The sequence below is a fragment of the Varibaculum massiliense genome, from assembly GCF_900106855.1.
Taxonomy (GTDB): domain Bacteria; phylum Actinomycetota; class Actinomycetes; order Actinomycetales; family Actinomycetaceae; genus Varibaculum; species Varibaculum massiliense.
Genome location: NZ_FNWI01000004.1, coordinates 346030 through 461372, shown reverse-complemented (window position 1 = coordinate 461372; position 115343 = coordinate 346030). Strand labels below are relative to the sequence as shown.

Annotated in this window: 106 protein-coding genes and 4 tRNA genes (2 of these 110 only partly in view); 86 read left to right on the top strand and 24 right to left on the bottom strand. The window is 52.6% G+C overall.

What is annotated here, in order from left to right:
• The 5 genes from BQ5456_RS02155 to BQ5456_RS02135 all read left to right on the top strand — a co-directional run.
• Window positions 1–858: the 3' end of an RNA polymerase sigma factor gene (locus BQ5456_RS02155; RefSeq protein WP_071129880.1), read on the top strand. 1113 nt of this gene lie to the left of the window's left edge; 858 of the gene's 1971 nt are visible here — the last part of the coding sequence; the start codon falls outside the window, past its left edge; its stop codon occupies window positions 856–858.
• A gap of 126 nt (window positions 859–984) precedes the next feature.
• Complete coding sequence (locus tag BQ5456_RS02150; protein ID WP_022864010.1) at window positions 985–1218, top strand: DUF7455 domain-containing protein; 234 nt, start codon at window positions 985–987, stop codon at window positions 1216–1218.
• 178 nt (window positions 1219–1396) lie between these two features.
• Complete coding sequence (locus BQ5456_RS02145; RefSeq protein WP_071128547.1) at window positions 1397–3523, top strand: DNA gyrase/topoisomerase IV subunit B; 2127 nt, start codon at window positions 1397–1399, stop codon at window positions 3521–3523.
• A 40-nt stretch (window positions 3524–3563) separates the two neighbouring features.
• The gene (locus BQ5456_RS02140; RefSeq protein WP_071128546.1) at window positions 3564–4661 is read left to right on the top strand and encodes a GNAT family N-acetyltransferase; all 1098 of its coding nucleotides are present in this window, start codon (window positions 3564–3566) and stop codon (window positions 4659–4661) included.
• Complete coding sequence (locus BQ5456_RS02135) at window positions 4661–5665, top strand: GNAT family N-acetyltransferase (RefSeq protein ID WP_071128545.1); 1005 nt, start codon at window positions 4661–4663, stop codon at window positions 5663–5665. The genes BQ5456_RS02140 and BQ5456_RS02135 overlap by 1 nt, the downstream gene beginning before the upstream one ends.
• A gap of 53 nt (window positions 5666–5718) precedes the next feature.
• Here the strand turns inward: BQ5456_RS02135 and BQ5456_RS02130 are convergent, their stop codons facing one another.
• Window positions 5719–8088: a DNA gyrase/topoisomerase IV subunit A gene (locus BQ5456_RS02130; protein WP_235858577.1), complete on the bottom strand. Its 2370-nt coding sequence runs from the start codon at window positions 8086–8088 to the stop codon at window positions 5719–5721.
• A gap of 277 nt (window positions 8089–8365) precedes the next feature.
• Between BQ5456_RS02130 and BQ5456_RS02125 the strand changes: the two genes are divergently transcribed.
• Complete coding sequence (locus tag BQ5456_RS02125) at window positions 8366–9535, top strand: alkaline phosphatase family protein (protein WP_083378301.1); 1170 nt, start codon at window positions 8366–8368, stop codon at window positions 9533–9535.
• A 31-nt stretch (window positions 9536–9566) separates the two neighbouring features.
• Here BQ5456_RS02125 and sepH read toward each other — a convergent pair whose 3' ends face one another.
• Window positions 9567–10790 carry a septation protein SepH gene (gene sepH / locus BQ5456_RS02120; protein WP_071128543.1) on the bottom strand — a complete coding sequence of 408 codons (1224 nt, stop codon included), beginning with the start codon at window positions 10788–10790 and terminating at the stop codon, window positions 9567–9569.
• Window positions 10791–10958: 168 nt separating this feature from the next.
• Between sepH and BQ5456_RS02115 the strand changes: the two genes are divergently transcribed.
• Genes BQ5456_RS02115 through BQ5456_RS02100 form a run of 4 tightly spaced genes read left to right on the top strand, consistent with a single transcriptional unit; the run spans window position 10959 to window position 13094 of the window.
• Window positions 10959–11261, top strand: a complete 303-nt coding sequence (locus BQ5456_RS02115) for a DUF4193 domain-containing protein (RefSeq protein WP_071128542.1) — start codon at window positions 10959–10961, stop codon at window positions 11259–11261.
• 9 nt (window positions 11262–11270) lie between these two features.
• On the top strand, window positions 11271–12005 hold the full coding sequence (locus BQ5456_RS02110; protein WP_071128541.1) for a DUF3710 domain-containing protein: 735 nt from the start codon (window positions 11271–11273) through the stop codon (window positions 12003–12005).
• Window positions 12002–12358 carry a single stranded DNA-binding domain-containing protein gene (locus BQ5456_RS02105; protein WP_071128540.1) on the top strand — a complete coding sequence of 119 codons (357 nt, stop codon included), beginning with the start codon at window positions 12002–12004 and terminating at the stop codon, window positions 12356–12358. The genes BQ5456_RS02110 and BQ5456_RS02105 overlap by 4 nt, the downstream gene beginning before the upstream one ends.
• Window positions 12348–13094 (top strand): DUF3159 domain-containing protein, encoded by a 747-nt coding sequence (locus tag BQ5456_RS02100; protein WP_071128539.1) that lies wholly within the window; start codon window positions 12348–12350, stop codon window positions 13092–13094. Before BQ5456_RS02105 ends, BQ5456_RS02100 begins: the two co-directional genes overlap by 11 nt.
• Here the strand turns inward: BQ5456_RS02100 and BQ5456_RS02095 are convergent, their stop codons facing one another.
• Window positions 13095–13796, bottom strand: coding sequence for a potassium channel family protein (locus BQ5456_RS02095; protein WP_071128538.1), 702 nt, complete (start codon window positions 13794–13796; stop codon window positions 13095–13097).
• Window positions 13797–14462 (bottom strand): potassium channel family protein, encoded by a 666-nt coding sequence (locus BQ5456_RS02090; RefSeq protein WP_071128537.1) that lies wholly within the window; start codon window positions 14460–14462, stop codon window positions 13797–13799.
• 90 nt (window positions 14463–14552) lie between these two features.
• Between BQ5456_RS02090 and BQ5456_RS02085 the strand changes: the two genes are divergently transcribed.
• From BQ5456_RS02085 to acnA, 16 genes are all read left to right on the top strand, one after another.
• Window positions 14553–16721 carry an APC family permease gene (locus BQ5456_RS02085; RefSeq protein WP_071128536.1) on the top strand — a complete coding sequence of 723 codons (2169 nt, stop codon included), beginning with the start codon at window positions 14553–14555 and terminating at the stop codon, window positions 16719–16721.
• 11 nt (window positions 16722–16732) lie between these two features.
• Window positions 16733–18106 carry a class I SAM-dependent RNA methyltransferase gene (locus BQ5456_RS02080; RefSeq protein ID WP_071128535.1) on the top strand — a complete coding sequence of 458 codons (1374 nt, stop codon included), beginning with the start codon at window positions 16733–16735 and terminating at the stop codon, window positions 18104–18106.
• Between the two features lie 273 nt (window positions 18107–18379).
• Window positions 18380–18973, top strand: a complete 594-nt coding sequence (locus BQ5456_RS02075; protein ID WP_071128534.1) for a DUF4097 family beta strand repeat-containing protein — start codon at window positions 18380–18382, stop codon at window positions 18971–18973.
• A gap of 91 nt (window positions 18974–19064) precedes the next feature.
• Window positions 19065–19349, top strand: a complete 285-nt coding sequence (locus BQ5456_RS02070; protein ID WP_071128533.1) for a hypothetical protein — start codon at window positions 19065–19067, stop codon at window positions 19347–19349.
• 87 nt (window positions 19350–19436) lie between these two features.
• On the top strand, window positions 19437–19748 hold the full coding sequence (locus BQ5456_RS02065) for a hypothetical protein (RefSeq protein ID WP_071128532.1): 312 nt from the start codon (window positions 19437–19439) through the stop codon (window positions 19746–19748).
• A 43-nt stretch (window positions 19749–19791) separates the two neighbouring features.
• Window positions 19792–20928 carry an HNH endonuclease signature motif containing protein gene (locus BQ5456_RS02060; protein ID WP_083378300.1) on the top strand — a complete coding sequence of 379 codons (1137 nt, stop codon included), beginning with the start codon at window positions 19792–19794 and terminating at the stop codon, window positions 20926–20928.
• Window positions 20915–21217, top strand: coding sequence for a hypothetical protein (locus tag BQ5456_RS02055; protein WP_083378299.1), 303 nt, complete (start codon window positions 20915–20917; stop codon window positions 21215–21217). The genes BQ5456_RS02060 and BQ5456_RS02055 overlap by 14 nt, the downstream gene beginning before the upstream one ends.
• 123 nt (window positions 21218–21340) lie before the next feature.
• Complete coding sequence (locus BQ5456_RS02050; protein WP_071128529.1) at window positions 21341–21535, top strand: hypothetical protein; 195 nt, start codon at window positions 21341–21343, stop codon at window positions 21533–21535.
• A gap of 651 nt (window positions 21536–22186) precedes the next feature.
• Window positions 22187–23488 carry a hypothetical protein gene (locus BQ5456_RS02045; RefSeq protein ID WP_071128528.1) on the top strand — a complete coding sequence of 434 codons (1302 nt, stop codon included), beginning with the start codon at window positions 22187–22189 and terminating at the stop codon, window positions 23486–23488.
• A 796-nt stretch (window positions 23489–24284) separates the two neighbouring features.
• Window positions 24285–24917, top strand: a complete 633-nt coding sequence (locus tag BQ5456_RS02035) for a helix-turn-helix domain-containing protein (protein WP_071128526.1) — start codon at window positions 24285–24287, stop codon at window positions 24915–24917.
• A gap of 154 nt (window positions 24918–25071) precedes the next feature.
• The gene (locus BQ5456_RS02030) at window positions 25072–25551 is read left to right on the top strand and encodes an ABC transporter permease (protein ID WP_071128525.1); all 480 of its coding nucleotides are present in this window, start codon (window positions 25072–25074) and stop codon (window positions 25549–25551) included.
• A 271-nt stretch (window positions 25552–25822) separates the two neighbouring features.
• The gene (locus BQ5456_RS02025; protein ID WP_083378493.1) at window positions 25823–26773 is read left to right on the top strand and encodes a metal ABC transporter solute-binding protein, Zn/Mn family; all 951 of its coding nucleotides are present in this window, start codon (window positions 25823–25825) and stop codon (window positions 26771–26773) included.
• Window positions 26766–27431, top strand: coding sequence for a metal ABC transporter ATP-binding protein (locus tag BQ5456_RS02020; RefSeq protein WP_071128524.1), 666 nt, complete (start codon window positions 26766–26768; stop codon window positions 27429–27431). The genes BQ5456_RS02025 and BQ5456_RS02020 overlap by 8 nt, the downstream gene beginning before the upstream one ends.
• Window positions 27428–28219, top strand: coding sequence for a metal ABC transporter permease (locus BQ5456_RS02015; protein WP_071128523.1), 792 nt, complete (start codon window positions 27428–27430; stop codon window positions 28217–28219). The genes BQ5456_RS02020 and BQ5456_RS02015 overlap by 4 nt, the downstream gene beginning before the upstream one ends.
• Window positions 28220–28228: 9 nt before the next feature.
• A complete protein-coding gene (locus tag BQ5456_RS02010; protein ID WP_071128522.1) occupies window positions 28229–29671 on the top strand; it encodes a hypothetical protein in 1443 nt (480 codons plus the stop codon).
• Window positions 29672–29963: 292 nt separating this feature from the next.
• A complete protein-coding gene (gene acnA / locus BQ5456_RS02005; RefSeq protein ID WP_071129877.1) occupies window positions 29964–32666 on the top strand; it encodes an aconitate hydratase AcnA in 2703 nt (900 codons plus the stop codon).
• A gap of 116 nt (window positions 32667–32782) precedes the next feature.
• Here the strand turns inward: acnA and BQ5456_RS02000 are convergent, their stop codons facing one another.
• On the bottom strand, window positions 32783–34582 hold the full coding sequence (locus BQ5456_RS02000) for a chloride channel protein (protein WP_071129876.1): 1800 nt from the start codon (window positions 34580–34582) through the stop codon (window positions 32783–32785).
• Window positions 34583–34678: 96 nt separating this feature from the next.
• On the opposite strand from BQ5456_RS02000, the gene dxs reads away from it, so the two are divergent.
• The 22 genes from dxs (at window position 34679) to BQ5456_RS01890 (ending at window position 58826) form a co-directional block, all read left to right on the top strand.
• Window positions 34679–36550 carry a 1-deoxy-D-xylulose-5-phosphate synthase gene (gene dxs, locus BQ5456_RS01995; RefSeq protein ID WP_071128521.1) on the top strand — a complete coding sequence of 624 codons (1872 nt, stop codon included), beginning with the start codon at window positions 34679–34681 and terminating at the stop codon, window positions 36548–36550.
• A 203-nt stretch (window positions 36551–36753) separates the two neighbouring features.
• Entirely contained in the window at window positions 36754–39171 is a 2418-nt protein-coding gene (locus BQ5456_RS01990; RefSeq protein ID WP_235858515.1) for an HAD-IIA family hydrolase, read from the top strand.
• Window positions 39155–39358 (top strand): hypothetical protein, encoded by a 204-nt coding sequence (locus BQ5456_RS01985; RefSeq protein WP_071128520.1) that lies wholly within the window; start codon window positions 39155–39157, stop codon window positions 39356–39358. Before BQ5456_RS01990 ends, BQ5456_RS01985 begins: the two co-directional genes overlap by 17 nt.
• A 2-nt stretch (window positions 39359–39360) precedes the next feature.
• A complete protein-coding gene (locus BQ5456_RS01980) occupies window positions 39361–40227 on the top strand; it encodes a TlyA family RNA methyltransferase (RefSeq protein WP_071128519.1) in 867 nt (288 codons plus the stop codon).
• On the top strand, window positions 40220–41053 hold the full coding sequence (locus BQ5456_RS01975; protein WP_071128518.1) for an NAD kinase: 834 nt from the start codon (window positions 40220–40222) through the stop codon (window positions 41051–41053). The genes BQ5456_RS01980 and BQ5456_RS01975 overlap by 8 nt, the downstream gene beginning before the upstream one ends.
• A gap of 3 nt (window positions 41054–41056) precedes the next feature.
• A complete protein-coding gene (recN, locus tag BQ5456_RS01970; protein ID WP_071128517.1) occupies window positions 41057–42742 on the top strand; it encodes a DNA repair protein RecN in 1686 nt (561 codons plus the stop codon).
• Window positions 42743–42751: 9 nt separating this feature from the next.
• A complete protein-coding gene (gene steA / locus BQ5456_RS01965; RefSeq protein WP_071128516.1) occupies window positions 42752–43948 on the top strand; it encodes a putative cytokinetic ring protein SteA in 1197 nt (398 codons plus the stop codon).
• Between the two features lie 16 nt (window positions 43949–43964).
• Window positions 43965–44888 (top strand): copper transporter, encoded by a 924-nt coding sequence (locus BQ5456_RS01960; protein WP_071128515.1) that lies wholly within the window; start codon window positions 43965–43967, stop codon window positions 44886–44888.
• Window positions 44889–44890: 2 nt separating this feature from the next.
• The gene (locus tag BQ5456_RS01955) at window positions 44891–45802 is read left to right on the top strand and encodes a hypothetical protein (RefSeq protein ID WP_071128514.1); all 912 of its coding nucleotides are present in this window, start codon (window positions 44891–44893) and stop codon (window positions 45800–45802) included.
• Entirely contained in the window at window positions 45799–47463 is a 1665-nt protein-coding gene (murJ, locus tag BQ5456_RS01950) for a murein biosynthesis integral membrane protein MurJ (protein WP_083378296.1), read from the top strand. The genes BQ5456_RS01955 and murJ overlap by 4 nt, the downstream gene beginning before the upstream one ends.
• 31 nt (window positions 47464–47494) lie before the next feature.
• A complete protein-coding gene (locus BQ5456_RS01945; protein WP_071128513.1) occupies window positions 47495–48163 on the top strand; it encodes an NUDIX domain-containing protein in 669 nt (222 codons plus the stop codon).
• Window positions 48164–48353: 190 nt separating this feature from the next.
• Window positions 48354–49046, top strand: coding sequence for a helix-turn-helix transcriptional regulator (locus BQ5456_RS01940; protein ID WP_071128512.1), 693 nt, complete (start codon window positions 48354–48356; stop codon window positions 49044–49046).
• Between the two features lie 37 nt (window positions 49047–49083).
• Window positions 49084–50538 carry a Fe-S cluster assembly protein SufB gene (gene sufB, locus BQ5456_RS01935; RefSeq protein WP_071128511.1) on the top strand — a complete coding sequence of 485 codons (1455 nt, stop codon included), beginning with the start codon at window positions 49084–49086 and terminating at the stop codon, window positions 50536–50538.
• Window positions 50538–51719 (top strand): Fe-S cluster assembly protein SufD, encoded by a 1182-nt coding sequence (sufD, locus tag BQ5456_RS01930; protein ID WP_071128510.1) that lies wholly within the window; start codon window positions 50538–50540, stop codon window positions 51717–51719. Before sufB ends, sufD begins: the two co-directional genes overlap by 1 nt.
• Complete coding sequence (locus BQ5456_RS10230; RefSeq protein WP_071128509.1) at window positions 51716–52060, top strand: non-heme iron oxygenase ferredoxin subunit; 345 nt, start codon at window positions 51716–51718, stop codon at window positions 52058–52060. The genes sufD and BQ5456_RS10230 overlap by 4 nt, the downstream gene beginning before the upstream one ends.
• Window positions 52061–52807 carry a Fe-S cluster assembly ATPase SufC gene (gene sufC / locus BQ5456_RS01920; protein ID WP_071128508.1) on the top strand — a complete coding sequence of 249 codons (747 nt, stop codon included), beginning with the start codon at window positions 52061–52063 and terminating at the stop codon, window positions 52805–52807.
• A gap of 51 nt (window positions 52808–52858) precedes the next feature.
• Complete coding sequence (locus BQ5456_RS01915) at window positions 52859–54127, top strand: SufS family cysteine desulfurase (protein ID WP_071128507.1); 1269 nt, start codon at window positions 52859–52861, stop codon at window positions 54125–54127.
• The gene (sufU, locus tag BQ5456_RS01910) at window positions 54127–54588 is read left to right on the top strand and encodes a Fe-S cluster assembly sulfur transfer protein SufU (RefSeq protein WP_071128506.1); all 462 of its coding nucleotides are present in this window, start codon (window positions 54127–54129) and stop codon (window positions 54586–54588) included. The genes BQ5456_RS01915 and sufU overlap by 1 nt, the downstream gene beginning before the upstream one ends.
• A gap of 139 nt (window positions 54589–54727) precedes the next feature.
• Window positions 54728–55135, top strand: coding sequence for a metal-sulfur cluster assembly factor (locus BQ5456_RS01905; protein ID WP_071129873.1), 408 nt, complete (start codon window positions 54728–54730; stop codon window positions 55133–55135).
• Between the two features lie 43 nt (window positions 55136–55178).
• Window positions 55179–56408: an arginine deiminase gene (locus BQ5456_RS01900; protein WP_071128505.1), complete on the top strand. Its 1230-nt coding sequence runs from the start codon at window positions 55179–55181 to the stop codon at window positions 56406–56408.
• A gap of 50 nt (window positions 56409–56458) precedes the next feature.
• Window positions 56459–57457, top strand: a complete 999-nt coding sequence (argF, locus tag BQ5456_RS01895; RefSeq protein WP_071128504.1) for an ornithine carbamoyltransferase — start codon at window positions 56459–56461, stop codon at window positions 57455–57457.
• 73 nt (window positions 57458–57530) lie between these two features.
• Entirely contained in the window at window positions 57531–58826 is a 1296-nt protein-coding gene (locus BQ5456_RS01890; protein ID WP_071128503.1) for a MurT ligase domain-containing protein, read from the top strand.
• Between the two features lie 69 nt (window positions 58827–58895).
• On the opposite strand, the gene BQ5456_RS01885 is transcribed toward BQ5456_RS01890, so the two are convergent.
• The 3 genes from BQ5456_RS01885 to BQ5456_RS01875 form a co-directional block, all read right to left on the bottom strand.
• On the bottom strand, window positions 58896–59684 hold the full coding sequence (locus tag BQ5456_RS01885; protein ID WP_071128502.1) for an HAD-IIA family hydrolase: 789 nt from the start codon (window positions 59682–59684) through the stop codon (window positions 58896–58898).
• 201 nt (window positions 59685–59885) lie between these two features.
• A complete protein-coding gene (locus BQ5456_RS01880; protein ID WP_071128501.1) occupies window positions 59886–60839 on the bottom strand; it encodes a sugar-binding transcriptional regulator in 954 nt (317 codons plus the stop codon).
• Window positions 60840–61016: 177 nt separating this feature from the next.
• On the bottom strand, window positions 61017–61751 hold the full coding sequence (locus BQ5456_RS01875; protein WP_071128500.1) for a hypothetical protein: 735 nt from the start codon (window positions 61749–61751) through the stop codon (window positions 61017–61019).
• 142 nt (window positions 61752–61893) lie between these two features.
• Between BQ5456_RS01875 and BQ5456_RS01870 the strand changes: the two genes are divergently transcribed.
• On the top strand, window positions 61894–63558 hold the full coding sequence (locus tag BQ5456_RS01870) for an ABC-F family ATP-binding cassette domain-containing protein (protein WP_071128499.1): 1665 nt from the start codon (window positions 61894–61896) through the stop codon (window positions 63556–63558).
• Between the two features lie 51 nt (window positions 63559–63609).
• On the opposite strand, the gene BQ5456_RS01865 is transcribed toward BQ5456_RS01870, so the two are convergent.
• Window positions 63610–63837, bottom strand: a complete 228-nt coding sequence (locus BQ5456_RS01865; protein WP_071128498.1) for a hypothetical protein — start codon at window positions 63835–63837, stop codon at window positions 63610–63612.
• Between the two features lie 51 nt (window positions 63838–63888).
• Here BQ5456_RS01865 and BQ5456_RS01860 point away from each other — a divergent pair, with 51 nt between their 5' ends.
• A complete protein-coding gene (locus BQ5456_RS01860; protein ID WP_071128497.1) occupies window positions 63889–64377 on the top strand; it encodes a SixA phosphatase family protein in 489 nt (162 codons plus the stop codon).
• A gap of 111 nt (window positions 64378–64488) precedes the next feature.
• Here the strand turns inward: BQ5456_RS01860 and BQ5456_RS01855 are convergent, their stop codons facing one another.
• Window positions 64489–65724, bottom strand: a complete 1236-nt coding sequence (locus tag BQ5456_RS01855; protein WP_071128496.1) for a glucose-1-phosphate adenylyltransferase — start codon at window positions 65722–65724, stop codon at window positions 64489–64491.
• A 264-nt stretch (window positions 65725–65988) separates the two neighbouring features.
• On the opposite strand from BQ5456_RS01855, the gene glgA reads away from it, so the two are divergent.
• The 5 genes from glgA (at window position 65989) to BQ5456_RS01830 (ending at window position 73346) form a co-directional block, all read left to right on the top strand.
• Window positions 65989–67194, top strand: coding sequence for a glycogen synthase (gene glgA / locus BQ5456_RS01850; protein WP_071128495.1), 1206 nt, complete (start codon window positions 65989–65991; stop codon window positions 67192–67194).
• A 109-nt stretch (window positions 67195–67303) separates the two neighbouring features.
• Window positions 67304–68092, top strand: coding sequence for an ABC transporter ATP-binding protein (locus tag BQ5456_RS01845; protein WP_071128494.1), 789 nt, complete (start codon window positions 67304–67306; stop codon window positions 68090–68092).
• Between the two features lie 60 nt (window positions 68093–68152).
• A complete protein-coding gene (locus BQ5456_RS01840; protein ID WP_071128493.1) occupies window positions 68153–69490 on the top strand; it encodes a glutamine synthetase family protein in 1338 nt (445 codons plus the stop codon).
• A 2-nt stretch (window positions 69491–69492) separates the two neighbouring features.
• Window positions 69493–72627 carry a bifunctional [glutamine synthetase] adenylyltransferase/[glutamine synthetase]-adenylyl-L-tyrosine phosphorylase gene (locus BQ5456_RS01835; RefSeq protein ID WP_071128492.1) on the top strand — a complete coding sequence of 1045 codons (3135 nt, stop codon included), beginning with the start codon at window positions 69493–69495 and terminating at the stop codon, window positions 72625–72627.
• An 11-nt stretch (window positions 72628–72638) separates the two neighbouring features.
• Window positions 72639–73346 carry a histidine phosphatase family protein gene (locus BQ5456_RS01830; RefSeq protein ID WP_071128491.1) on the top strand — a complete coding sequence of 236 codons (708 nt, stop codon included), beginning with the start codon at window positions 72639–72641 and terminating at the stop codon, window positions 73344–73346.
• A 52-nt stretch (window positions 73347–73398) separates the two neighbouring features.
• Here the strand turns inward: BQ5456_RS01830 and BQ5456_RS01825 are convergent, their stop codons facing one another.
• Complete coding sequence (locus BQ5456_RS01825; protein WP_071128490.1) at window positions 73399–74103, bottom strand: DUF4191 domain-containing protein; 705 nt, start codon at window positions 74101–74103, stop codon at window positions 73399–73401.
• A 135-nt stretch (window positions 74104–74238) separates the two neighbouring features.
• Between BQ5456_RS01825 and BQ5456_RS01820 the strand changes: the two genes are divergently transcribed.
• Window positions 74239–75135 carry a hypothetical protein gene (locus BQ5456_RS01820; RefSeq protein WP_071128489.1) on the top strand — a complete coding sequence of 299 codons (897 nt, stop codon included), beginning with the start codon at window positions 74239–74241 and terminating at the stop codon, window positions 75133–75135.
• A 62-nt stretch (window positions 75136–75197) separates the two neighbouring features.
• Here BQ5456_RS01820 and BQ5456_RS01815 read toward each other — a convergent pair whose 3' ends face one another.
• Entirely contained in the window at window positions 75198–77516 is a 2319-nt protein-coding gene (locus BQ5456_RS01815) for a BCCT family transporter (protein ID WP_071128488.1), read from the bottom strand.
• Between the two features lie 91 nt (window positions 77517–77607).
• A complete protein-coding gene (locus tag BQ5456_RS01810; RefSeq protein WP_071128487.1) occupies window positions 77608–78513 on the bottom strand; it encodes an SPFH domain-containing protein in 906 nt (301 codons plus the stop codon).
• Between the two features lie 229 nt (window positions 78514–78742).
• Between BQ5456_RS01810 and BQ5456_RS01805 the strand changes: the two genes are divergently transcribed.
• The 3 genes from BQ5456_RS01805 to BQ5456_RS01795 all read left to right on the top strand — a co-directional run bounded on the left by BQ5456_RS01805 (window position 78743) and on the right by BQ5456_RS01795 (window position 79002).
• Window positions 78743–78815 (top strand) — tRNA-Gly (locus BQ5456_RS01805).
• 41 nt (window positions 78816–78856) lie between these two features.
• A tRNA-Cys gene (locus tag BQ5456_RS01800) sits at window positions 78857–78927 on the top strand.
• Between the two features lies 1 nt (window position 78928).
• Window positions 78929–79002: transfer RNA gene (locus BQ5456_RS01795), tRNA-Val, on the top strand.
• A 63-nt stretch (window positions 79003–79065) separates the two neighbouring features.
• On the opposite strand, the gene BQ5456_RS01790 is transcribed toward BQ5456_RS01795, so the two are convergent.
• The 6 genes from BQ5456_RS01790 to BQ5456_RS01765 form a co-directional block, all read right to left on the bottom strand.
• Entirely contained in the window at window positions 79066–80022 is a 957-nt protein-coding gene (locus tag BQ5456_RS01790) for a hypothetical protein (protein ID WP_159428746.1), read from the bottom strand.
• 45 nt (window positions 80023–80067) lie between these two features.
• On the bottom strand, window positions 80068–80799 hold the full coding sequence (locus BQ5456_RS01785) for a TorD/DmsD family molecular chaperone (protein ID WP_071128485.1): 732 nt from the start codon (window positions 80797–80799) through the stop codon (window positions 80068–80070).
• A 10-nt stretch (window positions 80800–80809) separates the two neighbouring features.
• On the bottom strand, window positions 80810–81823 hold the full coding sequence (locus BQ5456_RS01780) for a dimethyl sulfoxide reductase anchor subunit family protein (RefSeq protein ID WP_083378294.1): 1014 nt from the start codon (window positions 81821–81823) through the stop codon (window positions 80810–80812).
• A 40-nt stretch (window positions 81824–81863) separates the two neighbouring features.
• Entirely contained in the window at window positions 81864–82550 is a 687-nt protein-coding gene (locus BQ5456_RS01775) for a DMSO/selenate family reductase complex B subunit (RefSeq protein WP_071128484.1), read from the bottom strand.
• Between the two features lie 196 nt (window positions 82551–82746).
• A complete protein-coding gene (locus BQ5456_RS01770) occupies window positions 82747–83097 on the bottom strand; it encodes a twin-arginine translocase TatA/TatE family subunit (RefSeq protein WP_071128483.1) in 351 nt (116 codons plus the stop codon).
• Between the two features lie 39 nt (window positions 83098–83136).
• Window positions 83137–85707, bottom strand: coding sequence for a DMSO/selenate family reductase complex A subunit (locus BQ5456_RS01765; protein WP_071128482.1), 2571 nt, complete (start codon window positions 85705–85707; stop codon window positions 83137–83139).
• A 311-nt stretch (window positions 85708–86018) separates the two neighbouring features.
• Here BQ5456_RS01765 and BQ5456_RS01760 point away from each other — a divergent pair, with 311 nt between their 5' ends.
• Entirely contained in the window at window positions 86019–86834 is an 816-nt protein-coding gene (locus BQ5456_RS01760; RefSeq protein ID WP_071128481.1) for an alpha/beta fold hydrolase, read from the top strand.
• Between the two features lie 54 nt (window positions 86835–86888).
• Here the strand turns inward: BQ5456_RS01760 and BQ5456_RS01755 are convergent.
• Window positions 86889–86979, bottom strand: a tRNA-Leu gene (locus BQ5456_RS01755).
• A 143-nt stretch (window positions 86980–87122) separates the two neighbouring features.
• On the opposite strand from BQ5456_RS01755, the gene BQ5456_RS01750 reads away from it, so the two are divergent.
• From BQ5456_RS01750 to BQ5456_RS01735, 4 genes are all read left to right on the top strand, one after another.
• A complete protein-coding gene (locus BQ5456_RS01750) occupies window positions 87123–87851 on the top strand; it encodes an HAD family hydrolase (protein ID WP_071128480.1) in 729 nt (242 codons plus the stop codon).
• An 18-nt stretch (window positions 87852–87869) separates the two neighbouring features.
• Entirely contained in the window at window positions 87870–88382 is a 513-nt protein-coding gene (locus tag BQ5456_RS01745; RefSeq protein ID WP_235858514.1) for a nucleoside triphosphate pyrophosphohydrolase family protein, read from the top strand.
• A 179-nt stretch (window positions 88383–88561) separates the two neighbouring features.
• The gene (locus BQ5456_RS01740) at window positions 88562–89656 is read left to right on the top strand and encodes an FAD-dependent oxidoreductase (protein ID WP_071128479.1); all 1095 of its coding nucleotides are present in this window, start codon (window positions 88562–88564) and stop codon (window positions 89654–89656) included.
• A gap of 38 nt (window positions 89657–89694) precedes the next feature.
• Window positions 89695–90108, top strand: coding sequence for a hypothetical protein (locus BQ5456_RS01735; protein WP_071128478.1), 414 nt, complete (start codon window positions 89695–89697; stop codon window positions 90106–90108).
• 6 nt (window positions 90109–90114) lie between these two features.
• Here BQ5456_RS01735 and BQ5456_RS01730 read toward each other — a convergent pair whose 3' ends face one another.
• Window positions 90115–91050 carry an aldo/keto reductase gene (locus BQ5456_RS01730; RefSeq protein ID WP_071128477.1) on the bottom strand — a complete coding sequence of 312 codons (936 nt, stop codon included), beginning with the start codon at window positions 91048–91050 and terminating at the stop codon, window positions 90115–90117.
• Window positions 91051–91305: 255 nt separating this feature from the next.
• Here BQ5456_RS01730 and BQ5456_RS01725 point away from each other — a divergent pair, with 255 nt between their 5' ends.
• Both BQ5456_RS01725 and BQ5456_RS01720 read left to right on the top strand, forming a co-directional pair.
• Window positions 91306–92136, top strand: coding sequence for an undecaprenyl-diphosphate phosphatase (locus BQ5456_RS01725; RefSeq protein WP_071129870.1), 831 nt, complete (start codon window positions 91306–91308; stop codon window positions 92134–92136).
• Between the two features lie 14 nt (window positions 92137–92150).
• The gene (locus BQ5456_RS01720) at window positions 92151–92792 is read left to right on the top strand and encodes an HAD family hydrolase (protein ID WP_071128476.1); all 642 of its coding nucleotides are present in this window, start codon (window positions 92151–92153) and stop codon (window positions 92790–92792) included.
• Between the two features lie 9 nt (window positions 92793–92801).
• Here BQ5456_RS01720 and BQ5456_RS01715 read toward each other — a convergent pair whose 3' ends face one another.
• On the bottom strand, window positions 92802–93650 hold the full coding sequence (locus BQ5456_RS01715; protein WP_071128475.1) for a RecB family exonuclease: 849 nt from the start codon (window positions 93648–93650) through the stop codon (window positions 92802–92804).
• 62 nt (window positions 93651–93712) lie between these two features.
• Between BQ5456_RS01715 and BQ5456_RS01710 the strand changes: the two genes are divergently transcribed.
• The 12 genes from BQ5456_RS01710 to BQ5456_RS01655 all read left to right on the top strand — a co-directional run bounded on the left by BQ5456_RS01710 (window position 93713) and on the right by BQ5456_RS01655 (window position 105772).
• Entirely contained in the window at window positions 93713–94819 is a 1107-nt protein-coding gene (locus tag BQ5456_RS01710) for a tRNA (adenine-N1)-methyltransferase (RefSeq protein WP_071128474.1), read from the top strand.
• A 79-nt stretch (window positions 94820–94898) separates the two neighbouring features.
• Window positions 94899–96440, top strand: coding sequence for a proteasome ATPase (gene arc, locus BQ5456_RS01705; protein ID WP_071128473.1), 1542 nt, complete (start codon window positions 94899–94901; stop codon window positions 96438–96440).
• A gap of 8 nt (window positions 96441–96448) precedes the next feature.
• Entirely contained in the window at window positions 96449–98056 is a 1608-nt protein-coding gene (dop, locus tag BQ5456_RS01700) for a depupylase/deamidase Dop (RefSeq protein ID WP_071128472.1), read from the top strand.
• A 42-nt stretch (window positions 98057–98098) separates the two neighbouring features.
• The gene (locus BQ5456_RS01695; protein WP_375711842.1) at window positions 98099–98266 is read left to right on the top strand and encodes a ubiquitin-like protein Pup; all 168 of its coding nucleotides are present in this window, start codon (window positions 98099–98101) and stop codon (window positions 98264–98266) included.
• A 3-nt stretch (window positions 98267–98269) separates the two neighbouring features.
• Window positions 98270–99652 (top strand): Pup--protein ligase, encoded by a 1383-nt coding sequence (pafA, locus tag BQ5456_RS01690; RefSeq protein ID WP_083378292.1) that lies wholly within the window; start codon window positions 98270–98272, stop codon window positions 99650–99652.
• Window positions 99649–100734: a hypothetical protein gene (locus tag BQ5456_RS01685; protein WP_071128470.1), complete on the top strand. Its 1086-nt coding sequence runs from the start codon at window positions 99649–99651 to the stop codon at window positions 100732–100734. The genes pafA and BQ5456_RS01685 overlap by 4 nt, the downstream gene beginning before the upstream one ends.
• A 117-nt stretch (window positions 100735–100851) precedes the next feature.
• Window positions 100852–101622, top strand: a complete 771-nt coding sequence (gene hisF, locus BQ5456_RS01680) for an imidazole glycerol phosphate synthase subunit HisF (protein ID WP_071128469.1) — start codon at window positions 100852–100854, stop codon at window positions 101620–101622.
• Complete coding sequence (hisI, locus tag BQ5456_RS01675; RefSeq protein ID WP_071128468.1) at window positions 101619–101996, top strand: phosphoribosyl-AMP cyclohydrolase; 378 nt, start codon at window positions 101619–101621, stop codon at window positions 101994–101996. The genes hisF and hisI overlap by 4 nt, the downstream gene beginning before the upstream one ends.
• A 53-nt stretch (window positions 101997–102049) precedes the next feature.
• The gene (trpC, locus tag BQ5456_RS01670; protein ID WP_071128467.1) at window positions 102050–102892 is read left to right on the top strand and encodes an indole-3-glycerol phosphate synthase TrpC; all 843 of its coding nucleotides are present in this window, start codon (window positions 102050–102052) and stop codon (window positions 102890–102892) included.
• An 11-nt stretch (window positions 102893–102903) separates the two neighbouring features.
• Window positions 102904–103773 carry a prolipoprotein diacylglyceryl transferase gene (gene lgt, locus BQ5456_RS01665; protein ID WP_071128466.1) on the top strand — a complete coding sequence of 290 codons (870 nt, stop codon included), beginning with the start codon at window positions 102904–102906 and terminating at the stop codon, window positions 103771–103773.
• A 76-nt stretch (window positions 103774–103849) separates the two neighbouring features.
• On the top strand, window positions 103850–105274 hold the full coding sequence (gene pyk, locus BQ5456_RS01660) for a pyruvate kinase (protein ID WP_071128465.1): 1425 nt from the start codon (window positions 103850–103852) through the stop codon (window positions 105272–105274).
• 273 nt (window positions 105275–105547) lie between these two features.
• Window positions 105548–105772: a hypothetical protein gene (locus BQ5456_RS01655; RefSeq protein WP_083378291.1), complete on the top strand. Its 225-nt coding sequence runs from the start codon at window positions 105548–105550 to the stop codon at window positions 105770–105772.
• 138 nt (window positions 105773–105910) lie between these two features.
• Here the strand turns inward: BQ5456_RS01655 and BQ5456_RS01650 are convergent, their stop codons facing one another.
• The gene (locus BQ5456_RS01650; protein ID WP_071128464.1) at window positions 105911–106432 is read right to left on the bottom strand and encodes a nitroreductase family protein; all 522 of its coding nucleotides are present in this window, start codon (window positions 106430–106432) and stop codon (window positions 105911–105913) included.
• Between the two features lie 34 nt (window positions 106433–106466).
• A complete protein-coding gene (locus tag BQ5456_RS10225) occupies window positions 106467–106721 on the bottom strand; it encodes a hypothetical protein (protein ID WP_143036999.1) in 255 nt (84 codons plus the stop codon).
• Window positions 106722–106936: 215 nt separating this feature from the next.
• Here BQ5456_RS10225 and BQ5456_RS01645 point away from each other — a divergent pair, with 215 nt between their 5' ends.
• The 8 genes from BQ5456_RS01645 to BQ5456_RS01610 form a co-directional block, all read left to right on the top strand.
• Window positions 106937–107455 (top strand): DUF4418 family protein, encoded by a 519-nt coding sequence (locus BQ5456_RS01645; RefSeq protein ID WP_071128463.1) that lies wholly within the window; start codon window positions 106937–106939, stop codon window positions 107453–107455.
• A gap of 6 nt (window positions 107456–107461) precedes the next feature.
• Window positions 107462–108682: an ABC transporter permease gene (locus BQ5456_RS01640; RefSeq protein WP_071128462.1), complete on the top strand. Its 1221-nt coding sequence runs from the start codon at window positions 107462–107464 to the stop codon at window positions 108680–108682.
• Entirely contained in the window at window positions 108683–109387 is a 705-nt protein-coding gene (locus BQ5456_RS01635) for an ABC transporter ATP-binding protein (protein ID WP_022863913.1), read from the top strand.
• 125 nt (window positions 109388–109512) lie between these two features.
• Window positions 109513–111222: an FTR1 family iron permease gene (locus BQ5456_RS01630; RefSeq protein ID WP_235858513.1), complete on the top strand. Its 1710-nt coding sequence runs from the start codon at window positions 109513–109515 to the stop codon at window positions 111220–111222.
• Window positions 111222–111866: an iron transporter gene (locus tag BQ5456_RS01625; RefSeq protein ID WP_022863911.1), complete on the top strand. Its 645-nt coding sequence runs from the start codon at window positions 111222–111224 to the stop codon at window positions 111864–111866. The genes BQ5456_RS01630 and BQ5456_RS01625 overlap by 1 nt, the downstream gene beginning before the upstream one ends.
• Window positions 111867–111876: 10 nt before the next feature.
• On the top strand, window positions 111877–113151 hold the full coding sequence (locus BQ5456_RS01620) for a DUF2318 domain-containing protein (RefSeq protein ID WP_235858512.1): 1275 nt from the start codon (window positions 111877–111879) through the stop codon (window positions 113149–113151).
• Between the two features lie 21 nt (window positions 113152–113172).
• Complete coding sequence (locus BQ5456_RS01615) at window positions 113173–114474, top strand: ABC transporter permease (protein WP_071128460.1); 1302 nt, start codon at window positions 113173–113175, stop codon at window positions 114472–114474.
• A gap of 6 nt (window positions 114475–114480) precedes the next feature.
• On the top strand, window positions 114481–115343 hold the 5' portion of the coding sequence (locus BQ5456_RS01610; protein WP_235858511.1) for an ABC transporter permease. The gene runs 301 nt beyond the window's last position; the window shows 863 of its 1164 coding nt (coding positions 1–863); the start codon lies at window positions 114481–114483; its stop codon lies beyond the right edge, outside the window.

Genomic DNA, 115343 nt, shown 5'->3' with positions numbered 1-115343 from the left:
CTAAACGCCGCGGAAGAGGTAGATTTGGCGCGGCGAATTGAGGCCGGTCTCTATGCTCAGCACAAGTTGGAAACGGAATCAGAAAATCTGACTTCTAAGATGCGTCGGGACTTGCATTCATTGGCGATTGATGGTCAACACGCCAAGAATCACCTGCTAGAAGCAAACTTACGTTTGGTGGTGTCGCTAGCGAAGCGCTATACCGGTCGGGGAATGTTGTTCTTGGATCTGATTCAAGAAGGCAACCTGGGGCTGATTCGCGCAGTCGAAAAGTTCGATTACACCAAGGGCTATAAGTTCTCCACCTACGCCACCTGGTGGATTCGTCAAGCAATTACCCGCGCCATGGCTGATCAGGCGCGCACTATCCGCATCCCGGTCCACATGGTAGAGGTAATCAACAAGTTGGCGCGGGTACAGCGGCAGATGCTGCAGGATCTAGGGCGCGAGCCTACACCAGAGGAACTGGCCAAAGAACTCGATATGACCCCTGAAAAAGTGGTGGAAGTGCAAAAGTACGGTCGGGAACCGATTTCTTTGCATACCCCCTTGGGAGAGGACGGTGACAGCGAATTTGGGGATCTGATTGAAGACTCGGAGGCTGTAGTACCCGCCGATGCAGTCAGCTTTACTTTGCTGCAAGAACAGTTGCGCCACGTCCTTGACACGCTTTCTGAGCGCGAAGCGGGGGTAGTGTCGATGCGTTTCGGTTTGGGTGATGGTCAGGCGAAAACCTTGGATGAGATTGGCAAAGTTTACGGGGTTACCCGTGAACGTATCCGCCAGATTGAATCGAAGACTATGTCGAAGTTGCGTCACCCCTCGCGCAGCCAGGTGTTACGCGACTACCTGGATTAGGGTTGCTGCCCCACTTTTAACTTTCCGCCGTCCTTGGCTTAGCAAGGACGGCGGTTTAGTTTTGCCAGACGCGAAAGCCAGAGCGGTGGGCGTGACTTCCTTGAGGGCGCAGTAGACAATGAAGGCATGAGTGAGCAAACCTATGTTTTTGACGCGACTGACCGTTGCGATACCTGCGGAGCGCAGGCGTGGGTTCTTGCCCGCCTAGAGGCCGGCAATCTATTTTTCTGCGCCCATCATGCCCATGCCCTGGTGCCGGCTTTGCGTGCTAGTGGTGCCGAAATCGTGGATAACACCTCGCAGTTACATTTAGAGGAAGCCGAAAATGCGCCCCTAACCTCGCTGTCTCGCGCCCGCTAGAGCGCGGATTTACCAATGCAACGAAGAAAGAAAATTGCTTGGTATTTAGCCGGAGCTAAAACCGCAACTCTAAAACTTTAGATTATTACCCTGGCAGCTCTGCGGGGAGTGCCTCACAATAATGCGTACTCGGAAAGCCGTTCGCAAGCCTAAAAGTGGCAACCCTTAAACTAGAGGGGTGGCACTTAAGACAAAATCGGATTACACCGCCCGGCATCTGTCGGTATTAGAAGGACTTGACGCAGTTCGCAAGCGTCCCGGTATGTATATCGGTTCCACCGACCACCGCGGGCTGATGCACTGCCTGTGGGAGATTATCGACAACTCGGTAGATGAAGCCCTCGAAGGGTACTGTGACCAGATTGAGGTCACTATTGGCGATGATCATTCGGTTTCAGTAGCAGATAATGGTCGCGGTATTCCGGTCGACATAGTCCCTGGGGTGGGACTGTCCGGGGTGGAGGTCGTCTACACCAAGCTGCACGCCGGCGGAAAGTTCGGCACCGGCTCCTACGGGGCAGCCGGCGGCCTACACGGGGTGGGTGCCTCGGTAGTAAACGCCCTCTCTGCCCGCCTAGATGTGCAGGTTGATCGGGGCGGAAAAACCTATCAAATGTCTTTCCTGCGTGGAGAACCCGGAGAGTTCGATGACAGCGAATCCCGCACCCCTACCTCTCCGTTTAAGCCTTTCACTAAAGAATCGAAACTGAAAGTAGTGGGGAAAGCCCCCAAGAAAAAGACCGGGACCCGGGTGCGTTTTTGGGCAGATTTCCAGATTTTCCCCAAGACCGCCTCCACCGGATTCTCTTGGGAACACCTTTTAGAACGCGCGCGTCAAACTGCGTTCCTGGTGCCGGGGCTAACTATTATTTGCCGCGATGAACGCCCCGAAGAACCCCTAGAGGAATCTTTCAAAGCCGAAGGCGGAACCGAGGACTTCGTAGATTTCCTCGCCCCCGACCAGGCGATTATCGACACCTGGTGTATCCGTGACCAGCGCACCTACCAGGAAACTGTGCAACAGCTCGACCAAAAAAGCGGACATTTACGTCCAGTCGAAGTCGAACGTACCTGTGACATTGATATTGCCCTGCGTTGGGGTAACGGCTATGACACGGTAGAGCGGTCTTTCGTGAATATCGTGGCCACTCCCATGGGTGGCACCCACATAATGGGATTTGAAAACGCTCTGGTGCGAATGTTGCGCAGCCAGATCGATAAAAATAAGAAATCGAAGCGCCTGAAACTCACTCAAAAAGAAGCCAAGATCCGAATCGAAAAAGAGGACGTGATGGCGGGGCTGACCGCGGTGGTGACCGTGCGGCTGCCCGAACCCCAGTTCGAGGGGCAGACTAAGGAAGTGTTAGGTACTCCCCAGGTGCGTCAAGCGGTCTCCAGCGCAGTTAGCTCCTGGCTGGAAAAGAAGTTCGCTTCCTCTAAACGCGATGATAAACAGCAAGTATTTGCGCTGATGGAAAAGGTAGTGGGGGAGATGCGGGCGCGGGTGAGTGCGCGGCATCAAAAAGAGATTTCCCGGCGCAAAAACGCCCTGGAAACTTCCTCACTGCCGGCAAAACTCGCGGATTGTCGCTCCAATAAAGTTGAGGACTGCGAACTATTTATCGTAGAGGGCGACTCGGCGCTAGGCACCGCCAAACAGGCACGCTCAGCGGATTTTCAGGCGCTACTGCCGATTCGCGGAAAAATCCTCAACACCCAAAAGGCTTCTACCTCCGATATGCTGTCTAACGCCGAATGTGCAGCGATTATCCAAGTAATCGGAGCCGGCTCTGGGCGCAGCTTCGACCTGGACTCGGCCAGGTACGGCAAAGTCATTATGATGACCGACGCCGATGTAGATGGCGCTCATATTCGCACCCTGCTGCTCACCCTGTTCTTCCGCTATATGCGACCCCTGATTGCTGCCGGGAGGGTCTACGCGGCAGTACCCCCGCTGCATCGGATCGAAATTCCAGCTCAAGGGCGTAAGAAAAAAGAAATTATTTATACCTATTCCGAGGAGGAGCTACACCAGCGCCTGCGCGCCCTCGCCAAGAGCGGACGCAAATATAAGGAACCTATCCAGCGTTATAAAGGTCTGGGTGAGATGGATGCCTCCCAGCTGGCGGAAACCACCATGCAGCGGGGCAAACGGATGCTGCGCCAAATTACTTTTGCCGATGAAGAAGCACTGCAACAAGCAGAAAATATTTTCGAGCTGCTTATGGGTTCCACGGTGGCGCCCCGGCGGGAGTTCATCGTGGCCGGCGCAGACCAGCTGGCAGCCGAACAAATAGATGCGTAGTGGTTTCAGTTTGCCGCTTGCGCCCCGTTAAGATAAAGATATGTCAACTTTGCGCGAACGCTTAGGGAGTCTCCCGGCTGCCCCGGTACCCCCTGTACACCTGGGATTATATTGGCGTCCCTCGCGCGAAACTGACTCTTGGAAAATCCGGGAACTAATCCATTTAACCGAACAGCACTCCCATCCGGCACGTCCTACTTCCGAGGGGGAGATTAGTCGTTTAACCCATGCGCTTAGCCACCCGGAACTGCAAGATTGTTTAATCGGACTGGATTCACGCGGTAACCTGGCGGCTTTTGGGTCGGTTACTTTGCAGCCGGATGAAAAAAGTTATGCCCGCGCTGATTTGTTTGCAGTTACTGCCGAGCATTGGCGAGGGCGTGGAATCGGCCGCGCCCTGCTGGCCTGGCAAGATGTGCGCGCCCGAGAACTAATGCTGGGCTACTATGGTCAGGACTATGACCGTCCTGCCCAAATCCGTAACGTGGTGGATGAGCGCGCCGGGGATCGGCGAATGCTCTATGCCGCTGCCGGTTTTTCTGCGCAACGCACCATCAAAGTTTTTTCTCACCTCCTAGATACTTCTAGCTTTTCTGACCTTGCCGCCCTGGAAGAAAAGTTCCCCACCAAAGATGTGCGGATAGTTTCTGCCCGCCGCCTTTCCCCGGATCACTGGGAAGAAATAAAAGCCTTACATGTAGCTAACTCCGCGCGTCTATATGCCGATAAAGGGGATGCCTCCCGCTGGTGGGGGCGGGTTTTAGCCAATTTGGCTCCCGATTTATCTTTTGCTGCGGTATCTATGAACTCTGGTCGGGTGCTTGCTTATTGTCTGGTGGTTTACCGGGATTTATGTCAAAGTAGCTGCCTGGAATCCGAGGGGATATCCGCAGAAATCGTCCCCACAGTGGCGGTAGATATTTTCGGTGATGACCGGAAAAACGCCGATAGCCATGGGGCAGATTTCGCGGTACTTAAACAAGTACTTTCCCAGGTGCTCTTGGCCTGCGCCCATTCGGGTTATAAACAGGTATTCGCCGAAGATAACTATCCTACCCTGGGGGATCTTTCTCGGGTTTGTGCCGCCTGTGGCTTTAAACTGGCGGGAGCCCGCATGATTTATACGGTGGAACTGTGATGGGCGGGCAGGAATGGTCGCTACCAAAGAGTACCGGAATATATAACTGGCGCAATCTCGGTCCCGATAACGTGCCGGAAATGGGTAGCCTGATTCACCGGATAGAAGAATTCGATAATCCCCCCTTTAGGACAGCGATTTCTGAGGTAGAAGAGTTTTTCGCGGCGCCGGCGCGTTGGCGTACTATCGGGGCTTTTGGCGCGGAAAATAACCTGGTCGCCTATGCGCAGGTGCGTCCGCGCCTGCTGGTAAACGAAGTGGTCTGTGAGGGCGGGGTAGATCCGCGCTACCGCGGCCAGGGTTTAGGACGAACCTCGATTGCTTGGCAGCGGGATCAAGCGCGCGCCCTCCTCGATCATTCCCGTCCCGGACGCGCCCTGTTTTATGTGGAGGATATTGCCCCTGACCTGTCTGCGTTGCTCTTGGAAGCCGGATACCAGCAAACTGCTTCTTTCGTGGACGTTTCCCGAGACTTGACCGATCCTATAAAGCAGCCAGATCTGCCCTATCCTTTCCAGATTGTGGCTTGGGATCAGGAACTAGATGAAATGCTGCGTCATACTTTGAACCGGATTCTGCAAGACCGTAACCCGGGGCCGGGTTACAGCGTGGAAGATTGGGCTACTCGCCGGGGAGCTTTCACCCCAGATTGTTCTTTTTTGGCGCTTGATAAAACTACTGACCGTTCTCAGATTGCCGGTTTTGCGCTTTCCTCCATCTACCGCCAAGACTGGACGGCGGTGGGTAATCGCCAGGGGTATATCGATTTGTTGGGGTTAATGCCTGGATGGGAAAATGCCGCCATCATGCAGTCTTTAATCGCTGCAGTGTTGAAAGCCTTCAAAAAGCGGGGGTTTGCCACTACCGGAGCGCTCTTGCCGGAGGCGGCAGACGCATTTACCCGGCGCCTATTCTTAGAAGCCGGGTTTAAGGTCATCGGAACCTCAACCCAATATTCGATAGAAACTCCCGCCTCCGAAGCGGAAGATAACTCCCTCGATTAGGGAATTTAGTCGTCTATGGCACGGCTAATTTACCCCCAGAAAGCGATAACCGCTTAACCCAGGAAATATATTTGCCGCTTTAGCCCGCTACCAGAAGCGTCGCGCTTATCAGTTTGTGCAGGTAGCGGCAGAGGGGATCCATCTTTGGCGAGGGCGCGCGGCGGGGCAGCGGTGATGGCTGCCAGGGATAAGCGGCTCTCACCTTTTAAGAAGCGCTGACAGCGCACTCCCTGCCCGGCGCGTCCCTTCTGGGGGTATTGCAGGAGGGGGGTGACTTTGGCGCTGGTTTGTCCGTTTCCGAGGCCAGAAGAAGAAATCCCGGCAATGGTTACTATCAGGGAAGACTCTAGGTTTTCGGCGCTAACCAAAGCGGCGGCAATCACTTGGTCACCATCGGTAAGTTTCATTCCGCAAATACCCTGACCAGTGCGTCCTTGGGGACGTACTTTATCCGCCGGAGTGCGCAGCAATTGTGCTGCCGAAGAAATCAGCACAAAAGCACCGTCATCGCCGCCACTGCCAGCTGCCACTACCTGGTCGCCGCCGTCTAGAGCGATGATTGAATAAGAATCTTGAGTAGCCAGCACCTGGGGACGAATCCGCTTAATCACCCCAGCAGCCGTAGCTGCCCACCAGGTAGGTCCGTCCTCATCCAGAGGAACTAGCCCCACCACTTCCTCGCCCTCCTCTAAATTCAGCAGCCGTGAAATCGGAGGCGTGCCCCGCAGGGAGGGTGGTGCTGCCGAACGCACCAAAGCCGGTACTTCCAGGGCAGTCAGCTTATATAAAGTGCCGTGGGAGGTAACTGCTCCCACCTGCCCGCGTGCCGTAGTGGGAGCAGTAGCAATAATCGCGTCCCAAGGTTCGCGTTGCCCTTCAGTTGGGAAGGGTTCATGTCCGGGGAAGCGCGCTACCAGACCGCCTGCCCCTAAAACTACGGTAGCCGGCTCATCAGGAATCTCGAGAGGCGCATCTTGCTCGGCAGCCAACTGCGCCGCACCCTCTTCCGCTAGCAGCACCGTTCGCCGCGGATCCGAGCGTTTTTGCGCCACTTCCCGCAGTTCACTGACCACTAGCTCTTTACGTTTATCCTGGGAAGCAATCAGGGCTTCTAGTTCCGCGATTTCGGCGGTTAAACGGTCGCGCTCCGACTCTAGCTCTAGACGAGAAAACTTAGTTAACCTGCGCAGCTGCAAGGACAAGATATGTTCAGACTGCACATCGTCTAAGTCAAAAGCCTCCATTAAGCGTGTTTTCGCCTGAGCGGCGTCCTCGGAGGCGCGAATAATCTGAATAACGTCATCAATATCGAGGACTGCGATTAGCAATCCCTGCACCAAATGCAGTCGTTCTTGCCGTTTACGCAGGCGGTACTGGCTGCGGCGCATTACGATCTCCATCCGGTGATCAAGGAACACCTGCAGCATCTCTTTTAGCCCCAAGGTGCGCGGCTGCCCATCTACCAGCGCCACCGCGTTAATCCCGAAAGAATCCTCCATCGGAGTGTGCTTAAAGAGGGCGGCACGCACCGCCTCGGGATTAAAACCGGATTTTACCTCGATAACTAGGCGCATATCGTGGTCACGGTCAGTTAAGTTAGTGACCGCAGAAATCCCTTTTATCCTGCCCTTTTGTACCCCGTCTTTGATTTTTTCAATCACTTTTTCTGGGCCGATCATATAGGGCAGCTCGGTGACCACAATCCCCATCTTGCGGGCAGTAACCCGCTCAATGGAGGTCTTAGCGCGAGTGCGGAAGATGCCCCTGCCGGTTTCATAAGCTTGGCGAATACCGTCCAGCCCTACAATAATGCCGCCCCCCGGCAAGTCAGGGCCGGGAATAAAACGCATCAAATCTTCGGTGCTGGCCTCGGGGTTTTCTAAAAGATGAATCGCGCCCGCCACGGTTTCCCCCAAGTTATGAGGAGGAATATAGGTTGCCATCCCGACTGCAATCCCATTGGCGCCATTTACTAGCAGATTCGGGAAAGCTGCCGGAAGCACCGCCGGTTGCATGAACTGGTTATCGTAGTTAGGAACAAAATCGACGACGTCCTCATCCAGGTTGGACACCATATCTTGCGCTGTTGGAGCCATGCGCACTTCCGTATAGCGCGCCGCCGCCGGACCGTCATCTAAGGAGCCAAAGTTTCCGTGCCCATCCACCAGCGGCATCCGCAGGTTAAAGTCTTGTGCCAGGCGCACAATCGCGTCGTAGATGGCGCTATCGCCGTGGGGGTGGAGCTTACCCATCACTTCCCCCACTACACGCGAGCTTTTTACGTGCCCTTTGTTCGGCCAGAGCCCCATTTCGCTCATCATATAGACGATGCGCCGCTGCACCGGCTTGAGACCGTCGCGGGCATCTGGCAGGGCGCGGGCATAAATCACCGAGTAGGCGTATTCCAGGAAGGAAGTACGCATTTCCTCGGACACGTCGATATGAGTGATGTGTTCTTGGGGAGTCTGGCTTTCTGGAGGGGTAGCCTTCTTCGGCTTGGGTTTTACCGGAGTAGTTGTCGCGGGCGCCTTAGCGCTCTGTTTCTTGGCTGCTGGTTGGTCGAGTTCACCGCTAGTAGGCATAGCTGTAGAAAACAGGTCAGGCTGACTGGGATCATTCGACTTTTTATTCACCTTATTATCAAAGCAAAAAACTTAGCTCTAGTCAGATTTGGCTCGCGGATATGAGAACATAAGAGGTATGAGTCACCGTGAGGAAACATTGCCTGGAATGCGGATTTGGGATATTTTACCCACCGCTTTTGGGGCGCTTAACTGGCAGGAGGAAACCGAGTTTTCTCCCATACTTCGCCAACTAATGGGGGAAGATAAACGTCGGTTATGCCTGGTGGCGATAGACGGTATGGGGCAGCAGCTGCTTTCGGCTAGGCGGGGGCATATTCCTTTCATGCGCCCTTACCTTACGCAAGCGGAAGACGCCTGGGGGCAGCCAGTGAGAACCTGTGTGCCTTCCACCACGGTGGCGGCGCTGTCGAGTCTGCACACCGGACTTTCTCCTGCCCAAACCGGGATGCTGGGATATCAGTGTTGGGATCCGCTCGCTAGGCGCGTCCTCAATCTAATTACTTTCGAGGGCTTTAGGCAGTCTGCGCGTTCTTGGTGTGACCAGTCTACTTATTTTACTCGCGCCCGCCAGGCGGGATTGGACACGCTGGCGCTAGTTCCCCCTGATTTTGTGGGCTCGACACTTAGTGACATCACCTTGCGGGACGCGAATCTCAAGGTGTCAACTGAACTTTCCCAGCGTTGTTCCCACGCCTTGCAAGCTTTTAAACAAGGCGCCGATTATGTTTATCTATACTGGTCACAACTAGATCACTGGGGTCATAATCGCGGATGGTCGCATCCCAGGTGGTTACAGGAACTGGAAGCGATTGACCGGGGATTATCTGAGCTGCGCGCCCAGCTGCCAAAAGATGTTGCCCTGCTGATAACCGCAGATCACGGTATGGTGAACGTCACCGCGGAAACCACCATCGATTTAGCTAGCTGCGAGTTAGCCTCGCAGATAGCGGCAGTTTCTGGGGAGCCGCGCGCCCTCCATATTCACCTCAAAGAACAGTATCTAGGAAAGGACCGCGCCGGTAATCGCACTCGGAATGCGCCTAAAGCGCTGGTGCTCGTGCAGTGGCAAAAACTGGTTGCCGGGCGTGGTCAAATAGTGGCTGATTACCGGGAAGTTTACGGAGATATTAGCAATCCGAATCGCATCGGGGACTTCACTATTTTTGCAAAAGATAACTATCAGTTCGTGGATTCCCGTTTCCATAGCCGCGGGGTTTTAGAAATGGTGGGGGTACACGGTTCTCTAACCGATGCGGAAATGGAAATCCCCTTGATTGTTGCTTAGCGGGTGGCGTACCTCTGCTTAGCTTTTAGTTCTAGCGCGGCTTGGTGCCGAAAACGATATCATCCCAGCTGGGGATAGATTTTCGACCGGAACGCCGATGCTTGCCCTTAGCTTTGGAGCGGCTATCGCTCGAGGCGAGGACAGTTTTATCGTTATCCTCAACATTTTCCATTCCCGGCAGTACCGGAGCGCTGTCCAGATGATTTTCACCCGGGGGAGGAGGTGCCGGGCGGGAAGGGGCACCCGCTTCGTTTGCCACCTCTAGCGGGGCGCGCCGGGTCAAATCCAGATTTAGTGCCTCGGTTTCAGACAGCGTGCCTACAAAAGTAGGCTCCGTAGAGTCCCACACTTGGTCAGCCTCGCGCTTTACTGGCGCAGGGCTGCTAGAAGTGTCAGGCACATCCGGGATAGTGCTGCCGGGTTTACCATGTAAAGAAACCACTTCTGCCTGCTCTTTTGGGGGATCGCCAACCGGGTTGTCGCGGCGGGCTTCCTCCTCTAAATCGGCAAGTTCCTCTAGTTCAGCTGGATCCTCTGCCAGTTGCATATCGGCAGTCGCATCCCGTTGCCCCCGGGCAGCTGCCAGCGCATCTAAAAGCGCATCCGTGCCGGTGTCCGGCTTTTCCGGGGGGAGTGGCTGCGGGGATGAAAGCGGGAAAAACTCTTCGAAACTGGATACCTTGGATGCCGGCTGAGACGATTCAGTTAACCAGATAGCTTCTTGATCGAGGGCGCTAACCGTAGAGGCTCCCGGCTCCATATTCCAACGAGCCGTAAGGTCACGGGCATCCTGGGTGAAAGTCAAAATAATTTCCCACGGGCCTTTCCCACTGCGAACCGCGTCCCAACGCAGAGAATCTGCAGAAACTCCCCGGGCTGCCAGACGATCAATAACCAGTTCCCCCAGGTGGGGAGAATCCGATTCCCCTCCCACCTGACAGGCCTGTGCTAAGTTTGCGGCGTGGCGCCGTTCCGCCAAAATCGGGGTGGCATAGCGGCGCACTTTTTCTTCCGGAACCTCGAATTTATCTGCGATTTCACCGATAGTACTGCCGGCGCGTAATAACGATTGTATTTTTCGCGGAGAAACTGTTCTTTGTGGACTTTGTGGCACTGCCTCCAGATTGGGGCGTTCTGGACGCAGGGTTTCGCGCAGCTCCTGGGTAATAGCCAAGGCGTAGCGGGTGCCTTCCTCGTCATTGAGAATCAGCTGATTACCATCTGGGTGCAATCCCAACAGCTCTAGGTCTTTCATATTCCTCCGTTCCCTTGCTTCGAGATTGCCACGTTCAGGGGCATTTTTTGCCTATTAGGCGCGGTGTGTCTGTCGTATCTAGCATTTTAGGGCTTGAAGTGTTAATATCCCCGCGTCTATTGTTTATTTAACCGAAGACCTAAGCATCGCTATAAGAAGGGACGAACCGTGGCAACAGATTATGACGCCCCCCGTAAAAATGAAGAGGAAGTCGAACAGGACTCCCTAGAAGAGCTGAAGGCTCGCCGTGAGGAGGCCAGTGGATCCTCCGAGGTTGACGAGGACGAAAACGCAGCTGCAGAAGATTTCGAACTTCCCGGGGCGGACCTATCCGGGGAGGAGCTTTCTATCCAGGTGATTCCGGCACAAGATGACGAGTTCACCTGCTCGGTTTGCTTCCTAGTGCAGCACCGTTCCCGCCTGGCGGGAGCAGTTGACGGTAAACCAGTTTGCCGCGACTGCGCCGAATAAACTGGCGTTATGAAATTTTTTCCTTCCCGCCGCAAACGCGTCCTTGAAGAGGGATCTTCTGAGGATACGTTAGATCGGAACGATTCTCCCAAGGCGGAAGAGCTGCGTACTCCTGCGGAGCCTACCCCTAAGGAACAGGAAACCTCGCCGGCCGATAGTTCCTTGGCAGCGAGCGCGGAATCTTTAGAAAACCTGGGTCCTTTCAGCGAAGGCGAATCCCCAGAAGGCAACGAGTTCTTAGATTTGGGAGCCCTTAGGATTCCGTTAATTGCCGGTTTGCAAATGTTTCCGGTACAAGATGAACATGGCAATATCTTGGCGGTAGAAATAGTGGCAGGAACAGGGCAAATGCAGCTTTCTGCTTTTGCGATGCAACGCTCAGGGGGGCTTTGGGATCAGGTGCGTGAAGAGCTGTCAGAACAGCTTAAATCTCAGGAGTATCAAATTTTTCCGCTACCAGGTCCTTTTGGAGAAGCCCTTTTGGCGCGCCCGATTCCTGGAGGAAAATCTGCCCATGAGGGCGCTTTGCCGCTACTATTGTGGGGCGTTGAGGGGCAGCGTTGGCTGCTTCGGGTAATCGTGCGCGGCTTAGCTGCTGAAGATGAAGCTACCCGGCGACCGCTTTTGGAGGTTTTGCATCGTCTCGAGGTAGTGCGCGGGGAAGAGGCGCGAGTTCCCGGTGAGCTGTTACCGATTATTCTCCCGGAGCAGGTGCGTCAGCAGTTGGAAGCAGGCGAGCAGTGAATAGTGAGGTTGCCTCCACTGGTGAGGATATGAGCGAAACCGCACAAGCCGCAACCGTAAAAGTTCCGGCAGTCTCTAAGGTTTGTGAGGTAGGTGCGCGGCAAAAAGTCTCTCTATTTGGGGTTTTACGTTCAGTAACTTTTCCCCCGCCTACTGCGGCGGGATCTTTTTCCGCTACATTGTTTGATGGTACCGGTTCGATAGAAGTTGTCTGGCTAGGGAGGAAAAGCGTTCCCGGTATTAAAGCCGGAATCCGCCTGGCGGTGCAGGGAATGGTTATTTCTCGTTCTAACGGACTATGCGTGATTAACCCGACTTTTCAGATTGAGCCGGTAATAACTGATGAACATTAATCCTTTAGAGGAGCCAGAAAGGGAATCTGCTAATCCTGATGCGTTCTTGCCTCAGGAAAACCCGCTAGCAAACTCCGGAAAAATTAGTGGTTTAGGGGCGCAACTGGGTTCGCAACATTTTTCCATTCGCGAGGCAATCGGCGGGGCTTGGGGAGCCCTAGAAGCCACCTTACCCACCATCCTGGTGGTAGTAATCTACCCGTTTACCCAATCCCTGCGTCTACCGGTGATGCTGGCGCTGGCAGCCACCTTGATTTTCGGGGCTATTCGTCTGCTTCGCCGCCAAAGTCTGCGCCAAGTGCTCGCAGGCCTAGCAGGTACCCTGATTAGCGTGTTTTGGGCTTGGCGCAGCGGGCAAGTCGAAAACTTTTTCGCCTTCGGTTTTTGGATAAACGGGGTTTACTCAGCGATATTGTTGCTAACTATCCTGGCTCGCCGCCCCGCAATCGGCTGGCTAGTAGCCGGGGCAATCGGCAAACTAGACAGCTGGCGCAAGGCAGATGCCCGCAAATTTTATGAACTTTCTCGGCTTTGTACCTGGCTATGGATAGGGCTTTTTACCCTGCGGCTAGCCGTGGAACTTCCGCTTTACTATGCGAACCTGCTGGTGCCTCTGGGGGCGGCGCGCCTAATCCTAGGGTTGCCTGCATTCGCCCTCATCGGATATTTCAACTGGGTGCTGCTGCGCGGTGAAACTAGCCGGCTGCGCGCGGCAAATAATAAATCTGCTTCCTAGCTAATCTTCTTGCGCCGGATCGGCGACTTCCTCGGGAGGAGGAGCAAATAGCGCGCTTATTTGCTCTAGATCTTCCTCAGTTTCGGAGCTAAACAGCATTAGCAGTTCGTCAAAGCCTTGCACCAGGGTATCTGGGAGGGGAGAAAGCGGGCGCGAATCACGTAGCACTGCCGCTAGCACTACTGAGGGCGGCAGGTCGAGGGCAGATAGGGGCTGCCCGGTTAGGGGAGAATCCTCCGGGACTGTCAGGGAATACATATTGGTATCTGAGGTGTGGAAACGGAACAAATGCACCGGAATCCCCACAGACACTACTTCCTCTACCAGGGAAGTCATCACTCGGGGGGTAGACACCGCCACGTCAACACCCCAGGCGTCGTCAAACAGCCACTCGTTCTTCGCGTTATTTACCCGCGCCACCGTTTTCGGTACCCCGAACTCAGTTTTCGCCAGCAGGCAAACCACCAAGTTAACTTTGTCATTGCCGGTAGCACACACCACCACGTCGGCCTGGTTAATCTCGGCTTTAGAGAGAGTCTCCAGGGAGCAGGCATCACCCAACACCCAGTCTGCCTGGGGAATCGAGGCTACTTCCATCCGCGCGGAATGGTTATCTATTAAAGTCACTTCATAGCCGTTAGTAACCAGTTCTCGAGCAATAGAGCGCCCCACAGAGCCGGCTCCGGCAATCACAACCCGCATCTAAACCTCCTGCTTTGGGGGGCGTTTAAAAGCCCGTTCGATCTGCGCTGCCCGCTGGGAGGGGACTGTACAAATCAACTCATCACCCTCTTGAATGACCAGGGATGAAAGGTTGAAATAGGGTTCGCCATCGCGCCCAATATAGGCAACCTTAATATCTAGCAGTCTCTGGGTCTTTTGCAGCGAAACCCCCACCCAACTTTCGCTAGGGATAATCCGCAGCACTTTTACTTGGTAGACGGAATCAGAGTAGGCGACTTGAGTGTCATCCGGCAGCATTTGGCGCAGCATCTCTGAGGCGGTCCAAGATACTGGGGAAGTAGTGCTGATACCCAGTTTCCGATAAATCTCGGCGCGGCGAATATCGTAAATCCGGGCTACTACCCGGTCAATCCCAAAGGTTTCCCGGGCAATGCGCGCCGCCAAGATATTAGTGTTATCTCCGTTAGAGATAGCGGCAAAAGCATAGGCTTCTTCGATATTGGCGCGCTCTAGTACTTCCCGGTCGAACCCTATGCCGCTGACTTTTTGCCCGGTAAAGTTAGCGGGCAGTTTCCGGAAAGCCTCGGGGTTAGAATCAATAATCGCCACCGAGTGTCCCTGTTCATCAAGGGTCTGGGCGACGCGGGCGCCTACTCGCCCCGAGCCTAAAACTACGAAGTGCATGCAAGTAGCGTAAACCTTTTTGCTGCTATTTTCAGCTTACTGCTAGCTCAAAAACTATCGATTTTAGTCAGATAGTGGGATGATCGGGATGTGAAAGACGTGAAAGACGGCTGGGAAAAACCGGCTCTGCCTAAACCGCGGTTGATACGGGAAGGGCTCTCAAAACGCTATGCCCTGCCAGTTTTTGCCTCCAATGCGCTGTCCTCGATTTCCTACGCTCCCGATCAAATCCTCTTGACCTTAGGACTAGGGGGAATCGTTGCCTCCGGGATTTCCCTGTGGGTAGGGGTAGCAGTTTTCGTGGTCATGGCAGTGGTAATTATTTCCTATCGTGAGGTGGTGCGAGCGTATCCACGCGGAGGCGGGGACTACGAAGTGGCGCGGCAAAACCTGGGTTCAAATGCCGCGCTGGTGACTGTGAGCGCCCTACTAGTTGATTATTCGCTTACTATCGCAGTTTCCACTTCCGTGTGTGCCAGCTACGTGGGGGCGCTATTCCCGACGCTCAACGTTCATCAGGTTTTGGTGTCTTTAACAGTGATCGCCGTATTGACCCTGCTGAACCTGTCAGGGCTACGTGAGTCAGCACAGCTCTTTGCTATTCCCGCCTATCTTTTTATGGGCGTAATCGCTCTTCTGGCGATTTTCGGTTTTGTCCAAGAGGCACTAGGTACCCTGGGTTCCGCGGACACCGCCGCTATGCAACTTTTGCCCGCAGAGCGCTATGAGGCCGGATTGACCGGTCTGGGAGGAGTATTGCTATTTTTGCGGGCATTTTCCGGAGGCTGCGTAGCCTTGAGCGGGGTAGAAGGAATCAGCAACGGGGTGCCTGCTTTCATGAAGCCCCGTCCTAAGAACGCGCGGATAACGCTTGCGCTATTTGCAGTGATTAGCGCGACTATGATGCTTTCAGTGCTACACCTGGCGAAAGTAACCGGGGTAAAAGTTCCCGCCCTTAACTATCAAATCTTGTCCGGTGATGGCCCGCTTGCGGCCTATGAGGTCCCCCCGGTGATTGCACAACTAGCGCATACGGTATTCGCGCCCTATCCGTTCATGGCTTACCTGGTCACCGCGGTAACAGCTCTTATCTTAGTGTTTGCTGCTCACAGTGCTTTTAACTGGTTTTCGCAACTAACTCAGGTACTCTCTCGTGACCGGTTATTACCCCCACAGATCTTCCGACGCTCCGATAGGCGTTCCTTATCGCCAGTGATTTGCGTTCCCGCCCTAGTAGCAGCGGTATTAATAACGGTGACGGGGGCGGAGTCTCCCCGTCTAATCCAAATGTATATCGTGGGGGTTTTCATCTCCCTAACCCTTTCTCAGCTGGGGATGCTGCGATACTGGAACACGAAACTACGTATGCATACGTTTAAAACTAATCGGAAAATATTGCGGCGGCGCTGGATGGTCAATGCGATTGGTTTTATCTGCACCGCTACCGTGCTGGGAGTGGTGACCGTTTCCCGGATTACCCAAGGTGCAGGGGTCGCCTTGGTAATGATGGCGGTAATGTTTGGGCTGCTGCGAGCAATCGGGAAATACTATAAAGGCACTGCCGCGCAAACCCTGGTGAGCGATTTTGCGACTGCACGCGCGCTGCCCTCCCGGGTGCAAAGCATAGTGCTGGTTTCCAACCTGGATAAACCTACGATGCGAGCAATCTCCTATGCGCGCGTGTGCCACCCCTCCTCGCTATCGCTCGTACACGTAGAGATTGAGTCTGATGACTTTGAGTGTCTGAAGGAAAGTTGGCTAAATAGCGGGGTAGAAGTGCCGCTGACGGTTTTAGCGTCACCTTTCCGCGACATTACCGGTCCTCTGATCCAGCACGTGCGGTCTGTGCGGCATCGCTCGCCTCGGGATTTAGTAGTAATCTATATTCCCTGCTATCTGGGGAAATATCCGTGGCAAAAGTTCTTACATAACCGCTCCGTTTACCGTATTCGTCGCCAGCTGCGGGATCTGCCAGGGGTACTGGTGGTGCTGGTGCCGTGGAACTTCTCCTATAGCCCGGGGCGTAAAGATCGCCGAGCAGGGATAGAGCCGCTGCGTCCTCCCGAAGAATATCGCAAGTCAGACCCGGTTTTCAGAGGAGGATCTAAAGATATAACCCGAGGTGCTTTTATGGGTGAAGACGACCGTCTTCCCTGGTTTGATAATGTCCATGGCGGTTGGGGGATTGACCCGCCCTCTCTGGGGGATAAAACCGAAAGTGACGAGGATATTCAGCCTGACTTTTCCTCTGATTTTTAAGTATTTAGCTTATGAGTGAAGTTTTTCTGCAGCTGCTGCGCCCCGTCCACGGCGGTTACTGCCTGGCGCACAGGGATGGTCAAACCTATATGGTGCGTTTCGGGTTGCCGGGGGAGACGGTAAAAGCCGTCCCGGTCGCTAAGAAAGGCAAAGTTATTTTTGCCGAGGTGAGCGAAGTGCTTCAGGCTTCACCTCAGCGGCAAGTGCCGGTGTGGGCTTTGGGTGGTCCGGGAGGCACGGGCGGTGCGGATCTTTGCCACGTGAAACTGCCGTACCAACGCATCTGGAAAACGCAGGTACTGGCGGATTGCCTGCGGCGCCTGGGGGGCGAGGAAGTTTACGCGCAAGCGTTGGCTGCCAGTGGGGGAGAGCTAAGCTGCCAGGGCGTAAGTAGCGGACACGCCGGCGGCGAGAACGGCTTAGGGTATCGTCTGCGCGCCGATTTTGAGGTCAGTCCTGCCGGGCGGGTGGCGATGACTAAATTCCGCGGAGAAGAACTGGTAGAGATCGATAGCTTCCCCCTGGCAGATCCGCTGATCAGTGGCTCGTCTTTATTTAGCAACCCCGACAGGTGGAGCGAGGTTTTAAAGCCGGGAGGACGCATCCGAGCTTGGGCGAGCGCTAATGGGCTGCGAGTGTGGAATGGACGCGCCCTCTTCGATGAATCGGCTCAGCCGGTTGCAGAAAAGAATGTGCGTTTAACGGTTCGCGGTTTCGGGGACTACCTGATGGCACCGAGCGGTTTCTGGCAGGCACACCGCCAGGCGGCACGGATTTTAGGCGAGCAAGTAATGGCGGCCGCTACCGGTGATGATCAGCATGGGAATGCGACGCTTGCCGCGCTGGGTGAAGAGCAAGGAAACTCTCTCAGTGGCGGGACTGGGGACGCAAACTCGACTAGCGACCGCCCGCTGACACTCGGGAACCGGCGGTGGGAAGAAATCCTGGAACTGTACTCAGGTGCGGGACTGTTTTCGCGTCCCCTGGCTAGCATTCTGAGCAGGGGAGGTCGCCTGACCACTTTGGAGGGGTCAAAGCCGGCAGTGAAAATGGCGCGCAAAAATCTTTCTAGAGTGCCCGGACGTTTGCAGATTCGTTCCGGGCGGGTCGATGCCCGGGCGCTCGCGGATTATGCCGACAAGATAAAGGCGCCGCCCCTGTTGGTAATGGATCCGCCGCGCAGCGGTGCGGGACAAAAAGTGATGGCAGCGCTGGCAAACCTAGAGCCAGATTGCATTATTTACGTGGCCTGTGACCCGGCAGCCCTTGCCCGCGACCTAAAAGTCGCCGTATCCCGCGGCTACCAAATCGCGTCCCTACAGGCATACGATCTTTTCCCCCACACGCACCACGTCGAGACTGTCGTATTGATGTCACGGGCTTAATAGGTGGGTGCATTTTTGCCCTTGTGTAGCAGTGTTTAGCGAGGGCTATCGTTAAAAGGTTTAATGCGTGGCGGTTTTAGGCTGTCTTGGCGTGGTTTTTGAGCGCAGTTTGGCTGTATGAGGGAAGATATCAACGCTCTAGGGTTGAGTGCACAGGATGTTAACGTTAAAAGGTGCACCCACTTTGCACCCAGCTGGTGAAGTGGGAAAATATAGCTCAAAAGGTAAAATGAAACATGATTATTAGTATGTGCACGAGGAGGTGCTTAAGGAATGGATAATAAGAAGTTTATCGCAGAGACGAAAGATGTTCGTTTAACGGTGAAACGTGCTGATACCTTTGGCGTGAGCTTTGTTAACTGTGAACAAGATATATTGAGGGTTGAGGAAGCGCAAAATGTTATAAGGCTTATTCAAACTAAAAAAGTCTCAGCTTCGAATTGGCTGAGGTGGTTTACTCAGGGTATGCCTGAAATTGTTGTGAGTTTGCCACATGATGTGGAAGGTTGTGAGGTTGAATCTGATTCTAATCAAGTGCTCATCACAGATATTGAGATTGGTAAGCTTTATGTAGAAGTGAACAATGGCAAGGTAGAAGTTGTTAATTTGAAAGCGGATGATGTCTTTCTTAAATGTTGTAATGGGTCGGCTTCAGCAACAAACGTAGAAGTAACTCATGTTTGTACACTTGATACGTTAAATGGCATGAGTATTTTAGAAGGAACAATCACCAAGGATGCAAGCCTTGAAGTAGATTGTGAGAATGGTGTCACCGAGGTTTCAGATAAGAAGAAGGTAAACTGTAAAAACGATGGATTTGCGCATTACATGGTGCACTGCCTTAATGGGAAAGCTATTGCGAAGTAGCAGACATATAGATCAAAAAAGAAGCAATAAAACTTGATATAAGTTGGAATTAGAGCGTATGTAGACATACCAATCAAGGAGGAAGCCGTATATGCTCTATGTAAAATTTGATGATTTCGAAGATGTTAGCGTCATGGGAAATGAGAAAGACCATGGAATGTTTATTCCAATTAAGGATGGAAATGTGTATGCTGAGTGCGAACGGTGCGGTGTAGTTGAAAAGATCACCTCACCATGCGAATTCATTGCTAGCACATTTAGGTCAAGAGTGAACTTCAATGAAGGTTATGAACTTTGCGAGAAGTGCTTGCAAGAGGTTGAGTTTGTTACTGTCGCTTTGAGAACTGGAAAATTACCTAATCGAGAATTGAAATAACTTAAAAAGCAAAGCAGTGATAACCGTAGTAATACAGGAAAAACTAAACGGTTAGACAAATTTCTGAAAATAGCCTAACAATCTCACGTGGAGACGTTATCTCTTCTTTCCAAACTTAATGTCGACAAACATATAGATGTTGAAATTCCGCTGAATGAGCTTGATTTGACAAGTGCTGAAAGTAAGGCTACCTATAAGCAAATTCAAAACTATGTTTTGGAAAAGTTTGGGTTTAAGGTATCTACACTTTATATTGCACAAGTGAAGAGAAAATACGGTTTAGACATTAGGGAACACTACAATATATCAAACAACGAGAGTCGGAAAATCCCACAGTGCCCAATTGAAAAGGAAGAGGCTATTTTTGATGCGTTGAAGTATTTTCATATGATTAAATAAATTTTGGCGACAAATTTCCATATAAATAAACTGAGGTTAGAAAATGAATAGAAAAGCAATTGCTGAAAATGTAAAACGTAGATTATGGGCAGAATCTATGGGAAGATGTATGAATCCAGATTGTCGAGCAGAATTATTTATAAAGAATAGTGATATCATGGAAAAAGCACATATCGGTGCATATTGTGAAACAGAAGATAATTCATATGAAAATTTGATAGTCTTATGCCCTAATTGTCATAAGAAATTTGATAAAACTGGTTTTATAGATGAAAACATGGTTAAGCAATGGAAAGAGATTAGAAGAAATGAATTAGAAAAATTTTTTTCTGTAGAACTGAGCTCTTTTGATCAACTTAAAGAAAAAGTTGTTCCTTTTTTGAGTGAGAACTATAGCATATATAAAAGTTACTACCTGAGTGGTAATAAGTCTTTATGGGATAAATTTGAGCCTCAAATATTATCAAATAATGAAAAGCTAAAATTATTATTTGAAAATAATCGTACTTTATTTCAGCAGCATTCGTATAAGAACTATTCAAATTTAGAATTGATTCAAAAGTTTATAACTCATGTTGATGAATTTAAAATTACCAGAGATGATGGGGAAAAGATGAGAGAGGTGCTTTTTCCACAGGAAATTAACTCTATTTTCGGAATCATGCCAGTAAGCGATTATATTCTTCCATCCACAGAGTCGATGGAAGAACTGATAAAAGTATTGAGAAAAGAAAATTTGATAGACGAAGTTATGCTAGGGATAGAAAGACCATATATATTACTGAAAAATAAAGAAAAAATATTTATGGACGATACTCCTAGAGTAAGGCAGCTATATTATGATAACAGTTGTTTTAGAAAAACGGGTGTTAGATTAGAAAGTTTAAATTTTGCTTTGAAATATTTAAGATCTCGAAATATAAATTTTACATATGTTAACCAAGATTCATTAAGAGAAATTAAAGTGAATGACATTAACATAGTTTTTGTTTATGAATATTGCTTAAGTAGGACATTTTTATCTAGCATGTCACCAAAACCTAATTATGTAATTGTAAATTTACATAATTGGAATGGGTCATGCTGTATATCAAGAGAAGCATTAAACTTAGCTGATAATTTTGAAGTTAAATTACTTACAATGGATGAGTTTTATGGATATATCAATGAAATTAAGTAAAATAGAAGCAATTAATTTAATTAAAAAAAATATAGATTTGTTTTGCTTTTTTGACAAGTCTTATATTTTTGGTTCCATATTGAAACCAGATAAATATTCAGAAGATATTGATGTTTTGTTATTATATTCAACCTTCTCTTATGATATTCAAAAAAGTGTAAATGAAATTATAGAATTCATAGAGCAAAAAACGTTTTATCCTGCAGATATAACTGCTCTAAGTTTTGAAGAAGAAAAAGAGATGGGATTTATAGATAAGTTGGATAAGAAATATATCTGTATAAAGTGATTATAAAATGGGTAATAGTATCCGACAATGACAAGGTGATAAAGATAGCGTTGAAATATTTTCATATGATTAAAAAAGTTGAAGAATAATATTAGAGAGATTATCGCAGGCAATAACTTAAACGTGCTTGAAACGGTTGATAAAAGAATTGCAGATAAACAAGCGATACTACTAACCTTGCTTAAAGCTAAAAAAGACTACACGAAAATAGCTGATGAGATTGATGAACTGAAAGGTAAGAAACAGCAGCTTCTTATAGAAAAAGCAGGTCAAGAAGATGCTAAAAGACGAATCAGAGAAATGGAAGATTTTCTGTAAAGTGAGTGTCACGATATTAGTGAATATGACGAGAAGCTGGTAAGGCCGTACATCAAGAAAATAAAAGTTTACGAGGACAGGTTCAGCGTAACTTTTAAATCAGAGATTAGTGTGAATGTTGAAAGGGCATCGTAAAAGCCAAAAGAATGTGAGCGTTTGAAATGTTACAAAAGTCAGCCTAGGGGGAATCCTCTCTAGGCTATTTTTATGCTCAAGAATCAAGCTATTAAGCCAATCTTAAACCTTTTAACGATAGCTTTTTCTATCGTTAAAAAGTGCACCCAATATCCATAGTGTGCACTCAAAAAAGTGTAGCTATACTACCCGTTCTCTCAATCCATGTGGAGTGCGTAGTCTTGATGTCAAGGGAGGGGTGAAATAAGCTATAAAGCACGGTGATACTCCGGTTTTCCGGCAATCGGGCTGATTTATCATTGGGCAGATAAAACGCTCTGTGGAAAATTATTCAAAGGCAAATCGGATCAAAAAGTGTGAGAGTTGAGTTGCCCTGATAGATGTCGCTGTGTTGAGTTGCCGAGTTAGATGTCGTGGAGTTTTGGCTGTGAGATAGATGTTAAGACCGGTAAGGCTTGATTTATTCGCAAAATTTTCTTTTCCTATTCTAGAACGGTAACAGGAGGAACTTCGAATATGGAGCATGTTGTAGTTGGGATATGTATTGTGGCAGTGGTTACCATTGCTGCTTTACTAATTTATAGGAAAAAGAAAACAAATATTCCCGAAGGTGAGAATAGCTCTGATTCGGATAATGGGGCGATGGCAGCAAAGGAAACCAGTGAATTATCTCAGCCAGATCAAAAGCTCGATGAACTTGTCATTCAGATGGAAATGCTCCCGGCAGAAGCAATATCCGATGAGAGTAAGCTGGTGGAGATAACTGATAGTAAAGTTCTGGCGCGTGTGAATAATCTTGTTCCCGGATTGGCACAGGCTGGTATAGCAGGTTCAAATGCATTCCAAACCGCAAAAGCGGGAAGCGAGGTTTTGTATCGCGCTATAATCCCGGCTGGTGCTAAACTTACCAATTCTAAGGCTATGGAAGGAGCGGTTCGAGGACTCTATTTTGGTGCTAATGGAATCAAGGGTCATGCAAACCTTGTAGCGGTTCAAGCTCAAAATGGAACGGCTGTAGTAGCAAATACTGCGGCGGCAGCTATGGGAGTGGCATCAATGGTCGTCGGGCAGTATTACATGACACAGATAAATGCAGAGCTTGGAGAAATCAGTGATGGAATTTCAAAAATATCTGATTTTCAAGATAACGAATTCCGAAGTCGGATTTTTTCACTCGTTGCTCATGTTAAGAAAATTGCTGACTTTCAGGTAGAGATCCTTGAGAATGATGAATTGAGACTGTCAAAGATTGCGCAGCTCGATAATCTGGAAGAAGAATGTACTCAGTTACTTGGTCAGGTTAATTTGACTTTGGCGGGCTTTGCAAAGAAAAATGATCTGGATTATGCATCTTATGAAAAGGAATTAAAAGAAGCGCAAAGCTGCTATACATACCAAAAAGCATTACTTGATGTGCTGTATAAGATTTCCGACTTGAGGTATACGCTTCATATGGGAGCTGTCTCAAGAGAGCAGTGCGCAGCGCTTTTGCCGACATACACAAAGCAGGTGGAAGATACTCAAGCATTATTGACTGGGTGGCATCAGACATCCGTAAATCGCTTAGGCATTGATACAGACGAGATTAAGCGTAAAAGAGTTGGATTCGATGGCGTCATTCATTTTATTCCCGGATTATTTAATGATGACCTTAATTTTAGGGCGATTAACGAAAAAACAGTAGATATGATAACGGTTCAAGCTTCAGTCAAATCCATTAAACATCCGCAGGACACCTCTGACCTGTATGCCGAGGATGTGCAACTGATTTCTAAAGACGGAAAAATATACTACTTACCAATGGATAAGGCAGAATGAATGTGAAAAAAGGGGGACGATAAGGTGACAGGTGCGTTGTAACAAAAAAGTATGACAAGGAACTCGTCCCCTTTACATGAATGGTGCCACCGGCACGCAGAATGCCATTCACGCCGGCTATGATAATTTGTTGTTTAGTGAGAGAGATATTTTAGCGCTTAATGAAATGATGACGATTGCGGATATGAGTTTGCCAGACAATATAAAACCGCTTTTCAGTGCCTTTGACTTTTACATCCAATCGACATTTCCTTTGCCAACTTCCACCCCGCAACGAGCGTTAAGACTAAGTTCTTGATGTAGGGTTATCATCAGGGCGGTCTTGATACAAGTCGAGACTATAGTATTGATGTCAAAGCCGGATTAGCAGCTGTTGTTGCGCGCTTGGATCCTTGCGCTTGTCGATTCTGATATGCGCTTGGCAACAAACGTATGTTTCTGTTGCCTTATCCCGTACGTTCGTTGTTGGGGATTGGCATGAATGAGAGCAGAGCAATGAGGTGGATATCGGTCATCGGTGCGTTGTGTTGTATGGCTCGTGCACCTTGGATTTTGTACGTTCTCTGTTAGTTTTATATAAAATTCTTTTGAAACAGCTATTTTCACATAATTATGTGCGCGTGTGCTAAGAAAATGCCATGTTACGATTCGTAACGCTTTTGTTCTCGTTCGTTCCTTTTCTATTCATATGTTGCTCGTTAGCCTGTAATTACGCAGTGCGATTATTAATTGCATTACGAGCAAAACAAATAATCGTTAAGAACGAAAACTCATAGCCAATGAAAGGAGTTATACAATGTTGTTAGGAGAAAAAATCAGAAATGCGCGCGTGGAAGCGGGTTTAACTCAGAAAGAACTTGCTGAAATGATTATGGTTTCGCGTGCTGCGGTAGCGAAGTGGGAAGGTGGGCGCGGTCTGCCAGATGTTGCAAATTTGAAGGTGATTGCGGATGCGCTGGGTGTTACTGTCGACTATTTGTTGGATAAAGACAATGCTATTGATTTGTCAATTATTAAGAAGCCTATTGATTTAGCGAAGTATGGTCTTAATGCAAAATTGGGTGTGTGTAAGAAAATCAAGATGAAGGAACAAATTATTCGCGATGAATATGCAGACGCTGAAATTATTATGCTCACGGTGACGAAGTTTATTCCAAATTCGTCTGAAAAGTTTATGGATAATTTTATCGGGTGGATTACTACTTTGTTTGGTGGTATTCCTTTCTTTGATACGTTTGCATTCGGTAAAGCGGTAGAGAGTATTGGCAGTGAACAGTATTACTTGGTGAATAAAAAAGAAAAGCAATTTTTTGTGCTGATAACGGATGAGCATATTATTAGCAGAATGATGCGAGTAAAGTTCACTGATAAGAAGATGCGTGTTGGGGATAAGGAATTTACGCAAGTTGGTAAGTTGCGTGATAAGTAAGAATCGGTAGTTGGTTGGGAATTGGTCAGAAGAATGTGGTTTTCAGTTTTGATTTCCGTATTCTCCTGATTTTTATTTTCCGGGTTTTGTACATGCTTTTACCTGAGTCATGCAACTTTAGTGACCCAGTACGTTTCAGGGTTAGGGGATACATGTGCTTTTAATCGAAATAGTCATTTTATGCGCGGCATTTTTTGGGGTCTGCTACCTAGGGACTGGCACGGATCAGAAAAATTTAAAAAACTATAGTTCCTATCCGAATAAAGTTCAAAACCGCATCCAAGAGATTGCCGAGTACCGCGGAAAGTTTAAGGAAACAGGAAAAGTCAGTGTCTGGGCAGCACACTTTTTCGTATTTACTGTCTTATTTTTATTTTTCGGAATTCCTATTCGCCAGGAAAACTTCTCTCATAACTTTATATATTTGCTGATTTTGGGACAGACCTTAAATGTCTTTGACCTGCTCATCATTGATCTGCTGTGGTGGCGAAATAGCAAGCGGATAAGATTATCGAAAATACCGCAAAAAGAGCTTTATAAAGATCCGAAAAAGCATATCGAGGCATTTATAAGAGCGCTGTTGCTCTACTTTTTCGTGGCGCTAGTTGACGGATATCTACTAACTTTATTTTGACGAATAACTGCCAGAGTTGTTTTCTCTGGATGGGGAGTGAAAGTTGCTGACGTCCTTACAATCGCAGGTGTCGAGGGAGTCTTCGCTAGTTCTGAAAGGTGTCATCCATTTATCAAATCTGTGAGCTGGGTGCAGTGGGAGAGACGTTTTGGCAAAATACGAAAAATGGTGAGAAGGCGCATACTCACCTAAGTTGATAACCGTTCTCATTACTGTTAAGTTTTTTGAACGAAATAAATTTTTCGCTGAGAAAACTAAAACGGTTAGGAAAATGGTGCATAAAAATAGCTTCAAAACCCTTCTGGCTTCGCTGATTGCCGCCCTCTTGGTATTTTCTGCAGCAGGCTGCAGTGCGCACGCGCAGGGAGGGGCAACCACGGAAAACACTGGAGAAAAAGATAAACCTCTGGTCTATGCCACTTTCTTTCCGGTAGCCGATCTGACCAGCCGGATCGTCGGCGACAAGATGGAAGTCAAAACGGTTATTAAAGGCACGCAAGAGCCCCACGACTTTGAACTGCAAACCAGCGATCGCGCTGAACTCTCAAAAGCCGATCTGATTGTTTACAACGGTGCCGGAATGGAAGGCTTTATTGGAGACCTCCGCGAGAGCCTTGGGAGTGAAGAAAAATTCCTCGATCTATCGCAAGGGCTAACCCTACTAAGAAATAAAGATGCGGCCCGCACCGATAGCACTGCGGTTAACCCCCACACTTGGCTCAGCGTTAAAAATGCTCAGGCCGAGCTGAAAACAATTTGCGAAAAGGTTAGCGCCCTAGATCCTGAAAATGCTAGCTATTACCAGGAAAATCTGAAAAAAGCCCAAGAAAAATTCCAGGTGTTAGACAAAAAATTTGCTCGGGAAATCGCTAAAGTTCCCGCTGAAAAACGCTACTTTGTTGCCTCCCATGCAGCTTTCAACTATCTGGCAGACGACTACGGTCTCAAACAGGTAGCAGTCACCGGGATTTCACCCGAGGACGAACCCTCGGCTAACCAATTGGCTACCATTGCTGATTTCGTGAAGAAACATCAGATCAGCACGATCTTTTTTGAAGGGAAAGCCACTCCGAAAGTCGCAGAAACCCTAGCACGCACTACCGGAGCAAAAACCGGCACTCTTTACACCATGGAGCATCTAACTAAGGAGGAAGAGGCACTCGGATATCTGGGGCTAATGGAGAAAAACTTAACTAACTTGATGGAATCGTTCGGTGAATAAGATCCTGGAAATAAATAAAGTCGCTTTTGCGTACGGGGATATCCCGGTGCTGCAGTCAGTGGATTTATCCCTCACTGCCGGACAGTTTGTGGCGGTGAGCGGCGATAACGGGGCAGGAAAATCCACCCTGATGAACCTGATTTTGGGAAATTTGCATCCCTCGCAAGGTCAAATTCGCCTTTTTGGTGATCTGAGTAGTGTAGATAACCATTATCGCGACCTCGCCTATCTTTCCCAAAACGCGGTCAGTGGCTACCGCAATTTTCCGACCACCGTGGCGGAGTTAGTGCGGGTCTATCTGGCGCAACTGAAAAGAAAAAGCGATCCTACCGCCCCGCTGGACACCGTGGGGTTAAGCGGGGTGCGCACCCATCGTCTGCGCGAGTTATCTGGGGGGCAACTGCAGAGAGTAGGAGTCTTACTGGCACTCCTGAAACAGGCGCGTCTGATTCTCTTGGATGAACCTACCGGCGGTATAGATCAAAAGTTTTCGCTTGATCTCTACCGCCTCCTGCGGGAGCAATGTGACCAGGGGAAAACGGTTTTGATGGTTACCCATCAATTGGCGGAAGTTGCTCCTTTCATAGATGCTGCTTATCGCTTGTCTGCAGGGAAAATGACTTCCCTTGAGCTGGAAAAACTTGAGGTTAGCCGATGAGCCTGTTTGCTTATGACTTCATGCAACGCGCCTTCCTGGTAGGAACGGTACTGGCGGTAATCTTGCCGCTAATTGGCTTGCCGATTGTACTCAAACGCCTATCGATGATGGGGGATACGCTCTCACACTCTTCGCTGGCGGGAGTAGCCGCCGGGCTGGCTTTCGGTTTTAACCCCTTAGTGGGATCGGTTATTGCCTGCGTAATCGCAGCTCTATTTGTAGAAGCAGTACGAGTACGTTTGCGTGCCTACCAAGAGATTTCTACGGTTATTGTGTTAGCAGCTTCGATTGGGCTCGCCGGAATTTTTACCAGTTTTTCCGGTGGATCTAGCGCCATCACCACCTATCTGTTTGGTTCTATCGTTACCCTAAGTGACCTGGAGTTGTATCTGGTGCTAGGGGTGGGGGTAGCCGTGGCAGTGGTCTACAGCGTCCTGTATCGCCGCCTCTTTTTAACCATATTCGATTCTCCGACCGCGCGGCTATTAGGGATAAATATTCGCGTCCTCAATTTTGTGTTCGCGCTGTTGGTGGCACTAGCAGTGTCGGTAGCGGCAAAAACTATCGGATCCCTGATAGTCTCCTCGATTCTGGTAATCCCCGCGATTGGGGCTATGCAGTTCGCGCGAACCTATCGCGGCACCTTGCTGCTGTCAGTGATCATCTCATTGTTCTGTGTGTATGCGGGGCTAGTGCTCTCGTTTTATCAAAACCTGCGCCCCGGCGCGGTAATCGTCCTCATATCGGTATTTGGGCTGCTAGCAGCCTTAGTCTTTAGAAAAAAGTAAGGAGAAAACATGGCTAAAGCTAAGCTAATTGTAGGAGCGGGGGTAGCCGCTGCTCTATTGCTAACTTCCAGTGCGCTGGCGTTCGGGGGTGTTTTTAATAACGGTGAGGACGCCCTCGGTGTCTCCGGGAAAACTCCCTCGGCTGCAAGGAAAATAATGCCTCGTCCTCAAGGACCCAAGTTCAAACTAGACGAAACCACCCAAGTGTTAGTGGACGGGGAAGTAGCTAGCGATGAAATCGTGAAAGTAATAAAACACGGTGACCACTGGCATGTGTTTACCAAAGATGGACGCGAAATCATCACTTACACTGATCCATCCAAAGCTAAGAGTGCGGGGCAGCTGCGCAGCACCGCGAAAGTACTATCTGCGGGACAATTGGGGCAGGTGGCATCGCAGGGAGTAGTCAAAATCCTAAAACATGGAGACCACTACCATATTTACACCGCGGATGGCCAAGAGTTTGTTACCTACACTAATCCCAGCGGCCTATATCCCGGGATTGCTATCGGAACTTATACTGGCAGCCACGGGGGCGGAAAAAATCCCGTTCCCAGTTACCGGCCGTGGCGTCCCCAGGTAGTTCCCGCTGGTGGTAAAACTAATCCTTCCGGAGTGCCGGGTAGCACGGTAAAACCCCGTCCGAGCGGGAAACCAATCCCTGGAGGTGGATTGCCCTTAGTGCGGGTGGTTTCTTTGCCGCAACTGGCCAAGTTGCCGATTGTGAAAATCTTGCAGCACGCGGATCACTATCACGCCTATACGCAGGCGGGGGAAGAGTATATTACCTACGAAAATCCCGCGAAAGTCTTTCCGCAAATAAAAATAGGTCAGTACTCCGGTACACATGGTGGGAATGGGGAAGCGCCGAAGCCGAATGGAGGTGATAAGCCTAACCAGCCTGGTCAAGCACAACCGCCAACGGAGCAGCGGCCGAAACCCGGTAACCAACCCGGACAGCAAAAACCCGACGACTCTGAACGAGTCGTAAAAATTCAACGCCACGGAGACCACTGGCATCTACACTTCGCTGATGGTCATGAAGGAATTAGTTATACCGATCCTTCTGAGCTCTATCCCGATATTGAGATCACCGAATATGAGGAAGAAAAACCGCAGGACAGCACCGAGGTTCAAGAAGACGAAAAGTTTACCTATGACCAGGTAGAAGCGAAACTAATCGTACCCTTGGAGTACATAACCTACGGAAACGTCACGCATACCACCCGCTTTGACCAGGAAAATCAACGTTTCGTGATTCCGCATTACGATCACTACCACTACATGACCTTGGATACGATTATCCAGTTCGCCCGCGGAGGTAAAGATAATATGTTCCACGGTTACAGCGCCCGGCAGGTAGTCGCCACTTTGAAATATCTGGTGTTGCATCCCGAGGCACGTCCCCAAGGGGAAAACGGTTGGGGGAGCGCCGCGGAGGTCGCGCCCTAGAAAGTTCTAGGAATGCTTGGCAGAAAGTAACGTAAAAGAAAATTAGGTAAGGAAATTCTTTTATAAATCCCCGGAGTTTGGGGGAGTGCCTCCTTCTTGCGGGCTGAGGGGTAGCAATGCTTTTCCCTCAGCCCGCATGCTCGTCCTCGCAGGTAAAAAGAAAAAAGGTTCGAAAAGTGCAACGCTAAACCTTGAAAGAAAAAATCGGGGGTTGTAAATACTGGCATTCGTGCGCTTCGCAAAGTATCTTGATATCAAGAGAAAATATTTTGATTCCCTGCGGGAGGCGGCTATGAGTTTAAACAGCTTTGGGGCGGCGACACAGCTAAGTGTTGGCGATAAGAGCTATAAAATCTATGACCTAAAAGCGGTGCCTGGCACCGAAAAATTGCCCTATTCCTTGAAAATCCTGGCAGAAAATCTGCTGCGGAACGAGGACGGGGAAAATATCACCAAAGAGCAGATTACGCAGATAGCAAACTGGGATCCAGAAGCGGCACCTAGCAAGGAAATCCAGTACAGCCCGGCGCGGGTCTTAATGCAAGATTTCACCGGCGTTCCCTGCATCGTTGACCTGGCGACTATGCGCGACGCGGTGGTGAACCTGGGTAAAGATCCTGACCTGATCAACCCGCAAGTGCCAGCGGAAATGGTTATTGACCACTCGGTACAGATCGACGTATTCGGCTCCAAAGATGCCGTGGAAAAGAACATGGACATCGAGTACCAGCGCAACCAGGAACGCTATCAGTTCCTCCGCTGGGGGCAAGGCGCCTTCGAAAACTTCCGGGTAGTACCTCCGGGAACCGGGATTGTGCACCAGGTAAATATCGAATACCTGGCGCGGGTTGTTTTCGCCGACCAGGACGAGGATGGCGCGCTGGCTTACCCCGACACTTTGGTAGGTACCGACTCTCACACCACTATGGTTAACGGTCTGGGCGTCCTCGGCTGGGGCGTCGGCGGAATCGAGGCTGAGGCGGCCATGCTGGGACAGCCGGTATCGATGCTGATTCCGCGGGTAGTGGGCTTCAAGCTAACCGGCGAAATCGCGCCTGGCGCTACCGCTACTGATGTGGTACTGACTATCACCCAGATGCTGCGTGACCACGGAGTAGTCGGCAAGTTCGTAGAGTTCTATGGCGAGGGCGTAGGAGCAGTTCCCCTAGCCAACCGCGCCACTATCGGCAATATGTCGCCGGAGTTTGGTTCCACTGCCGCTATCTTCCCGATTGATGAGGTCACTATTGACTATCTGCACCTGACCGGCCGCAGCGAAGAATCCTGCGCCCTCGTGCGGGAATACGCTAAGCGGCAAGGACTGTGGCATGACCCCTCTCACGAGGCACGTTATAGCGAATATCTGGAACTGGATCTGTCCACCGTGGTGCCTTCTATTGCTGGTCCGAAGCGTCCGCAAGACCGCATCGAGCTGGCAATGGCCAAAGATTCTTTCAAGAAGATTCTTCCCGACTATGTGGCCGGAGATAAGACCATTGATCCGAAACTGATGCGTCCTACCCGCCCCACCCAGGTGAAACTAGCTGGTGGGGAAGAAGTAGCCATGGATCACGGCGACGTGGTAATCGCCTCCATTACTTCCTGCACTAACACCTCCAACCCCTCGGTGATGATGGCGGCTGGTTTGCTCGCTAAGAACGCTGCTGAAAAAGGACTAAAGCCGAAGCCGTGGGTGAAAACCTCCCTAGCTCCCGGCTCCCAAGTAGTGCGGGACTACTACGAAAAAGCCGGTCTGATGCCGTACCTGTCGCAGCTGGGCTTCGATATTGTCGGCTATGGCTGCACCACTTGTATCGGTAACTCCGGTCCGCTGCCCGAGGAAGTTCACAACACGGTAGCGGAAGCAGACCTGACGGTAGTGTCGGTACTGTCTGGTAACCGTAACTTTGAAGGGCGGATCAACCCGGATGTAAAGATGAACTATCTAGCATCCCCACCGCTGGTTATTTCCTACGCACTAGCCGGAACTATGGACTTCGATTTCGAAACCGAGCCGCTAGGCACAGATAGCCAAGGAAACGAAGTTTACCTGCGCGATATTTGGCCGGCTGCCGAAGAAGTAGAAAAAGTAATCGGCCAGGCTATCGACCGCGATATGTATCTGCAGGATTACCAGAGCGTCTTCGAAGGAGATCACCGCTGGCAGTCCCTGGAGGTTCCCGATTCACCCACCTTCGCGTGGGACGACGGATCCACCTATGTGCGCAGAGCACCCTTCTTCGAAGGGATGCCGGAAACCCCAGATCCGGTGAAAGATATTTCCGGAGCCCGAGTGCTGCTGAAACTGGGAGATTCGGTAACCACCGACCATATTTCCCCCGCAGGTGCGTTTGCCGCCAAGACTCCGGCTGGTCAGTACCTCAGCTCCCACGGCGTGGAACGGCGTAGCTTCAACTCCTATGGTTCGCGGCGCGGTAACCACGAAGTGATGATGCGCGGCACCTTCGCAAATATCCGTATCCGTAACCAGCTCCTCGACAATGTCGAGGGCGGTTTCACCAAGGACTTCACCAAAGCTGACGCCCCAGTGGTGCCGGTTTACGATGCTTCGGTATCCTACGCCCAGGCCGGAGTGCCACTGGTAGTACTCGGTGGTAAAGAGTACGGAACCGGATCTTCGCGTGACTGGGCTGCTAAAGGTACTTTGCTGCTGGGAGTCAAAGCGGTTATCGCGCGGTCTTTCGAACGGATTCACCGTTCCAACTTGATCGGTATGGGGATCTTGCCGCTACAGTTCCCCGAGGGCGAAAGCGCTGATTCCCTCGGGCTAGATGGGACAGAAACCTTCGATATTAACGGCATTACCCAGCTCAATGAGGGGGTAACTCCGCAGGTTATGAAGGTGAAAGCGACTAAGACCGATGGCTCCACCGTAGAGTTCGACGCCACCGTGCGGATCGACACTCCCGGTGAAGCTCAGTACTACCGCAACGGTGGAATCCTGCAGTACGTACTGCGCAATCTAGTTGCCTAGTTAATCGCACGAGTTTAATGCTCTGGGCGTGGTGAAAGATGCGAGAGGGGGCTTGAGCCGAGCGAAGCAAGGCTCACCGGGGTCCCCCGAGCGCTTTCACCACGCCCAGAGTGGCGTTAGCGGTGGCGGTGCTGTTTCCAGCGTTTGCGGATGCGCTTGCCCAGGGAATCTCCCAAGTCGCGTTGGCTAAGCGCGCGGGTTTGCTGACGGTAGAGCTTGACGATCAAGTCGCGTCCTCGCACATAACCCAAGACCTTTTGGGAGCGCCCCACCACCGGCAGGTTAGAAAGAGAAGATTCTGCCAGCTCCTTGAGAATTTGACTAGGGAGTTCAGTGGGGGTGCAGAATGCTGCGGTTAAAGGGATCTGCGCCAAGGGCGCATCCGCGCCGCGTTTATCGATTTCCTGACCGAGCAGTAGGGCACTCACGGAGCCTTGGAATTCTCCCTGGGAATCGACCACCGCCAAAGAGTTCTCGCCGCAAGTTTCCAGGGTATTTTCCGCCTGAGCTAGGGAAATATCTTGACTTAAAACTTGCGGTGGTTGATGCATTAAATCCGCGGCTGTGCTGCGCCCTAATAGAGTAGCCGAGACGGGGTCGGAAAGCCGGTCACCGCGGCGGTGCAGTTTTTGAGTGTAAATAGTCGAACGAGTCATAAATAGGGAAATACCGGTGGCAATGGCTACCGCCAACATCATCGGGAGAATCAGAGAATACTGCCTGGTCATTTCGATAATGATGAAGACTGCGGTTAGGGGTGCGCGAGAGGCCGCCGCGAAAGCCGCCCCCATGCCGATTACTCCATAAATGGCAGTTGCAGAAGCCGACCAAGGTTGAACGAGCTGTCCCACCACCATACCCGCACAGGCACCCACAAATAAGGTAGGACCGAAGACTCCGCCGGCTCCCCCCATAGAAATGGTGAATGCGGCACTCACGGCGCGTCCTAAAAGTAACGCTAGAATCATCCATACTGGGAAATCACCAGAGAGCACCCGCAACTGCACGCTATCGCCGGTGCCGTAAAGTAGCGGGAAATAGTAGAGAAATACTCCCAGTAGCAGCGAACCAGCGACCGGGCGAAACCATGCATTCCAGCGATAAACCAGGTCAATCCCATCCCAAACTAGGTAGATAAGTTTAGAAAATCCGATTCCCGCCAAGGTTGCGACTAAAGCTACCAGTGCGACCAGCAAGTAATCACTGTGGGAAAATAGGTCTAGCGATTGGCTAAGAGGCACGCTGGCCTGGTCAGGCAAAAACTGTTGAGAAACCAGAGAGGCGGACACCGAGGCAAATACGATGAAAACAAAGTCCTCGGCGCTAAGAGCCCCTAACACCAGTTCCACCGCGAAACAGGCACCAGCCAGGGGAGCGTTGAAGGTAGCAGCAATCCCCGCGGCAGCCCCGCAAGCACACAGGAACATCAGGCGCTGTTTGCTTAACCCCAGGCGGGTTCCTATCCAGGAAGAAATCGCGGCCCCAATCATTACAATCGGCCCTTCTCTGCCCGCATTTCCCCCTCCTCCCAAGGTCAGAGAAGCAGCGAAAAGTTTTACTAGGGCGTTGCGTCCGGGGATCCTCCCGCCTTTGCGGCGGACGGCGAACATTACTTCTGGTACGGCATGACCGCGAGAACCAGGGGTGAAATATTCAACTACCGGTGCATAAAGTAAAGCGGAAAGCACTGGAACCGCAATGATAAAGGCCGGTGCTAACCCGAGGAATCCGTGGGGGGCGCCAGCGTGGGCGGGGTAATCGGTATAGCCGGTGACCAGGTAACTCCAACCGGCGATTAAATAGTAAAAACCTACCGAAACCAGGCCGACTAGCGCCCCGATAGTAATGGAAAGGGCAGTTAACCCGGCGCGCGAACTCCCGAAAGCATCGGTAGATTCTGACTGCTTTTTCCCCATGCTTTTAGTTTGACGCGCTAGGTGGTGTTGGTGCAAGTAACTGCCGATAAATCCATCTTTGCCCGCAATAAAACAAAATGTGGCTAAACTGGCTGGGTGGCAAGAATTCTGGATCGGATAACTAACCCGGCAGATTTGAATAATCTCTCCAGCTTGGAGCTAAGTGAGCTGGCCGGTGAAATCCGGGCATTCTTAGTAGAGAATGTGGCGAAAACTGGCGGTCACATGGGCCCCAACCTGGGGGTAGTGGAACTTACTATCGCCCTGCATCGGATGTTTTCTTCTCCCACGGACACCATTATTTTCGACACCGGACACCAAGCTTATGTCCACAAGATATTAACGGGACGCAAAAATTTTGCTCATCTGCGGACCGCGCAGGGACTATCGGGTTATCCTTCGCGCGCAGAATCAGTACATGACGTGGTGGAAAATTCTCATGCTTCTACTGCACTGTCCTGGGCGCAGGGAATCGCGGAGGCTAAAGCCCTAAAAGGAGATCATTCCTACACGGTGGCAGTAATCGGCGATGGCGCCATGACCGGCGGCATGACCTGGGAGGCACTAAATAATATCTCCGAGCGGCCCGATTTACGCCTGATAATTGTGGTCAACGATAACGGTCGTTCTTATGAACCCACCATCGGGGGTCTGGCTCATCACCTGGATGCCCTGCGCACCTCTCCCGCCTATGAGCGAGCCTTGCGTTGGGGGAAACAGCACTTAAAATCTCGGGGCAAACCAGGCGAACTCACCTATGAGGCGTTGCACGGGATTAAACGGGGGATGGCAGATATGGTGTCTCCCGAACAAGTGATGTTTTCTGACCTGGGAATCAAATATACCGGCCCGGTAGATGGGCATGACATTGTGGCCACCGAGTTTGTATTAGCGCGGGCGAAAGAGTTTTCTGGACCAATCATTGTGCATGCCATTACTGAGAAAGGACGCGGCTACACTCCGGCAGAAGAAAATGATGCCGATCATTTCCACACTGTGGGCCCGATTCATCCCGAAACCGGTTTGCCGGTAAAGAAAGAACGTTTTGGCTGGACAGCGGTATTTGCGGAAGAAATTGTGCAACTGGCTAAACGGAACCCCAAGATTGTGGGAATATCGGCGGCAATGATGGAGCCGGTAGGTTTAAAACCGTTGCGAGCCCAATTTCCGCACCGGGTATTCGACGTAGGTATTGCCGAACAACACGCGATGACTATGGCTGCCGGACTGTCTTTTGCTGGTTGTCACCCGGTGCTCGCCCTCTATGCCACTTTCTTAAACCGCGCTTTCGACCAGCTGCTAATGGATGCTGCCCTGCATAAACAGGGAATAACTGTGGTTTTAGATCGCGCGGGTATCACCGGAGCTGATGGAGCCAGCCATAACGGGATGTGGGATTTGGCGATTGCTGCCATGGTTCCCGGGATTAGGGTAGCGGCTCCGCGGGATGCCAGCACCCTGCGAAAACTCTTAGGGAAGGCAGTTTCTATCGAGGACGGTCCCACCATAGTGCGCTACCCCAAGGGGAGCGTACCTGCCGATATTGAAGCAGAAACAACCGTGGATGGTCTCGATGTGTTATTTCAAAGTTCCGGAACCGGTAAAAAAATTCTGGTGGTAGCAGTGGGTGCTATGGCGGAGTCGACCATCGTTCTTTCCAAAGAACTTGCCGCGCGGGGGCATGCGGTTAAATGTGTAAATCCCGGGTGGGTAATCCCCGTTTCTCCCGCGCTTTTAAAACAGGTGGCTGGCGCTGATTTGGCTATCACTATCGAGGACGGGGAAGTAACTAACGGGGTGGGCGCGCTGCTGCGTAGCAGCTGCGCCGGCGAAAACTGTTTCACCCCGATTAAATCCTTTGGGATTCCTCGCGCCTTCTTACCCACGGATTCCCGCGATCACCTGCTAGAAACCTCCCGAATGACCCCCCAGAGTATGCTAGATGAACTGGCAGCCCTACTTAACTAGCTACTTCGTGCATTACCCCTTACTGGTATAGATATTTTTTGAACGTGTTCGTGAGAAAAGACGCGACTTTTCAAGAACTAGTCCTTAAGCCCAGTAGTACCTGCGAAATAGTGAGGATAGACAACCTGTTGCAGGCAGCTTTACCGTTGGGATTGCGTCTAGAATAGAAGGCAGCATCGTAACAAAAAGATAAGGATCTAGAGTTGAGTAATTTTAATCAGCAAGGCGGCAGACGCGAACCCCAATGGCGCAAGCGGCGCTCGCAGGCGGGCAGTGGCGGTAACTCCTCAAATCAAGGTGACTACTCTAACTCTAGAGGTCAGCGGCAAGGCGATCGGGATGGTTATCGTGGACGGAGACAATCCGAGGGCGGATACCGTGAGGGCGGCTACCGCAAGAACAACCGTTCAGGTGGTAAATGGCAGGAGCGGAGCGGAGACAATTCCCGCAATAATCGCGGCGACCGCCGTGGTTCCTACCGGGGGCAACGTGAAGATAACCGCGGAGAACGCGGCGGAAATCGAGGTTTCGATCGGGGATACAACCGGGGCGGGCGCCGTTTTAACCGCGATAATCGCCGCGAGGAGCGGCGCGATGATCGCCGGGAACGGGAAGCACAAGCACCCCGCGAGGGCAAACATTCCTATGGGGTACGCGACTCTCGGTATCGCGCAAAAGAATGGCGCCATGAGAATGAACCGCAGATTCCTGCGGGGGTAAAAGCTTCTGACCTGGATCGAGAATCGCGGGCGGCTTTGTCTTCGCTGGACCCGAATAACGCGGAAATAGTGGCTCGTCATCTGGTGATGGCAGGATCGCTACTGGATGTAGATGCGGAAGAAGCCTATTTACATGCCAAAGCGGCAGTTAGCCGCGCAGGGCGGATCGCTGCTGTGCGGGAAGCCTGCGCCCTCGCCGCCTACGGATGCGGAAAATATAGTGAAGCCCTGCGGGAGGTACGCGCGGCTCGCCGCTTAAGTGGCAGCGACAGTTTGCGAGCCATCGAGGCTGATTGTGAACGCGGTCTCGGAAAGCCTGAAAAAGCCCTAGAGATTATTGCGGAAACGGATATTTCGGGCTTCGAGCTATCAGACCTGGTAGAGCTGGTTATAGTGCAGGCAGGAGCCCGTCATGATCTAGGTGAATCAGATGCAGCGCTGCTGCTACTTGATCAATTCTTAGAAAATCACCCCCTAGAAGATCCCGTGATGTTGGCGCGAATCCTTTCCTACAAGACTGATTTGTTGCGCGAACTGGGCAGAGATGAAGAAGCGGATAAAGTCGCAGAGGAAATCCCGGAAATTCCGGACACGGTGGCCATTGTGGATCTGGAAGAAGTTCTGGAAGCGGATAACCCCTATGTGCCTTCTGATCTGCATGGAAGTCGAAAACCGTTAGTAGAAACTGCCGACGTTTTGCTAATCGATTTGGATGGCGTGTGCTATGCCGGAACCCGCGATATTCCTCATGCGGCTGCCGGGTTAGCGGCGGCGCGCGAAAGCGGAGTAAAGTTCCAGTTCCTAACCAATAATGCTTCCCGTACTCCCGAGCAGGTTGCGGAAAAACTTAAAGGTCACGGGATTGCCGCTGATCCGACTGAGGTAATGACTGCAGCGATGGATGCGGTAGAGATCCTCACTCAAAAGATTGAACCGGAATCGAAAGTACTGGTGATTGGAACTCAGGCGCTAATCGATACAGTTGCAAAGGCCGGATTTGAAGTAGTGAGTAAGGCCAGTGAGCAGCCGGTGGCGGTTATTCAAGGTTATGGTCCAGAGGTTGGCTGGCGCCAGCTTTCTGAAGCTGCCTACGCCATTAGTGCTGGTGCCTTGTTTATGGCAACCAACCTGGATGCTACTTTGCCCACGGAAGATGGTTTTGCTCTGGGGAATGGATCCCTGGTGGCAGCGGTAGAACACGCTACCGGGCAAAAACCCTTCGCCGGGGGGAAACCATTTGCCGGCATCTATCGGAAAGCCGCCGCCCACGCGGGGGCAACTAAACCGCTGGCGGTGGGCGATCGCCTCGATACGGATATTGCGGGGGCAGTGGCTGCCGATATGCTCAGTCTGCATGTGCTTACCGGAGTGTCTGATGCTAAAGCGGTAGCGCTGGCCTATCCGGATCGGCGTCCCTCGTATTTAGGATTAGACCTTACTGACTTGATGCGAGTACATCCCGGTCCGGTACATCAACCTACCGGAGCCTGGACCAGCGGAGAATCTGCGGCTTTTATGGTGGCCGAAGACGGACGGGTAATGCGGGATGAAGAACCGGTCGATAACGGCCAAGTACTCAGCTTGGAGGACTACCGCGCCCTGGTGGCGGCGGTTTGGGATGCCCGTGATCGGGGCGTATTCGTACACCTGCCAGATTTGCAGGTAGTACGCGAGGTGGAAACCTCGGCATCAGACGCTCCTGAGGATGACGCCGATACCCTCGAGGAAGGATTCGTGGCTCCCAGCGAAGAAGCCGAAGAAAATCTCGACTCTGCTCAGCAGGTATCCGATGAAAACCTGCAGGAAGAAGCAGGGGAAGAAGTACCACTCCCAGTAGATAGCGAAGATCAACAGCTAGAATTGCTCCTCCCCGATGAGGTTGACAGTGAACGCTCAGAATAACCTGCAGGATTCCCCAGAAGACCTGGAACTAACGGCGCGAAAATCCGATATTGATCAGCTGACTGCAAGTTGGCCGCAGGAGGGGGACAACATCTACCCGCAGGTTACTTTAAGTGACTTAGAGACCGCGGTTAACAAATTGTCTGCCGTCCTCGATTCACTGGATGCGCAGGTAGGAAGGAAATAGGTGTGGGGAGGCTGCGTCGGCTAGACCGCGAACTGGTGCGTAGGCATCTAGCGACTTCTCGCGCTCATGCCGCCCGGATAATCACCGCTGGCAGAGTCAGGGTTGATGGTCGGGTAATGCCCAAACCTGCCTCCCAGATAGACCCGGCACAAGCGGTGGTGGTAGCCGAAACCCCAGACGCGGAATACGCTTCCCGGGGCGGATATAAGCTGGCCGGCGCCCTCGATATTTTAGATAAGGACGCCCCCGTTATAAAAGGGAAACGTTGTCTGGATGCCGGCGCTTCTACCGGTGGTTTTACCGATGTTTTGTTGCGACGGGGAGCCGACTCAGTAGTTGCGGTAGATGTGGGGTATGGACAGCTGCGTTGGAACTTGCAGCAAGATCCGCGGGTAGAAGTCCATGACCGCACCAATATCCGCTACCTGGATCCGCAAACAATTGGGGAACCTGCCCAGTTGGTGGTGGGAGATTTATCTTTTATCTCCTTAAAACTGGTTATTCCCGCTCTGGTGCGTGCCTCTACCATCGACGCCGAATATTTGTTGATGGTCAAACCTCAGTTCGAGATTGGGCGCGAACATTTGGGGTCTGGGGGAGTGGTACGTGACCCGGAAGATCATTTCCACACGGTGCTAGCAGTGATCGCGGCAGCGAAAGAAAACGGGTTAGGATTACAGAAAGTGGCAGCCTCACCGCTGCCCGGTCCGGCAGGCAATGTTGAGTACTTCGTTTACCTAGTACGCGGGGCAAAAATGCCGGCAGCGGAGGTGGTCGAGCAAATGCTAAGAGATGCGATTGCTGCCGGACCAGCGGGACAAGAACAAAGCGATAAAACCAACCAAGCAGGGGGAGAAACTCATGGGTGAGCGACGGGTAATGGTAATCCGGCACCTTTCACGTCCCGATTTGGAAGAAACTGCCGATAATGTCGCGCAGGCGCTGCGCAGTCATGGGATAACCCCGGTAGATGAAAAATATCCCGGTGCAGTGGAAATCGTAATCGCTTTAGGTGGAGATGGAACCCTGTTAGGAGCAGCCCGTTATGCTCGTGCCCAAGCAGTGCCACTAATTGGAATCAACCTGGGACACACCGGCTTCTTAACCGAAGTGGAACCGGATAAAATCTCGGAAGTTATCAATCATATTGTGGCCGGCTCCTATACGGTGCAGTCGCGGATGACCGTGGACGTGACGGTGACTTTACCTGATGGCAGTGAAATAACCGATTGGGCGCTTAACGAAGCCGCCATTTTATCTACCGACCGCGCACATCCTTCCCACCTGGGATTAGGGATTGATCAGCGGGGCATTACTACCTATGGAGCCGACGGTTTGATTGTGGCTACCCCGACTGGTTCTACCGCCTATAACTTTTCTGCCGGCGGACCAATCGTGTGGCCAGATGTAGAGGCGATAGTGGTTTCCCCCCTGGGAGCGCACGGTTTGTTCACTCGCCCCTTAGTGGTTTCCCCCGAATCCACTATGGAAATCTCGGTATTACCTGATCAGCGTACTCCCATGGAGCTGTGGCTAGATGGTCTGCGCTGCCACGAAGTTCCGCCCGGATCTGCGATGCGGGCTACTAAAGGCAAATCATCGGTACTGCTAGCCCGGATTCTTGACACTCCTTTCTCCGGGCGCCTGGTTCACAAGTTCCAGTTGCCGGTTAAGGGTTGGCGTTCGCTGGGGTAAGTCATGATTGATCAGCTGTCCATTACTAACTTGGGGGTAATCCCTGAGGCGAGGCTGAATTTTTCACCGGGTTTAACTGTACTTACCGGGGAAACCGGGGCGGGGAAAACTATGGTGCTTTCCTCGATAGGGCTACTTTTGGGGCAAAAAGCTGATTCTGCTTTGGTACGGCACGGGGAAAAAGAGTTGGCAGTAGAAGGGATTTTCATTTCCGAGCCTTCCTCACCCGCTGCGGCAGCAGTGATAGATGCCGGCGGGGTAGTCGAGGACGGCGAAATAATTTTGGCACGCACAGTTCCTGCCCAAGGGCGCTCGCGCTGCCACGGGGGAGGGCGCACTATTCCCAGCGCGGTATTAACCCAGATTGGAACGGAGTTAGTTACCGTGCATGGTCAGTCTGAACAGCTCAGTTTGCGCACTTCCGGGCGGCAATTGAACCTGCTGGACTCCTTTGGGGGTGCCGCTCACTTAGCGCTAGTCAAGAAGTTTCGGGAAAAATATCTTAGTTGGCGTGATTTAGAGACGCAGCTAGCGCAGTGGGAAAGTCAGACCCAGGCGCGAGAGCAGGAAGTTTCCCGCCTCAGCGAGGGGGTTGCCCTACTAGAAAAATTGCAGCCCCAGATGGGAGAAGAAGACCAGCTGCTCCGCAAGATTGAACGCCTGGGCAATGTAGAGGATTTACGAGAAGCAGCCCAGCAGGCTCATAGCTATCTTTCTAGTGACTCCTTGGGGGAGGGCGCAGATGCAGCTTCCCTGGTAAGCGCGGCTGTGCAGGCCTTAGAAAAGGGAGCGCAAAGCGATGAAGAACTGGGGGAGCTGGCGCAGGCGCTGCGGGATGCTTCCTCGATTATTTTAGATATTGCTGCCGAGACTGGAGCCTATTTGGCTAGCTTAGAGGCTGACCCCGCAGAACTGGAACGCAGCCAGCGCCACCTAGCGGAGCTTCGCCATGCTTATCGTCCCTACGCGGAAGATTTAGATAGCTGGCAGACCTGGGCTGAAAGCGCACGAAAGAAAATCGCGCTGCTTTCTGGGCCGCAAAACCAAGGTCAACAATTAAAGGAAGACTTAGAACAAGCCTGCGTAGAAATGGGAACTCTGGGTGGGAAGCTCACTAAAGCCCGCCGCGCCCTCGCCAAAGATTTAAAGAAGAAAGTTGCAGGAGAACTGAGCGGGCTGCAAATGCCGGATGCCGGTTTTGAAATCCAGTTAGATACTTTGGATACGCCCACTGTAAACGGATATGACCAGGTGACTTTCGGTTTGCGGCAAGGTAAGGACGCGCCGGTGCGTTCCCTGGCGCAAGGAGCTTCCGGGGGTGAACTATCGCGGATCATGTTGGCCCTAGAAGTCAGTTTAGCTACTCGCGATTTATCTGCTGGCTCCCATACTTTCATTTTTGATGAGGTAGATGCGGGCATCGGGGGGCAAACTGCGCTGGCAGTGGGGCAGCGCCTGGCTCGATTAGCTCAACATTCGCAAGTAATAGTGGTAACCCACCTCCCGCAAGTGGCAGCGTGGGCAGATAAACAATTGGTAGTAAGTAAGCAGGCTAATCGGGCGCAGGTTAATGAAGTTGCAGGTAGTGAGCGAGAGCGGGAGATTGCGCGCATGTTAGCGGGTAAAGCTGATTCACAATCTGCCCTTGACCACGCTCGGGAGCTGATTAGTGTCTGCTGCGTGGGGTAATGTGGATTCGTGGGATTTTTTAAACGCCGTAAAGCACAAGCAGTGGCACCAGTCTCTAGCAGTCGGGTGCGAGTGGATAAGAAAACTAAGCATCTCACCCAGCGCCTGCAAGCCGGGGAAGTCGCGGTTATTAACCATGCCGATATTGACCGGATAGCAGCAGAAACCCTGGTGGCCGCGGGACCTAGCGCAGTCCTCAACGCTGCTAAATCAACTACCGGGCGTTACCCGAATATGGGGCCTTCCATCATTGTGGATGCCGGAATTACCTTGATTGATGATCTGGGCACCGGGATTATGAACCTTAAAGAAGGCAGCCGGGTAACGATTGAAGGCAATAAAGTCCAGCAAGATGGCAAAGTACTCGCCGAGGGCGTCCTACAGACCCCCGGCACCATTGCAACTGACTTGGAGGAGGCTCGCAAAGGGGTATCTACCCAGATAGAAGCGTTCGCGGCGAACACTATGGAGTATTTGCGCCGCGAGCGGGATTTGCTGCTTGATGGGGTGGGCGTTCCCAAAGTAAAAACTAAATTCGCCGGTAAACATGCCCTGATTGTGGTGCGTGGCTACCATTATCAAGAAGATTTACGTTCCCTGCGTCCCTATATTCGTGAATACAAGCCAGTGCTGGTGGGGGTAGATGGGGGAGCCGATGCCATTTTAGAGCAGGGATACACCCCGGACATGATTATCGGGGATATGGACTCCGTATCTGACCAGGCGTTACGCTGTGGGGCAGAAATTGTGGTTCATGCCTATCGCAATGGCAAGGCTCCCGGTACTGAACGGCTTAAACGCGAGGGGATTCCCTACGTACTCTTCCCGGCTACCGGCACTTCCGAGGACGTAGCGATGCTGCTGGCTGATGATAAGGACGCAGAAATGATTGTGGCGCTGGGAACTCACGCCACCTTGGTGGAGTTCTTAGATAAAGGGCGTTCCGGGATGGCCTCTACTTTCTTGACCCGCTTGCGAGTGGGCTCCAAACTGGTCGACGCCAAAGGAGTCTCCCAGCTCTACCAGCCACGGGTATCTACCTGGCAAACTCTGCTGCTTGCCCTAGTATGTATAGGCGCGGTAGCAGTCTCCCTGGCGGTAACCCCGGTGGGGCAAACATTTTACGGGATTGCCGGTATTTATCTAAATGATTTAATTGACTTTTTCCGACAACTATTCGGGGTTGCTCCTTCACTAAAGGGCTAAATAAGGCAGGAGAAAAATGATTGATTTTCGCTATCACTTGGTGTCGTTGATGGCCGTACTGGTCGCCCTCACAATGGGGGTGGTGTTAGGAGCTGGTCCTTTGCAAGGCAAGATTTCCGACACTCTCACCGGGCAGGTGTCGCAGCTGTCTAAACAGCAGGCAGAATTGCGTGAAACCAATGAAGACCTAGTGAAACAAGCCAATAGCAGCGGTGAATATATCGGGGTGTTAGGAAGTAAACTCACTCCCGGGACTATGACCGATAAAAAGGTCGCGGTTATCAGGATGCCCGGGGTCAAAGAGGAAACCGTAAGTGGGCTTAACAGTCAGATTAAAGTGGCGGGAGCTGCGATAGTAAACACAGTGACCGTAAAAGATGCTTGGTTTAACGAAGATTCCAAATCCTATCGCGAAAGTCTGGCGCCCACTTTAGCTAGCAAACTGGGTGATACGGTCGATGCCAAAGTTTCTACTCAACAGGTGCTTTCTACCGCCCTGGCTGCTGGTTTAACCAGTGATGATGCCGAGGTGCAGGCTTTGGTATCTAACCTATCTGCGGGAGATGTTCCCCTGATTGGTGCCTCGGCTGTTAGTGATCCTGCTGAGTTCATCCTGGTGGTTAGCCCCGCTAGCAGCGAGAAGGACACCAAGGATTCCGCCCTAAACCTGGACTTAGAGTTCGTAAAAGGTATCGATAAGGTGTTGCCCAAGGGAACGGCTGTCGTAGGTAGCGCCAAAGATGAAACCAGCTACTTGACCCAGATTCGCTCCGAAAAACTGGCAGTTACCACGGTTGATGGGTTGGGATCAATGATGAGTAAAGTTTCTACCCCCTTCGCGCTCTTAGCAGACCAGGGTGGGACTAATCAGGCGTATGGTACCCAGCAGTATGCGACGCAACTGATTCCACCGATTCCCGCTCCCGCGAAGGAGGAATAGTTATGTCCCGGGCAATCCAGGGGGCGCTAGTCTCGGGAGCAGGGTATTTATTGGCTCGCAACTACCTGCGGAGACATCTTTCATCCCAGGATCATAAGCGTTATCAGCGGAAAAATTTTCATGGGGAAACCGTGAGTCTGACCGGGGGGATAAAAGTTGCTGCCGCCTGCTTGGCTTCGGGGCTGAGCTTGGCGGGCAATCGCGGCGGTCAAATGGGGGCGATGCTGCCGGTGGCAGCGGGAGCCGTCCTCGGATATTTAGATGATACTGGAGCCGAAACCCCCGTTAGCCAAAGTAAAAAAACCAACAGCACGCCAGATCAAAACCTCAGTGAGCCATCACTTTCCGGAAATAGAAAAGATAAACCTGCCGTTGCTAAAGGGTTTCATGGGCATCTGCAGGCTTTAGCTGAAGGCGAAGTTACCACCGGCACCCTAAAAATTGTGGGCATCGGAACTGGAGCCGCACTAGGAGCTATTGGGATTGGACGCTCGCGGAAAACTGGCCTGGTTTCCTGGGTGTTAGATACGGTTCTGATAGCAGGCAGCGCAAATCTGGCAAACCTCTTTGACCTGCGACCGGGGCGTTGCCTAAAGGTAGGGGCACTATGCGCGCTGCCGCTTAGCGGCGAAAAAGGGTCGTCAGCTCCTTTAGCTGGCGGAGCCTTGGCAACCAGTCTGCTTGCTTTACCCGCCGACCTGGGAGAGCGGGAAATGCTGGGAGATACCGGGGCTAATGCCCTGGGAGCACTGCTGGGAAGTGCCTGGGCGCAAAAGACCGGTACACTTGGAAAACTGCTGGGAGTCCTAGGAGTTGTAGGGCTTACGGTCGCCAGTGAAAAAATATCGTTTTCACAGGTAATTGCGAATACCCCGGGGTTGAAAACTATCGATAATCTAGGGCGCCGGCGTTGAAAAAAGCGGGGTTAAAGAACCGGCTGCCCGCTCTGGCTTCGGCTGTCGGGCTAATCTCTGTTCTTACCTTACTATCGCGAATTTTTGGTTTTGGGCGCTGGCTCACCCAGTCGGCTTGGGTAGGCACTGGTGCCTTCGCGAATGCCTACTCCACTGCTAATCAGCTCCCTACTGTACTGTTCGAGGTGGTCGCGGGCGGAGCGCTCGCGGGAGTAACTATCCCTATCTTGGCCGGTCCGATTGCTGACCGTCTGCACGCGGAGGTGCAACGGGTATCGTCTGCGCTGATTACTTGGGCTCTACTACTGCTCACCCCGGTAGGTCTGGCAGTGTTTTTACTGGCTCCTTGGATAGGGCAGGTAATGCCGTGTCCCCAGGGGGTAGATCCCCAGCTACAAGCCCATTTAATCAGTGTTTTCTTACAAATGTTTGCCTTGCAAGTTCCGCTTTACGGTTTATGTGTAGTGGGTACCGGCATCTTGCAGGCGCACGAGGAATTTCTGCTGCCCGCTCTAGGACCGCTATTAAACTCCCTGGTAGTGATCAGTACCTACGCGGTTTTTGGTTACCTTACCCCTTCGGTTGCCGATCCTGGCCAGGTGGCGCATAACGCCATCTTGATTCTGGGTTGGGGAACGACTGCGGGGGTGGCGGCGATGAGCCTGCCCCTGTTTATCCCTATCTATCGTCTAGGGATTCGCTGGCGTCCCACTTTGAAACTAGGAGAAGGACGCGGGCGTCAGGCATTGCGCCTGGCAGGCGCAGGTGTAGGTTCTCTAATCGCGCAGCAGTTCTCAGTGCTAGTGATTATCCTGGTGACCCGCAGTTATGGTGCAGAAGGTTCTTTGCCCATCTATCAGTATTCCCAATCGGTTTATATGCTTCCTTATGCGGTGCTAGCAGTGCCGATTGCAACTGCCATGTTTCCGCGGCTGTCTGGTCTGCTGCACCGGGGCGGGAAAGCAGCCTTTAATCCCGAATGTGCGGCCTCTACCCGGTTGGTAACCGTGGTGGGAATGCTGGGGTCAGCGCTTCTGGGAGCCTTGGCGCTGCCGGTTACTGATATTTTTACTCGCATCAATCCGGTACCGGGCATGCTCTGGGGGCTGGTGGCAATGGCTCCCGGAATCGTAGGTTATGGGCTGGTCTACCATGTTTCCCGGGTACTTTATGCTCTGGGAGGAGCCCGGCAAGCGGTGATTGCCGCCTCTGCTGGTTGGTTAACCGTTGCGGCTTTTTCCTGGGGTTTGGGAGCAACCTTGCCCGGAATGTTTTCCAGTCGGGCAAACGGAATCCTCTTAGCTCTGGGAATCGCGCAATCGGTAGGGATGAGCGTAGGGGCGCTGGGATTATTGCTTGGTTTGCGTCAGCTAGCTGGTCGGCAGGCAGTTAGCGGTGTGGGTCTCTCTGCCTTGAAGGCTGCATTCTTGGCGCTGGTATCCGGGGGAGCCGGCTGGTTCGTGTCCGGATACTTTATGGGGCTGTGGCCGAGCGTAATCGGGACTTTCGCGGCGGCCGCGATCGCGGGAATCGTGAGCGCCGCGATTATGAGCCCCCTAGTGATTCAGGAATTCCGCCAGCAAAAGCGAGGAGCGGCTCCGGTGGCTGATTCTGCAGAGGAAGAGGTCACGAAAAACCAGGAAGGCAACCTTGCCGACTAGCTACTATCAAGACAGAGTGGAAAGAGGAAGCATGGAACTGCGCGATGAAAACTATAGTTTCCCGGTAGAAAACCACCAGCTGATTTATCAGGGGAAAGTATTTGATTTTGTCAGTGATAGTGTGCGTTTTCACGCTGATGAAGAGGTCGCCCAGCGTGATTACCTGGCTCATCCGGGAGCAGTCGCCATCGCAGCGGTGCGTCCAGTATCTGGGGCGGATTCCTCCTCCCGGGAAATCTCCGATTGGGAAATTTTATTGGTGCGTCAATACCGGCATCCGGTGCGTGCCTTCCTCTGGGAAGTGCCAGCTGGGCTTTTAGATCACCAGGGTGAAGACCGCCTAGAGGCAGCTCAGCGAGAACTTTGGGAAGAAGCTAATCTTGAGGCCGAAACTTGGCAGGTGCTGGTGGATTTCTTCACTTCCCCCGGGGGCAGCAGTGAACATTTACGAGTGTTTTTAGCGCGCGAGGTTTCCTCTGCTACTGGCAAGCGCTTTGAGGCTAGCGAAGAAGAACGCGATATGGTCACCGCTTGGTTTACATTGGAGCAGGCTCGCGATGCCCTGCTATCTGGGAAGATGCACAATCCTTCAGCGATGGCAGCTATTTTGTCGGCGATTGAATCTTTGCGTCAGGGCTGGCAGGGGCTGCGGGAAACGGATTCGCCCTTTATTACCGATCCTCTACAGATTGAACGCTAAGAGAAAATCCGCTAGCCGCGAACAAATCTAGGGGGGACACTTTCGGGTTTTACCCGCGCTAACTTCTGCCTATTTCCGCGAATCTTCCTGTATCGCCGGACACACTTAGTTTTGGTCTGCTATTTTTGAAAGGCAGCTGTTACTAAAATGCGCTAGACTGAGTGCGGTCTATTTTTAAGGAGGGGGAAACGTGAGCGATACGGAGCCGACTCGGCAAACAGTTTTAGACTTAATCGTCGAAAAAGGACCGGTTACCGCCGCCCACTTGGCAAAAATCCTCCGTTTGACCACCGCCGCCGTCCGGCGCCATATCACCGCTTTAGAGACCGGACAGATGATTACGGTCTATGACCCTGCTCCCCAGGCAAAACGGGGTCGAGGGAGACCTGCTCGCCACTATATAGCGACTGGTAAGGGACGTGAAGGACTCAGCGAAGATTACTCTAAACTAGCCAGTCGGGCTCTTGGATTTATTGAACAGGTGGCCGGTCCGGACGGGATTGATACTTTCGCGGCCGCACATTCTCGCGATATTGAACGCCGCTATGCGCCGCTGATTAGGGAAGCCGGCTCCGATCCTAAAGCTCGGGCTCGCGCCCTCGCCGATGCTTTAACTGCCGATGGGTATGCGGCGACGGTCCGCGAAGTAGGAAACGGCGGTTTCGCGGTACAGCTTTGCCAAGGAAATTGCCCGGTTCAGGAAGTTGCTGGCGAGTTCCCGCAACTTTGCGAAGCTGAAACCCAAGCTTTTTCACGTCTTTTAAATGTCCATGTGCAAAGGCTGGCGACTTTAGCGGATGGGGAACACGTTTGCACCACCTCGGTGCCAATAGCTTTACCCAACCCCAAAATTCCCCGCAAGCCGGTAAACATGGCAGAGTAGGGCAGGAAGAAACAACAAAAGAGGGAATAAAACACAAATGACATCATCACCACCGGTGATTGCCACAAAAGAGCAGAAAGAGGCTGCTGACCAGCAGGTTATTGACTCGATTGGCACTCAATATGAGTACGGCTGGCACGACTCGGATGCAGCGGGACAAAGCGCTAGGCGCGGTCTCGATGAGGAAGTGGTGCGCTTTATCTCTGCCGAGAAGAATGAGCCCGAATGGATGCTGAAGCGTCGCCTCAAAGCGCTGAAGGTCTTTGAGCGCAAACCCATGCCGAACTGGGGACCGGATTTATCAGATCTGGATATGGATCAGATTAAATACTTTGTGCGCTCTACGGATCGGGTGGCAAATTCCTGGGAAGACCTGCCCGAGGATATTAAGAAAACCTATGACCGGCTGGGGATTCCCGAGGCGGAACGTGAAAGCCTGGTCTCCGGGGTAGCCGCCCAGTATGAATCGGAAGTGGTCTACAACCAAATCCGCGGTGACCTGGAAAAACAAGGGGTGGTGTTTTTAGATACCGACACTGCCCTGCGGGAACACGAAGACCTCTTCAAACGGTTCTTCGGCAAAGCAGTCCCTGCTGGCGATAACAAGTTTGCTGCCCTGAACACCGCCGTGTGGTCGGGGGGATCTTTCATCTACGTCCCCAAAGGGGTACACGTAGAGATTCCGCTGCAGGCCTATTTCCGGATCAACACCGAAAACATGGGGCAGTTTGAACGCACCTTGATCATTGCTGACGAAGGCTCTTACGTCCACTACGTGGAAGGGTGTACCGCGCCGATTTATAAGACAGATTCGCTGCACTCCGCGATTGTAGAGATTTTCTGCCTCAAAGATGCTCGGGTGCGCTACACGACCATTCAAAACTGGTCTACCAACGTCTATAACCTGGTAACCCAGCGGGCGATCTGCGAAGAAGGCGCCACTATGGAATGGGTAGACGGCAATATGGGGTCAAAAACTAATATGAAGTATCCCTCGGTTTACTTGACCGGAAAAAACGCGCGGGGGGAAGCGCTCTCCGTAGCGTTCTCGGGTGAGGGACAAAACCAGGATACCGGGGCAAAAATGTTGCACCTGGCGCCGAACACTTCCTCTTCGATTGTGTCTAAATCTATTTCGCGTAATGGCGGGCGTTCCTCCTATCGAGGTCTGGTACAGATTGCGCCTCAGGCTAAACATTCCAAGGCCTCCGTGGTTTGTGATGCGCTGCTGGTAGACCAGATTTCCCGGACGGATACCTACCCTTACGTGGATATTCAGACCGATGACGTAGAGATGGGGCACGAGGCTACCGTTTCTAAAGTTAGTGCTGACCAGCTCTTTTATTTGATGAGTCGGGGACTTAGCGAAACGGAAGCGATGGCGATGATTGTGCGTGGTTTTATCGAGCCGATTGCTCGGGAGCTGCCTATGGAGTATGCCCTGGAGCTTAATCGCCTGATTGAACTACAAATGGAAGGATCGGTGGGGTAATGGCCGAAATGGTAAAGCAGACAGGCCATAAAGTAGTCGCGGCTCCCTCGAGGGCGGATCGTCCCACCTCGTTTAACCTCGCTGATATCCCGATGCCGGGTGGACGTGAGGAGGATTGGCGATTCACTCCCCTCGAGCGGATAAAAATGCTGCTGGCGGATACTTTAGAGGGAGAAGCGCCCCGAGTTGAAGTTGCCGGACAGGTGGTGAGCAAAACTAAGCGGGTAGAGCTGGGCGCGTCCTCATACGTCGAAATAGCAGCTGACAGCGATATCCACGGAAAAGTAGGCGCCCCCGGGGACCGCGCTGCCGTAGTCGAGTGGAATAATCACCGCGACCTGGTAAACGTAGTAATCGCCGAGCAGCTCAGCGAACCGGTACGTATTAAGGTAATCGGGGAAAGCCGCCAACCGGCAGCTCAGCATATCTGCATTGATGTGAAACCGGATGCGAAAGCCTTGGTGATCCTGGAGCACATTGGGGATGTCCAGCTGAACCAGGGGGTAGAAATCGATGTGGAATCCGGCGCGCAGCTTGAGTTCGTTTCTATTCAAGAATGGGATAGAGCGGCAGTTCACGCCAGTAACCACCGGATGAGCGTGGAAAAAGATGGCAAGCTAAAGCATATTACGATTACCCTGGGCGGCGACCTGGTGCGGATTTGTCCCGACATTGAACTGGATAAACCGGGTGGGGAAGTTGAACTCTTTGGTGTCTACTTCACCGACACTGATCAGCATCAAGAACATCGTCTGTTCGTCAACCATAGCGCGGAAAACTGCCGCTCTGATGTGCACTATAAAGGGGCGTTGCAAGGTCAGCAGGCACACGCGGTTTGGATTGGGGATGTGTTGATTGGCAAGAAAGCCTTCAACACCGATTCTTATGAACAAAACCGTAACCTGGTGTTAAACGAGGGTGCCAAAGCCGATTCCGTACCTAACCTAGAGATTGAAAACGGCGAAATTGCGGGGGCTGGACACGCTTCGGCTACTGGACGTTTTGACGAAGAACAACTGTTCTATCTGCTGTCTCGGGGGATTCCGGAAGATATTGCCCGCAAAATGGTGGTGCATGGGTTCTTCGCGGAAGTGATTCGCCAAATCGGAATCGAGGAGATTGAAGAGCGACTCTTAGAAGCAGTTGACGCCCGGCTAGAAAAAGGGCCAGATCCGCTATGAGCCTCGAAAAAGTTTGCGACCTCAGCGCCCTGGAGCCCGCTGAGGCTCTGCGCGCCGAAGTCACCGATGAGCGGGGAAAAAGGATTCCGATTGCAGTGGTGCGCGACGAGGAGGGCGGTTGGCACGCCATCGACGCCCTTTGCACTCACGGAGACGTAGCTTTAGACGAGGGCGACGTAGAAGGATGCGCGATCGAATGTTGGGGTCACGGCGCCCAGTTTGATCTCAACACCGGACAACCTACTATGCCGGCCACCGAGCCAGTTAACTGTTATCAGCTTGAAATAAAAGGACAGGCGGTTTATGTTGACGCCTGCAGCCGCAGTAAAGGAAAAGAATAAATGGGGAAACTAGAAGTTAAAGACCTGAAAGTTTCGGTAGAAACTCCCGAAGGGGTAAAACAGATCCTGAAAGGTGCCTCCCTAACCGTAAATTCCGGGGAAAAGCACGCGATTATGGGACCGAATGGTTCGGGTAAATCTACTCTGGCCTATTCGATTGCCGGTCACCCCGGTTACCATATCGAGGGTGGGGAAGTTCTGCTGGACGGGGTAAATATCCTGGAATCATCTCCGGATGATCGGGCTCGTGCCGGTTTGTTCCTAGCGATGCAGTACCCGGTGGAAGTTCCCGGAGTAACCGTCTCTAACTTCTTGCGCACTGCCCGGACCGCGGTTGATGGGCAGGCTCCGCCGGTGCGCACCTGGGTAAAAGAGCTCAAAGAGGCCATGGAAGACCTACGGGTAGACCCCCAGTTCGCTAACCGCGACCTCAACGCGGGATTCTCGGGTGGGGAAAAGAAACGGTTAGAAATCCTGCAAATGCAGATTCTGCACCCCAAGTTCGCCATTTTGGATGAAACCGATTCTGGTCTGGATATTGATGCTTTGCGCACCGTGTCTGCCGGAGTTAATCATGCCCACGAAAAACTAGGTTGCGGTCTGCTGGTAATTACCCACTACTCGCGGATCTTGAACTACATTAAACCGGACTTCGTGCACGTATTTGCCAATGGGCGGATCGTGGATTCCGGGGGTAGCGAACTGGCCGACAAACTGGAAACCAGCGGGTACGACTCCTACCTGTAAGCCGCAGTTTAGTGGCCTGGTAAGTTGCTGGTTTTTGAGAGGACAAAGCTAATGGATTCGCCATTTACCGAGAGGGAACTGACGCGCTTGCGTGCCGATTTCCCGATTCTTTCCCGTACCGGGCGGGGAGGAAAACCAATAGTTTATTTAGATGCGGCGGCCACCTCGCAAAAACCGCTTTCAGTTATCGAGGCCGAGAAAGCTTTTTACGAGAACTCTAACGGGGCAGTCCACCGGGGTACCCACCTGCTGGCCGATGAATCTAGCCAGTATTTCGAGGACGCGCGCCTAAAACTGGCCACTTTTATCGGGGCGTCCCCGGAAGAAATCGTGTGGATCAAGAACGCGACCGAAGCGCTAAATCTGGTCGCCTATGCTCTCTCAAATCCCGGGATAGAGGGCGGAGCACCTCTGGTAGGGAAAGGGGCTCGGGTAGTTACTACTCGGGCGGAGCATCACGCCAACTTGGTGCCCTGGCAGCTGCTTGCCCAGCGGACTGGATGTGAGTTCGCCTATCTGGATCTAGATTCACAGGGGCGGATTGACTTAGAAACCCTAGACGTTATCACCCCGAATACCAAGGTAGTGGCGGTAACTCACGCTTCTAATGTGTCCGGGGCGATCACTGATATTGCCCCTATTACCCAGGCGGCTCACGCGGTGGGGGCGTGGGTAGTGGTAGATACCTGCCAGTCCAGCGCTCATCTACCGCTAGATGTTAAAGCCCTAGACGCGGATTTTGCCTGTTTCTCCGGGCATAAAATGGCGGGTCCCACCGGTATTGGGGCTCTATACGGCCGCCGGGAATTGCTAGAACAATTGCCGCCTTTCTTGGCAGGCGGTTCCATGATCGCTGACGTGACCATGGACAAAACTACTTTCCAACCTGTGCCGGAGCGTTTTGAGGCGGGCTCGCAGCCGGTTGCCCAAATTCATGCCTGGGCGGTGGCGCTCGATTACCTGCAGGAAGTGGGGATGGAGCGGATCCGCCGGCACGAATTGGCTTTGACTCAGTACCTGCTGGAAGGATTGGCGACTGTAAAAGACTTGCGGCTGCTGGGACCGGCGGACTACCGGGAAAGGGTTGGTCTGGCGGCTTTCGATTTCGCGGGGATTCACCCCCATGACGTGGGCCAGGTACTAGATGCCGAGGACGTGGCGATTAGGGTGGGTCATCACTGCGCCCTCCCGCTGCACGCCCACTATGGCCTGCGGGCATCTTGCCGGGCATCGCTATCACTGACTTCTTCCCGCGGCGATATTGATCGCCTAATCGAAGGGCTAGAGGTAGTTCGTAGTTTCTTTTTAAGGGGGCAGTAATGGTTTCAGCTATAGATCAGCTTTATCAACAGGTGATTATGGATCACGCTGCGGAAAAGCACGGCAGCTCCCCAGTGACCCCCTCGGACACCTCCTCCTATCAAGTTAATCCCACCTGCGGGGATGAGGTGACTTTAGAGGTTACTTTAGAGGGCGATACCCTAGCCGGTCTTGCCTGGCAGGGGCAGGGCTGTTCTATTTCTCAGGCTTCCCTGTCAATGATGAATGACTTGGTGGCAGGGAAATCTCTGGCGGAAATCGAGCAGCTTTGGAAAGACTTTGACCAAATGATGCATTCGCGCGGGCAAGAAGTGCCTGACAAAATACTAGATCCCCTGGAAGATGCCGCCAGCCTGCAGGGAACCTCCAAGTTTCCAAACCGGGTCAAATGCGCCCTCTTAGGGTGGATGGCACTGAGAGAATCAATCGCCAAAACGCAAGCGAGGCAAGAAAATGAGTGAAGAACGTCCCTGGGAAAACACTGCCGAGGTGCCGCAGCGTTTTCAGGAAGTAGCAGCCGGTAATGAAAATGCCGGTCCCTATCAACCCTCTAAAGTGCATCAACACGCTGACTCTTTCTCGGATCAAGAGCCAAATCAGATGGCTCCAAATACTGAATCTACGCAGGTAGCGCGAGAAAAACAACCAGCTGCCCAAACTTTTTCTGACCCCTCTGCGCCGCTTACCCCTTCTGAGGCGAAGGTAACCAAAGAGGATGTATTCGAAGCCCTCAAGGATGTTATCGACCCCGAATTGGGGATTAATATCGTGGATTTGGGGCTGGTCTATGGGGCGGAAATCCACCCTGATGGGGCAGTAACTCTAGAGATGACACTGACTTCTGCAGCCTGCCCACTCACCGATATGTTGGAAGAACAAACCCGTTGGGTTTTGAGTTCCATGGCGACCAGCGTAGCCATCAATTGGGTATGGATGCCTCCCTGGGGGCCGGATCGGATTACCGAGGAAGGACGTGAACAGCTACGGGCTCTGGGATTCAACGTTTAATGGGATAACATAGGCTTGCAGATAATCTAGCAAGGGGAAATCCATGGTACGTGGAGTCTGGTCAGAGGTCGGAAAACTTAAAAAAGTTTTAGTACACCGTCCGGGAAGAGAACTTGATCGGCTCACTCCCTCTAACCGCGAAAAATTGCTCTTTGATGATATTTTGTGGCTGGAAAAGGCGCAGGCAGATCACGATAATTTTAGTGCGACTCTTTCCTCTCAAGGTGCCGAGGTCGTGTATCTGCAAGATCTTTTAGCCGAAACTTTAGACTTGGAACCGGCACGAAAGTGGCTGCTGGAGCAAACTATTGATGAACGTTATTTTGGGGTGGCGCTTAGTGCTCCACTAAAGGATTATCTGGCGGGGCTAGCAAGCAAGCAGCTGGCCGAGATTCTGATTAGTGGTATGACCCGCGCAGAAATCGAGGCAGAGCTGGGGGCGGTGGCCTCCGCAGTGTTAGCGCGCGTGGGCAGCGAAGATTTGATTTTGGATTCGCTGCCTAATCACTTGTTTACCCGGGATACTTCCGCCTGGATTGGTGGGGCAGTCATGCTCTCGGCGATGAACAAGACTGCTCGCCGCCGCGAAACCCTAAACCTGCAAGCCATCTATAATTTTCACCCAGATTTTAGTGATAATGTTACCCAGTTTGGAGCGGGAATAGCCGATAGCCCGGCCGCTTGCGAGGGCGGCGATGTGGAAGTATTGTCTCCGGCTTCGGTACTGGTCGGTATGGGTGAGCGCACCAGTCCTGCCGGTTTCGAACGCCTAGCTGCCCGGTTATTGCTAGATTCGTCCTCCTCTATAGAAATGGTTACCGGTCTGATAATGCCGATGGAGCGTGCCCAAATGCACCTGGACACGGTAATCACCATGATTAACCGGGATACGTTCTATAAATACAAGAACCTGGGGATGTTGCCCAGTGTTATTGCCCGCCGAGACAAAGGCGGAAATATCTCTTGGCGTTACTATCCCGCGGAACAAATGCATCAAGTATTAGCGGAGGCCTGCGGGGTATCTTCGATAAATATCTTGCAAACCCCGCAATCTGATAGTGGAGCCGAACGCGGGCAGTGGAATGATGCCTGCAATCTGCTGGCGCTGCGGGAAAACGTGGTTACTTCTTATGACCGTAACTGGCAAACCATTGAATACTTGCGTTCACAAGGAATCGAAGTCCTGGAAGTTCCCAGTGCAGAGCTCGGGCGGGGGCGTGGGGGACCGCGGTGTATGACCTGTCCCCTCGAGCGCGCAGCTATCGAAAACTAGCGTTCAACTCCAGTAGAGCCGGAGAAAGAAATAAATAGAAAGGTTAAACTGTGGCATTACTATCTGGTCGCCATTTTCTAAAAGAACTTGATTTTACCGCCGAAGAGTGGCGGTACCTGCTGGATTTGGCGGCGCAGTTAAAAGCGGCAAAACGCGCAGGAACCGAACAGCCTTATCTAAAGGGGAAAAATATTGCCCTGATTTTTGAGAAAACTTCTACCCGCACGCGTTGTTCTTTTGAAGTAGCTGCCTACGACCAGGGGGCGCACGTAACTTTCCTGGATCCAGTGGCATCCCAGATTGGGCATAAGGAATCTATGGCGGACACCGCGCAAGTTCTGGGACGCTTCTATGACGGGATTGAGTTTCGAGGACGCCGCCAAGCGGATGTAGAAACTTTGGCGCGCCTATCGGGGGTGCCGGTTTGGAACGGACTTACCGATGAATGGCATCCCACCCAAATGCTATGTGACCAGCTAACTATGAGAGAGCATTCCGGACGGGACTTGCGCGATATTTCTTTTGCTTACCTGGGAGATGCCCGCAATAATATGTCGAATTCGCTACTGATTTCCGGGGCGATGATGGGCATGGATGTGCGGATTATAGGGCCGCGGCAGCTGTGGAATGAACAGTGCTGGATTGATAAAGCCCATGAAATTGCCGCTCAGACCGGCGCAAAAATCACCCATACTGATGATCCGGCTGATGGGGTCAGGGGCGCAGATTTCTTGTATACCGATGTTTGGGTTTCGATGGGGGAGCCAAAAGAGGTTTGGGACGAGCGGATTAAGCTGCTGTTGCCTTACCAGGTGAATGCACAGCTGATGGAGGCGGCGGGACCGCAGGCAAAGTTTTTGCACTGTCTGCCGGCTTTCCATGACCGGAACACCACCGTGGGGGAGGACATCTACCAAAAGACCGGGTTGGAGGCGTTGGAAGTGACCGATGAAGTGTTCTGTGGGGAACGTTCCATTGTGTTTGATCAAGCAGAAAACCGGATGCACACTATTAAAGCGGTGATGGTTGCCACTTTAGGTAATCTCTAGGTAAAGGAATTCGTAAAGAATCTCACTAGCTTGCCTTAGCGGTGGAGAGAAAAAATTCTTGTAGTCTTAAACCATGAATTTTGGTTTTAAAGGAAATCTGGCAGTTACTGCTGGAAAAATTGCCGCCTTTTCCTCCCGTACCTTGGGGAAAGGCTCCGGGGGGATGATTGGCGGGCGAGTGGCACAAAAGATTTGTCCCGATATTATGAGCCGCCTTGCCGCGGGGAAAAAGGTAACTTTAGTTACCGGCACTAATGGGAAATCTACCACCACAAAAATGCTGGTGAATGCCCTGCAACGGGCGGGGAAACAGGTGGCTACTAATCGCGGCGGCGACAATATGGAAAATGGGGTAATCGCCGCGATGATGGAAAATCCAGCGGCTCCCTATGTGGTTTTAGAAGTTGATGAAATGCATGTTCCCCTGGTCGCTGCGGAAGTCAAACCCCAGGTGTTGCTGTATTTGAATCTTTCTCGTGACCAACTAGACCGAGTGGGAGCGGTGGGTCATGTGGAAGAGCGCCTGCGACAGGCAGTAGCCCATAGCCCCCAGGCTACGGTAGTAGCGAATTGTGATGATCCGATGGTGACTTCAGCTGCCTGGGACGGAAAACAAAAGGTGTGGGTAAGTGTCGGTACTCGCTGGATTGATGACTCCCTGGTCTGTCCGCGTTCGGGTAAAGAAATTAAACGCGAGGGAGAGGATTGGTTTTCTACCGGCGAACCGACCTTCCGCCGCCCGCACCCCGATTGGAGCTACCAACTAGAGGGCTCGTCACCTGGTGAGGGCGAGTCAGTAATGGCAGGTACCGCTATGGAAGTGTCGGCGCCGGGGGGTAAACAATTGGTAGTGGTAAACCTACCGGGGCAAGTCAATCGGGGCAACGCCCTCATGGCTTTGGCAGCTGCCAGCGTATTAGGGGTGCCACTAACTGCTGCTGCCCAGGGAATCCCTCTCGTTAGTGAGGTTGCGGGGCGCTACGCTACCTGCCAGGTGGGGCAGGTTAAAGGGCATTTGCTTTTGGCTAAGAACCCCGCTGGATGGCGAGAAGCCCTCACTATGCGTCACGCTGGGGCGACGGGCGCGATTTTAGCGGTCAATGCCCGGATTGGTGACGGAACCGATCCTTCTTGGATTGAAGATATTGACTTCAGTCCTCTACGCGGTACCCCAAAAATTATTGTTTGTGGAGAATGTGCTGATAAGGTGCAATCCTGTTTGGATAAACAGGGGATAACCTGCGAAGTTGAAGACAGCGCCTATCGTGCTATCGGCATGTTCGGTTCTGGACAGGTCGATATTTTAGCTAACTACACCGCATTCCAGGATTTGCGGGCAGAACTAGGGGCCAAAGGACAGATTAGTTAAGTAGCTGCAAGGTAATAGGGGGGGCGGGTAGCTAAGCTACCCGCCCCCCTATATATAAGGAATCAGATTTTAAAGCAGCGGAAGTAAATCCCCGATTCCCTCAAATACTGCCTTGGGGCGATAGGGGAACTTCTGGATGTCCTCACGGGAAGTGGAGCCAGATAACACCAGGTAAGAGTCCATCCCGCTTTCTACTCCGGCGTGAATATCGGTGTCCATGCGGTCACCTACCATCGCCGCGTCTTCGGAGTGAGCTCCCAGTTTATTGAGCCCGGCGCGGAACATTACCGGATTGGGTTTACCCACGAAATAGGGGTTGCGCCCGGTCGCCTTGGTAATCATGGCGGCCACTGATCCTACAGCCGGCAAAGTGCCGTCCTCGGAAGGACCGGTAGTATCCGGGTTGGTGCAAATAAACTTAGCGCCGTTTTCGATGAGGCGGATCGCTTTGGTGATGTTGACGAAATCGTAGAAGCGGGTTTCCCCCAGGACTACGAATTCGGGGTTGCTTTCGGTCATCACATAGCCAGTTTCGTGAATCGCGGTGGTCAGCCCCGCCTCTCCGATAACAAATGCGGTGGAGTTAGGGGACTGGCTGTTTAAGAACTCGGCGGTAGCATTAGCAGAAGTCCAAATCCGATCTTCGGGAACTTCTAATCCAGAGGATTCTAGTCGCGCCGCGAGGTCACGGTTAGTGTAAATAGAGTTGTTGGTTAACACTAAGAACGGAGTTTCTTTGGCTTTTAGAGTTTCGATAAACTCGTGTGCGCCCGGGAGTGCTGTAGATTCGTGCACCAGCACGCCGTCCATATCGCTCATCCAGGCTTTAGGTTTACGTAGTTTACTAATATCGTTCATATCTTCATCCTATCGGTGTATCTCGCGATTGCTAAGCTTAAAGCCCTGATAGCCGCGCACTTCACACCGTAGGGAGCTGCCTTGCTTAGACAAGCGTGCCAGTTAGGTTCTTATTTAAATTTTGATAACTGTCGGTTTGCCTTACCGCCTGATACTTGGAAGTTTCCAGGTATCTATAGGGCTATGCATCTGAATTGCTAGTTAGTTCACGCGCATATCTAACACTTGCGCGGCCGTGGCGGCATCAATAACTAGCCGATTGGCGTAGCCATGTTCGAGGGCGACCCGAATAATCGCTACTTTCGCGCCACCTCCGGCAACCATAATCTTTTCGGGAATCCGCCGCAGCTGTGCCAAAGATATCGCCATAGTGCGGTCATTTAGTTCCGGCAAACACACCCTGCCGTGGGTATCGATGAATCGGGAACAAATATCGCCGACTGCTTTCTGCTCTAAAAACAGTTTCACATCCCGCGAGAGGGTGGGCAGGGACAAAAGATAGGAACTTTTTGCCGCATCCCCCACGGTAAAGACAGCTATTCGAGCATCTTGTCCTTGTTTCAAAGCTGCCGCCACCTGCTTTTCTTTCATCATCGCCTGTTTTGCTTCCGCGCTTTGAAACACGGTGGGCGCTCCTAACAGGTGTGCCTGTGCCTTAAAAGCATCGGCAAAACGATTGACGGCCTCGATCTCGCTTTGCCCGCGTGCAAACCCGCCTACCCCTCCGCGCAACTGCACAATCTCAACCTTCTTGCGTGGCTGCGCGGTCAGGTTCTTAGAGATTTCTTCGATGGTCCGCGACCAAGAAACCCCCACGGTATCGCCATCTTTAATCACCTTTTCCACCATTCGGGCTCCGGCTTCCCCCAGTGCTTTGCGGACTTCAATATCGGAGGGAGCGCTGGGATAAACCACCACCGCGTCCTCTAAACCAAAACGCGAAATCAGAGCCTTCGCAGTCGACGAGTCTGCTAGTCGGGGATCATTTACCGTGATTTTCACGTACCCTTTGGCGCGCGCATAGCGCAGCAGCTTAGAAACGGTAGGGCGCGAGATTCCCAGCCGGGCCGCCACTTCATTTTGGGGAAGGCCCCCATAGTAGGCTTTGGCGGCATCAATAGCTTGAATGTCTTTGCGACTCAGATTTACGGGCATGACTTTTCCCTTTGTTACGGCACCTTTGCTAAAGCACTATTGTAAACCGCCCGGTTAGCCTAGGGAAGTAGCTTCATCGCGGTGGCATTATGTTTTACTGCGCTATATGGAAATAAGGCGCTGTTGAGACCGGTAAAGTGGCAGGACTCTCCACACTAGCGGGGTACCAGGAGTCAGCTAGGATTTAGCATCGGAGAGTAGAGAAGCTGGCCCAATGGAAATAGTAAGCTTTTCTTGAATCTTCGGGGCATAGCTGGCTACTAACGCCGCCAGGAGCCAAGAAATGCTGATGGAATCCCAGCCCGGAATAAGCGCCCGGTAACTATCCTCAAATGTTTTTGCGCTGTTGTTTTTAGGGAGGACGGAACCGCGCGAACTCTCACCGGTTACGGAAATTCCGCAGGAGTTAATGAAGGCTATCGTTTCCCTAGCAGCTCCCGAAGCTGACCGGGTATCTGCGGTGACGGATAAAATAGCGGTGGTGGTCGCAGCAATTAATTCGGAAGCCATCCATTGCGCGGCTGCCTGATAGCTACTAAAATCCGGAGTCAGCTGGGAAAACTCTGCGCTGGTAGTGGGATCAAACTGAAAAATAACTTCTGAAATCCGGAGCTGGTAAAGCTTTTCAGTAGCTTTCCAAAATGCCTCTAGCATCTGAGATATAGCAGCTGGTGAATCCGTAAAGCTGGGAGCAATAAAATATGCGGTCGCTTCAATATGCTGCTGCCTGGGTTTTACAGTAGCTTCTGCAACTTGCCATATTTCTCCATGGTCATATCGCTCCGGAAAATTATCGATAAAAGCGTTCTGCCAGGCATAGATAGCATTAACCAGCGGCTCGCTGCCCTCTTCTACTTCCGGTAGGGGGCTACCTGGTTTTCCAAGTAGGGAAATATAGAAGCCGCAAAACATGGTTATTCTTCACCTCCACCTGCTCTGCCGGGGATGCTGCTCGCTCCGACCTACTCCTATCCTCGAAAATACGGGAAAGTAGCGGGGCAAGCAATAGCCGTATCAGTTTTAACTACTGGCAGCTCCTGGGTAGAATCGCGGGGTGATTAATGCGCAAGATATGGAAGTGCGGATCGGGCAGCGGCTCTTGGTCTCCCGCACCAATTTGCGGATTGATAAAGGAATGCGCATCGGCCTAGTTGGGCGCAATGGCGCTGGTAAAACCACTACTATGCGCTTAATCGCGGCGCTAGTGGCTCTCGGTAAACACCGCTCCAGCGGTTCCCTCAGTGAGGAAGAAGCCCAAGAGTTAATCGACAATATCGATTTTCAAGGAAAAGTGACTTCCTCAGGGTCGGTAGGGTATCTGTCACAAGACCCGGCAGTGGGGGTGAAACAAAAGGACGGGATTTCCCGGATAATGGCGGTGCGGGATTTGGATCGCACTTTGCGGGCAATCGAGAACGCTCAAGAAAAAATGTCCACTACCAGTGGGGAAACGCAGGCGAAGGCGATAGAAAGATACGCCCGCCTGGATGAAGAGTTCACCCGCCTCGGCGGGTATGCTGCCCGCTCCGAAGCTATGCAGATCGCCCACAACTTAGGGCTTGACCAAGCCGCGCTCACGCAGCCACTGGCGACCCTTTCCGGAGGGCAGCGCCGACGGGTCGAACTGGCGCGGGTACTGTTCTCTCAGCCGGACGTCCTGCTTTTAGATGAGCCCACCAACCACTTAGATCATGACTCCATCATTTGGCTCCGGGATTTTCTGCGTACCTATGCCGGCGGCTTCGTAATGGTCACCCACTCTACCGCGCTGCTAAAAGACACGGTAAACCAGGTTTGGTACTTGGATGCCTCCCGGGCGGTGATTGATCAATACAAACTGGGCTGGGATGCCTACCTGAAGCAGCGCGCCCAAGATGAGGCGCGGCGGCGCCGGGAGCGCCAAAATGCCTTAGCAAAAGCGCAGGCATTGCGCGAGCAAGGCGAAAAAATGCGCGCCAAAGCCACTAAGGCAGTCGCGGCGCAGCAAATGCTGCGCAGAGCCGAGGAACTGGTTAAAGAGGCCGGAAATGAAACCAAGGCCGAAAAAGTTGCCCGCCTGCGGTTTCCCACTCCGCTAGCTTGCGGAAAAGTGCCGCTGAACGCGCGCGGCCTCGCGAAATCCTATGGCAGCCTGGAGGTATTTAGCGGCCTAGATTTATCAATCGACCGCGGTAGCAAAGTGGTGGTACTCGGGGAAAACGGAGCCGGTAAAACCACGCTGCTGCGGCTGCTAAACGGGATTGAATCGGCAGATGCGGGGGAAGTTGTTCCCGGTCACGGCCTCAAACTGGGATACTATGCCCAAGAGCACGAAACCTTGGATCCCGCTCGCACGGTTTACGAGAATATGACCGCGGCGGCTCCCGATCTGGATGAAACCCATGTGCGTAACATCCTGGGACAGTTTCTATTTTCCGGGGAGGACGCTTTTAAGCCGGCCAGTGTGCTTTCTGGGGGAGAAAAAACCCGGCTAGCTTTAGCCACCTTGGTGGTAAGTGGCGCTAATGTGCTGCTGCTAGATGAACCTACCAATAACCTGGATCCGGCGTCTCGGGAAGAAATCTTGCACGCCCTCGATCAATACGAGGGCGCAGTAGTGCTGGTAACCCACGATCCGGGGGCGGTGCAGGCGCTGAATCCGCAGCGGGTGTTGCTGTTGCCCGATGGGGACGAAGATTTGTGGAGTGATGATTACCTGGATCTGGTGGAACTGACTTAGCTAGGTGTCGGCCTTCGTCGGTACTTTGTCGGCGCTAGCGGATAATCCGGGTTAATTCAAAGTTGCCGTATCTACCTGGCTAAAAGGAACCACTTTAGTGGGAAAAGACCTATATGCCAGGTACTGCTGTAAAAACTCGGTATGTTCGTCGCAAGTCAGCCAGGTTTTGTGTACGGGGCGGGGAATTTTGGGGTTACGCCACAGTACCGCTTTGGTTGCCGGGGATTCGCATCCGCGCGCCGAACAGATATTGTCTTCTGGTCCTCTAGCTAAAGCCATACCTCTCCTTGTCCTTAGTTTTCATTCTAGAGGCTTAGCTAGGATAGAGCTATGAGCTACGAATTAACGCTGGTGCGCCACGCCCAGGCTGGTTATGGCCAGGGCGACCACTCTCGTCCTCTAACTCCGGCGGGGATACGGCAGGCGCGGGAGTTGGGGGCGTTATTGGGTAAAAAGGGCGTTGAGGTAGCGCTGATTTTGCATTCTACGGCGGCTCGCGCCACTCAAACTGCCCAGCAGATCGGCAGGGCCTACCCGGATGCGCAGCTACTGGCAGAGGACGAGCTGTATCATTGCTCCCCGGAGCGGCTGCTGCGTTTAGTGGGGGAGTATGGACCGGCAGGGGGTAAAGCCATTTTGGTAGTAGGGCATGAGCCCATTATTTCCATGACTGCCCAGCTTTTAGCACCGGAAAACGCTGGCGTTCCTTATGGGGTATCCACCGCTACCGCTATCGCTTTTCAAGTTCCCGGCTTTACTCATCTTGTCTCTGGTAACGGGGAATTATCTGGGGTTTTTCACGCCCCGCTGCGCCAATAGCCGGGGTACACTTAGAAGCTTTCGCGATGCTGTTACCGCCAAGGCGCTGGTAGATAGAGCTCGGGGGCACTTCTTTTGAAGTGCCCCCCCGGTAACTCTTAGAGCTTTGGCTTAATGATCTACGACCATCCCCTTGGGAACTACGGTGATTCCGCCCTCGGAAACTGTAAAGCCCCGTTCGCGGTCTTTATCGTGATCAACGCCGATTTGTACCCCTTCAGCTACGCGCACATTCTTATCCAAGATGGCGTTATGAATCACTGCAGAGCGTTCCACATCGACCCCATTCATCAACACCGAGCCATCGACAGAGGAGAAGGAGTGCAGATGCACCATGGGAGAGAGCATAGAGCGCTCCACCCGCGCCCCGGAAATAATTACTCCCGGCGAAACAATAGAATCCAGAGCCATGCCCCGGCGAGTCTGATCGTTAAAAGTACTCTTAGCGGGGGGCAGCCACGCATCTAGTTTCGTGTAGGTTGGCCAGTCAAAGTTATAGAGGTTGAACACCGGAGACACCGACAACAAGTCCAGGTGAGCCTCGTAGAAGGCATCGATAGTACCGACATCACGCCAGTAGTCACGGTCACGATCGGTAGCGCCTGGAACTTCGTTTTCAATGAAGTCATAGCAGTTAACCCCGCCATGCTCTACGAAGTACGGCACCAGATCCCCGCCCATATCGTGCTTTGACTCCTCGTTCTTGGCATCTTCTTCTAGGGCTGCCACTAGATCTTTAGTGGTGAATACGTAGTTGCCCATAGAGGCCAAGAACTTGGTGGGATCATCAGGAAGCCCCTCGCAGGTATCGGGTTTTTCGATGAAGCGATTAATCGTTCCGTTGGTTTGGTCAATTACGCCAAAAGCACTGGAAAGTTCAATCGGTTGCCGAATCCCGGCTACCGTACATGGCAAACCGGATTTAATATGGTCATCGACCATTTGAGAAAAGTCCATGCGGTAGATGTTGTCCGCGCCGATAATCAAGATGTAATCCGGATTTTCATCGCGCACGATGTTTAACGACTGGTAGACCGCGTCTGCACTGCCCCGATACCAGTGTTTGCCCCGCCGCTGCTGGGCGGGCACCGGTGCCACATAGTTACCCAGTAAATCCGACATCTTCCAAGTGGTCGCCAAGTGGCGGTCCAGAGAGTGCGATTTGTATTGAGTGAGGACTACCGAGCGTAGATACCCGGAGTTCACCACGTTGGAAAGTGCGAAATCAATCAAACGATAAGTGCCCCCAAAGGGAACCGCAGGTTTCGCCCTATCTAAAGTAAGGGGCATCAGGCGTTTACCTTCACCACCGGCCAGAATCATTGCTAAAACATTTTTTTTACCCATGACGTCAGCATATGTCAAGCAACACTTACCGCGTGGCGATTTGAGCTCGATTAATTAAACGGTAATAGTCCGCTTACGTAGAATTTAAAAAATATTAGTTTTCCCCGGCTCTTTTCTCCGAGTACAGGGCAGAGGTAATCCTTGGGACGGGATTTTTCTGCAGGGAGACACGAAGGTTTCCCGTTTCTGCCCCGCGCCTTCACGATTCTACTAACCTGGTAAATAGCAGCAGATTTAAAGGTCACCTAGGAAAGGATCCTCAAAATGCGTGTCGATTTGTTAAGCCGCGAGTACCCACCTCATGTTTATGGCGGAGCTGGCGTCCACGTCACTGAGCTGGCGAAGGTGTTAGCGGAAAGAATTGAGGTGGGAGTGCATTGCTTCGACGGTCCGCGCCCCGATAACGGCGGAAAAATTCGGGTACAGGGATACGACTATTGTCGAAAGCAGGATGGGGATAATGCCGCCCTGCGTACCCTGGGAATCGACTTGCAGATGGCGCAACACTGTGACCAGGCTGACCTGGTGCATTCTCATACCTGGTACGCCAATATGGCCGGTCACTGGGCAAAGAAACTCTACGAAATCCCGCATGTGGTGACTGCCCACTCCTTGGAACCGCTGCGACCTTGGAAACGCGAACAACTAGGCGGAGGATATAATCTTTCCTCCTGGGCAGAAGAAACCGCTTATCTGGCAGCCGACGCGGTGGTAGGGGTTTCCCATGGGATGAAGGAAGATATTTTACGGGCTTACCCGCAGATAGATCCGGATAAAGTCCACGTTATCCATAATGGCTTGGATCTAACCGATTGGGCGCTGCCTACTGACCAGGAGGCGGTTGCCCAAACTCTGGCTAAACATGGGATTAACCCCGAGATACCGACGGTGGTGTTCGTAGGGCGGATAACTAGACAAAAAGGGCTGCCGCACTTCTTGCAGGCAATCGAGCAGATTCCGGCAGATTCGCAAGTGGTGTTGTGTGCCGGGGCTCCAGATACCCCAGAGATTGAAAAAGAAGTTCGGGAACTGGTAGCGGGGCTATCGGCTCGGCGCAGCGGGATTATATGGATTGAAGAAATGCTCCCGCACGATCAGCTAGTAAACATCTTGTCTGCGGCTCATGTGTTTGTTACTCCTTCGATATACGAACCAATGGGAATAGTAAATCTCGAGGCCGCCGCCATGGAACTGCCGGTAGTGGGCACCGCCACCGGAGGGATTCCCGATTGCATTGCCGAGGGTGAAACCGGGTATTTAGTGCCGATTGAACAACTAACTGACGGCAGCGGCACCCCCACGAATCCCGATAAATTCCATCGGGATATGGCGGAGCGGATTACCACCCTGCTTGAGAATCCTGAGCTAGCCAAGAAAATGGGTAAAGCCGGACGTAAGCGGGTGGAAGAAAAATTCTCTTGGCAGACAGTTGCAGATAAAACTGTGGAACTGTACCGCTCCCTCCTATAAAGCAAATAGGCAGGTAAAAGGGTAATAGCTGCGGCGGGGGGGGCGAGCATTTTGGGGAAGATGCTCGCCCCCGCCACTATCTGTTGGCACACTGGTTAAGATGGGACGTATGGATACTCTGCTCCGATTGCAACACGTTAGTTTTATACGTGGGGGAAACCCCATACTGCAGGATGTTTCCTTCCAAACCGAACTAGGAGAGAACTGGGTAATCCTAGGCCCCAATGGAGCAGGAAAAACTACTCTGATAGCCATCCTGGCAGCTCGCAGCTATCCCTCTAGCGGGGAAGCAGAGATTTTAGGAGAGCGATTGGGTGCAGTCCCGGTGCAACAACTGCATGAACGGGTGGGGCTGTGTTCTACTGCGGCGTTGCGGGTAATCCCGGGGTCGCAAACTGTGAAGGCACTAATCCTATCGGCTGCTTATGGCACTATGGTGCGCGGACGGGATCAAGATTTTGAGGATATCGACTATCAACGCCGCAGTAATCTGATGGAGTTATTCGGGGTAGCATCTCTGCAAGACCGCAGGTTGTCCACGCTTTCTGACGGGGAACGCCAGCGGGTGCTGATTGCCCGCGCCCTGATGGCGGATCCAGAAATCTTGCTTCTGGATGAACCGGTAGCGGGGGTGGATCTGCAGGCACGTGAACTATTGCTTTCCGCCCTGGATGAACTCAGCTCGGATCCAAAGTCTCCCCAGATAGTAATGGTCACCCACCATTTAGAAGAAATACCGGCAACTTTTAACCGCGCCGCCTTGATGAAGGAAGGAAGAATTATGGCTAGCGGCGAGATTAACCAGGTGCTGACCAGTGAAAATCTCTCGGATTCATTCAGTTTGCCGCTCAAGTGTGGACGCAGCGGCGATGGACGTTGGTGGGCGCACGCCCAGTAGCTAGCCATACTAGAACTAATAACTTAAGCCCCAAAAACCGGTTGACAGTAAGGAAGAATTGTGGATTCAGCGCAAGAGGAAGTACTACAAAAAATTGCGGAACTGGGAGTAAAATTCATTCGCCTTTGGTTTACCGATGTATCTGGCTCCCTAAAGTCGGTGGCGATTGACCCCGCCGAATTAGAAGACGCCTTCAACGAGGGGATCGGCTTCGATGGTTCCGCCATCGAGGGCTTTACCAGGGTGTACGAATCCGATATGCTGCTGCGGCCGGATGCCTCCACTTTCCAAATTTTGCCCTGGCGGGGCGAGGATGCCGAAGTCGGACGGATGTTTTGCGATGTTTATACCCCGGATCTGCAGCCTGCTCGTTCTGATCCTCGCCGGGTATTAGAGCGACAATTGGAACGTGCCGCAGATCTGGGTTTCACTTTTAACATTCACCCCGAAATCGAGTTTTACCTGCTAGAGCCACCCACCTCCTTAGATGAACCCCTGCGACCTATTGACAATGCCTCCTACTTTGATCATGTGCCTAATGGCGGGGATAACTCTTTTAGGCGCCGGGCAGTGGCAATGCTGGAAGAAATGGGAATCTCGGTAGAGTTTTCGCATCACGAAAACGGTCCGGGACAAAATGAAATCGACCTGCGTGCCTCCGATGCCCTGACCGGATCCGATAACATCATGACTTTCCGGATCCTAATCGAAGAGATCGCGATGCAAGACAATATGGTGGCCACCTTTATGCCTAAGCCTATGGCGGGTGAGGCGGGCAGCGGAATGCACACCCATGTATCACTTTTCGAGGGGGAACAAAACGCTTTTTACGATGCCTCCAGCGATATTTATCAGCTCTCTGCCACCGGTCAGGCTTTTACTGCCGGGCTGCTTGCCCATGCCCGCGAATACTCAGCAATAGTAAACCAACACGTCAACTCGTATAAACGCCTTTGGGGAGGCTCAGAGGCGCCCTCCTATATTTGTTGGGGACACAATAACCGTTCAGCGCTGGTGCGGGTGCCGCTCTATAAACCAGAAAAAGCCGGTGATGCCCGCATCGAATATCGCGGCACCGATCCAGCCGCTAATCCCTATTTAGCTTATGCGGCACTGCTGGCTGCCGGGCTAGACGGGATTGAAAAAGAAATGAAACTCCCCCTAGAAACCGAGGACGATGTCTGGCAACTATCGGATCAAGAACGCCGGGCGCAAGGAATCCCCGCCCTGCCCCTAACCTTGGAAGAAGCCATCATGGAGCTACGCAAATCCGAGTTTATGGCCAACGTACTGGGAGAGGAAGTTTTCGCTTATGTGCTGCGCAATAAAGAGCGGGAGTGGCGCGAGTATTCGGCGCAAATCACGCGGGGAGAACTGGCAAAGTTCTTGCGAGTATAGTCATGGTCAGGAAAGTTACTCTTGCTTCCCGCCTGCGTTCTTGCGGGGTTACGGAAGTTGCGCGCGCGGAAAGCTGGATAAGCAGCCCAACTTTTGTCCCGCTGGTACAAAATGAAGATTTTTGGCGGGAACTGGGGGCTTCTGCCTGTCCTGACCAGGTATTACTGTGTTTAACGAACCTTTTAGAGGCAGGGGAGGATACCGGGAAATACCTGGCAGAAAATCCCCGCCAGCGCGCCCTGGTGATAGCTATTTGCGGAGTTTGCCGGTTTGCGGGCGATTACCTGGTTTCTCACCCCCAGATTCTTCCGCGCTTGCAGGTGGCGGATCAAGATAGCTATTGGGATGGCAACCGCTACCTGGTTGCCCAAGAACTAGATTTAATTGCTCGCTACCGCACCCGGGTGCGCCAAGAAATATTGCAGGCGGTGCAGGCTAAGGAAATCCGGAAAGATACCTGGCTCGCAGGCGAAAGCGACCTTAATGATCTGCGGCGTGCCTATCGCGCTCAGCTGCTACAAATCATCGCTGAGGATGCCTTGCACCCCAATCCGCTAGCTTTCTTTTCGGTAGTGGCCGGCAAGCTGAGCGCCCTTACTGACGCGACTTTAGAGGGCGCCCTCGCCCTCGCCCGCGCAAAATATGACCCGGAAGGAAAAGCTGATTTTGCGGTGATTGCCCTGGGAAAAACCGGGGCAGGGGAACTCAACTATCACAGCGATATTGACCTAATATACGTGGCTGAGCCCTGCGAAAATAGCACTCTAAATGAAGAACAGGCTCTGAAAGTGGCTTCTCGCTTGGCAATCGGGATTTCCCAGGCTTGTTGCGGACCAGGAATTGAGATGCCACTGTGGCCCATAGATTTAGCTCTGCGCCCGGAGGGGCAAGATGGAGTCACCTGTCGCACGGTAGCTGCGCACGCCAAGTATTACCAGAAATGGGCAAAAACCTGGGAGTTTCAGGCACTATTAAAGGCACGCCCTGCCGCCGGATCCTCCCGGGTAGGAGAAGCCTATATGCAGGCAGTATGGCCTCTGGTATGGACGGCAGTCGAGCGGGAAGACTTTTTTAGTGACACCCGCGCAATGCGTATTCGGGTAGAAGAATCGATCCCTAGCCCTACAGCTGGCCGGGAATTAAAACTGGGGCCCGGGGGGCTACGTGATGTAGAGTTCTCGGTGCAGTTGATGCAAATGGTGCATGGTCGCACTGATGAAAGCCTGCATGTGCGCCCCACTTTGCAGGCGTTAGATGCTCTGGTTCAAGGCGGTTATATTGGTCGGGAATCCGCCCGGCAATTGGCGGATGCTTACCGCTTCTTGCGGGTAGTGGAACACCGGATGCAAATGCAGCGGATGTCGCGCACCCACCTATTCCCACAAAACCCCGAAGACGAACGCCGGATTGGCAGATCGCTGGGGATAGAGCGTTTTGGTAAAAGCGGGGAACTAACCAGCTACTGGGAAAAACTTAAGCCCCAAATCCGCGCCCTACAACAAGATATTTTTTATCGTCCCCTGCTTCCGGCAACTGCGGGGCTTTCAAAAGAAGAGGCTGCTCTAAATCCGCAGGCCGCCGCTGATCGCCTGCGCCTGGCCGGATACCGGGATACGCGCGGAGCCCTGGGGCATATCGCCGCTTTGACCGCGGGGGTGTCTCGCCGCAGCCAAATCCAGCGCCATATTTTGCCGGTGTTGCTGGATTGGTTGGCGGAAGGACCTTCCCCAGATGCGGGGCTGCTGCGTTTTCGCCGCCTCTCGGAGTCAATCGGGAAATCGCACTGGTATATGGGGCTGCTGCGTGACTCTTCCCGGGTAGCTCACCGTCTGTGTACTATTTTGTCGCTCAGCCCCTATATCGCGGAGCGTCTGGAACATGTACCGGAGGCGGTGCAATGGCTAGATGATGATGAAAAACTCGCTACCCGCAGTTTTAAGCAACTTTATGCAGAGATGGAGGCACTTTCCCGACGGCACCAGGACACCGCAGCTGCAGTAGATCTGATTCGCCAAACCCGGGGACGGGAATTGTTGCGTTGCGCTCTGCGAGATGTAATCAATCATTTAGATCCTATTTCTGCCCAGGCAGCAATCACCGATATTAACGATGCAACTATTGCCGCCGTCAGCCAAGTGATAATGCGCGAAATTGCGGAAAAAGAAGAGGCGGTACCGCGTATTGCCTTGGTAGCTATGGGCAGGGGCGGTGGCCGCGAATCCGCCTACGCTTCTGATGCCGACCTGTTGGTGGTGCATTCACCGCTGTTGGATCCGCTATGGTCTGCGCCCGGGTTGGTAGAAAATGTGCCTGCTCCGGTCTTTGGGAATTCCCCCGCAGCTACCTCTTTGCGCACTAACGCGAAGCTACCTGCCCCCGAAGCCTCCCGGATAGCAGTCTTGTTCGCTACGCGACTGCAAGAAGAAATGAACCGACCAGCGACAGCTCCCAGTTTGAAAGTTGACTACGGGCTTCGTCCCGAGGGCGAGGATGGGGTCATTTCGCGTTCCCTGGACGCCTTACGCGACTACTATGAACGTTGGGCGGAACCTTGGGAATTGCAGGCATTGTTGCGAGCCCGCGCCTTTTGGGGCGACCAGGATTTAATGGAGCGTTTTAGCAAAACTATTGACCCGCTGCGCTATGAGCGTCCCATTGATGAGGGCGGGATTCGGCAAATCCGGCTACTGAAAGCCCGGATGGAAAACGAGCGAGTTCCCGGCGGTCAAGACTCCTCCCTGCACGTAAAACTAGGCCCCGGGGGACTTAGCGATGTGGAGTGGGTAGCCCAATTGCTGCAGATGCAGGGGGCAGATTCCTGCCCGGATCTGCGGGTAACCGGCACTTTGCAAGCTCTGGCGGTAGCCACGGGGCAAGGAATGCTATCGGAAACAGATCGCGATGCCCTGGTAGCAGCCTGGATGTTAGGATGCCGGATTCGTTGCGGTAATGTGCTGGTCACTAACCGGATGAGTGGTAATAAATTGGACTATTTACCGACTGCGGCTGCCCCGGCTCACGCCTTGGCACGCCTGCTGGGCTATCCGCTAGGTAAAGAGAACGATTTGCGGGAAGACTATTTACGCCGGGCGCGCCGGGCGCGGGCAGTGATGGAACGGGTCTTTTACAACTCCTAAGAAAGGAAACTATGAAACTGGTTTTGATGCGACACGGGCAAACTAACGCTAACATTTCTGGCGCCCTGGACACTGCTGAGCCAGGCGCCCCGCTGAACCCCGAGGGGCTGCGTCAGGCGCGTGCGGCGCTAAAAACCTGGGAACAGCTTCACCTGCCAGATCCCCAGCTGATTGTGACTTCGAATCTGATTCGTACCCACCAAACTGCCCAGCCTTTAGAAGAACGATTCGGACTAACCCGAGTACAAAGCGGCGATGCCAATGAGGTGCAGGCAGGAAAGCTGGAAATGGCTACCGATATGACCTCGGTAGAGCAGTACGTAAGTACTATTGGCGCCTGGATGCAGGGCGATACCCAAGTAAGAATGGAGGGTGGGGAAAGCGGCGCAGAAACTTTAGCGCGTTTTAACCGGGTGGTGGCAGTGACTGCCGACAAGGTGGGCGCGGACGGCTGCGCAGTGATTGTGGCGCATGGAGCCATCATTCGTTACTGGTCCTATATGAACACCCCGGAAATTACTTTTGCCCTGGCAGCTACCAAACCGGTTTCGAATGCTTCTCTGACGGTTTTTGAGGGCGAGCCGGGGAATTTTTCCGCCCGTATCTGGTCTTCACGTCCCGTAGGGGATTGGGAAGTTGATGAGAGCGTCACCGAGTTGCGTCCTTCGAAAGCACTCTTAGACAAGGTGCTGGGCACTCCTCAGGAAAACGCCAAGTAACCAGGTGTTTCTTGCTGAGTTAGCGTTTCGAGGCGAAGCAGACCCGCAGCTACTATTTTCCGCGGAACATCCGGCGATTCATTTTTGCCTTAGCCGGATCCACCCCGCCGGGGAGGCGATAGGCCTTATTTTGTAAAGACTGCAAGCGTTGCCCCACAATCGGAACTTCGTCCTTGCCGATTTCTTTCTTCAAGCGGTTAATGGTTTTCAGCAGCTTCCCGATGGGAACTTGATTTTTCCCCTGCCCCGACTGGATTTTATGGATAGGTACCGAGGGGGCAACCCGATGGCATTTGCGCTCTTGGTCATTGAGTAGTTCGCTAACGCGTGAGGAGGGGCCTTCCGAAATAAGCACAATTCCGGGTCGTCCTACCAGACGATAAACCAAGTCTTGTTTACGGTTAATAGCTACCGGTTCTTGCTCAACAATCCAGCCGCGTTTGATAGAACGCAAAACTGCATAAACATTACCTTTAACCCCCTCTAGCTGCTTATACATGGCGCTATTGGCCAGACGCGTTAGCAGGGTGGTGGCCAGCAACATCCCCAGCGAGAGTCCGACAATTACGTAAAAGATGCTGCGCCCGACACTGAAGGGAACCAGAAAGCAGATTATCAACACGATGAGGGGAACTGACAGCAGGGCAGCCAGCATCGCCCACCCAATCCAGGAATAGCTGCGTTTAGTTACGCGGTAAACATCCGCGATGTTGTTCCACCAGTGTTTTTTCTTCTGCGGGTTATTTTGTGTAGCCATGATGCCTTAAGCCTATCGAAAAACTCGCTAAAACGTATATTGAGAACTTGTCCCCAGGCAAAGGGCAAGGAAAACAAAACTGGTAACTGTGGAAAATAAGATGACAAAAACTCTCAGGAAGAGTTGGGTGAAGTCATGGGAACGAAATGTGTCTTAAAAACAGCTGGAGATCCCCCGGGGTATCGGAAAAAGATAATCGAAGCGCAGACGGGTAACAATTGGGTGGCAGTTCCGGTAGCAGAGGAAGTTGTTCCGGTATTGCAACTGATAGTGCCGTGCGGAAAAACTTCTTTTCCCTGTCCTCATTTGATTAAGGATGAGCAAGGGAAAAATTGGTTAGTACGTCCCTTTATGTACTTGGGTGAGGGCGCACAACATGATTTAGAGATACCCCGGACAGGTGCATGCGTGGCAGGGGCGGTTCTGCCTGCCAGGGGACAGGTGTCGCAGCTAGCGGCGTTTCCTGCGGAAAAAACGCTGAAAGAGCAGCAAACTGGGTTTGATAATACGGTTTTAGTTAGCGATGCCTTTCAGTTAGCCCCAAAACGAAGCAGGCAAATCACCGCTTCCGGTGCAGAAAAGGTTGCGGCTATAAGTCGTGCGCCGCAGGCAGCGGGTAAACCAAAAAATCCGCAGATAAACCTGATGGTGCCTAAAAAAACTTTGTCTTTTTCAGCTCCCAAGTTGGCTGCTTTTGCTTCGGTTTTTGCTCCCGCGCAGGATCAAGAAAATCCCGCTCCCGCGCCCTCGGCAAAGGCGGGTTGTTACCGGCCGGACAATTCCCCTGCGGCGTTAGCGGAACCGGCAGGGGAAACAGCGGAAACTTATCTAGCTGAACCTGCCTGGAAAAGGTTAAAGGCTAAAGCGACTAAGAAAGGAACTGGCGATTTCGGTGAAGCAGCAAAAACTGCCGGTATTGAGATTATTACCGCCCCGCCCGCCGCCTGGAAACTATGGATGCGCCGGTTGCTTCCCGCGGTATCGATAGCGTTACTAGCGGCAGGGTCCTGGCAGCTGGTGGGTAGTTTATAGCCGCAATCCGCGAAAAATTGCATTCCCGCAGTCAGCAGCCGGTAACCAGGGAAACCTAGCCGTTAATTATTGGTCTCCTCGGTAGTCTCTTTTTCGGATTCTTCCTCGGCAGTGTCCTCTACGCTTTCCCAGGGAACTGGGTCACCGGCGGCATCCTCGTAGGTTTCATCTTCCTCATTCCAGTACACCGGGTTACCTTGCTTGTCCAGATAGGTTTGAGAAGCGTAGTCGTAGTCGATGGGATTGCCTTCCGTGTCGGTACGCCGATACCATTCGGTAACCTCCGGTGTAGTGTAATCAAAATCTGCGCCCGCACCCTCTCCTTCTTTAGTGGGTACTACTACGATCTTGAAATCATCTCCGTAACGTTTGAGCCCCCCAACCACTGCTTTAGAAAGGGCTGAGCGTTCAAAGTTACGCCTGATGGTGAAGGGATCGCGAGATAAATCCCGTAGCAGCGCAAAAATCATTCCCGCTATGATAATCGCGAAAGGTAGGGAAGCCACGATAATCAAGTTTTGCATCCCTTGCAGGGCGTCTTGCCCACCTACCAGCATCCCCACTACGGCGATACCGGCCAGACAGAGCCCCCAAAATACCGTGATTTTCCGGTCGGGAACTGGTTTACCCTGTTGGGATAGAGAACCCATTACCACCGAGGCGGAATCGGCGGAAGTCACGAAGAAAATCGCTAAACAAAACATGGCTATCAGAGAAGTGATTTTTGTCAGTGGTAGCTCCTGCAAAAGGGCAAATAACATTACTTCCGCGCCTTCCTGCAAGGGCATATCCGCTCCATGAATCTGCAGATACATGGTGGTTCCCCCGTAGATACAAAATGAAATCAGGCAAACCAAGGTGGGCGCCAGTAAAACTCCAGTCACGAATTGACGCAGCGTGCGTCCGCGAGAAATTCGGGCGATAAATAGCCCTACGAAGGGAGACCAAGAAATCCACCATGCCCAGTAGAACACGGTCCAGGTGGAGGCAAATTCAGCGGCTTGCGGCCCGTAGGAGGGGGAGGTCGCTAGCAAGCCGAATAGGTCAGAAAGATAGTTCATCAACGTGGAAGGAATCAGATTCAAGATGAACACCGTGGGGCCGGCAAAGAAAATAAAGGCCATTAAGCAGAAGGCTAGTCCCATGTTGATATTGGAAAGCATCCGGATACCCCGGGAAATCCCGGAAACCGCTGAAGCAATAAACGCCGCGGTCAGCAGGGAAATAATGATTATTAAGCCCGCGTTACCGATTTTGCCAATCCCCGAAACTAATTCCAGACCTCGGGTAATCTGCATAGCGCCCATCCCTAAGGAGGCGCAGGTGCCGAACAGGGTAGCGGTAATCGCCAGCATATCGATTACTTGCCCCACTCCTCCCTGGGCAAACTTGTGCCCCAGTAAAGGAGAGAAAATCGAGGAAATTAGGGGAACCCGTCCCCGTCGGTAGGTGCCGTAGGCGATGGCACATCCTACCAGGGCGTAGATTGCCCAAGCATTTAGTCCCCAATGCAGCATCGTTTGTGACATGGCATCATTTAGAGCCTGATAGCTGCCAGGTTTAGCGCTGGAGTGCGGGGCGGGAGAGGTGAAATAAATCATCGGCTCGTAGGGGCCAAAAAATAGCAGACCGATTCCCATACCGGCACTAAACATCATGGCTATCCAAGAACCGTAAGAGTATTCGGGTTCCTCGTTATCGCGACCCAAAGGAATATTTCCATAGCGAGAAAGTCCCACGAACAGCATAAACAGTAAAATCACGGCTGCCAGAATAGAAAATAGCCAACCGGTATTGTCTACCACCCACTGCAACGCCACATCAGAAACTGCGCGCAGGGAATCGGTAGAGATTAGTCCCCAAAGGATAAAAGCTAACACTAACGTCCCGGTACACAAGAACACTACTTTATCGGTGCGATATTTGATGATCTGTTCGTCAATCGCAATTCCGCGCACCAAGCCGGGGTGCATACCATGCGGATAAGGTACCTTGTGCAACAGATTTTGGGTCTGCTCTCGGGCAATCTGGGTTCCGCGCCGCCAGGCACTGGCCGCTGTCGGAGGATTTGTACCTGCTGCGCTGCGATCACTATCCGGGTTGCTCGCGGCTGCAACTGTTGGGCTGGTACTGCTTACTTCGGATTTTTCAAGTTCAGCTGAAACTTTGTTGGCCAGCGCCTGCCGTAAATGTTGGGTGCGGGAAGCAACAATGTGGGCTCGTTCAGGATCGCTTTGCTCTAAGTGCGAAATCCGACGATCATATTTTTCTAAGAGGATGCGTAATTCTTCGCCGCGTCCGTGGCGTCTGCCCTGGTGAAACCCAGTTCTCTTCGGAAAGTTCTGTTCTGGTGGAATCGGTTCTTGCTGGTGTTTTTTCATCATACTTATTCTTAATACTTAGTTATATTGTCATCTTCGTAGGGAACAGAGTCGTTATCCAGCGTACCCCGAGCGCGGGTTTAAGTCAGATTTATTGTCCGGCAGCTTTGAGACCGGCAACTAGGGAAGTGCGGATTTCCTCCATAGTATTGGTGACCCCAGTGGGATTAGCGGGCAGCATTAAGGTTTGGGTATTAGAAGATTTGGCTACCTCTGCCAAAGTATCAAAATACTGGGTCATCAATAAAATCTGTTGCGCCTGGTCGCCGATGCCGGCATCGCGTAAGGATTCGTATTGTTCTACTAAGCCTTCTACAATGGCGCGACGCTGCAAAGCGATACCTTCACCTTGTAGGCGCTTGGATTCCGCATCCGCCTCTGCCTGTTTTACCAGTTTGATTTTATCGGCTTCTGCCAGCTGGATTGCGGCTTCCCGTTCGCGCTGGGCAGCGTTAATAGAGTTCATGGAATCCCGTACCCGCTTATCCGGATTAATGTCGGTGACCAGCGAGTTCACGATTCTAAAGCCGTAGCGCGCCATCTGTTCTCCCAAAGAAATCTCAATTTCTTGCGCGATAGTGTCTTTGGAAGAAAAGGCCTCATCCAGGTTTAACTGAGAAAGGGAAGAACGTATCCGGTCAAATACATAAGAGGTAATCTGTTGGGCGGGGTTAGCCAGGGAATAGAACGAGGCCGCCGAGTCTTGCACCTGGAACTGCACCGAAACCGGGATAGCTACGAACACGTTATCTTTGGTTTTGGTTTCTACTACCAGATCCAGTTGCTGAATCCGGCGTTCCACAATTTTGGCTATCCGGTCGATAACTGGAATCTTGATGTTAAGACCAGGGGTGCAAACCCGCCGATATTTTCCGAAACGCTCAATTATGGCTTCCGTTTGTTGTTTCACGATGAAAATCGCGGAAAACAAGAAATATCCAATCAAGACTACTAGCAGTAAAAATATAATCATGCTGCTACCTAAAATACCCATCATCCGTAACTCCTCTAGAGATAATCCTGACTTGTCAGATATTTAGAGAATATCAACCCCGTTTGTGGTGCGCGCTTTGAAAACTTTCCTAGCGGCTTTCTCGGGGGAAGGACTTCGGTTTTGAAAAAGATTTATCTCGCCTAAAACGCCAGATAAACGCAGCTGTGAGCAGACCCACGCAGGCCCAGTTTGGTAAAACCGATAACTTTCCAGATATACTTTCATACGCAACGCGGATGTAGCTCAGTTGGTAGAGCATCACCTTGCCAAGGTGAGGGTCGCGAGTTCGAGTCTCGTCATCCGCTCGATTTAGAGGGCGTCGCCAAGCGCGGCGCTCTTTGATTATGGTGGGTTGGTCGAGTGGTTAGGCAGCGGCCTGCAAAGCCGTGTACACGGGTTCGAATCCCGTACCCACCTCGGGCGATTGGCGCAGCTGGTTAGCGCGTTTCCTTGACACGGAAGAGGTCGCTGGTTCGAGTCCAGTATCGCCCACTAAAGTCGCTCCAGGATTGGAGCGGCTTCTTTGTCTCTGGGGACTGCCTTTGGGGCTAACGGTTAAACCCCGCGTAGCTTGTCTTGTAGCTCTGGGGGTAGAGTCTTGAGGACCTCCTGTGGCATAGCCGCAGAAAACGGGTTTTCCTCCTGGTAGCTACAAAGTGCGCACAGCTCTCCTTCACTTGCCGGATGGGGATTTTTACAGCGTACACATTCGCGGGTTTCTTCCGAACTTTGCCGGTGCCTAAGGGCGGTGAAAACCTCTAAGGAGGCCTGGCTAGCTATTTCGGCCTCACAGTGCTGCGGGCAGTAACGCAACGCCAGGCGACACTCAGTACACAGCTGATGCCAGTCGCTACCCGCCGCATTGAGATTTAAACCTTCATTCGCGGGGCATTGGCGTACTTGTGCGTTACATTCCGGGCAACGCAACAGATGAATCAGATCTATCCGCGCCCATTTCGGCAGAAACGCATCTCTGCGGTTATCCTCCCCAGTATGCAGATTGCCGCAGGCAAGGGGGTTAGATTTTTCTTCCGAGGCAATCGAGGAGGTGTCACCAGGGCTAACTACGCGATTTTCAATCCGTTGAGTTATTGCTAAAAGATGGTAGGCCTGGAAAGTACGCCCTGCATGCGAACAACCCAAATCTAGCGGAGCGTGCGAAGAAACAGGTAGCAGCAAACGCCGGGGGAGAGGGACTGCCTCCAAGGATACTTCGCGCGGGTGACGCGCTGCTTTCTTAGGGGGGAGGTAGTTTTCCAATAGCTTCCCGAGGCGCGTCCTCGCCACTAAAAGTTTTTCTTCTAAGGCCTGCTCACATTGGGGGCAGCCAATAATTTGCAAGGTTTCGATATCGCTAGCCAATAGCTGAGCGGCCAGGTCAGCGTGAAAAGTTTCCCCCAGGCACCCGGACCAATAAAGATGGGCATCCTTTTTTCCCACGGTTATCGCCGGCAGACTCTCGCAGCTAATAACCAGGGTTTTAATCGGGTCTTGGGCGCTAATCCAGCGCAATAAAGCGGAAAAGTTACGAGGAATCAAAGTTCTAGCTGTTCTTTATTAGTGAGGACGGCGGGTAAGTTCTACAGGGACAGCGCCTAAGGAATCCCCTTGGCGGGATTGGCGTTGCCGGGGAGCTATTACCAGTTTATATCCGGCATCTAGGAGCGCCTGCTGCCACTCAGAAAGGGTCTGCCCAGCTAGTATAGATATTCCACGTAGCCAGGGAGTTTTCGCCAGCCGTGCCCCCTCAGCAAAGAAATCAGGACCCCAGCATAAAAGATGCTCACAGCTAAACTCGCGGGCAACTCCCAGAGCCTGTTTTGCCCCTGCCTCTTGACCGGCAGCAAAATCATCGGCGGCTTTCAACAAGCATTTACTTAAAAAGTCCATTTCCAGACCAATATGATCATCGGGTTCCTTGCCCAAGTGGGGAGCTTGGAACCCCATCGCCCCATAGTAGTGGCGAACTTCAATGGTTTCTTGATCGAAAACTAGACCATCCTCGCCTCGCTGCACCGATTCAAAGGGGGAAAGCTGGGCGCTACCGGTGATTCCGTAAAGCTGGTTTTGATCCGCCCATAGCTGGTATATATCCTCTTCAGAAGGATCATCGGGGAAGGAGGAACGCAACTCTGTTAGCGCCTCCTCACCCTGAGGAGTCAACGGTAGCGGCCACTGGCTAGATAGGGATAAAAATTCCTTAACTACCGAGCTGCTGGGAGGCTTTAGATGCAGCGCTCCCAGGACAGAAAAAGCAGCGGCGAAAGAATCTAGTACTTTGAGCTCCATAGGTTAATTTTTACCCCAGAAGCGTGTTGATACCGGCGCGTACCAGCCCCTCGTAATGCAGACCGCGTCCAATTAGTTCGGTAGCTACCGCTAAGACGAAAGTGACCCACAGGGTAATCACCAGGGAGCGCTGGGGGTAAGAGGTACGGGATATGTAGTTCCGCAACACCAACGCAATCAATAAAATGGTGATTACCAGCAAAACCAGCCTAATAATCAGGTAACCATGCGCCATCATATTTCGGGCAACCTGCTGCTGTACCGGACTACCCAGACCAAGCTGGGTCATAAAGAAAGCGTAAGAAACGAGAATAATTAGCCCGGCAGCAGCCGCAATCCCAGTGGTAATCCGCATAGAGCGCTTAGTTAGATCAATTAAGCCCTCCGGTAGTTTCCCGGGAGGGAATAGCCCGCGGCGCAAAGTAGCAACTAATTTTTGCCAGACATTGTGGGGCTCGCCTTGTTTTTCGCTGGCTCCCCGCAGTTTCATCCGCCAGGTAGTCAACAGCGCTATGGCCACGGCCAGGGAACCGGTAAAGAAGGCGGAGCAGAAGAAGGAAACCCACACGAACCAGGTATGCCAGGCGGGAACCGTCATGGCGAAGTAGTAAACCCCGCACATCGATACCACCAGTGACAGACCCGCTAGCGCGGTCAGGGCTGCAAATACATCTCGAACCGTGCGGCTGAAACGGTTAAACCATTGGGTGAGCGCAAAAATCAGACCGAACAGGGCGTAAAGCACCCCGGAAATCAGTTCGCGGGAGAGCCAAGATGATCCCAAATGCAACAGGGTAAAAGGAGCATGGAAAGGATCATTGAGGTGGAAGAACGCCGCAAAGAACCCCAGAAGCAGCAGGGGACCGGCCGCGTACATTCCCGCATTGGTCAGGCTGTCAATCGCGGATTTCTCTGTCCCCGCGCGCCGTCCAAGTAGTTGGATAATTCCCAGAATCCAAAACGCCCCTACTGACATTTGCGCGACAGTAGTAAAGATAATCATGGGCAGTTCGCCGATATGCATGATGCTCCTTAACCTAGCTGGTGAATATGATATTCGCTGTTTATATCTCTTTGGGACTTTGGATAATGCCGGAGCCCTTATCCCATTCCTGGGCATCGCGGTGCGGTCTGATTACCAGATGTGGATGAGTAATCGAAGGATCGGGGAGAGGAGCGATTCCGGCTTCCTGACCAAACTCTTTACGTAGAGCTTCGATCGGTCCCCAACCGAGGGCGCGAGTGGGACAAGCATCTACGCACGCCGGGTTTTGCCCCTGGCTGCGATAGTCATAGCACAAATCGCATTTCGACATGTGACCGCTGCGGGCGTCCAATTGGGGAGCGCCGTAGGGGCAAGCCCACTGGCAATAGCGGCAACCCACGCATTTAGATTGATCCACATAGACGGTGCCGTCTTCGCGCCGGGTCATGGCGGTGGTGGGACACACTTGCACACATATAGGATCTTCGCAGTGGTTGCAGGCGATAGAGGTGTAGTAACTGAAAACATTGTGGTGGAAAGTTCCGTCAGTTTCATTTACTCTCCAGGAACCACCGGTATATTCGATCACCCGCCGCCAGGACATTCCCACCGGTAAATCGTGTTTATCTTTACAAGCGATTTGGCAGGCCTTGCAACCATTGCAAAGGTTTTGGTTAAACACGAAACCGTATTTAGCGCCCTTCTTAGTTAAAGGCTCGGTTAAAGTGTTATTCCTGCCGGGAGTAGGAATCGCATCGTCGGCCATTGCGTCCTCCTTGCAAAGACTGTTGAAAAAGTGCGGCAGCCCCACTTGCTGCCTCTTTGAAAAAATTGTATGAGATTGACTGTTCTTACAGGTATTAGCGGGATTTTCCTTGATTATTAGGGCAGTTCATCATTGCTTTATTCTCCTAGGAAATCAACTAAATGCCCTTCCCTTTTTTGTATTATTTTCGCTATCTTTAATCTTTATTTTCCGTATTTAAGGAGCCGGCATTTTTTAACACCTCCCCGGATGCGCTGGCCGATTGCGCCCAGGCTTCAATTTCTTCTTGGATAGTTTCCCGAATCATTTGTTTAGGACTGTATCTAGCGAGGTTAAGATTTCGCAGCACCTTTAGATTTTCTAAATCTTCAGGAGTAAGCCCTGCGAATTCTCCGGAAGTTTCTTGCCGCAATTTGGCTGACCAGCCGCGAAAACTGGTGAGAACTTTGCGCAGAGCCGTTAGTCCCTGTGCCACGTTCTTTGGACCTAGTACCAGGGCTGCAATCACCGCCAGCACCAAGAACTCGCTTCCACTAATCCCAAACATTGCTGCTAACCTCTGTTCCCTAGCTTTTCCGCGCGCTTCCTAAGCCTTGACCACTTGCGCCAAAATAGTATGAACCCCCATACCTTTAGCAATCGGAGTTGGGTGCAGGGAGCTTAAAGTATTCACCGAACCGGCCACGTCCACCGGTTTCTTCGGATTTGCACCCGCGGGGGGAGTAACCTCCGAAGCCGGCTGGGGGTCATACCAGGCGCCCTGAGGAACCGAAATAGTTCCCGGAACAATCCGGGTAGTCACCTTCGCAGGTAGGCGCAAAGTGCCGCGTTCGTTATAGACGAACACCAAATCATCGTTCTTAATCCCGCGTTCCTCAGCATCCTTCGGATTCATCCATACGGTCTGAATATGGGCTTCTTTCAGCCAATCCACATTGCCGTAACTGGAGTGAGTCCGTGCCTTGAAGTGATGACCGATCACCTGCAGGGGATACTTCTTATTCGTGGCAGCATCCTCGGCACCCTCCCAGGTAGACAGGTGCGCGGGGATGGGGCAGATTTCGTCTCCGTCTAGGCGGGGACGAAAATCTCCGAACGTCCATTTTTTCGCCATGTTCTCTAGACGTTGGGAGTAAATTTCGATCTTGCCGCTGGGAGTCTTCAGCGGATTCGCCTGCGGGGCTTTACGGAAGTCTTCCAAGGGGATACTAGATCCCAGGTTACGGCGAACAATCCCCACTTTCTTCCACTCTTCATAAGTAGGTAGGGTGGGATCCTCAGCGCGACCGGTCTCCACGATTTCTTTCAGCCATTGCTCGCGGGTCTTACCCCCGGTGAACTTGTCTTTAACCCCGAGGCGATCGGCCAACTCGGTGCAAATATCGAAAATAGATTTACATTCATAGAGTGGTTTGATAGCTTGCTCGGAAACAATCCCGTAGGCCATCGGGGTAGCGTTCTCGCCGTGGTGGTAGTCAGATTCCTCCGAGGTAGAAGTACCGGGCAGCAGATAATCTGAATATCGGGCACTGACCGTATGCATAATGTCGCAGGTAACAATGAGTTCACACTTGGTGTCGTCCTGCAGAATCTCTACCGATTTATTGTTATCCCCAGTTTGGTTCACGACTGAGTTTGACCCGTAAGCAAAAACTGCCTTAATCGGAACTTCTAACTTGGTGTTGGTGGGATTTCCGTTGTCGTCTACCGGTACTTTCAAGGCGCGCACGCCCGGCTCTGGTTTGACTCCCACTCCGGCGTTAAATGTGTCCATCTTCGGACCGTGGTCAATAGCATCTAGCCAGCTGAAAACGGAGATAATTTTCTCCGAAGGGTTCGCTACTTCGGTGTTGAAAGTCTGGGTAATCGGTAGGGATTGTCCGCCCTCGCGCCCACCGGTGCCCCCGCCCTTAATACCGATATTCCCGGTTACGCAGGCGAGCAGGAAAACTGCGCGGGCAATGCTTTCCCCGTTAGCGTGCCGCTGCGGCCCCCAGCCTTGGGTAATGGTGCAGGGTTTAGCCAAAGCGATTTCCCGGGCGAGGCGACGAATCTCATCCGCAGGCACGCCAGTAACTCTGGCTGCCCACTCGGGGTTTTTAACCGTTTTATCTTTGCCCTTGCCCTGTAAGTAAGCCAGATAGGAGGCGTTCGCGGGGGCGCCCTCGGGCAAGTGATCCTCGTCAAAACCTAGGCAGTATTTATCTAAGAATGCCTGGTCGTGCAGGTTTTCTTCGACCATCACGTAAATCATGCCCGCGATTAGGGCCGCATCTGTGCCGGGACGCAGCGCCACCCACTCGTCTCCGAGTGCTACCGAGGTTTCCGAATAGCGAGGATCGATAACAATGGTTTTTACTCCGGATTTACGTTTCGTAGCTTGGGTGACGAAGGTTTGCCCCCCACCAGACATTCGGGTCTCTAAGGGGTTGTTACCAAACATTACCTGCAGCTTGGAGTTCGCCGCATCATCAAAGCTGTTCCCGGCGACCCATTCACCATAGAAATAGGGATACGCCTGAGTGATATTAGTGGTGGAATAGTCAGAATAGTGGTCCAAATATCCGCCGTAGAGGGAAAGCATCCGCGCCATCGGGCTGGCTTCAGGCGGCCAAGAGCAAGCCATAGTGGAACCCAAAACTCCGGTGCCGTATTGAATATAGAAACACTCGTTTCCGTACTTGGCCTTCAGAGCCTTCATCTTTTCGGCAATTTCATCGAGGGCTTGTTTCCAGGAAATTTCCACCCACTGGCCTTCCCCGCGCTTAGTGCCGGGTTTGCGTTTCATAGGCTTTTTTAAGCGATCAGGATTGTAAATCCGGTGGCGGATGGAGCGTCCGCGCGGACAGGCACGCACCTGCTGGCTGCCCAGTTCATCGTTACCGGTGTTATCGGGCAATACCCGCACCACCCGACCGTCTTTTACCTGCAGGCGCACCGGGCAACGCGAACCGCAGTTAACGGTGCAAGCCGACCAGACGGTTTTATCTACATCGGTACGTCCGGTGCCGTTAGCCACCAGTTTTCCGTTCTTGTCGGGGGAGTAGGGCGAGGGGGTGGAGCAGGCAACCAGTCCGGTAGTACTGCCAGCTATTGCCGACCATTTTAAGAAGGTACGTCGAGAAGGACGGGTATTCGCCGGTTGCACCGCTCGCATCATTTTCTCCTTGTCAAATGAATCCAATCCGCCCACGCCGACGAATCTCAACCAATTGTAGGAGGAAAATGAAAGAAAATGGGGAGATTCTGGTACCCGGTTATTTCTCCGAAAATAAGGAATAAAGGTGGTGCTTATTCCGTTTTTTCTGCTTAAACTTCTTTAGGGGTGCTTAAAATGTTGGGAATTCTTTTCCTATTTATGCAAGAGGAGACTTGCTTTTACCTAAACAGCTAGGAAATGCCTTCCTGCTCCAAAGCATATTTTCTCCATTTAGGATTGATGTCTTTGGACAGGGTTAGGCTGAGGGTATGGAAAAAATGCTTTCCTTAGCTGACGGAAGAAGTCTCTGCCTAGAGGAATTCGGGAATTCGGCAGATCCCCTGATGATTCATATCGAAGGACACGGGGCGCAGCTGGTTTCGGTTCCTGAGAGCTACTGTCAGCGTCTAGCCGGTGCGGGTTTTTACGTAATTAGGTTTGATAATCGGGACGTAGGGCGCTCCTCGCGCACCCCCTATCCTTACGATTTACGGGATATGGCTGCGGATGTGGCAGCTATGATTCGCTACTACGGGCAGGCAGCAGTGGTTACCGGGCGTTCTATGGGTGGGGCAATCGCCCAGCTGCTAGCTTTGGATTATCCGCAGCTAGTTTGCGGACTGGGGTTGTTTTTTACCTACGCGAAAAATAGCAGCCAGCTAGTAAAGCCGGTGCGGGAAGTGCCTTTTTCGAACCGCGACCAGTTCCTAGCCTGGCACTTTCGCCAGATATCCGAGATTGCGGGCTCCAAATACCCCTGGGAGGAAAAACAGCTACCGGATTTGGTGGCAGGTTGCTGGCGTCGCGGTTTTAGCTGGGAAGGATTAGAACGGCAGCGGCAAGCACTGGAACGAACCGTGCCTTGGGCTCAGCGGCTAGGAGAAATCCAAGTGCCGGTATCAATCGTCCATGGAGAGGAAGACCCAGTAATCCCGCCTGCTGCCGGGAAAGAGCTACACCGCCTGATTAAGCATTCTCGGTTGCATCTAGTTCCGGGAATGGGACACCAACAGCCAGCAGCAGCCAATGATCTGTTTATTAAAGCAACACTTGAGGCCGCAGGAATACCCGGAGAAGCCAGCTAAAAAACCTTCACTACCAGGGGTAGGGAAAAGGATAAAAAATAGCAGAAAAATCGCTGGTGCGCGGGAAGGGACTTGAACCCTCACGGCCGTTAAGTTGGCCACTAGCACCTCAAGCTAGCGCGTCTACCGATTCCGCCACCCGCGCTCGAGGACACCAGTGAGATTAGCACACCTTAGAGCCTGCAGAAAAAGCGAGGGCGAAAAAGTGAGCCGCTAAACCTGGAAAAATTTAGTTCGCGCCCAAGCTGCCTACAATAGAACCTAGCTAGACGTCCTGGGGAAGAAGAAGTGAAAGCAGTTGAAGGGGAGAAACGCAAAGCGATGGGGAAACATTATTACCAAACCGTGATTTTCGACATGGATGGCACCTTGACCGATTCCGTTCCCCTAATTACTCAGGGCGTGCAAGCGGTTATTTCCCACTACCACTTGAGCGCGCAAACCCCACAGCAGCTGAAACGGTTTGTCGGACCGCCGCTGCGAATTGGTTTCAAAAAATATCTGGATTTGCCGGAAGGTACCTTAGATGAAGCGGTAGAGGTTTATCGGCGATTTTACCGTCCGCGGATGACCCAGGTGCCACTATTTGCGGGCATAACAGAATTGCTGCAAAAACTGCACGCCAAGGGGATGAAAATCGCGGTAGCCTCCTCGAAACTGGAGGAACTAGTGCGCGAAATTGCGCGGGGAACCGGAATGAGTCCCTACCTAGATTGCATTGCCGGAACCCAAGAGAAAAGTGGAACCAGCGCCGAGAATCCCCGCGATGTTGCCAGTCCGCTAACTCGCCGCGGTAAAGAGGGAGTTATTCGTTACGCCCTAGATCAGTTGGGAATGGAAAATTCGCTAGAGCAAGTAGTGATGGTGGGAGACCGGGAAGACGACTATCAGGCGGCAAAAAATATCGGTATTGCAGTAATCGGGGTTTCTTGGGGAGCTGGTAACCGAGAGGAATTCCCGGGGGCGCCTTGGGTAACTTCGGTAGCAGAACTAAAAGCGACTTTGCTTGCAAAGTAATAAAAGAAAGGGAAAATTTTGATTAACGAGGACGCGGGCGCGCAGCCAATAGAGAATCCAGAACTTAAACACCAAATTCCAGACCCGCACCGTCCGGAAGATTTAGTGCGACAGTTTCATCAAGTCTACGGTCTGCCGATTCAACATGACCAGGCGGAAGTCGATCGCGAGCGGGTACACATGCGGATGCGTTTAATCTACGAGGAAGTTAGTGAACTTACCGGCGCGGTTTATGGGGAGCAGGCACGCCGCCTCTTGGAAAAAACTATTTCTTCTTTGCCCGATGACGGCACCCGCGACACTATCGAAACCGCCGATGCTCTCGCAGATTTGGTCTACGTAATCTATGGAATGGCTCTGGAATGCGGGATTTCGCTGCCGGCAGTCCTGCGGGAAGTGCAGGCCTCGAACCTATCGAAATTGGACTCAGAGGGCAGACCGATTTATCGCGAGGATGGAAAAGTACTCAAGGGGGAAAATTTCTTTCCTCCGAACATCAAAAAAGCGTTAAAAACTTCTATTCCTGAGTAGGATAGTTACGAAAGAGTAATTCTTTTTGATAGCGTAAGGTAGAGTAAAAACCGAAGAAACGATCTTTAGGTTGGTAACCTTTCTGTTGGCTACCCTTCGGGTAGCCAGCGACAGGTTCCGGTCTGATTTAGCTCGCATCTGTTTTGGTATTACCGAGAGCAGATAAAAGGGGAGGTAGCGTGGCTAAAGTAGTAGTCATTGGCGGCGGTTATGGAGGCATAACCGTGGCGGGTGGCCTGGATGACGTAGCGGACGTTACGCTGGTCGAACAAAAAGATCAGTTCGTACATCACGCTGCGGCGCTGAGGGCAGCGGTCGATTCCGTGTGGGGTCACACCGTGTTTATGCCTTACAGCAGGCTGCTAGAACGTGGCAAAGTTGTGCATGGTACTTGTATGCGCGTAGATGGTCGTACGGTTTATGTTGCCGGACACGATCCTATCGAGGCAGATTTCCTGGTGTTAGCGACGGGAACCACCTACCCCTTCCCGGCAAAACACATGGTTTCCCAGGCTTCGGTAGCAAAGGCTCGCCTCGATCAAACCCGCGATAACTTGGCACGGGCTAAACGTGTGATGCTGGTTGGGGCCGGCACCGTGGGCGTGGAATTTGCCGGTGAACTTACCTCCACTTACCCCGATTTGAAAATCATCATGGTGGACAAGGAACCCTATATTCTGGGCACTCCCGGATACTTGGATTCCTTGCGCGAAAACATCACCAAACAGCTAGAAGAACGCGGTATCGAACTGGTATTGGGCGCCCCCTTGGCCTATATGCCTCCTACGGATGTCGGGATGCTCTCTACCTTCCGGGTGGAAACCCTAGCAGGCGCACCTATCGAAGCCGATATGTGGTTCCTATGCTACGGGGCGCAAACTTCTTCCGGATACCTGCACGGATCATATTCCCAAGTGATGCATGCCAACGGTACGGTTATGGTAGACGAACACCTACGCGTGAAAGACATGGAAAATATTTACGCGGTTGGTGACATTACCGATGTACCAGAATCCAAGCGAGCAGATGCTGCCCGCGCCCATGCCCGCGTAGTGATTGCGAATATCCGCGATCAACTATCCGGGCGGGTTCCTTCGACAACCTATGCTCCGGGCAAGGAGTGGGTCATTTTGCCGTTAGGTCCCGATGGCGGTGCCTCGCAGCTAGTTGACCCCGACGGTACGACGCGGATTGTCGGACCGGAAGAAACCGCTGAAATCAAGGGCACCGACCTGATGGTGACCATGATTCGCGGTCAGCTTCACCTGCCCTAAGTATCCAGGTTGCTCAACGGCCCAGGGGGTAGTGTATCGTGGCTGATCGTTTACAAGTGACCTTCGATAATTTCGTGGGGGCGCTGCAAGCTCACTTGGAGGTCGCGCGCGCCGCAGAAGATCCCGAAGATCCCCAGGTCGCTCTGGCGAGCGAAAAGTTAGAATCCGCATTCTCTGCTTATGATGAAGCGTTATATTCCCAGTTAGGATGCGACCTTCCGCTAGATATTTTCGATGACGACGATATCGACTCCGAAACGCTTTTTGACCATGTTGACCAGGTCTTAGACGCAGAAGAATCCGCCGACTATGACGATGACTTGGATGAAGATGAAGACTATGACTTCGACGAGGACGACGAAGCAGACGAAGAGCTAGATGAAGCTGAAGAAGTCCTCTACGGCGAAGAATATGATTTCGACGAGGACGACGACGAAGAAGAAGAGGACTAGTCTCGCCTAAGCGCTTACCTCATCTAAGGCCACCCGAATCTGATGGGGGACATGAGCATCTGCGGCTTTTAGGACTGCCGCAAATTGCTGGGCGGTGCGCGCCCCGGTAAGAGCGCTGGTAACTCCGGGAGCATCCTTCACCCAGGCTAACGCCAGTTTTAAGGGCTCCCATTCTAAGCCTTCTGCTCCTGCCAATACCGCCTCGATAATCGGCTGGTAATCGGAAGAAAGATAGGGAGCAACGAACCCTTGCAAATGCTGGGAAGCAGCCCGGGAATCCGGGGGAACATTGGTTTGATACTTGCCAGTTAAAACCCCGCGCCCCAGGGGGGACCAGGCAATAAAACTGGAGTCAAAGTGTTCGCTGGCGGCTAGTATCTCTTCCTCCACCTGGCGGTTAAGTAGCGAGTATTCACCTTGTACCGCTGCTACCTCGTAGTGATCTTGCCCCAACATTACCGCCAGTTCCGCCATTGCCCATGCCGGATAATTCGATACCCCCACGTAGCGGGCTCGCCCCGATCGCAGCGCCATTTCTAGAGCGGTTAAAGTTTCCTCTACCCGCACAAAGGGGTCATAGTGGTGGACATACCAAAGATCAATATAGGCGGTTCCTAGCCGCTCCAAAGTTTCATCCAGGCCGCGCAAAAGATTTGCCCGGGAAGCATCAACTGAGGGGGGATCTCCGGCGCGCACCCCCGCTTTGGAACAAATCACTAGGTCCTCACGGGAAAAATCGCCATCTAGCAGGGTGCCGATTAGCTTTTCAGCTTCCCCCTCCCCGTAGGTGGAGGCAGTATCAAGCAGATTTCCTCCGGCATCTAGGAACATCCTTAACTGTTCGCTTGCCTGTTCCAAGTCGGTATCTCGCCCCCAGGTGAGAGTGCCGAGCCCGAGGCAAGAAACTAAAAGTCCGGTGCGCCCTAATCTTCTATGTTCCATATTTCCAGGCTAACGGGCAAGGCAGTCAGAAGTTTTCAGGCACGGCGTAAGAAAAGCAAATAGGTGGAAAGTTGCGGGGGGGGGAGAGAGAGAAAAAAACCGCCAGTAATCAAAATCTTAAAGCTAGGTTGCGGTACTAATCGGCGCAAACTTACCCCGTTAACAAGTAGAATCTGGATTGCCACTTTAAGGGGTGAGGGAAAACACCTAGGCAGGTGGCGAGGTTCAGCTACTTAGGCGATAGGCTTGGTGGTCGTGAATACTTTTGAAGCCATCATTATGGGTCTAGTGCAGGGACTGACCGAGTTTCTGCCGATTTCTTCCTCTGCCCACCTACGGATTCTAGGTTCGCTTTTTGGTGAAGATCCCGGTGCGGCTTTCACTGCGATTACCCAGATTGGGACAGAAACTGCCGTCCTTATCTACTTTTGGAAAGATATCAGCCGCATCGTGGGCAAATGGTTTCAAGCTTTTGCCCCCGCGCGCAGCGGAGTTAATCAAAGCGATCCCGATGTCCGGATGGGATGGATGATTATTGTCGGCTCCCTGCCGATCGGGATTTTGGGTCTGCTAGGTCAAGATTGGATTGAAAAAGAGTTCCGCAATATGTGGATCACGGTAGCCATGCTGATTGTTTTCGCCCTGTTCTTAGGGGCAGCCGACCGCTGGGGAAAGAAAGAAAAAACCCTGGATCACCTCTCCTGGGTCCAAGCCATCCTCTTTGGCTTGGCGCAGGCGTTAGCGGTAGTTCCGGGGGTTTCCCGTTCGGGAGGAACTATCACCGCCGGAAGGCTAATGGGATTTACCCGGGTAGCTGCTGCCCGTTACTCTTTCCTGTTGGCGATGCCGGCAGTGTTCGCTTCCGGCTTTTACCAGGCCGCTAAATCGGTAGGACATAATCCCGTAGGTTGGGGGGCAACGATTTTAGCGACAGTGGTGGCTTTTGCCGTAGGTTACGCGGTAATCGTGTGGTTTATGCGCCTGTTGGAAACTAAAACTTTCGCGCCCTTCGTTATCTACCGGCTGCTACTAGGATCTGCGGTAGGAATCGCGCTGGCTGCGGGGGCTCTGTCGGCTTTCGCTTAAAATAAAGGAGGATTATGGGGGCAGTTCTTTTTGATATGGACGGAACCCTGATTGATTCCGAGCCACTCTGGCAACGGGCAGAAGAGGAAATAGCCGCCGATTTTGGTCAGGATTGGAGCTACGAGGACGGGCAGGCTTTAACCGGAAACTCCCTAGTTAAGAGCGCCTCCATAATGATTGAGCGGAAAAATCTGCCGTTAACGCCCGATGAGGTCGTCGAGATGATGATTTCAAAGATGCGTGGCTTTTATATTCGTCTAGGAGTTCCCTGGATAGCGGGGGCGCGTGAACTATTGGCGGAACTGGCTGCAGCAAACATCCCCACTGCCATAGTTTCTGCCTCCTATGAAAGTTTGGTGAACCGGGTTTGTGTCACCGCCCCGAAAGGCTCATTAGAGGTGATGGTTACCGGTTCGGAGCCCAATATGCGGCAAAAACCTTTCGGCGATCCCTACCGTCTGGCGGCGCGTAGGTTAGAAGTTCCGATAGAAAATTGCCTGGTGGTAGAAGATTCAGCTCCGGGACTGGCAGCCGGTAAAGACGCGGGAGCGCGATTAGCCTTAGTAGGAGAAAGGGAAATTCCCGACATCCCGGCGCCGCGTTTTAGCTCGGTAGCCCAGATGAGCCTGAAGGACGTAAAAGAACTTTTGGCTTAAAGCGTTGGTCTAATCCGGTAAATCTGCCTGGGCAGTAAGTAGCTGTTCCACGCCCTCGCTGGAAATCTCGGGGGCGATTCCCTCCATTAACGGGCAGTAGGCGCGGTAGTCACACCAATTGCATAGGGGAGAGCGGCGCGGGGGGAAGTAACCCGAGCGCGCCTGGGCAGCGATTTGCTCCCAAACCGCAAGGATTTCCTCGCTGGTGGCATCAATATCGGCGGGAGCTGGAGTATAGGTGTAAACCTGGCGGTCTTTTAGGAATAGTAGTTGCAGGCGGGCAGGTAGATCCCCATGCGTCAGGTACCACAGCAGGGCATAAAATCGAATCTGGAACTGGTAGGGGCCGATATAGCGTTCGGCGGGGGCTTTGCCAGTCTTGTAATCCACGATTCGTACCAAGCCATCGGGAGAAACATCTACCCGATCAATATAGCCATGCAGGTTCAGCCGATTTTTATTAGTGACCCGCAGATATTTTTCCCGGTGGGCGGGAGAAAGGCGATCAGGGTTTTCCATTTCAAAATAGTTAGCCAACAGCTGGCGAGCTGTTTCTAAGAACTGGTTTTCTGCGCTTTTGTCTTCCCCGAAAAGCTCGCCTAGTAAATCCGGTTTTTCGCTAACTGTTTTGTCCCAGGCTTCTTTCATTTTGCCGCTAGCGGCAGCAAAGGTACGCTCTGGAGCTGGCAGGTCAAAAAGGTGTTCGAGCGCAGCGTGCACCAGGGTTCCTCGCTGACGTACCTGAGATTCTTTAGTGGGGAGTTTATCGATTACCTGGAAACGGAACTGTAGGGGACAGTTGCGAAAAGTACCGATTCTAGAGGGGGAAAGGGCAGCGGCGCGTTTAGAAGAACTCATAACAGTATTCTAGGGTGAGGGCGCCGTGCCTGAAGAAACTAATAACCGCTAGAATTAGGAAGATGACTCACAAAGAACCAGCAAATGCGCAGGCACAAGCGGACGCGGGCCGAAGGGGTGCCCTCGGGCGCCGGAGGGGAGCCTTTCGGGTAGGTGACCGGGTGCAGCTCCAAGGTGCCTCCGGGGATTTACATACTGTCACTATCACCCAAAATGGTTGGTTTAACACTGTGAAAGCTTCTTTCGCTTTGGCGGAGCTGCTAGGGCGAGAAGAAGGTACCCTGATTCGTTCCCGGGAAGGGCGAGAATTCTTGGCTTTTCGCCCGCGCCGCCTGGACTATACCCTCTCGATGCCCCGAGGTGCCGCCATTATCTACCCGAAGGATGCGGCTCAAATCCTGCAATCTGCCGACATCTTCGCTGGTGCTCGCGTTTTTGAATGTGGAGCGGGTTCTGGGGCGCTCACGATTTCATTATTAGAAATGATCGGGGAAACCGGGGAGTTGGTTTCGCTAGAAGAACGAGAAGACTTCGCCGATATCGCCCAGGCGAACGTGGATTTGTGGTTTGCTCAGCCCCATCCTGCCTGGCAGCTACGCCGCGGCTCCCTCGGGGAAATCAACCTGGAAAATATTTACGGCAACCACTATTTTGATCGCGCTGTCATCGACCTGCTAGACCCTTGGAGCCACCTCGATACCCTCTATAAGCTGCTGGTTCCCGGAGGGGTGCTGTGCTGTTACGTTACTACCGTTACTCAGATGTCTACCCTGGTAGAGGCGCTTAGAAGTGATGGGCGTTATGGGTTTACTGCCAGCGAGGAAACTATCCAAAGACAATGGCATACCGAGGGGTTAGCGCTGCGACCGGAACATCAGATGGTGGGACACACCGGCTTCTTGGTTACTTGCCGCACTTTGGCGCCAGAATCCGCAAGACCGAAAAAACTCGGTAATGCTACTAAAGCGGCGAAAATCAACGGGGGGCAATGGAATCCGGAAAACAACTGGGAAGAGGTACAAGTCGGGCAACGCAACCCTGCGGAGAGGAAGACTCGCCGGGTGCGCCGCGACCTAGTGAACCGCGCCGAATACTGGGTACGTGGTAATAGATCTGAAGTCAGTTCACCCCCGCCTGAGCCCGACACTAGCTTGGGTGCGCCCTCCTAAAATGTTTGCCACCTTGGACACTTGCGGCAGCTAGCGGGCAAAACTAATAGGCTGAAAGAGCTTTAGGGAAAGGAAACTCATGCCGGATGCTAATGAAGAGCAGTTGCAGGCGCTGAAAAGCGAAGTTATTTCCTTAAAGGGGAAAAATAAGCGGCTATCAGCAGCTCTGGGGGCAGCTCGCGAACAGGTAGTGGCGATCCACCAACAGCTTGCTGATCTAGGTAAACCCCCCGCCACGGTGGCAGTGATTGCCGAAAATCCAGTTAACGCCGGTCAGGTGCGCCTGTTTTTGAACGGGAAACCGATGGTCTTGCGAGTACACCCGGACGTGAAAGCAGAACATTTACAGGTCGGGATAGAAGTTTTAGTTAATGAGGAAATGGTGGTTTCTAAAATCCTTTCCTATCCCCATACCGGCACCTTGGCGCAGGTAGGAGAGGTGATGTCTAAGGGGCGCGTCCTGGTGCGGCTGGCAAATACCGATACGGAGATCGTTCCGTTAGCGGCTCCCCTGGTTGGAAAAGTGCAGGTAGGGGACTCGCTGTTGCTGGAAGCACGCAGCGGGATTGCAGTGCAAAAAGTCCAAAGAGGAGAGGTCGAGCAGCTGCTCGCTCCCCAAATCCCCAATGTTTCCTATAAACAGATTGGAGGATTGGAAAAGCAGATTGAAACTATCCGAGACGCCGTAGAGCTGCCGTTTATACACCCCGAACTTTATCGGCGCTACGGGCTGAGCGCCCCGAAAGGAATCTTGCTTTATGGCCCGCCCGGCTGCGGAAAAACCCTGATAGCCAAGGCAGTAGCCACTTCCTTAGGGGCAAACGCCCAGGGAAAATCCTCCTATTTCTTGTCAATAAAAGGCCCGGAACTGCTCTCTAAGTTCGTAGGGGAAACCGAGCGGCAAATCCGCGCGATTTTTTCGCGGGCGCGCCAACTCGCTAGCAACGAGCATCCGGTAGTGATTTTCTTTGACGAGATGGAGGCACTGTTCCGTACCCGAGGCTCAGGGATTTCTTCCGATGTGGAAACTATGATTGTTCCCCAGTTGCTCTCCGAGATTGATGGGGTAGAGGCGCTTTCTAATGTAATCGTGATTGGGGCATCTAACCGCGAAGACATGATTGATCCCGCAGTGCTGCGACCGGGGCGCCTGGATGTACGGGTCCGCATTGAGCGACCTAATTTGGAGCAGGCTGGGCAAATTTTTGATATTCACCTGGGAAATAACGTGCCAGTAGAAATCGAGGAGGAAACTTCGCCCGCAGCTGGGCGGGAAAAACTGCGGGAAAAACTGGTGGCTTTGCTTGCGGAGGAATCCCCGCGCACCCAGATTTATGAAGTTGCTTATGAGAACGGTAAACGGGAAATAGTGTATGCGCATTCGCTGCTTTCCGGTGCGATGATTGCTTCCATTGTGGAGCGGGCAAAGAAAACCGCGATTAAAGATTCGCTGCAAAATCAGGGCAAAGTTAATGGTTTAAGTTTTAGTCACGTGGAAAGTGCCGCCGCAGAAGAAATCCGAGAAACCGCGGCTCTGGGAGCTTCCACTGATCCCGGTGAATGGGCGCGAACTCTGGGAGTGAGAGGCACGCGGATAGTGGACGTGCGTAGCCTGCAATAGGAGAAACCATGACCGAAAACGCTATTAATCGTCCCTTAGGAACCGAAACTGAGTTCGGGATTATCCAGCCGGGAAATATCTATGCCAATCCGGTTGCCCTCTCTACTCAGGTAGTGGCTGCCTACCGGGATCAATCGCGCCCCTGGGAGGCAGTTACTTGGGATTATGAGGGCGAAAATCCCCTGCAGGATATGCGAGGATTTTCCCTCAGCCCCCGCGAGGCTGACCCCTCGCAGCTAACCAATAATCCCGAGCAACTGGCACCTGCAGGTCCCGGAGTGCGCGCGGTTGCCCGCCCCAGCGCCCAAGAAGCTGCGCTGCCCAAGCCGAGCGCCTGCGTACTGACTAACGGCGCACGCCTTTATGTGGATCATGCCCACCCGGAATACTCTTCCCCGGAAACTTTGGATCCCAAGCAGGGGGCGCTCTATGACGCGGCCGGAGACTTGATTGCTCGCCGCGCAATGCAACTAGCTGCCCAAAACGGTAATGACATTCGGCTTTTTAAGAACAATGTAGACGGTAAAGGCGCCGCCTACGGCAGCCACGAAAACTATCTTTTGCGCCGCGACCTAGACTTTTTTGACTTAGCCCAAAACCTGATTCCCTTCCTGGTTACTCGTCCGCTTATCTGCGGAGCCGGGCGGGTAGGTATCGGGCAGCGCTCCCAAAAGGCTGGTTTCCAGATTTCTCAACGCGCCGACTATGTAGAAAATGATATTGGGCTAGAAACTACCTTTAACCGACCTATAGTTAATACCCGCGATGAACCGCACGCCAATGCCCGCAAGTGGCGGCGGCTGCATATTATCGGGGGAGACGCCAACCGTTTCCAATACTCCACCTACCTGCGGTTAGGTAGTACCGCTGCTTACTTGTGGTTCCTGGAAAATGCGAATCCCTCGGAGCTGAAAGCCCTGGAAGACCTGCGAATCACTTCTGATCCGGTAGAGGAAACCTGGGCAGTTTCCCATGACCTATCCCTGACCCATCGCCTGGAAACTGCCTCGGGAGCGCTTACTGCCCTGGAGATTCAAAAGGAAATCCTGCTCGCTATCGAGGGGGCGTTAGAAAAACGTGGGGGAGCAGAGGAAGCCAGTGCCACTTTGCTTGCCGACTGGCAGCAAATCCTCGATTCCTTAGCGACTGACCGCGCGCAGGCGGCTCGCAAAGTAGAGTGGGTAGGAAAATTCCAACTATTAGAGCGAATGCGTCAGCGCCTCGGATGCCAATGGGATCATCCGAAACTGCAAGCCCTGGATTTGCAGTGGGCTGCATTAGAGCCGGGGATTTTTGAAAGTCTGTGCGCAGCCGGAATGGTCGAGCAACTGTTTACCGAGGCAGAAGTATCGCAAGCAGTCTCGCAGCCTCCGCGCGGAGGGCGAGCCTGGGTGCGAGGCATGGCGGTAGCTAAACTTCCCCAGGTCAAGAAAGGATCGTGGGAATCGCTGCTCCTAGACTTAGGGGGCGAAAAACTTTTACGCTTCAACCTGGGGGATCCGGCGCGTTGCGCCAGTGAAGCAGAAATGCGCGCCCTGGAGAAAGGGGACGCCGCCGCTTTTGCCCGCGCCCTTGCCAAAAGCGGAGATAAGGAAAAACCGGCAAAAAAATTCTAGGCTTTACCCTATTAGGAGGAAATAAAAGTGGTACAGGAACAAATAAATGCCCCCGGCGGGAAGAATGATGGTCTTGACGAGGCGGTAGAAGCTGCGCAGGCACAAATCAACGCTCCCGCGATAGACGCCCTCTTAGAGCAAATCGATACCGTGCTGGAAACCGATGCCCAAGCCTTTGTGGAAGGCTTCGTACAAAAGGGTGGGGAATAACCCTTGCGGAGGATCTTCGGGATAGAAACCGAGTATGGCATTATTTGTGCTGCCCCTCAGGGGCGTCCCCCCATCGATGCGGAACAGGCTGCTCGCCGCCTCTTTAACCCGGTAGTTAACCGTCATCGTTCCTCCAATGTATTTTTAGGTAACGGAGGACGCCTTTACCTGGATGTGGGGTCACATCCGGAATATGCGACTGCCGAATGTGACTGCTTAACGGATTTGCTGGCGCAAGACATAGCGGGACAAGAAATTTTTTCCGACCTGGTAACCACCACTAATCAGCAACTAGCAGCTGATGGTATTAACGGTCAGATTCACCTTTTTAAGAATAATCGTGACTCTCAGGGGAACTCTTGCGGGTGCCACGAAAACTATCTGCTGCATCGCTCCGCCGATTTTATGGGAATGGCAGATGCGCTAATCGCCTTCTTTATTACCCGCCAAATCCTGGTGGGAGCCGGGCTAATCGATGAAGAGGGGGGATACCATTTTTCCCAGCGCGCCGATAAAATGTATGATCCGATTTCGGCGGCCACTACCCGGGCGCGTCCCATTATCAACACTCGTGATGAACCGCTCGCGGACTCTAGCGAATATCGCCGGATGCACGTAATCGTAGGGGACTCTAATATCTGCGAAGCCACTACCGCCCTAAAAGTGGGGATGACGATTGCTTTACTGGATGCGATTGACTGTTCACTTAACTTGGATGACCTGGCAATTGCTGACCCGATGAGCGCGATTCGAGAAATTAACGCGGATTTATCGGGGCGGGCTCCCTTAAAGCTCAAGGCGGGAGGTTATCTAGACGCGGTAGAGATTCAAAACCGTATCTACCAGCGGGTTATGAACACTCTAAGTGATGCCGGGGAGTTGGAAGCTACCCGGGAACGGATAAAAGTAGGCGATTTTGACCCCTTAGAACTGTGGGAGCGGACCCTGCAATGTTTCCAGGAAGAAGACTTTGGGGCGGTAAACACCGAGATAGATTGGGTGATTAAGAAGAATCTTCTGGAGCAAACTGCAAAGCGGCACCAGGTTCCTATGAACTCGGCGGTGATTTCGCGTCTTGATTTGGCTTATCACGATATTACTGCGGCTGGTCTAGCCCCGGCGCTGAAGCGGGCGGGACTGATGCGACAATTGCTAACCCGTGAAGAAATAGCAACCGCGAAAACTTATCCTCCCTGCACTACCAGGGCAAATATCCGGGGCAAGGTTTTACGGGAAGCGGAGCGGCTACGCCGAGATGTTTCAGTAGACTGGTTACACGTACGCATTGATGAATCTAAAATGCCAACGGTGATGCTCGGGGATCCTTTTGCAAGTGAGGGCGAAATCCTCGATAAACTGTTGCTCGAACTACAGGAGCGAGCATGAAGAATCAAAAGCCCTTGGCGGGAACGGCAGCTATGCCGGAAGATCACTTGCAAAGGGGAGAGTCGGGCGCAACTATTTTCGGGGCTAGAATCCCGCAACCTACCCCCCTTGCCCCGCCCAAACGTCCTCATCTATCCCCGATAGCACTGCGAGCGCGGCGTTACCCCTCCCGAAAAACCAAAGTATCCGCCAAGAAGACACCGGTACCTGCCCGTATTCTGAAGTGGTGGTTGGCTTTGCTCGCGATAGTGGCAGTAGCTGCTTGCGTAGTTTTAGGTTTTTATCTTTGGCAGGCCAGTCGTACACAAGAAATGAGCGGGGTTTCCACCCGGGTAAAAGTTAGTGGAAAGTTGGGAGAACAACCGGTAGTTCAGTTCCAAGGGCGCATGCCCTTCACCCTGCCAAACTCGCGCCTAGCCATAAAGGGAAAAGGTCCGCTGGTAAAGGAAAATACCGATGTGCGGGTAATGGTTAGCGTTTACGAGGGTGCGACCGGCCAGCTAGTCTCGCAAGGAGGTAAAGCTAACTTATTTGCTGGCAAAGCAAATGCCTCGACTCTACCTGCAGGTTTACTTTCGGAGGTGGTAGGGCAGCGTGAAGGCTCCCGGGTGATTGCCCACCGTCCGGCAACTGCCAATGATGGCACCACCGCGATGGAAATAGATATTATCGACATTTTGCCCACCGCGGTCTATGCTTCCAAGCTGCAGATTCCGCCAGAGGCGGGAGTAACTTTTAATTTCCCTGCAGGGTTGCCCCAGTTTGAATCAGCATCCGAGACGCACCCTAAAGAAGCATTTACCTCGGTTTTGGTGCCAGGGAAAGGGCAGCAACTAGATCCGAAGCAGAAAATCCTGGCTCAATACGGGGTGTGGGAGTTGGATTCGGGCAAGACTCGTGCCTACACCTGGGGTAAGGCTGGTCCGCAAGAGATTTTAGGGGGAAGTACTTTCCAATCTCTGTCGCAACAGCTAACAGATTTGCGTGCCAACTCCCGAATCTTGGCAATCATTCCTGCTGATCAAGCCACCGGAGATAGCGCGTTGGCGGTAATTATGGATGTATTGGCACCTGCCAACTAAGCCGTGGTGCGCCTCGCTATCTGTGCTGGTTCTGTCTTAAGTCCAGTAGACGGCAGTTTTTGCCGCCGCCGAAAGTAGTTTCCTAGACTGAGACCAGAACACTCTAAGGAGGGCTAAATGGCGGTAGCGATAAGGGTGATTCCTTGCCTAGATGTTGATCAGGGACGCGTGGTTAAGGGCGTGAACTTCCAGAACCTGCGAGATGCTGGCGACCCGGTGGAGCTGGCAGAACGCTATAGCGAGGAAAGCGCCGACGAAATTACCTTCCTGGATGTTTCGGCTTCTAAAGAGGGGCGTGCCACTATGGTACAAACCGTGCAGCGCTGTGCCGAGCGAGTATTTGTGCCGCTCACCGTAGGTGGTGGGGTGCGTTCAGTGACCGACGTTGAACAGCTATTGGGGGCAGGTGCCGACAAGGTAGGGGTTAATACTGCCGCGATTGCTGACCCGGATCTAATCGACCGGATAGCTAAGCGTTTCGGCAATCAAGTGTTAGTAATCTCCGTAGATGCCCGCCGCTGCCCTGCCGGAGTGGAAACTCCCAGTGGATTTGAAGTCACTACCCACGGAGGAACCCGCTCTACCGGTATTGACGCCTTGGAGTGGTGCCGGGAAGTAACTACCCGGGGAGCAGGGGAAATCCTTTTAAACTCTATGGATGCCGACGGAGTGAAAACTGGTTTTGACCTGGAAATGTTAGCGCAGGTGCGCTCGCAGGTGGCGGTGCCTTTGATTGCCTCTGGGGGAGCCGGCAAAGTTGAACATTTTGTGCAGGCAGTGCGAGCCGGGGCAGATGCAGTGCTAGCAGCCAGCGTCTTCCACTTCGGGGAGATTGCAATTTCGCAGGTAAAAGCGGGGCTAAAAGAAGCGGGGTTTGAAGTTCGGTGAATGAACAAACTTTAGATCCGCAGGTAGCTAGCCGTTTGAAACGCGATGCGGCAGGGCTGGTTTGTGCGGTAATCCAGGACTGGCAAAGCGGGCAAGTCTTAATGGTTGGTTATATGAATGACGAGGCGCTGCGGCGCACCTTAAGTACTGGTCGGGTCACTTTCTGGTCGCGTTCACGCTCCCAGTACTGGCGCAAGGGCGACACCTCGGGACACGCGCAATATGTAAAGCAGGTGCAGATTGATTGCGATGGGGACGCCCTCCTAATCCAAGTTGACCAGGTGGGCGCGGCTTGTCACACCGGGCGCCGCAGCTGCTTTGAAGCCGGCGGGGGGCTGCCTGCCCTAGTGGGGGAACGTTCAAATAGTAGCTAGAGTTTTTACTCAAGGTGACAAATACATAACATAGTCTCGGAGGTGATACTCAGATGAACGCTTTGGAACGTTTGCTTGCCGGCGTGCGCCAAGAGGTGGCTCGGCGCGAATCTGAGATTAGCCTCGCCGAGATAAAAAAGTTAGCATCCCAGCGTCCTCACCCTCAAGATGGGGTTCAGGCGCTACGCACTGAGGGCGCAGTTTCGGTAATTGCGGAAATAAAACGGGCTACTCCCGGCGGAGGATTCTTGCGGGAAGTACCAGATGTGGCGGCACTAGCGCGTGCCTACGAGGCAGGGGGAGCCTCAGTGATCTCGGTGTCTACCGAAAAGAATTTCTTTTGTGGTTCTATTGAGGATTTACGGCAGGTGCGGGCGGCGGTAGCAGTCCCGGTTCTTTATAAGGACTTCGTGATTACCCCCTACCAGGTACATGAAGCCCGAGCGTTAGGTGCTGACCTAATCTTGATTCTGCAAACTTCCGCGGAGCCTACAGTAGTAACTTCCCTAGTAGAGAGGGCACATTCCCTGGGGATGACGGCGATAGTCGAGGTTCATTCCCGCCTAGAGGCCTTCCGGGCTCTGGAAGCCGGAGCCCAGGTTATCGGAGTAAATGCCCAAGACCTGCGCACTCTTGATTTTAATATGGATACTTTCGCGCAAATAGTGGATGTGATTCCCGAGCAAGTAGTGGCCGTGGCCGAATCTGGGGTAGCCGGCCCGCACGATGTTTTTAACTATGCCCAGCAAGGCGCGGATGCAGTCCTAATCGGTTCGGCTTTGGTAATGTCAAATAATCCGCAATCCTTGGTGGCTGAAATGGTGGCGGCCGGGGCGCATCCGGCGCTAGCTACTTCCCGCAAGTCGCGGGTAACTCGAGAAAAGAAACACGACTAGAAAGTGATGGGATGAACCCGTTTTTTATTCCCTCTCCCTCCCAGGGTGTCTGGTATTTAGGTCCGATTCCCCTACGGGCTTATGCTTTTGCGATTCTCCTTGGTATTTTCTTGGCATGCCTGTGGGCTTCCCGGCGCTATAAGCAGCGAGGCGGCAACCCGGATGTAATAGTGGATTTGGCGCTTTGGGTGATTCCCTTTGGGATTATCGGAGCCCGCATCTACCACGTTTTAAGCAAATGGCAAGATTATTTTGGTCCCACCGGTGACCCTAAAGAGATTCCTTTAATCTGGCATGGCGGTCTGGCTATCTGGGGAGGGGTATTTGCGGCTACCATCACCGCTTGCCTGGTGCTTCGTCACCGGAAACTAAAAATCGCGCCGGTAGCGGATGCGATAGCGCCTGCCATTTTGGTGGGACAAATTTTTGGTCGGATTGGAAACTACTTTAACCAAGAACTTTTCGGTGGTCCTTCTACCTTGCCTTGGGCTTTGCAGATTGACTTACAACATCGCCCGCTTGGCTTTGAAGAATACGCGACATTTCACCCAACTTTCCTCTACGAAATGCTCTGGAATCTGGCGGCGATTGCGGTGCTTTTATGGATTGAGCGGCGTTTTCATCCCCGGGGAGGGATGATGATGGGTTTCTACCTTTGCGCCTATAGCCTGGGGCGTTTTTGGATAGAGAATCTCCGGATTGACCAGGCAAATCAGTTCTTGGGGCTAAGAATAAATGCTTGGACCTCGCTGTTGGTGTTTGCCTTAGGGATTCTGATTGCCGTGTGGTGCTATAGGCAAAACTTCCCTCGCCTGCAGGTGGCTCCAGATAAAGAGGAAAAGCCGGAGGAGGATGGCGCCGCTAAGTCAATCTCACAGTAGGGACATTGACACTGGTAAATGCAAGTTATCCCCTCGATGAGGTGGAAAGAACTCCTGAACTAGCTAGGATAGAAACATGCGCAGAGCAAAAATTGTATGTACTTTAGGGCCGGCAACGAACTCCCCATCGCAAATTGAAAAACTGGCTACGGCCGGAATGAATGTGGCGCGGATTAACCGTTCGCACGGCAGCCAAGAAGAAGCGGAAGCTACTATCGCTAATATCCGGCGAGTAGCGCTGCAAACCGGTAAAGCGATTGCGGTACTGGTGGATTTGCAAGGTCCCAAGATTCGTTTAGAAACTTTCGCCACCGGTCCGCAGACCTTGAAAAAGGGTGACACTTTTACGATTACTACCCGGGATGTGCCGGGGAATAAGGAAATCGTGGGTACTACTTTCAAAGGGTTGCCGGGGGATTGCACCCCGGGAGACACTCTCTTGATTGATGACGGCAATGTGCAAGTGCGGGTAAAGCAAGTTACCGCTACCGATGTAGTCACCGAGGTGGAAGTGCCGGGGGTGGTTTCTGACCACAAGGGACTAAACCTGCCGGGAGTTGCAGTTTCGGTACCGGCACTGTCCGAAAAAGATGAAGATGATTTACGTTGGGCTTTGCAGCAAGGAGCCGACCTGATTGCGCTATCATTTGTGCGCAGTGCCGATGATTTTGCGGATGTAAAGCGGATTATGGAAGAAGAGGAAGTCCATATTCCGGTTATCGCCAAGATTGAAAAACCGCAGGCTGTAGAGCGTCTGGTAGAGATTGTGCAGGCTTTTGATGGGATTATGGTGGCGCGCGGCGACCTGGGGGTAGAAATGCCCTTAGAGGCAGTGCCGCTGGTGCAAAAGCGGGCGATTGAGCTGGCGCGCCGTTATGCGAAGCCGGTAATCGTGGCTACGCAAGTTTTTGACTCTATGATTCATAATCCCCGTCCTACCCGTGCGGAAGCTTCTGACTGTGCGAATGCAATCTTAGACGGTGCTGATGCGGTGATGTTGTCGGGGGAGACCTCGGTGGGGGCCTACCCGATTGATGCGGTGCGCCTTATGGCTTCGGTGATTAATAATGTAGAGGAAAACGGGGGAGATCGGATCGCCCCGCTAACTACTTACGACCATGACCGTGCCGGGGTGCTTTCGATTGCGGCGGCGCGAGCAGCGGAAATGTTAGACCTGAAGTTCATGATTGCCTTCACTCAAGGAGGCACCAGCGCGCGCACCATGTCGCGGCTGCGTTCCCCCATCCCGATGTTGGCATTTACTCCCCTGGAATCTACCCGTAACCAATTGGCGGTTTCTTGGGGAATTCACACTTACCGGGTTCCTTATGTGACCCACACCGATGACATGGTTTGGCAAGTTGACCAGGTGCTGCAAGCCCAAGGTTTAGCCAAACGCGGAGATCAAGTAATTATTCTGGGAGGAATGCCTCCGGGGGTTCCCGGATCCACTAACTCGATGCGGATTCATACGGTGGGAATGGAAAACGACTACCGTTAGCCTGTAATATGTTTTTTCCGAGGGTGTACCCAGGTTTTTGCGTTGCGGCATTATCTTTACTGCTGGCGCGCGGTGAAATAGCTAACAACGCTTGACAGAGCCCAGATGGTAAAATAAGGTTTAACACTTGTTGAAGTTTTCGGGTTTTCTCGGAAATTTGGTTGACTGTGTACTTCCGGTGTGGTGTGCTGAGGTTGACCTAAACAGGCAGGGTTCTTTTTGAACCCCGGGGTTACCGGTGCGGACAATGCGCCAACCCCGTGAGAAGAAGAAGTGAATGGAGTATCAAAAATGGAAAAATATAACATTGTCGAAGCAGGCACTGGCCGCCAAGCAAACAATCTGCTGATTAACGCAATCTCTGATGCGATCAGCCCTTGGTTTGCGGACGTTAGCCAAAACCGTCAGGTGCGTGAAGCCATCGCGGCTCTGGCAGATGAATCTCTGCGAGCTCGCGCTGCCCAGTATCTGGGCTTGCAACTGCGCCCGGCCGCTTAAGAGGGTGCCTGCAGCGCCCTTAGAAACCTAGTTTTCTATAGTGGCGTACCAAGCGATCAGGTTCCCCCGCGAAACTATCGCGGGGGAACCTGTTTTTCTTTCAAAGTATTTTGGGCTATACCTAACCGTTGGCTTCGGCTAAGCCTGGTGGTTTTCCCAAAGTAGCTGATCAAGCGGTTTGCGTTCCCGGTCTTTAGTGAGCCCAGCAGGTTCTTTACCTACGGTGCACATGGTGAAGGGCACGTAGGGAGCGGCGATCTGGAACTCCCGGCATACTAGCTCCCGATCAAAAGTGGCAAAGGGGCGCATATGTAGTCCCATGACTTCGGCTTGCAGCAACATATTTTGCACCGCGCTACCCAAGTCGTAGGGGCCAAAATCTAGGCCGTGGCGAGACGGATATTCCTGATGAATGTTAAGAATCAGCCCGGACGCATCAAGCGCCCAATCCGAAAAACCGGCTACTGCCCGGCGCAGAATCTCGTAGTTTTTATCGCCGCGAATCCCGGGCACGAACCACCATTCTTGAGCATTCATTGCCGAGGGCGCCCAACGCGCTGCCTCTAGAAGCTGGCTCATATCCTCGCTGCTTATGGGAAAGTCAGGGTCATATTCGCGCGGGCTCCAACGGCCGTGAATGATATTAGAAATCTCAGTCATGTTTCTATCATAACCAGCTGCCCATAAAACGGCACTAGCAGCAAAAATAAATGGTCGGGCTGACAGGATTTGAACCTGCGACCCCGTGGTGTCTCATGCCAATTTGAGCGCGAAACTTTTTCGGCAGCGTGGGTTTTGATGCCGATGGTGAGTTTGTTTTTCGTTTCTCGCGTGTTTCTTCTGTCTTGGCTAGTAGTTGCTCGGTCGGGGTTTTGGCTAGACCGGTGAGGATGCTTTGATAGCGCAGGATATCGCGGGTGAGTTCAGCGGGATTAGTGATCTCACGCAACTGGCGTAGTTCGTGTATTTGCGTCCTTGAAAGTATCCCGGGGGTAAGCAAACGGTCTAAGGGGGTGGCAGGGGTATCGTAGATACGTTTGAGCCTCCGGGCACTGTCCTGACACCCTCCGATATTTTCTTTCTAATTAGGTAAGGCTAACCTTGCTAATTATTTTGAGCTGTGTGATGATTGGCGTTGTCGTTAAATCTTAAGGAGGAAATCGCATGAAGGATAGAATCATTGGTTCGCTGCCTACCGTAGTGTTGGGCCTGCTCATTGCCATCGCGCCGCGGACTTTTGCGCCGGTTTGCGAGTTCGCTGCCAAACACAGCTCCGGCAAGGAACATATGTCCGGGATGAAAGGCTCCGGTGGTATGGACCATATGAACCACATGGGGCAGGCTGGCAAAGCGATGGGTGAGGCTCATCAACATATGGCGTGCTACTGGTCCGCTCAAGCCAGCTTGGGGATTGGAATCCTCCTGCTGGTCATTGGGCTGCTGGCATTGTTTATGAACTCCCAGATTCGCACCGGTTTGAACCTGAGTGCGGCGCTCATCTATGTGCTGGAAATTTCGATTGTCACCGTGCTTATTGGAACGTGCAAAAACGAGGAAATGTCTTGCAATGTTTACGCGATGCCCACGCTGTTGGCGCTGAGCTGTATAGGGATCCTGGCAGTCGGTGCGGCGATATTCCTGGATCAAAGGAACCGCCCGGAGCTTCAGAAAGCTGCGGCATAAACTGCAATGCAAAGCAGCCAGATAACCTGGGGTAAACTCCCTTTTCGTAATCTCAAATATTACCGTTACCGCAGTTTAGGACTGTTCCTGGTGGCAGTCCTGCTCAGCGCGATAACGTTCGGTGCAGGGATGGTTTCGCTGAACCTCAGCCAAGGTTTGTCATCGGTCAAGGAACGCTTGGGGGCGGACATAATGATTGTGCCTTCCCAGTTTGAGCAATCCGCAAAGGATATTTACCTCTGCGGGGGAAAACCGAGCGGGTTTTTGCTGCCAGATGACGTTTCGGATTCGGTCGCCAATGTTGCCGGGGTGGAACAGGTCACCACGCAAACCTATATTGCTTCCCTAATGGCGAGTTGCTGCGAGGTGCGGCTGCAGATTATCGGCATTGATCCGGACACCGACTTTGTTATCAAACCCTGGATTCAAGCCACTTATTCACGTGGTCTGCAGGACGGTGAGCTGGTCGCGGGCTCCAAAGTTCAGATTAATGCCCAGGGCAAGATTCGCCTGTTTAACTATGAATTCCCGGTAAGCGCGCGGCTGGCGCCGACGGGCACGAACCTGGATTCGTCTGTGTTTGCCAATCTGGCGACCACGAAAATCCTGGCGCGCCAAGCTGAAAAGGTGGGGCATCCGGTCTTGTCCGCAGATGAGATTGGACACCGGGTTTCCGCAGTGATGGTAAAAGTCAAGCCCGGTTACGCCCCGGAGGAAGTGGCGCAGCATATTTCTAAATCTCCCCAGCTGAAGGGCTTGGGCTTTGTGTCTGCGAACGGGATTAGTTCCCGGCTCAAGGAGGGTGTGGGTCACATTGTGGGCGCCCTGCAGGTCTTTCTGGCTGTCTTTTGGGCAGTAGCGTTGGCGGTGATGGTGACGGTCAACTGGGTCAGCGTCATGTCTCGGAGCAAAGAGTTGGGCTCGTTGCGGATAATGGGTGCCACCAAGCGGATGCTGACCGCAATGTTGCTGAAAGAGAATCTGCTGGTCAGCCTGACGGGTGGCGTGCTGGGGCTGGGACTCAGCGCGGCGCTGCTGCGACCCTTTGGCGATGCCATTCAAAGGGCTTTGAAGCAGCCCTATCTGCAAAGCGATCTGTGGAGCCAGTGTTCTCTGGGCGTTCTCATCTTGGTGACGGTGTGCCTCAGCGCCGTCCTGTCCAGTGCTATCTCGGCGATTCGCCTGCTGCGAAAAGAAACTTACCAGGTCGTGCGGGAGGGGCAATAGATGTTGTTGGAACTGTGCGAAGTGACCAAGAAGTTTTCGCGGCGGGGACGCGAGTTCAACGCGGTAGACAGTGTGAGCTTGAGTGTTGACGCCGGCCAATTTGTGGGTGTTTCAGGCAAATCGGGTAACGGAAAAACGACCCTGCTGAACCTCATGATGGGTTTGCTGCGTCCCAGCTCAGGAACGGTTCTGGTGGCAGGAGAGGATCTGTCTGATCTCTCGGATCGGGAACTGTCCCAGCTGCGCCGGTTTCGTCTGGGAATGATTACGCAGCAGCAAACCCTGGTCAGCTCTCTCAACGTCTTGGATAACGTGGTGTTGCCTGCTACTTTGCGGTCAAAAGGGCGGTCGTCGGGGAAATCGTCGCCGGTGGGGGTGGGGTCTTTGCCTGTCAATCGCGCGTTGGATTTGCTGGAAAAGCTCGACATTGCGGATCTATCCCACGCCTGGCCCGCAGAACTTTCCGGGGGAGAGATGCGTCGGGTTGCCATCGCCCGAGCACTCATGGCCCAACCGGAAGTTTTGTTGGCGGATGAACCGACCGGCGACTTGGACGACGACAGCACGGCGGCGGTGCTACGGCTATTTCACGAGCTCGCACAAGGCAGTAGCGCGGTCGTGATGGTCACGCACGACGCGGCCGCTTATGAATACTGCAACCGTAGGTTCAATATGCTAGACGGCCACTTGGAGGAGCTGTGGTAGGGCGAGGGGATTTTGTTCAGAATCAGCCTTTAATAGCTAGATTTGCTATAAGGTAAGGCTTGCCTTGTTAATTGTTTATTTGTAGCCTTGTTATGTATTTGATTTAGAAAGAAGTTGAGAGAATCGTGAACGCAACCAGAAACCAGCCTTCTCTGTGGGCACGAGGACTGCGGTTTATCGTAGGTTTTTCCGCTTTGGTGGTGGCGCTAGCCTTCGGAGGGGTGGTCTGGTCTAGCGCGGCCGCAGCCCAAGATTCCGATCTGGGTGAATGGTCTGAGGTCGTGTCGGTAATGCAGGAAAAGCTCGCCGCGGTTCCCGAAGCTGGCGATCCGAGCGCGGTCCAGACTCTGATTCGTCAAGCCTACTATGAGAACTACCAGACGAGCGGCCTGGAGGACCAGGTCAAACATGCTTTGGGGCGTGACGTAAACGATAAGTTTGTCGCCGAACTATTGAACTTACGCAATCTCAGCCGTGACGGTGCGAGCCCGGAGGCACTGCGAGAAGACAGCGACAAAGTCGCAGACCTGCTCACAGAAACGGTAACTAAGCTGGTCAAAGCCCCTAAGGTGGCGGATCAGTGGAGCAGGGTTGCCGACACGATTGCGCAAGTTATCACCGATGCCCAAAGCGCCTACGTCAAGGGACAAGCCGACCGGGCATTCACCTTGGCTACCGAAGCGTACCTGGGGCATTACGAAGCTGACGGGTTTGAAAACAACACCATTGTGCACAAAGGTTTCAATCGTGTGACTGAGATTGAGGGCATGTTCAGTGACTTGCGACAGGGCTACAAAGACGGTCGTGACCAGGCTCAACAGGAAAAACTTGGCAAGGACCTGATTGCGAAGCTGGCTGAGGATGCGAAATTTTTAGACTCGAAAACGCAGGACACGGGACCGCTGGGGATTGCCGGTTTCTTTTCCGCTTTTCTGATTCTGCTACGTGAAGGCGCGGAGGCGCTGCTGGTCGTGGCGGCGTTGGTCACCTACGCGTTGAAAGCGGGGCGGCGCGACCAGCTGCGGGGAATCTTAGCTGGCGTGGTTATCGCCGTGGTCATTTCCATCAGTCTGGCTATTCTGTTTGGGCAGCTCAGCGCCAGCGTGCAGAGCGGAATGGGTCAGGAACTGCTGGAGGGGATTACCGGCCTAGCAGCCGCCCTGATGCTGATTTATGTGTCTAACTGGATACTGAGCAAGTCCGGTGGCAAACGCTGGGAGGAATATATTAAGGCCACCGCGGGCGAAAAAACCGCTTCGGGAGGCGTTTTTGCTCTGGCATTTGTGTCCTTCCTCACCGTGGCTCGGGAGGGTGCTGAAACTATCCTGTTCTTTTACCCGATTGTCTCCGGGGCGAAAACACACAGCGATTATTGGTTTATCGTTGCGGGTGGCGTAACGGCGGTAGTCATCCTCGCGATTCTATTCGTGCTGGTCTGGCAGTTCGGGGTACGCCTGCCGCTCAAGCCTTTCTTTAAGTGGACTTCGATATTGCTGGCGTTACTGGCGATAGCCATCGTGGGCGGGGCGATTAAAGAGCTGCAAGAGGCTGCTTTGGTCGGGGCACATATGGTGTCTGGCGTTCCTACCGTGGTGTTCCTGGGAATCTATCCCACTGCGGAAACCCTCGGTGCCCAAATTATTACCGCCGCGGTATTGGGAGTCTTGGCTCTGTTACAACTCCGCAAGGCAAAAGCTGACCAGCCCGAGGCGGGCGGCTCCGAGATTCGTTCCGACACCCCTATCTCGGAAAGTAATGATAAAGCTTTCGAAGAAAACTCTTCGAGGGAAGATAAAAAAGACGCTGTCGAAGCGAACAGCGGAAAGGAAGAATAATGAAAAAGAAGCTACTGGCTTTGGCAGCCGTCCTGGCGTTGGGCATGAGCCTCAGCGGCTGTGGCGGAACTTCGTCGGGCGGTCAGGCTAAGCCGCAGGAATCCAAATCGGCGACCGAGCAGAAGCAGCCGGAAAAGCCCAGCGATCCCAATGTTGTAGGTATCAAGGAAATTCCGGTTGGGGATTCTGGCGAACAAACCAACGGGCCGCTGAATGTAAACGTTGTTTATTTCCAGGCTGTCGATATGGAGCACGGCTCGATGAAGATGCCTCCGGCTTCCGAGTCCGATATGCACTTCGAGATTGATGCTTCTACCAACAAGAAGGCAGAAGAATTCGGGTACCCGGCGGATACTTTCATGCCTTACCTGGACGATATGAAGGTTACAGTTAAGGATCAAAAGACCGGTGAGGAAACTGACCTGGGCACCATGATGCCGATGATTGCCTCTGACGGTCCTCACTACGGTAACAACATCAAGCTCAAGCCCGGCCTGTACGATGTGACCATCACCATCCCCTCTCCGGAAGACAAGTTCATGCTGCACACGGGTAAGGATTCCTCCGGGGTCAAGGGCCGTTTCTGGAAAGAACCGCTGAAGTTTGAGTTCAAGAACTGGCAGTGGGACGGGCAGGTTCTCTAAGTAGGTTTCATTGCTCAAGTTATTTGTTGTCGCCCTCCGCTACGGGCTGCCGTTATTCGTGCCGCTGGCAATCTTGCTGGCAACGCGACCGCACACCCCGATGGAACGCCGAGTCGTGGCTCGGATTACCACCGTGGTGTTGGTGGTGGCAGCCCTAGCGGCGGCGACACTGGCATGGCTTCGGCTGAACACGAATCTGATAGATGTTCCGACCATGAACTTCTATCTGGTTCCAGTCATGCTGATTTGCTCGCTGGGCTTCCTGGGAATGTCTTGGTGGTTTGGTGCCGCCGACCTCTATGACATTAAACAGAGCGCTAAACATAGGGCGCTGCTGGTGGCCTCGCTGTTGACTGCCGTCAGTATCATCATCAATTTCGGCTTTGAATACGCATTTTCTACCGACGAAATTGTGCTGATGGGGTCCTCTCCGTTAGAAACAGAATCGCTGGCGCGCTTTTCTGGATTCGCCTTCGGGTCGCTGCTGGTGGTCATCGCCGGCTGGGCCTACGTGCGCGCCACCAGGCTGGTTCCCGCCATGGTGCGTTTGGCAATCACTACCGCGGTATTTTTGGTAGTTATCGGTCCGCGTTCCATTCTGTTGTATCAACAACTCGCCATACGTGGTTTCCTGCCACGCTCACGGACCATCTTTGAACTCGTGTTGTGGATTCAAAATGCCAACACCGTCATACTGCTGGCCCTGGTGGTGCTGACCGCCATTCCTGGCATCATCGCCATTTGGTTCGGTTCCAAATCCGTCAATGTTTCTGGTGCCGAAGCGCGTATAGCGAAAGCGGATCGGATTACTCGCCGACACTTTTTAGAGCTGGCCTTGGGTGGCACGGTTGTTTTCGTTTCTGCCTTGACCGTTGGCAGGCGCGTGGCGGAGACTGTTCCGGAGTTATCCCCGATAGAGCCTTCCACGGTGAAAGGAAATGTGGTTTCCGTCAGTCGGGAGCTGGTGTCTGATGGACACCTGCATCGTTTCGCCTATGTGACCAAGGACGGGACGCAAGTTCGTTTCATCGTCATTCAAAAGAACGCCGTAGCCTACGGTTGCGGTCTGGATGCCTGCGAAATCTGCGGCGAATCCGGTTATTACGAAGACGGCGGGAAAGTCATTTGCCGGCGCTGCGGGGTCATGATGAATATTCAAACTATTGGCTTTCCCGGTGGCTGTAACCCTATTCCGATTAAGTATGAAGTGGGCCCGAAAGAATTACGGTTTTTTGCTGACGAGCTGAGTGGGCACGCCAAAATCTTTAAAACCAAAATAATCTAAGGCTCTAAGGTATAAGTTTCCATGTTCTTTTTCAGGATGATTTTCAAGGCGTTACGTCGGCAGGTCGGTAAACGCCTCATGATTGCGCTAACGATTTTATTAGGGGCAGGTCTCACAACTTCCATGCTGGCGGTCATGCTGGATGTCGGGGATAAAATCAAGCAGGAACTTGGCTCTTACGGTGCCAATATCCAAGTGCTACCGCAAGGAAAATCCGTAGTTTCCCAACTCTATGATTTCGAGGATACGGGTAGCTCGGCGAATTCCCAGTCCGGAGCGTTGCAGGAATCCGAGCTGGCAAAACTGAAAACCATATTTTGGGCTTACAACATCGAAAACTTCGCTCCGTTCCTGGGAACCAAGGCTGCTTCCTCAGGCCAAGACATTGACGTAGTCGGGACCTGGTTTCGCAAGAAGCTAGCCATCCCCACTGGGGAAAAAGTCGATACCGGCATGGCGGATATGCGCGACTGGTGGGAAGTCCAAGGCAACTGGCCAAAGGCTGCCGATGAAGTCATGGTCGGAACGAAACTGGCTCAGCAAAACGGCTGGCATCTGGGGGACTCTCTGACCTTGAAACCCCCGCCCGGATTAGCTGGCTCCGCACCCAGTCCAACTTTGACTATCAGCGGTATCTTTACTTCCGGTTCCAATGAAGACCGGCAACTGTTTGCGGATTTGAGCGTAGCTCAGAGCCTCTCGGGTCGTCCGGGCCAGGTCGACCGGGTAGAGGTGCGTGCTATCACCACGCCGGAAAATGACTTGTCCCGCCGCGCTGCCCGCGATCCCAGCTCACTATCTCTGGAGGACTGGGAAACCTGGTACTGCACCGCTTACACGTCCTCAATCGCCTATCAGATTGAGGAAGTCATGACTAACGCCGTAGCCACCCCCGTCCACCAAATCGCCGACAGTGAGGGTGCGATCCTGGAAAAAACCCAGCTCATTATGACTTTGGTGGCGATTTTGGCCATGGCGGGTTCCGCTCTGGGTATTGCTAACCTGGTGACTGCCTCGGTGATGGAACGTTCCGCCGAAATCGGGCTGATGAAAGCTTTGGGGGCGCGTAATCTGTTTGTGGTGCTGATGATTTTGACGGAAACCTTCATCGTGAGCCTGGTCGGGGCCGCGTTCGGATGTGTGGGCGGCATCGGTCTGGCCCAACTGGTCGGACACCTGGTATTTGGGGTCAGTATCAATATCCGCCCAGTGGTTTTCCCCTTGATGGCGGTCATCGTGGGGCTGACGGTTTTGCTGGGCTGTTTACCTTCCATCCGGGCGCTGGTGACTTTGCAACCTGCGCGGGTTCTGCACAGAAAGTAGGCGGGAATGAACTCACACAAACGCATGTTCGTGCGCATCATTTGGAAAGCCTTTGCGCACCGTTTCTCCCGGGTTATGATTGCTTCCCTGGCAATCGCAATGGGTGCCTCCATCCTGTCCGGGTTGGGGCTGGTGGCGGTGACAGTTCCCGATTACATCGCTAAGGAACTGCGTTCGTTTGGGGCAAACCTGGTGGTGTTGCCGCAAGGTTCCAATGTAATTACTCGGGAAACGGTGTCTGCCATCGACCGGCAGTGCGGCGAGAGTCTGATGGGGCGGGCCGGCTACAGTTACGGTAACCTGCTCTACGGTCAGCAGCCCGTCCCCCTCATGGTGACGAAATTTGCCGACGCCCGGTCAGTCCGACCCTACTGGTCAATCGACGGGAAAGTGCCGCAGGGCAGCGAACAGATCCTGTTAGGGGTGAACCTCGCAGAAAAATTCCGTCTGCACGTCGGTGACCTGATTGGCCTCAAGGTGGCGCAGCTGCGGGAAAACACCGGGGGGGACGATTCGGGGCATGACAACCGGGCTGGCAAACAGCTGGAAATCTCCGGGCTGCTGCGCACCGGCGGCCCCGAGGACGACCTGGCGGTGTTAAGCCCGGACAGTTACACCGCTATGGGTGGGGTTGCCGATGGCTACAGTTTGGTGGAATATTCACTGAAAGGCGATACTTCCCAATTGAGCGCTTTAGCGAAAACCATCGGAAAAAAGGTCAACGGGGTTGACGCTGAAGTGGTGCGTCGAACTACCCAAAATGAAACCCGCATTGCCCATACTCTAAGCAACCTAATTTGGTTGGTCAGTATTATTATTTCCGCGCTAATGCTGATTGCGGTATCCGCGACACTGAGTTCGATTGTCTC

Excerpts from the sequence above, each read along its gene's own strand:
- BQ5456_RS02090 (WP_071128537.1), bottom strand. The coding sequence starts at position 14,462 with ATGCACTTCGTAGTTTTAGGCTCGGGGCGAGTAGGCGCCCGCGTCGCC.
- BQ5456_RS01865 (WP_071128498.1), bottom strand. The coding sequence starts at position 63,837 with ATGGCTTTAGCTAGAGGACCAGAAGACAATATCTGTTCGGCGCGCGGA.
- trpC (WP_071128467.1), top strand. The coding sequence starts at position 102,050 with ATGAACGCTTTGGAACGTTTGCTTGCCGGCGTGCGCCAAGAGGTGGCT.
- lgt (WP_071128466.1), top strand. The coding sequence starts at position 102,904 with ATGAACCCGTTTTTTATTCCCTCTCCCTCCCAGGGTGTCTGGTATTTA.
- sufB (WP_071128511.1), top strand. The coding sequence starts at position 49,084 with ATGACATCATCACCACCGGTGATTGCCACAAAAGAGCAGAAAGAGGCT.
- BQ5456_RS02075 (WP_071128534.1), top strand. The coding sequence starts at position 18,380 with ATGGATAATAAGAAGTTTATCGCAGAGACGAAAGATGTTCGTTTAACG.
- BQ5456_RS02010 (WP_071128522.1), top strand. The coding sequence starts at position 28,229 with ATGGCTAAAGCTAAGCTAATTGTAGGAGCGGGGGTAGCCGCTGCTCTA.
- BQ5456_RS01960 (WP_071128515.1), top strand. The coding sequence starts at position 43,965 with ATGATTGATTTTCGCTATCACTTGGTGTCGTTGATGGCCGTACTGGTC.
- BQ5456_RS01945 (WP_071128513.1), top strand. The coding sequence starts at position 47,495 with ATGGAACTGCGCGATGAAAACTATAGTTTCCCGGTAGAAAACCACCAG.
- acnA (WP_071129877.1), top strand. The coding sequence starts at position 29,964 with ATGAGTTTAAACAGCTTTGGGGCGGCGACACAGCTAAGTGTTGGCGAT.
- BQ5456_RS01875 (WP_071128500.1), bottom strand. The coding sequence starts at position 61,751 with ATGTTTTGCGGCTTCTATATTTCCCTACTTGGAAAACCAGGTAGCCCC.
- BQ5456_RS02135 (WP_071128545.1), top strand. The coding sequence starts at position 4,661 with ATGGGCGGGCAGGAATGGTCGCTACCAAAGAGTACCGGAATATATAAC.
- BQ5456_RS02100 (WP_071128539.1), top strand. The coding sequence starts at position 12,348 with ATGAACATTAATCCTTTAGAGGAGCCAGAAAGGGAATCTGCTAATCCT.
- BQ5456_RS01860 (WP_071128497.1), top strand. The coding sequence starts at position 63,889 with ATGAGCTACGAATTAACGCTGGTGCGCCACGCCCAGGCTGGTTATGGC.
- BQ5456_RS02110 (WP_071128541.1), top strand. The coding sequence starts at position 11,271 with ATGAAATTTTTTCCTTCCCGCCGCAAACGCGTCCTTGAAGAGGGATCT.
- BQ5456_RS02140 (WP_071128546.1), top strand. The coding sequence starts at position 3,564 with ATGTCAACTTTGCGCGAACGCTTAGGGAGTCTCCCGGCTGCCCCGGTA.
- BQ5456_RS01890 (WP_071128503.1), top strand. The coding sequence starts at position 57,531 with ATGAATTTTGGTTTTAAAGGAAATCTGGCAGTTACTGCTGGAAAAATT.
- BQ5456_RS02070 (WP_071128533.1), top strand. The coding sequence starts at position 19,065 with ATGCTCTATGTAAAATTTGATGATTTCGAAGATGTTAGCGTCATGGGA.
- BQ5456_RS01770 (WP_071128483.1), bottom strand. The coding sequence starts at position 83,097 with ATGTTTGGGATTAGTGGAAGCGAGTTCTTGGTGCTGGCGGTGATTGCA.
- BQ5456_RS01775 (WP_071128484.1), bottom strand. The coding sequence starts at position 82,550 with ATGGCCGACGATGCGATTCCTACTCCCGGCAGGAATAACACTTTAACC.
- BQ5456_RS01810 (WP_071128487.1), bottom strand. The coding sequence starts at position 78,513 with ATGATGGGTATTTTAGGTAGCAGCATGATTATATTTTTACTGCTAGTA.
- dop (WP_071128472.1), top strand. The coding sequence starts at position 96,449 with ATGACCGAAAACGCTATTAATCGTCCCTTAGGAACCGAAACTGAGTTC.
- BQ5456_RS02130 (WP_235858577.1), bottom strand. The coding sequence starts at position 8,088 with ATGCGTACTTCCTTCCTGGAATACGCCTACTCGGTGATTTATGCCCGC.
- BQ5456_RS02045 (WP_071128528.1), top strand. The coding sequence starts at position 22,187 with ATGGAGCATGTTGTAGTTGGGATATGTATTGTGGCAGTGGTTACCATT.
- glgA (WP_071128495.1), top strand. The coding sequence starts at position 65,989 with ATGCGTGTCGATTTGTTAAGCCGCGAGTACCCACCTCATGTTTATGGC.
- BQ5456_RS01615 (WP_071128460.1), top strand. The coding sequence starts at position 113,173 with ATGTTCTTTTTCAGGATGATTTTCAAGGCGTTACGTCGGCAGGTCGGT.
- pyk (WP_071128465.1), top strand. The coding sequence starts at position 103,850 with ATGCGCAGAGCAAAAATTGTATGTACTTTAGGGCCGGCAACGAACTCC.
- sufU (WP_071128506.1), top strand. The coding sequence starts at position 54,127 with ATGGTTTCAGCTATAGATCAGCTTTATCAACAGGTGATTATGGATCAC.
- BQ5456_RS01835 (WP_071128492.1), top strand. The coding sequence starts at position 69,493 with ATGGTCAGGAAAGTTACTCTTGCTTCCCGCCTGCGTTCTTGCGGGGTT.
- BQ5456_RS01640 (WP_071128462.1), top strand. The coding sequence starts at position 107,462 with ATGCAAAGCAGCCAGATAACCTGGGGTAAACTCCCTTTTCGTAATCTC.
- BQ5456_RS01955 (WP_071128514.1), top strand. The coding sequence starts at position 44,891 with ATGTCCCGGGCAATCCAGGGGGCGCTAGTCTCGGGAGCAGGGTATTTA.
- sufD (WP_071128510.1), top strand. The coding sequence starts at position 50,538 with ATGGCCGAAATGGTAAAGCAGACAGGCCATAAAGTAGTCGCGGCTCCC.
- BQ5456_RS01855 (WP_071128496.1), bottom strand. The coding sequence starts at position 65,724 with ATGGGTAAAAAAAATGTTTTAGCAATGATTCTGGCCGGTGGTGAAGGT.
- BQ5456_RS01760 (WP_071128481.1), top strand. The coding sequence starts at position 86,019 with ATGGAAAAAATGCTTTCCTTAGCTGACGGAAGAAGTCTCTGCCTAGAG.
- BQ5456_RS01885 (WP_071128502.1), bottom strand. The coding sequence starts at position 59,684 with ATGAACGATATTAGTAAACTACGTAAACCTAAAGCCTGGATGAGCGAT.
- BQ5456_RS01815 (WP_071128488.1), bottom strand. The coding sequence starts at position 77,516 with ATGAAAAAACACCAGCAAGAACCGATTCCACCAGAACAGAACTTTCCG.
- BQ5456_RS01880 (WP_071128501.1), bottom strand. The coding sequence starts at position 60,839 with ATGCCCGTAAATCTGAGTCGCAAAGACATTCAAGCTATTGATGCCGCC.
- BQ5456_RS02025 (WP_083378493.1), top strand. The coding sequence starts at position 25,823 with ATGGTGCATAAAAATAGCTTCAAAACCCTTCTGGCTTCGCTGATTGCC.
- BQ5456_RS01645 (WP_071128463.1), top strand. The coding sequence starts at position 106,937 with ATGAAGGATAGAATCATTGGTTCGCTGCCTACCGTAGTGTTGGGCCTG.
- BQ5456_RS01845 (WP_071128494.1), top strand. The coding sequence starts at position 67,304 with ATGGATACTCTGCTCCGATTGCAACACGTTAGTTTTATACGTGGGGGA.
- BQ5456_RS02150 (WP_022864010.1), top strand. The coding sequence starts at position 985 with ATGAGTGAGCAAACCTATGTTTTTGACGCGACTGACCGTTGCGATACC.
- BQ5456_RS01825 (WP_071128490.1), bottom strand. The coding sequence starts at position 74,103 with ATGGCTACACAAAATAACCCGCAGAAGAAAAAACACTGGTGGAACAAC.
- BQ5456_RS01905 (WP_071129873.1), top strand. The coding sequence starts at position 54,728 with ATGGCTCCAAATACTGAATCTACGCAGGTAGCGCGAGAAAAACAACCA.
- BQ5456_RS01650 (WP_071128464.1), bottom strand. The coding sequence starts at position 106,432 with ATGACTGAGATTTCTAATATCATTCACGGCCGTTGGAGCCCGCGCGAA.
- BQ5456_RS10230 (WP_071128509.1), top strand. The coding sequence starts at position 51,716 with ATGAGCCTCGAAAAAGTTTGCGACCTCAGCGCCCTGGAGCCCGCTGAG.
- BQ5456_RS01975 (WP_071128518.1), top strand. The coding sequence starts at position 40,220 with ATGGGTGAGCGACGGGTAATGGTAATCCGGCACCTTTCACGTCCCGAT.
- BQ5456_RS01915 (WP_071128507.1), top strand. The coding sequence starts at position 52,859 with ATGGATTCGCCATTTACCGAGAGGGAACTGACGCGCTTGCGTGCCGAT.
- BQ5456_RS02095 (WP_071128538.1), bottom strand. The coding sequence starts at position 13,796 with ATGCGGGTTGTGATTGCCGGAGCCGGCTCTGTGGGGCGCTCTATTGCT.
- BQ5456_RS02080 (WP_071128535.1), top strand. The coding sequence starts at position 16,733 with ATGAGTGAAGTTTTTCTGCAGCTGCTGCGCCCCGTCCACGGCGGTTAC.
- arc (WP_071128473.1), top strand. The coding sequence starts at position 94,899 with ATGCCGGATGCTAATGAAGAGCAGTTGCAGGCGCTGAAAAGCGAAGTT.
- BQ5456_RS02035 (WP_071128526.1), top strand. The coding sequence starts at position 24,285 with ATGTTGTTAGGAGAAAAAATCAGAAATGCGCGCGTGGAAGCGGGTTTA.
- BQ5456_RS01720 (WP_071128476.1), top strand. The coding sequence starts at position 92,151 with ATGGGGGCAGTTCTTTTTGATATGGACGGAACCCTGATTGATTCCGAG.
- recN (WP_071128517.1), top strand. The coding sequence starts at position 41,057 with ATGATTGATCAGCTGTCCATTACTAACTTGGGGGTAATCCCTGAGGCG.
- BQ5456_RS01685 (WP_071128470.1), top strand. The coding sequence starts at position 99,649 with ATGAAGAATCAAAAGCCCTTGGCGGGAACGGCAGCTATGCCGGAAGAT.
- BQ5456_RS01625 (WP_022863911.1), top strand. The coding sequence starts at position 111,222 with ATGAAAAAGAAGCTACTGGCTTTGGCAGCCGTCCTGGCGTTGGGCATG.
- BQ5456_RS01785 (WP_071128485.1), bottom strand. The coding sequence starts at position 80,799 with ATGGAGCTCAAAGTACTAGATTCTTTCGCCGCTGCTTTTTCTGTCCTG.
- BQ5456_RS01900 (WP_071128505.1), top strand. The coding sequence starts at position 55,179 with ATGGTACGTGGAGTCTGGTCAGAGGTCGGAAAACTTAAAAAAGTTTTA.
- BQ5456_RS01830 (WP_071128491.1), top strand. The coding sequence starts at position 72,639 with ATGAAACTGGTTTTGATGCGACACGGGCAAACTAACGCTAACATTTCT.
- BQ5456_RS01715 (WP_071128475.1), bottom strand. The coding sequence starts at position 93,650 with ATGAGTTCTTCTAAACGCGCCGCTGCCCTTTCCCCCTCTAGAATCGGT.
- BQ5456_RS01730 (WP_071128477.1), bottom strand. The coding sequence starts at position 91,050 with ATGGAACATAGAAGATTAGGGCGCACCGGACTTTTAGTTTCTTGCCTC.
- BQ5456_RS01765 (WP_071128482.1), bottom strand. The coding sequence starts at position 85,707 with ATGCGAGCGGTGCAACCGGCGAATACCCGTCCTTCTCGACGTACCTTC.
- BQ5456_RS02055 (WP_083378299.1), top strand. The coding sequence starts at position 20,915 with ATGAAATTAAGTAAAATAGAAGCAATTAATTTAATTAAAAAAAATATA.
- BQ5456_RS01635 (WP_022863913.1), top strand. The coding sequence starts at position 108,683 with ATGTTGTTGGAACTGTGCGAAGTGACCAAGAAGTTTTCGCGGCGGGGA.
- BQ5456_RS02000 (WP_071129876.1), bottom strand. The coding sequence starts at position 34,582 with ATGGGGAAAAAGCAGTCAGAATCTACCGATGCTTTCGGGAGTTCGCGC.
- BQ5456_RS01710 (WP_071128474.1), top strand. The coding sequence starts at position 93,713 with ATGACTCACAAAGAACCAGCAAATGCGCAGGCACAAGCGGACGCGGGC.
- hisF (WP_071128469.1), top strand. The coding sequence starts at position 100,852 with ATGGCGGTAGCGATAAGGGTGATTCCTTGCCTAGATGTTGATCAGGGA.
- BQ5456_RS02125 (WP_083378301.1), top strand. The coding sequence starts at position 8,366 with ATGAGTCACCGTGAGGAAACATTGCCTGGAATGCGGATTTGGGATATT.
- sufC (WP_071128508.1), top strand. The coding sequence starts at position 52,061 with ATGGGGAAACTAGAAGTTAAAGACCTGAAAGTTTCGGTAGAAACTCCC.
- BQ5456_RS01780 (WP_083378294.1), bottom strand. The coding sequence starts at position 81,823 with ATGCATATCGGCGAACTGCCCATGATTATCTTTACTACTGTCGCGCAA.
- BQ5456_RS02060 (WP_083378300.1), top strand. The coding sequence starts at position 19,792 with ATGAATAGAAAAGCAATTGCTGAAAATGTAAAACGTAGATTATGGGCA.
- BQ5456_RS02015 (WP_071128523.1), top strand. The coding sequence starts at position 27,428 with ATGAGCCTGTTTGCTTATGACTTCATGCAACGCGCCTTCCTGGTAGGA.
- BQ5456_RS01820 (WP_071128489.1), top strand. The coding sequence starts at position 74,239 with ATGGGAACGAAATGTGTCTTAAAAACAGCTGGAGATCCCCCGGGGTAT.
- sepH (WP_071128543.1), bottom strand. The coding sequence starts at position 10,790 with ATGAAAGACCTAGAGCTGTTGGGATTGCACCCAGATGGTAATCAGCTG.